The sequence below is a fragment of the Mesorhizobium sp. ISC25 genome, from assembly GCF_042295465.1.
Taxonomy (GTDB): Bacteria; Pseudomonadota; Alphaproteobacteria; order Rhizobiales; family Rhizobiaceae; genus Mesorhizobium.
Genome location: NZ_CP135441.1, coordinates 6027329 through 6141022 on the forward strand (window position 1 = coordinate 6027329; position 113694 = coordinate 6141022).

The 113694-nt window shown below is 60.1% G+C and carries 106 protein-coding genes, 1 tRNA gene and 14 pseudogenes (1 of these 121 running past the window's edge); 60 read left to right on the forward strand and 61 right to left on the reverse strand.

Annotated features, from left to right (window positions below):
* Positions 1-292 precede the first annotated feature (292 nt).
* The 4 genes from RQ479_RS29615 to RQ479_RS29630 form a co-directional block, all read right to left on the reverse strand.
* Positions 293-1588 carry a sensor histidine kinase gene (locus tag RQ479_RS29615; RefSeq protein WP_376703357.1) on the reverse strand — a complete coding sequence of 432 codons (1296 nt, stop codon included), beginning with the start codon at positions 1586-1588 and terminating at the stop codon, positions 293-295.
* 366 nt (positions 1589-1954) lie between these two features.
* Positions 1955-2491, reverse strand: a complete 537-nt coding sequence (locus RQ479_RS29620) for a hypothetical protein (protein WP_376703358.1) — start codon at positions 2489-2491, stop codon at positions 1955-1957.
* Between the two features lie 53 nt (positions 2492-2544).
* On the reverse strand, positions 2545-3897 hold the full coding sequence (locus RQ479_RS29625; protein ID WP_376703359.1) for a hypothetical protein: 1353 nt from the start codon (positions 3895-3897) through the stop codon (positions 2545-2547).
* A gap of 209 nt (positions 3898-4106) precedes the next feature.
* Entirely contained in the window at positions 4107-4784 is a 678-nt protein-coding gene (locus RQ479_RS29630) for an RNA polymerase sigma factor (RefSeq protein WP_376703360.1), read from the reverse strand.
* Between the two features lie 264 nt (positions 4785-5048).
* Here RQ479_RS29630 and RQ479_RS29635 point away from each other — a divergent pair, with 264 nt between their 5' ends.
* Together RQ479_RS29635 and RQ479_RS29640 are read left to right on the forward strand one after the other, a co-directional pair.
* Entirely contained in the window at positions 5049-5273 is a 225-nt protein-coding gene (locus tag RQ479_RS29635) for a hypothetical protein (protein ID WP_376703361.1), read from the forward strand.
* 39 nt (positions 5274-5312) lie between these two features.
* Positions 5313-6695, forward strand: coding sequence for an IS1182 family transposase (locus RQ479_RS29640; protein ID WP_376701895.1), 1383 nt, complete (start codon positions 5313-5315; stop codon positions 6693-6695).
* 189 nt (positions 6696-6884) lie between these two features.
* Here RQ479_RS29640 and RQ479_RS29645 read toward each other — a convergent pair whose 3' ends face one another.
* A complete protein-coding gene (locus RQ479_RS29645; protein WP_376703362.1) occupies positions 6885-7136 on the reverse strand; it encodes a DUF6074 family protein in 252 nt (83 codons plus the stop codon).
* A 391-nt stretch (positions 7137-7527) separates the two neighbouring features.
* On the opposite strand from RQ479_RS29645, the gene RQ479_RS29650 reads away from it, so the two are divergent.
* From RQ479_RS29650 to RQ479_RS29670, 5 genes and pseudogenes are all read left to right on the forward strand, one after another.
* Positions 7528-7782, forward strand: a complete 255-nt coding sequence (locus RQ479_RS29650; RefSeq protein WP_376706040.1) for a helix-turn-helix domain-containing protein — start codon at positions 7528-7530, stop codon at positions 7780-7782.
* Between the two features lie 326 nt (positions 7783-8108).
* Positions 8109-8374 (forward strand): annotated as a pseudogene (locus tag RQ479_RS29655) (BrnA antitoxin family protein).
* Positions 8375-8531: 157 nt separating this feature from the next.
* The gene (locus RQ479_RS29660) at positions 8532-9791 is read left to right on the forward strand and encodes an exonuclease SbcCD subunit D (RefSeq protein WP_376703363.1); all 1260 of its coding nucleotides are present in this window, start codon (positions 8532-8534) and stop codon (positions 9789-9791) included.
* Complete coding sequence (locus RQ479_RS29665) at positions 9788-13258, forward strand: AAA family ATPase (protein ID WP_376703364.1); 3471 nt, start codon at positions 9788-9790, stop codon at positions 13256-13258. The genes RQ479_RS29660 and RQ479_RS29665 overlap by 4 nt, the downstream gene beginning before the upstream one ends.
* A gap of 279 nt (positions 13259-13537) precedes the next feature.
* Positions 13538-13753, forward strand: coding sequence for a hypothetical protein (locus RQ479_RS29670; protein WP_376706030.1), 216 nt, complete (start codon positions 13538-13540; stop codon positions 13751-13753).
* Here RQ479_RS29670 and RQ479_RS29675 read toward each other — a convergent pair.
* A complete protein-coding gene (locus RQ479_RS29675; protein ID WP_376703365.1) occupies positions 13750-13914 on the reverse strand; it encodes a hypothetical protein in 165 nt (54 codons plus the stop codon). The two genes, RQ479_RS29670 and RQ479_RS29675, sit on opposite strands and share 4 nt — an antisense overlap.
* A gap of 454 nt (positions 13915-14368) precedes the next feature.
* Here RQ479_RS29675 and RQ479_RS29680 point away from each other — a divergent pair, with 454 nt between their 5' ends.
* Together RQ479_RS29680 and RQ479_RS29685 are read left to right on the forward strand one after the other, a co-directional pair.
* Positions 14369-15010 (forward strand): peroxiredoxin-like family protein, encoded by a 642-nt coding sequence (locus tag RQ479_RS29680; RefSeq protein ID WP_127206661.1) that lies wholly within the window; start codon positions 14369-14371, stop codon positions 15008-15010.
* Positions 15011-15681: 671 nt separating this feature from the next.
* On the forward strand, positions 15682-16788 hold the full coding sequence (locus RQ479_RS29685) for a tetratricopeptide repeat protein (RefSeq protein ID WP_376703366.1): 1107 nt from the start codon (positions 15682-15684) through the stop codon (positions 16786-16788).
* 366 nt (positions 16789-17154) lie between these two features.
* Here RQ479_RS29685 and RQ479_RS29690 read toward each other — a convergent pair whose 3' ends face one another.
* Complete coding sequence (locus tag RQ479_RS29690) at positions 17155-17574, reverse strand: VOC family protein (RefSeq protein WP_376703367.1); 420 nt, start codon at positions 17572-17574, stop codon at positions 17155-17157.
* Positions 17575-18010: 436 nt separating this feature from the next.
* On the opposite strand from RQ479_RS29690, the pseudogene RQ479_RS29695 reads away from it, so the two are divergent.
* Together RQ479_RS29695 and RQ479_RS29700 are read left to right on the forward strand one after the other, a co-directional pair.
* A pseudogene (locus RQ479_RS29695) lies at positions 18011-18400 on the forward strand (adenylate/guanylate cyclase domain-containing protein); the annotation flags it as partial.
* A gap of 624 nt (positions 18401-19024) precedes the next feature.
* Positions 19025-19650 (forward strand): annotated as a pseudogene (locus RQ479_RS29700) (IS1 family transposase); the annotation flags it as partial.
* Between the two features lie 125 nt (positions 19651-19775).
* On the opposite strand, the gene RQ479_RS29705 reads toward RQ479_RS29700, so the two are convergent.
* Positions 19776-20162, reverse strand: a complete 387-nt coding sequence (locus RQ479_RS29705) for a hypothetical protein (RefSeq protein ID WP_376703368.1) — start codon at positions 20160-20162, stop codon at positions 19776-19778.
* Between the two features lie 130 nt (positions 20163-20292).
* The gene (locus RQ479_RS29710; protein ID WP_376703369.1) at positions 20293-20523 is read right to left on the reverse strand and encodes a hypothetical protein; all 231 of its coding nucleotides are present in this window, start codon (positions 20521-20523) and stop codon (positions 20293-20295) included.
* 238 nt (positions 20524-20761) lie between these two features.
* Here RQ479_RS29710 and RQ479_RS29715 point away from each other — a divergent pair, with 238 nt between their 5' ends.
* Positions 20762-21283 carry a hypothetical protein gene (locus tag RQ479_RS29715; protein ID WP_376703370.1) on the forward strand — a complete coding sequence of 174 codons (522 nt, stop codon included), beginning with the start codon at positions 20762-20764 and terminating at the stop codon, positions 21281-21283.
* Between the two features lie 119 nt (positions 21284-21402).
* On the opposite strand, the gene RQ479_RS29720 is transcribed toward RQ479_RS29715, so the two are convergent.
* On the reverse strand, positions 21403-22365 hold the full coding sequence (locus RQ479_RS29720) for an alpha/beta fold hydrolase (RefSeq protein WP_376703371.1): 963 nt from the start codon (positions 22363-22365) through the stop codon (positions 21403-21405).
* Positions 22366-23216: 851 nt separating this feature from the next.
* On the opposite strand from RQ479_RS29720, the gene RQ479_RS29725 reads away from it, so the two are divergent.
* Entirely contained in the window at positions 23217-23444 is a 228-nt protein-coding gene (locus RQ479_RS29725) for a DUF982 domain-containing protein (protein WP_376703372.1), read from the forward strand.
* 603 nt (positions 23445-24047) lie between these two features.
* Here the strand turns inward: RQ479_RS29725 and RQ479_RS29730 are convergent.
* From RQ479_RS29730 to RQ479_RS29740, 3 genes and pseudogenes are all read right to left on the reverse strand, one after another.
* The gene (locus tag RQ479_RS29730) at positions 24048-24365 is read right to left on the reverse strand and encodes a hypothetical protein (RefSeq protein ID WP_376706041.1); all 318 of its coding nucleotides are present in this window, start codon (positions 24363-24365) and stop codon (positions 24048-24050) included.
* An 80-nt stretch (positions 24366-24445) separates the two neighbouring features.
* Positions 24446-25399 (reverse strand): NAD(P)/FAD-dependent oxidoreductase, encoded by a 954-nt coding sequence (locus RQ479_RS29735; protein WP_376703373.1) that lies wholly within the window; start codon positions 25397-25399, stop codon positions 24446-24448.
* A 103-nt stretch (positions 25400-25502) separates the two neighbouring features.
* Positions 25503-25802, reverse strand: a pseudogene (locus tag RQ479_RS29740) (IS3 family transposase); the annotation flags it as partial.
* 537 nt (positions 25803-26339) lie between these two features.
* Between RQ479_RS29740 and RQ479_RS29745 the strand changes: the two are divergent.
* Together RQ479_RS29745 and RQ479_RS29750 are read left to right on the forward strand one after the other, a co-directional pair.
* Positions 26340-26753 (forward strand): antitoxin Xre-like helix-turn-helix domain-containing protein, encoded by a 414-nt coding sequence (locus RQ479_RS29745; RefSeq protein WP_376703374.1) that lies wholly within the window; start codon positions 26340-26342, stop codon positions 26751-26753.
* Positions 26747-27472, forward strand: a complete 726-nt coding sequence (locus RQ479_RS29750) for an RES family NAD+ phosphorylase (protein ID WP_376706042.1) — start codon at positions 26747-26749, stop codon at positions 27470-27472. Before RQ479_RS29745 ends, RQ479_RS29750 begins: the two co-directional genes overlap by 7 nt.
* Before the next feature lie 331 nt (positions 27473-27803).
* On the opposite strand, the gene RQ479_RS29755 is transcribed toward RQ479_RS29750, so the two are convergent.
* From RQ479_RS29755 to RQ479_RS29775, 5 genes are all read right to left on the reverse strand, one after another.
* Positions 27804-28853 carry a YihY/virulence factor BrkB family protein gene (locus RQ479_RS29755; RefSeq protein ID WP_376703375.1) on the reverse strand — a complete coding sequence of 350 codons (1050 nt, stop codon included), beginning with the start codon at positions 28851-28853 and terminating at the stop codon, positions 27804-27806.
* 72 nt (positions 28854-28925) lie between these two features.
* Complete coding sequence (locus tag RQ479_RS29760) at positions 28926-29231, reverse strand: hypothetical protein (RefSeq protein ID WP_376703376.1); 306 nt, start codon at positions 29229-29231, stop codon at positions 28926-28928.
* A 99-nt stretch (positions 29232-29330) separates the two neighbouring features.
* Positions 29331-29687 carry a hypothetical protein gene (locus RQ479_RS29765; protein WP_376703377.1) on the reverse strand — a complete coding sequence of 119 codons (357 nt, stop codon included), beginning with the start codon at positions 29685-29687 and terminating at the stop codon, positions 29331-29333.
* A gap of 189 nt (positions 29688-29876) precedes the next feature.
* Entirely contained in the window at positions 29877-30920 is a 1044-nt protein-coding gene (locus RQ479_RS29770) for a sensor histidine kinase (protein ID WP_376703378.1), read from the reverse strand.
* Positions 30917-32416 (reverse strand): ATPase domain-containing protein, encoded by a 1500-nt coding sequence (locus RQ479_RS29775; RefSeq protein WP_376703379.1) that lies wholly within the window; start codon positions 32414-32416, stop codon positions 30917-30919. Before RQ479_RS29775 ends, RQ479_RS29770 begins: the two co-directional genes overlap by 4 nt.
* Before the next feature lie 426 nt (positions 32417-32842).
* Between RQ479_RS29775 and RQ479_RS29780 the strand changes: the two genes are divergently transcribed.
* The 9 genes from RQ479_RS29780 to RQ479_RS29820 all read left to right on the forward strand — a co-directional run bounded on the left by RQ479_RS29780 (position 32843) and on the right by RQ479_RS29820 (position 43040).
* On the forward strand, positions 32843-33601 hold the full coding sequence (locus RQ479_RS29780; protein WP_376703380.1) for a Crp/Fnr family transcriptional regulator: 759 nt from the start codon (positions 32843-32845) through the stop codon (positions 33599-33601).
* A gap of 23 nt (positions 33602-33624) precedes the next feature.
* The gene (locus tag RQ479_RS29785; protein WP_376703381.1) at positions 33625-33876 is read left to right on the forward strand and encodes a DUF6894 family protein; all 252 of its coding nucleotides are present in this window, start codon (positions 33625-33627) and stop codon (positions 33874-33876) included.
* 439 nt (positions 33877-34315) lie between these two features.
* Complete coding sequence (locus RQ479_RS29790; protein ID WP_376703382.1) at positions 34316-34879, forward strand: sigma-70 family RNA polymerase sigma factor; 564 nt, start codon at positions 34316-34318, stop codon at positions 34877-34879.
* 182 nt (positions 34880-35061) lie between these two features.
* Positions 35062-36261 (forward strand): IS256 family transposase, encoded by a 1200-nt coding sequence (locus tag RQ479_RS29795; protein WP_376703383.1) that lies wholly within the window; start codon positions 35062-35064, stop codon positions 36259-36261.
* Positions 36262-36580: 319 nt separating this feature from the next.
* A complete protein-coding gene (locus tag RQ479_RS29800; RefSeq protein ID WP_376703384.1) occupies positions 36581-37435 on the forward strand; it encodes a hypothetical protein in 855 nt (284 codons plus the stop codon).
* Positions 37436-37612: 177 nt separating this feature from the next.
* The gene (locus RQ479_RS29805) at positions 37613-39790 is read left to right on the forward strand and encodes a DEAD/DEAH box helicase (RefSeq protein WP_376703385.1); all 2178 of its coding nucleotides are present in this window, start codon (positions 37613-37615) and stop codon (positions 39788-39790) included.
* Between the two features lie 707 nt (positions 39791-40497).
* Positions 40498-40914, forward strand: a complete 417-nt coding sequence (locus RQ479_RS29810; RefSeq protein WP_376703386.1) for a response regulator transcription factor — start codon at positions 40498-40500, stop codon at positions 40912-40914.
* Between the two features lie 238 nt (positions 40915-41152).
* A complete protein-coding gene (locus tag RQ479_RS29815) occupies positions 41153-41677 on the forward strand; it encodes a ferritin-like domain-containing protein (protein WP_376703387.1) in 525 nt (174 codons plus the stop codon).
* A gap of 196 nt (positions 41678-41873) precedes the next feature.
* The gene (locus RQ479_RS29820) at positions 41874-43040 is read left to right on the forward strand and encodes a beta-glucosidase (RefSeq protein ID WP_376703388.1); all 1167 of its coding nucleotides are present in this window, start codon (positions 41874-41876) and stop codon (positions 43038-43040) included.
* Between the two features lie 218 nt (positions 43041-43258).
* On the opposite strand, the gene glf is transcribed toward RQ479_RS29820, so the two are convergent.
* Positions 43259-44401 (reverse strand): UDP-galactopyranose mutase, encoded by a 1143-nt coding sequence (gene glf, locus RQ479_RS29825; protein WP_376706043.1) that lies wholly within the window; start codon positions 44399-44401, stop codon positions 43259-43261.
* 2 nt (positions 44402-44403) lie between these two features.
* Positions 44404-45576 carry a glycosyltransferase family 1 protein gene (locus RQ479_RS29830; protein ID WP_376703389.1) on the reverse strand — a complete coding sequence of 391 codons (1173 nt, stop codon included), beginning with the start codon at positions 45574-45576 and terminating at the stop codon, positions 44404-44406.
* A gap of 411 nt (positions 45577-45987) precedes the next feature.
* Here RQ479_RS29830 and RQ479_RS29835 point away from each other — a divergent pair, with 411 nt between their 5' ends.
* The gene (locus RQ479_RS29835; protein ID WP_376703390.1) at positions 45988-46911 is read left to right on the forward strand and encodes a hypothetical protein; all 924 of its coding nucleotides are present in this window, start codon (positions 45988-45990) and stop codon (positions 46909-46911) included.
* A gap of 229 nt (positions 46912-47140) precedes the next feature.
* Here the strand turns inward: RQ479_RS29835 and RQ479_RS29840 are convergent, their stop codons facing one another.
* From RQ479_RS29840 to RQ479_RS29850, 3 genes are all read right to left on the reverse strand, one after another.
* Positions 47141-48067 carry an ArsR/SmtB family transcription factor gene (locus tag RQ479_RS29840; RefSeq protein ID WP_376703391.1) on the reverse strand — a complete coding sequence of 309 codons (927 nt, stop codon included), beginning with the start codon at positions 48065-48067 and terminating at the stop codon, positions 47141-47143.
* 12 nt (positions 48068-48079) lie between these two features.
* Positions 48080-48706 carry an alpha/beta fold hydrolase gene (locus RQ479_RS29845; protein WP_376703392.1) on the reverse strand — a complete coding sequence of 209 codons (627 nt, stop codon included), beginning with the start codon at positions 48704-48706 and terminating at the stop codon, positions 48080-48082.
* Positions 48707-49532: 826 nt separating this feature from the next.
* Positions 49533-49760 carry a hypothetical protein gene (locus RQ479_RS29850; RefSeq protein WP_376703393.1) on the reverse strand — a complete coding sequence of 76 codons (228 nt, stop codon included), beginning with the start codon at positions 49758-49760 and terminating at the stop codon, positions 49533-49535.
* 338 nt (positions 49761-50098) lie between these two features.
* Here RQ479_RS29850 and RQ479_RS29855 point away from each other — a divergent pair, with 338 nt between their 5' ends.
* Positions 50099-50410, forward strand: coding sequence for a TspO/MBR family protein (locus tag RQ479_RS29855; protein ID WP_376703394.1), 312 nt, complete (start codon positions 50099-50101; stop codon positions 50408-50410).
* A gap of 71 nt (positions 50411-50481) precedes the next feature.
* Here the strand turns inward: RQ479_RS29855 and RQ479_RS29860 are convergent.
* Positions 50482-51234, reverse strand: a pseudogene (locus RQ479_RS29860) (PBSX family phage terminase large subunit); the annotation flags it as partial.
* On the opposite strand from RQ479_RS29860, the gene RQ479_RS29865 reads away from it, so the two are divergent.
* The 3 genes from RQ479_RS29865 to RQ479_RS29875 all read left to right on the forward strand — a co-directional run bounded on the left by RQ479_RS29865 (position 51221) and on the right by RQ479_RS29875 (position 52765).
* The gene (locus RQ479_RS29865; protein ID WP_376706081.1) at positions 51221-51457 is read left to right on the forward strand and encodes a hypothetical protein; all 237 of its coding nucleotides are present in this window, start codon (positions 51221-51223) and stop codon (positions 51455-51457) included. The pseudogene RQ479_RS29860 and the gene RQ479_RS29865 sit on opposite strands and share 14 nt — an antisense overlap.
* A 433-nt stretch (positions 51458-51890) precedes the next feature.
* Positions 51891-52187 (forward strand): hypothetical protein, encoded by a 297-nt coding sequence (locus RQ479_RS29870; protein WP_376703395.1) that lies wholly within the window; start codon positions 51891-51893, stop codon positions 52185-52187.
* On the forward strand, positions 52184-52765 hold the full coding sequence (locus RQ479_RS29875; RefSeq protein ID WP_376703396.1) for a hypothetical protein: 582 nt from the start codon (positions 52184-52186) through the stop codon (positions 52763-52765). The genes RQ479_RS29870 and RQ479_RS29875 overlap by 4 nt, the downstream gene beginning before the upstream one ends.
* A 97-nt stretch (positions 52766-52862) precedes the next feature.
* Here RQ479_RS29875 and RQ479_RS29880 read toward each other — a convergent pair whose 3' ends face one another.
* Positions 52863-53345: a pyridoxamine 5'-phosphate oxidase family protein gene (locus RQ479_RS29880; protein ID WP_376703397.1), complete on the reverse strand. Its 483-nt coding sequence runs from the start codon at positions 53343-53345 to the stop codon at positions 52863-52865.
* 200 nt (positions 53346-53545) lie between these two features.
* Between RQ479_RS29880 and RQ479_RS29885 the strand changes: the two are divergent.
* Positions 53546-53866 (forward strand): annotated as a pseudogene (locus RQ479_RS29885) (low affinity iron permease family protein); the annotation flags it as partial.
* A 171-nt stretch (positions 53867-54037) separates the two neighbouring features.
* On the opposite strand, the gene RQ479_RS29890 reads toward RQ479_RS29885, so the two are convergent.
* Together RQ479_RS29890 and RQ479_RS29895 are read right to left on the reverse strand one after the other, a co-directional pair.
* Positions 54038-54295: a hypothetical protein gene (locus tag RQ479_RS29890; RefSeq protein ID WP_376703398.1), complete on the reverse strand. Its 258-nt coding sequence runs from the start codon at positions 54293-54295 to the stop codon at positions 54038-54040.
* A 1120-nt stretch (positions 54296-55415) separates the two neighbouring features.
* Positions 55416-55841 carry a YidB family protein gene (locus RQ479_RS29895; protein ID WP_376703399.1) on the reverse strand — a complete coding sequence of 142 codons (426 nt, stop codon included), beginning with the start codon at positions 55839-55841 and terminating at the stop codon, positions 55416-55418.
* 833 nt (positions 55842-56674) lie between these two features.
* Between RQ479_RS29895 and RQ479_RS29900 the strand changes: the two genes are divergently transcribed.
* Positions 56675-57046 (forward strand): hypothetical protein, encoded by a 372-nt coding sequence (locus RQ479_RS29900; protein ID WP_376703400.1) that lies wholly within the window; start codon positions 56675-56677, stop codon positions 57044-57046.
* A gap of 12 nt (positions 57047-57058) precedes the next feature.
* Here the strand turns inward: RQ479_RS29900 and RQ479_RS29905 are convergent, their stop codons facing one another.
* Complete coding sequence (locus RQ479_RS29905; protein WP_376703401.1) at positions 57059-57217, reverse strand: DUF6894 family protein; 159 nt, start codon at positions 57215-57217, stop codon at positions 57059-57061.
* A 260-nt stretch (positions 57218-57477) separates the two neighbouring features.
* Here RQ479_RS29905 and RQ479_RS29910 point away from each other — a divergent pair, with 260 nt between their 5' ends.
* Positions 57478-58515, forward strand: coding sequence for an ATP-dependent DNA ligase (locus RQ479_RS29910; protein WP_376703402.1), 1038 nt, complete (start codon positions 57478-57480; stop codon positions 58513-58515).
* Between the two features lies 1 nt (position 58516).
* Here the strand turns inward: RQ479_RS29910 and RQ479_RS29915 are convergent, their stop codons facing one another.
* The 3 genes from RQ479_RS29915 to RQ479_RS29925 all read right to left on the reverse strand — a co-directional run bounded on the left by RQ479_RS29915 (position 58517) and on the right by RQ479_RS29925 (position 61038).
* Complete coding sequence (locus RQ479_RS29915) at positions 58517-58978, reverse strand: YidB family protein (RefSeq protein WP_376703403.1); 462 nt, start codon at positions 58976-58978, stop codon at positions 58517-58519.
* 338 nt (positions 58979-59316) lie between these two features.
* Complete coding sequence (locus RQ479_RS29920; protein ID WP_376703404.1) at positions 59317-60186, reverse strand: MBL fold metallo-hydrolase; 870 nt, start codon at positions 60184-60186, stop codon at positions 59317-59319.
* Positions 60187-60684: 498 nt separating this feature from the next.
* Positions 60685-61038 (reverse strand): hypothetical protein, encoded by a 354-nt coding sequence (locus RQ479_RS29925; protein ID WP_376703405.1) that lies wholly within the window; start codon positions 61036-61038, stop codon positions 60685-60687.
* 227 nt (positions 61039-61265) lie between these two features.
* Between RQ479_RS29925 and RQ479_RS29930 the strand changes: the two genes are divergently transcribed.
* Complete coding sequence (locus RQ479_RS29930; RefSeq protein WP_376703406.1) at positions 61266-61559, forward strand: hypothetical protein; 294 nt, start codon at positions 61266-61268, stop codon at positions 61557-61559.
* Positions 61556-61813 carry a hypothetical protein gene (locus RQ479_RS29935; RefSeq protein WP_376703407.1) on the forward strand — a complete coding sequence of 86 codons (258 nt, stop codon included), beginning with the start codon at positions 61556-61558 and terminating at the stop codon, positions 61811-61813. The genes RQ479_RS29930 and RQ479_RS29935 overlap by 4 nt, the downstream gene beginning before the upstream one ends.
* 522 nt (positions 61814-62335) lie before the next feature.
* Here RQ479_RS29935 and RQ479_RS29940 read toward each other — a convergent pair.
* Positions 62336-62539, reverse strand: coding sequence for a hypothetical protein (locus tag RQ479_RS29940; protein ID WP_376703408.1), 204 nt, complete (start codon positions 62537-62539; stop codon positions 62336-62338).
* A gap of 117 nt (positions 62540-62656) precedes the next feature.
* On the opposite strand from RQ479_RS29940, the gene RQ479_RS29945 reads away from it, so the two are divergent.
* Positions 62657-62791 carry a hypothetical protein gene (locus RQ479_RS29945; RefSeq protein WP_376703409.1) on the forward strand — a complete coding sequence of 45 codons (135 nt, stop codon included), beginning with the start codon at positions 62657-62659 and terminating at the stop codon, positions 62789-62791.
* A 1306-nt stretch (positions 62792-64097) separates the two neighbouring features.
* Here RQ479_RS29945 and RQ479_RS29950 read toward each other — a convergent pair.
* The gene (locus tag RQ479_RS29950) at positions 64098-64250 is read right to left on the reverse strand and encodes a hypothetical protein (RefSeq protein WP_353015409.1); all 153 of its coding nucleotides are present in this window, start codon (positions 64248-64250) and stop codon (positions 64098-64100) included.
* Between the two features lie 578 nt (positions 64251-64828).
* Between RQ479_RS29950 and RQ479_RS29955 the strand changes: the two genes are divergently transcribed.
* Positions 64829-65014 (forward strand): DUF982 domain-containing protein, encoded by a 186-nt coding sequence (locus RQ479_RS29955; protein WP_376706044.1) that lies wholly within the window; start codon positions 64829-64831, stop codon positions 65012-65014.
* A gap of 524 nt (positions 65015-65538) precedes the next feature.
* Here RQ479_RS29955 and RQ479_RS29960 read toward each other — a convergent pair.
* The 4 genes and pseudogenes from RQ479_RS29960 to RQ479_RS29975 form a co-directional block, all read right to left on the reverse strand.
* Positions 65539-66738, reverse strand: coding sequence for an IS256 family transposase (locus tag RQ479_RS29960; RefSeq protein ID WP_376703383.1), 1200 nt, complete (start codon positions 66736-66738; stop codon positions 65539-65541).
* Between the two features lie 486 nt (positions 66739-67224).
* On the reverse strand, positions 67225-67734 hold the full coding sequence (locus RQ479_RS29965; protein ID WP_376703410.1) for a ferritin-like domain-containing protein: 510 nt from the start codon (positions 67732-67734) through the stop codon (positions 67225-67227).
* 374 nt (positions 67735-68108) lie between these two features.
* A pseudogene (locus tag RQ479_RS29970) lies at positions 68109-68304 on the reverse strand (IS66 family transposase zinc-finger binding domain-containing protein); the annotation flags it as partial.
* A gap of 33 nt (positions 68305-68337) precedes the next feature.
* Entirely contained in the window at positions 68338-71685 is a 3348-nt protein-coding gene (locus tag RQ479_RS29975) for an AAA family ATPase (protein WP_376703411.1), read from the reverse strand.
* 119 nt (positions 71686-71804) lie between these two features.
* Here RQ479_RS29975 and RQ479_RS29980 point away from each other — a divergent pair.
* Together RQ479_RS29980 and RQ479_RS29985 are read left to right on the forward strand one after the other, a co-directional pair.
* Positions 71805-72661 (forward strand): annotated as a pseudogene (locus tag RQ479_RS29980) (RcgA family putative transporter); the annotation flags it as partial.
* Positions 72651-73657 (forward strand): annotated as a pseudogene (locus RQ479_RS29985) (RcgR family putative quorum lactone hydrolase). The pseudogenes RQ479_RS29980 and RQ479_RS29985, both read left to right, overlap by 11 nt.
* A gap of 238 nt (positions 73658-73895) precedes the next feature.
* Here the strand turns inward: RQ479_RS29985 and RQ479_RS29990 are convergent.
* Both RQ479_RS29990 and RQ479_RS29995 read right to left on the reverse strand, forming a co-directional pair.
* Positions 73896-74285 carry a DUF4062 domain-containing protein gene (locus RQ479_RS29990; protein WP_376703412.1) on the reverse strand — a complete coding sequence of 130 codons (390 nt, stop codon included), beginning with the start codon at positions 74283-74285 and terminating at the stop codon, positions 73896-73898.
* A 268-nt stretch (positions 74286-74553) separates the two neighbouring features.
* A complete protein-coding gene (locus tag RQ479_RS29995; RefSeq protein ID WP_376703413.1) occupies positions 74554-75225 on the reverse strand; it encodes a Crp/Fnr family transcriptional regulator in 672 nt (223 codons plus the stop codon).
* Positions 75226-75282: 57 nt separating this feature from the next.
* Here RQ479_RS29995 and RQ479_RS30000 point away from each other — a divergent pair, with 57 nt between their 5' ends.
* A complete protein-coding gene (locus tag RQ479_RS30000) occupies positions 75283-75612 on the forward strand; it encodes a hypothetical protein (RefSeq protein ID WP_376706082.1) in 330 nt (109 codons plus the stop codon).
* 271 nt (positions 75613-75883) lie between these two features.
* Here RQ479_RS30000 and RQ479_RS30005 read toward each other — a convergent pair whose 3' ends face one another.
* Both RQ479_RS30005 and RQ479_RS30010 read right to left on the reverse strand, forming a co-directional pair.
* Positions 75884-76009, reverse strand: coding sequence for a hypothetical protein (locus tag RQ479_RS30005; protein WP_376703414.1), 126 nt, complete (start codon positions 76007-76009; stop codon positions 75884-75886).
* Between the two features lie 495 nt (positions 76010-76504).
* Positions 76505-77282: pseudogene (locus RQ479_RS30010) on the reverse strand (M20/M25/M40 family metallo-hydrolase).
* Positions 77283-77610: 328 nt separating this feature from the next.
* Here RQ479_RS30010 and RQ479_RS30015 point away from each other — a divergent pair.
* Positions 77611-78558: an IS110 family transposase gene (locus tag RQ479_RS30015; RefSeq protein ID WP_376702159.1), complete on the forward strand. Its 948-nt coding sequence runs from the start codon at positions 77611-77613 to the stop codon at positions 78556-78558.
* 51 nt (positions 78559-78609) lie between these two features.
* On the opposite strand, the pseudogene RQ479_RS30020 reads toward RQ479_RS30015, so the two are convergent.
* Positions 78610-79532 (reverse strand): annotated as a pseudogene (locus tag RQ479_RS30020) (tyrosine-type recombinase/integrase); the annotation flags it as partial.
* Between the two features lie 32 nt (positions 79533-79564).
* Between RQ479_RS30020 and RQ479_RS30025 the strand changes: the two are divergent.
* The gene (locus RQ479_RS30025; protein ID WP_376703415.1) at positions 79565-79840 is read left to right on the forward strand and encodes a hypothetical protein; all 276 of its coding nucleotides are present in this window, start codon (positions 79565-79567) and stop codon (positions 79838-79840) included.
* A gap of 350 nt (positions 79841-80190) precedes the next feature.
* Here RQ479_RS30025 and RQ479_RS30030 read toward each other — a convergent pair whose 3' ends face one another.
* Both RQ479_RS30030 and RQ479_RS30035 read right to left on the reverse strand, forming a co-directional pair.
* Complete coding sequence (locus RQ479_RS30030; RefSeq protein WP_376703416.1) at positions 80191-80382, reverse strand: hypothetical protein; 192 nt, start codon at positions 80380-80382, stop codon at positions 80191-80193.
* Between the two features lie 134 nt (positions 80383-80516).
* Positions 80517-80726, reverse strand: a complete 210-nt coding sequence (locus RQ479_RS30035) for a cold-shock protein (RefSeq protein WP_376703417.1) — start codon at positions 80724-80726, stop codon at positions 80517-80519.
* A gap of 786 nt (positions 80727-81512) precedes the next feature.
* On the opposite strand from RQ479_RS30035, the gene RQ479_RS30040 reads away from it, so the two are divergent.
* Together RQ479_RS30040 and RQ479_RS30045 are read left to right on the forward strand one after the other, a co-directional pair.
* Positions 81513-81971 carry a phasin gene (locus RQ479_RS30040; protein WP_376703418.1) on the forward strand — a complete coding sequence of 153 codons (459 nt, stop codon included), beginning with the start codon at positions 81513-81515 and terminating at the stop codon, positions 81969-81971.
* A 372-nt stretch (positions 81972-82343) separates the two neighbouring features.
* A complete protein-coding gene (locus tag RQ479_RS30045) occupies positions 82344-82655 on the forward strand; it encodes a DUF736 domain-containing protein (RefSeq protein ID WP_376703419.1) in 312 nt (103 codons plus the stop codon).
* An 88-nt stretch (positions 82656-82743) separates the two neighbouring features.
* Here the strand turns inward: RQ479_RS30045 and RQ479_RS30050 are convergent, their stop codons facing one another.
* From RQ479_RS30050 to RQ479_RS30060, 3 genes are all read right to left on the reverse strand, one after another.
* Positions 82744-83277, reverse strand: a complete 534-nt coding sequence (locus RQ479_RS30050; RefSeq protein WP_376703420.1) for a MucR family transcriptional regulator — start codon at positions 83275-83277, stop codon at positions 82744-82746.
* A gap of 998 nt (positions 83278-84275) precedes the next feature.
* Complete coding sequence (locus tag RQ479_RS30055; RefSeq protein ID WP_376703421.1) at positions 84276-84458, reverse strand: transposase; 183 nt, start codon at positions 84456-84458, stop codon at positions 84276-84278.
* 408 nt (positions 84459-84866) lie between these two features.
* Positions 84867-85037: a hypothetical protein gene (locus RQ479_RS30060; RefSeq protein WP_376703422.1), complete on the reverse strand. Its 171-nt coding sequence runs from the start codon at positions 85035-85037 to the stop codon at positions 84867-84869.
* Between the two features lie 361 nt (positions 85038-85398).
* Here RQ479_RS30060 and RQ479_RS30065 point away from each other — a divergent pair, with 361 nt between their 5' ends.
* Entirely contained in the window at positions 85399-86508 is a 1110-nt protein-coding gene (locus RQ479_RS30065; protein ID WP_376703423.1) for a DUF3363 domain-containing protein, read from the forward strand.
* A 608-nt stretch (positions 86509-87116) separates the two neighbouring features.
* Here the strand turns inward: RQ479_RS30065 and RQ479_RS30070 are convergent.
* From RQ479_RS30070 to RQ479_RS30080, 3 genes and pseudogenes are all read right to left on the reverse strand, one after another.
* Complete coding sequence (locus tag RQ479_RS30070) at positions 87117-87461, reverse strand: hypothetical protein (protein WP_376706045.1); 345 nt, start codon at positions 87459-87461, stop codon at positions 87117-87119.
* Positions 87462-87535: 74 nt separating this feature from the next.
* A pseudogene (locus RQ479_RS30075) lies at positions 87536-87951 on the reverse strand (ABC transporter ATP-binding protein); the annotation flags it as partial.
* Positions 87952-87958: 7 nt separating this feature from the next.
* Positions 87959-88441, reverse strand: a pseudogene (locus RQ479_RS30080) (ROK family protein); the annotation flags it as partial.
* Here RQ479_RS30080 and RQ479_RS30085 point away from each other — a divergent pair.
* Positions 88413-89254: pseudogene (locus RQ479_RS30085) on the forward strand (class II D-tagatose-bisphosphate aldolase non-catalytic subunit). The pseudogenes RQ479_RS30080 and RQ479_RS30085 sit on opposite strands and share 29 nt — an antisense overlap.
* 551 nt (positions 89255-89805) lie before the next feature.
* Here RQ479_RS30085 and RQ479_RS30090 read toward each other — a convergent pair.
* The 5 genes from RQ479_RS30090 to RQ479_RS30110 all read right to left on the reverse strand — a co-directional run bounded on the left by RQ479_RS30090 (position 89806) and on the right by RQ479_RS30110 (position 91953).
* Positions 89806-89979: a hypothetical protein gene (locus RQ479_RS30090; protein WP_352488902.1), complete on the reverse strand. Its 174-nt coding sequence runs from the start codon at positions 89977-89979 to the stop codon at positions 89806-89808.
* 32 nt (positions 89980-90011) lie between these two features.
* Positions 90012-90125, reverse strand: coding sequence for a hypothetical protein (locus tag RQ479_RS30095; protein WP_376703424.1), 114 nt, complete (start codon positions 90123-90125; stop codon positions 90012-90014).
* A gap of 110 nt (positions 90126-90235) precedes the next feature.
* A complete protein-coding gene (locus RQ479_RS30100; protein ID WP_376703425.1) occupies positions 90236-91108 on the reverse strand; it encodes a hypothetical protein in 873 nt (290 codons plus the stop codon).
* Positions 91109-91152: 44 nt separating this feature from the next.
* A complete protein-coding gene (locus tag RQ479_RS30105) occupies positions 91153-91464 on the reverse strand; it encodes a hypothetical protein (RefSeq protein ID WP_376703426.1) in 312 nt (103 codons plus the stop codon).
* A 12-nt stretch (positions 91465-91476) separates the two neighbouring features.
* Complete coding sequence (locus RQ479_RS30110) at positions 91477-91953, reverse strand: hypothetical protein (protein WP_376703427.1); 477 nt, start codon at positions 91951-91953, stop codon at positions 91477-91479.
* 588 nt (positions 91954-92541) lie between these two features.
* Between RQ479_RS30110 and RQ479_RS30115 the strand changes: the two genes are divergently transcribed.
* From RQ479_RS30115 to RQ479_RS30160, 10 genes are all read left to right on the forward strand, one after another.
* Complete coding sequence (locus RQ479_RS30115) at positions 92542-94215, forward strand: aromatic/alkene/methane monooxygenase hydroxylase/oxygenase subunit alpha (RefSeq protein WP_376703428.1); 1674 nt, start codon at positions 92542-92544, stop codon at positions 94213-94215.
* Between the two features lie 54 nt (positions 94216-94269).
* On the forward strand, positions 94270-95331 hold the full coding sequence (locus tag RQ479_RS30120) for an NADH:ubiquinone reductase (Na(+)-transporting) subunit F (protein WP_376703429.1): 1062 nt from the start codon (positions 94270-94272) through the stop codon (positions 95329-95331).
* Between the two features lie 50 nt (positions 95332-95381).
* A complete protein-coding gene (locus RQ479_RS30125) occupies positions 95382-96440 on the forward strand; it encodes an aromatic/alkene monooxygenase hydroxylase subunit beta (protein ID WP_376703430.1) in 1059 nt (352 codons plus the stop codon).
* Positions 96441-96457: 17 nt separating this feature from the next.
* Complete coding sequence (locus tag RQ479_RS30130; RefSeq protein ID WP_236388125.1) at positions 96458-96829, forward strand: MmoB/DmpM family protein; 372 nt, start codon at positions 96458-96460, stop codon at positions 96827-96829.
* A gap of 73 nt (positions 96830-96902) precedes the next feature.
* Positions 96903-97925, forward strand: coding sequence for an amidohydrolase family protein (locus tag RQ479_RS30135; RefSeq protein ID WP_258116465.1), 1023 nt, complete (start codon positions 96903-96905; stop codon positions 97923-97925).
* Positions 97926-97930: 5 nt separating this feature from the next.
* Positions 97931-98725: an iron-sulfur cluster assembly protein gene (locus RQ479_RS30140; RefSeq protein WP_376703431.1), complete on the forward strand. Its 795-nt coding sequence runs from the start codon at positions 97931-97933 to the stop codon at positions 98723-98725.
* A 76-nt stretch (positions 98726-98801) separates the two neighbouring features.
* Positions 98802-100433, forward strand: coding sequence for a molecular chaperone GroEL (locus RQ479_RS30145; protein WP_376703432.1), 1632 nt, complete (start codon positions 98802-98804; stop codon positions 100431-100433).
* 36 nt (positions 100434-100469) lie between these two features.
* A complete protein-coding gene (locus tag RQ479_RS30150; RefSeq protein WP_376703433.1) occupies positions 100470-101513 on the forward strand; it encodes an NAD(P)-dependent alcohol dehydrogenase in 1044 nt (347 codons plus the stop codon).
* A gap of 72 nt (positions 101514-101585) precedes the next feature.
* On the forward strand, positions 101586-101777 hold the full coding sequence (locus RQ479_RS30155) for an aquaporin (protein WP_376703434.1): 192 nt from the start codon (positions 101586-101588) through the stop codon (positions 101775-101777).
* Positions 101778-101828: 51 nt separating this feature from the next.
* Positions 101829-102413 (forward strand): DUF1097 domain-containing protein, encoded by a 585-nt coding sequence (locus RQ479_RS30160; protein WP_376703435.1) that lies wholly within the window; start codon positions 101829-101831, stop codon positions 102411-102413.
* Positions 102414-102514: 101 nt separating this feature from the next.
* Here the strand turns inward: RQ479_RS30160 and RQ479_RS30165 are convergent, their stop codons facing one another.
* The 3 genes from RQ479_RS30165 to RQ479_RS30175 all read right to left on the reverse strand — a co-directional run bounded on the left by RQ479_RS30165 (position 102515) and on the right by RQ479_RS30175 (position 105642).
* Positions 102515-104602 (reverse strand): sigma-54-dependent Fis family transcriptional regulator, encoded by a 2088-nt coding sequence (locus RQ479_RS30165; RefSeq protein ID WP_376703436.1) that lies wholly within the window; start codon positions 104600-104602, stop codon positions 102515-102517.
* An 80-nt stretch (positions 104603-104682) separates the two neighbouring features.
* Positions 104683-105210 (reverse strand): hypothetical protein, encoded by a 528-nt coding sequence (locus RQ479_RS30170; protein ID WP_376703437.1) that lies wholly within the window; start codon positions 105208-105210, stop codon positions 104683-104685.
* Between the two features lie 126 nt (positions 105211-105336).
* Entirely contained in the window at positions 105337-105642 is a 306-nt protein-coding gene (locus tag RQ479_RS30175; protein ID WP_376703438.1) for a ribbon-helix-helix domain-containing protein, read from the reverse strand.
* Positions 105643-105862: 220 nt separating this feature from the next.
* Here RQ479_RS30175 and RQ479_RS30180 point away from each other — a divergent pair, with 220 nt between their 5' ends.
* The gene (locus RQ479_RS30180; protein WP_376703439.1) at positions 105863-106258 is read left to right on the forward strand and encodes a VOC family protein; all 396 of its coding nucleotides are present in this window, start codon (positions 105863-105865) and stop codon (positions 106256-106258) included.
* A gap of 1361 nt (positions 106259-107619) precedes the next feature.
* Complete coding sequence (locus tag RQ479_RS30185) at positions 107620-109248, forward strand: recombinase family protein (protein ID WP_376706046.1); 1629 nt, start codon at positions 107620-107622, stop codon at positions 109246-109248.
* On the opposite strand, the gene RQ479_RS30190 is transcribed toward RQ479_RS30185, so the two are convergent.
* Positions 109205-109281, reverse strand: a tRNA-Met gene (locus RQ479_RS30190). The two genes, RQ479_RS30185 and RQ479_RS30190, sit on opposite strands and share 44 nt — an antisense overlap.
* A 236-nt stretch (positions 109282-109517) precedes the next feature.
* Here RQ479_RS30190 and RQ479_RS30195 point away from each other — a divergent pair.
* The gene (locus tag RQ479_RS30195; protein WP_376703440.1) at positions 109518-110477 is read left to right on the forward strand and encodes a Gfo/Idh/MocA family protein; all 960 of its coding nucleotides are present in this window, start codon (positions 109518-109520) and stop codon (positions 110475-110477) included.
* Positions 110478-110583: 106 nt separating this feature from the next.
* On the opposite strand, the gene mnmA is transcribed toward RQ479_RS30195, so the two are convergent.
* A complete protein-coding gene (gene mnmA / locus RQ479_RS30200) occupies positions 110584-111774 on the reverse strand; it encodes a tRNA 2-thiouridine(34) synthase MnmA (protein WP_376703441.1) in 1191 nt (396 codons plus the stop codon).
* Positions 111775-112034: 260 nt separating this feature from the next.
* Here mnmA and RQ479_RS30205 point away from each other — a divergent pair, with 260 nt between their 5' ends.
* On the forward strand, positions 112035-112310 hold the full coding sequence (locus RQ479_RS30205) for a DUF1153 domain-containing protein (RefSeq protein WP_023679563.1): 276 nt from the start codon (positions 112035-112037) through the stop codon (positions 112308-112310).
* Between the two features lie 57 nt (positions 112311-112367).
* On the opposite strand, the gene RQ479_RS30210 is transcribed toward RQ479_RS30205, so the two are convergent.
* Positions 112368-113294: an NADP-dependent oxidoreductase gene (locus RQ479_RS30210; protein ID WP_352466763.1), complete on the reverse strand. Its 927-nt coding sequence runs from the start codon at positions 113292-113294 to the stop codon at positions 112368-112370.
* 91 nt (positions 113295-113385) lie between these two features.
* On the opposite strand from RQ479_RS30210, the gene RQ479_RS30215 reads away from it, so the two are divergent.
* On the forward strand, positions 113386-113694 hold the 5' portion of the coding sequence (locus tag RQ479_RS30215) for a helix-turn-helix domain-containing protein (protein ID WP_292659975.1). 87 nt of this gene lie beyond the right edge of the window; only the first 309 of its 396 coding nucleotides appear in the window; its start codon is at positions 113386-113388; its stop codon lies beyond the right edge, outside the window.

Sequence of the window (113694 nt, forward strand, 5' to 3'; positions counted from 1 at the left end):
AAAGCGGACGTCAGGGCGACCACGCTGGAGGTCGCGGTTGCGCCATTTGCTGACCTTCATTGCGCTTCTCCAAACCTGCCGTTCGCGCTATGACTTGATGCGACCCATTCGAGACGCCGGGGGCGATGGGAGGAATGACTGCGGAACCCTGGCAGCGGTCGTTTCGGGCCATGGGAGAACCCGTTCGATCCAGACCGGTTGCTATGCCAGCATGCAGAACGGCGGCCTGATACCATCATGTGGATATGGGGTTTGGCGGCAGTCCTCGCAGCCTCGAGATGTCCGCGGGGTATTAGAGCTGGAACTCAGCCGAAAATTCAGCTCCATCAGGATGCAGTGTAAGCCGGGAGCTGCCCTTCAGGGTGTGGCGGAACGCTGCCTCCAGGACGCGGGAGCCGTAGCCGGTGCGACCGGCGCTGGTTATGATCGGGCAACGTTCCCGCCAGCGAAACATTACACGCGTCGCGCCCCCTTCGCCCGCCTGCACCGTCCATTGAATGTCAACTCGCCCCTCAGGCGAAGCAAACGCGCCATGCTTGACTGCGTTGGTGGTGAGTTCGTGAACGGCCATTGCGAATGCCTGGACCGCATCTTGCGGTAGCGCGATTGCGGGGCCGTCGAGATTGAAATTCCCACCTTCCCGTCCGCCATGCGCCTGCAGCTCCAGCCGCAGAATCTCGGACATATCAACACTTCCTCTCGGCGCGCGCACCAAGAGATCCTGCGTGCGTGCCATGGCACCGAGCCTGCTCTCGAAGGCTCGGCCGAATTCCTCAAGCGAACCGCTGTCGCGCAGCGTTCGTCTTACCAGCGCATCGACGGTGGTGAGGACGTTCTTTATCCGGTGATGGAGCTCGCCAACCTGCGTTTCCCGCTCCTTCTCCATGCGGCGCTGCTCGGTGACGTCGCGGATCGCCAGCAGGATGAGGTCGAGGTGGTCGAGGCGTCGCCCGTTGAGGAGCATGACGCGGCGGCCGACGTGCTCAAAATCATGCTCCACTTCCACATCATCGAAGGCGTTGTTGTTGGGCAGGACGTTCTCAAGCAGCTCTCTCAGACGCGGGATGTCCCATTGCCGATTGCCGAGCTCGTAGATCAGCCGCCCCTTAGTGTCGTCAGGAGACACCTGGAAGGCGTCATAGAAGGGCCGGTTGGCGCGAACCACCTTCAGGTCCCAATCGAGCACCAGGAGCGCCTCCCGGGTACTGTCGATCAGCTTTTCCCCGAACTCGACGTAGCCTTCGAGTTCGAACCGGGCCTGTTCGGTCTCGGTGCGATCTGAGATGACCAAAAGGATCAGTTCAGGGCGGTCGCCCTCGGGCGGCAGCCGCCTCGCGTTCAGGATCATGATCCTTTTGCCGATCTCCGGGAACTTATGCTCTAGCCGGTAGTGCTCCACTACCGACTGCTGCGGCAGGATCTCTTCCAGGAGCCGACGGAGCTCGGGGATATTCCACTGGCCATTGCCGAGTTCGTAGAGCAGGCGCCTGCGGGTCTCTTCGGTGTCGACCTTGAACAGCGTATAGAACGCCGAATTGGCTTCCTCGACCGTAAGGTCGTCTCTTAGGACCAGCAGCGGCTGATCCATGGTCTGCAAGATCGCTTCGGCAAGGCCAGTTGAACCGAGATTGTACAACCGGGGTGGCCTGCTTTCCCCCGAGGATTTTTGGTTGCCCATTCGTTACAATGAACAGCAGATTGAGCTAGAGTCCAGTTGGATAGCTCCTTGTGAGCCCCACTTGATCGGAAACAGAAGGAATGGCCTCTTTCTAACGTCAACCGGTCTGCGGCGCGCGCAGCCAGAAAGGGCTCGCCGCCCAACCGCGACGAAGAACGCTCCGCGGCTGTACGGCAGAACGAATCCTTCGGCCTCGGTCGCGCCATGCGCGGACGTCTGCAGTGGACTCACTGAAGATCGCGATCCGGCCTCTCCTCGGATGTTTGCCCAGCAAGATCAGGCGAATTGATGATCCATTCCTGACAGCGATCCCACGAGAATGTCGTGATCAAAAGCTACCAGGAACGGGATCAACATTGGTTGGATCGGGTGGGCCGCGATGTTGGACGTGCACTGCGGATTTCGGGCGGAATACACGTTTCGCTGCGCCCATGTGATTCCTTGATCCGTTTCCAACGAGGTTCCCCTGCCGCTGGTTTCCGACCGATCAGGCTGGCCGCGGTTTGTAAAAGCGGCACCAGCCATCAGGGCTGATTTCGCCCGCGACGATCTCGCATGCATTCGGCTCCAGGAAATGGGCGCACCCTGCGCAGCGGCGACCTTTGTTTGGAACATCCTGATAGAGCGCCAGAGGCTTTGGCGTTGTTCCGGCGCCACGCGCCGCAGGCTGGCCCGTGATGCAGGAAGCAAGCCCGCCTCCACCGGCGTGGCGACGCCGGTCATCGATACCTTCAGAAACTTCCGACGAGACAGCGTCTGGCTTGGCACGCTTTGTGCCGACCAGCGATTTGCCTCACTGCGATCACCGTTCACAACCTTTCCTTCCAATCGACATCCGAGGAACGCCGACGCCGTCAAGTGCTGGGTCAAATCGACTTGAGGTACTCGATCAGATCACTCTTTTCCTGATCGGTCAGATCAAGGCCCAGATGGTCGTCATAATGCTTGATGACGTCATTGAGGGTGGCGAATCGCCCGTCGTGGTAGAAACCGCCCTTGTGGATTTTTTCCGTGTTCCAAAGTGCACGCAACGATGCCGTCCTGTAACGCTCGTCCGGGGATCGCATCGCCTGGAAATCGTCGATCCCGATCTCATCGGCCGTATGCAGGTTCCATCCCGGCTCGGTGAATAGTGGCGGCACGTGGCAAGTGCCGCATTTGGCCTTGTCGTTGAAAAGTGCCTCGCCTTTCTCCGCCGCCGCACTGTCGAAGGCGCCCTCGGGCGGCTTCGGGGTCGGCAGCGAAAGCTGATAGAAGTGAAGCGCCGGCAGCTTCGCCGTGATCCGGTCTTCCTCGTCCTGCTTGTCGCCCTGTTTCGTTCTCGCTGCGACCGGATACTTCTCTGCATCGTCCAGGCGCGGATCGTAGAAAACGCCTTTGCCGTGCATTTCGAGATTGCCGACATAGGCGTTCCAGTAGCTCACCGTGCCCCAGGCTCCGGTCCATGTATGGTTGTTCACACCGGCCAATCCGAAGGCAGGTGGATTGAGCGTGGCGGCCGTCTTGCCGTCCGGCCGGAATGCCTTGCCGTCGAGGTTCAGTTCAGCATCGAATTTGCCAGGGCCCCATGCTTCCACTGCCTTCTTCACCTCCGCTTCGGATATCTGCAGCATTTCGGTGAACGCCGTGAGGTCAGGCGCCAATGCAACGACAGCGCCTATATTGAGGTCGCGGTTCGGCCAGCCGTCCAGCCTATGCCCGATGCCTGGCGCATATGCGTCGTCAACGGTCGAATGGCACACGGCACATTGTATGCCGACCGAAGTCAGCGTCTTTCCGTCCTCGGCGAAGAACCCGGTCACCCCGACAACGGCATTGGCTTTGAGCAGGAGAAGCGTGCTTGCAGGATCGGTAAGGTCGACCTCACCTTTGTCGAGAGCTGCAGCCACATCCTTCGGAATTGCATTGACATCGACCTTGAGGCCAAGTTCGAGAGCCATTTCCGGACTGAGGCCAGGTCCGACCCCGCCCAGTTTCTCCCCGGCGATCGCCTCATGGAGCTTGAGCTTGCCGCCCCAAAACTCCTCGCTACCAAAGGTATCGAAACGGAAAGTCTCGCGACCTTCCTTGAGATATCGCTTGGCCTGCTCGGCCGCGGCGGCGTCAAAATCCTTTCCACTGACCGATCCTTTTGCGCCCGTCTGGGCAGCGGCCGGAATCAAAGCCGCGGAGACCAGAATGACAAAGGAGACACCAATACGATTGAACCGTGCTGACACTGCCTTGTCCTCCCGAAATATTGTTTTTCCAGTTGGTCTACCCGTTCGGCGACGTCCCGATTGCGTGGCTACCGAATCTGGCTGACAATATTGGATGACCGAACCGTCAAAACGTTCCCGCGTCCGGCGCGAAAACCGATCGATCGATAGAGCATGGACCTTCTGCCGGCATGGGAGAGAGAGGCGCAGAAAGACCTTCCGTCACGCAGTCAGGCTGGAAAACGAAGGCGATCTATAACGGTGTCGATTAGTCGCTCGCAGCGTCGGCCCTTGAAGGGGAAGGCATTGAGCAGCACGGGGCCAATCTGCTCGTCTAGCTCTTGGCGAAGGAGACGGCGAGCGCGATGGAGCCGCGTCCGCACTGTCTGGGGACGCACGCCGAGCAGTTCCGCTGTCTCGTCATTAGAGAGTCCTTCGATTGCTCGGGCAATAAGAACAACGCGGTAGGCGGGGGGCAGCCTATCGGTTGCCTGTTCGACCAAGCTCAGGATTTGTCGTTGCGCCACCGTTCGCTCTGCGTCCCCGGCAAACTGTATGACTTCGGCATTGGCCCGTGCCGCGGATTTTGCAAAAGCTGCCGCGCGCCGACTCCTTCGCAAGCGTCCTAATGCCTCGTTGACGACGATCCTGCAGAGCCATGTCGACAATGCCGATTCTCCTCGAAACTCGGCAAAGTGGGCGAAGGCGTTGACATAGGCTTCCTGAACGATGTCCTCGGCTTCGCTGTCGTCGTCGGCCAATCCACGCGCGATACGGTAGAGGCGCTGGTTGTGCATCTGCATGATGGTTCGTAATGCGTCCGCGTCGCGCGCCAACGCGCGGCGGACCAGTTCCACATCCTTGGAATTGCGCCCGTCATCGCCCCTGTCGATGCGTGGGTCGGACATGACAACTTATCTAATCACCAATTCGGTGCCGTCACAGCAAAAAAGGTCCTAGTCGACTCTTTCATCAGTGGAAGGCAACAGGCAATCAAACACAGCGGCGAGAAGCAAGCCGACGGCGCCTATCATGCCGACAATGCTATGACGCTTCATTACCCGCGCTCCAAGCACAGCATCCATCAAATGTCGGCTTTCCGGCTAAGAGCAGTCATACGCGCTTCTAGGAAATGAAGGTCGCCTTCGGGTCACGAGCGCTGGTTGGGCCCAATGTCCGGTTTCTGGAAGGAACTGGAAGGAAAATGGGTCCCGGAAGGTCAGGATTGGGTCCAGGTCACGACGATGCCCGAGCCGACCTGGATGTCCGCTCCTGAAGAACCGCAGCCTGAAGCTGCTAATCCGCTGTCGGCCGCAAATAGGTCGTTCATTGTCTTGGCGCTGAGCGTCGGCAATTGGCGGATTGTGTTGAAAAACTCCGGCTTGAAGCAGCTCTGAAGCACTGATTCAATCTCCTTGGTAAAGGAGATTGAGTCGATGATGGGCGAACCGACGGTGATGCAGGAGGCGCTGTTCTACGAGTTCAGCATCGAGCGTCACGTCCCTGCTGACCATCTGTTGCGCTCGATCGACCGCTTCGTCGACCTGTCGGGGCTACGCTCGCATCTGCGGCCGTTCTACAGCGAGATCGGTAGGCCCTCGATCGATCCGGAACTGATGATCCGGATGCTAATCGTCGGCTACTGCTTCGGCATCCGTTCCGAGCGCCGGCTTTGCGAGGAAGTGCATCTGAATCTCGCCTATCGCTGGTTTTGCCGGCTTGGCCTGGAGGGTGATGTCCCCGATCATTCCACCTTCTCGAAGAACCGGCACGGCCGCTTTCGCGACAGCGATCTGCTGCGCGAACTCTTCGAGACGACGGTGCGCCGTTGCATCGAAGAAGGTCTCGTCGGCAACGAGGGCTTCGCCGTCGATGCCAGCCTCATCAGGGCGGACGCGAACAAGCAGCGCTCTGCCGAGGGATCGGAGCAGGTCGACTGGGAGACGATGGCGGCAACGCGCCGCTCGGTACAGGAGTATCTCGACACGTTGGACGATGCCGCGTGGGGTGCAGCGAGCGAGGTGAAGCCGAAGTTCATATCGAGGTCCGACCCGGCGGCTCAGTGGACGGGAGCGATGAAGGGGCATGCCTTCTTCGCCTACGCCACCAACTATCTGATCGACCTGGATCACGCCGTCATCGTGGACGTCGAGGCAAGCCGGGCCATACGCCAGGCGGAAGTCGGCGCGGCACGCACCATGATCGATCGCGCCCAGGATCGCTTCGGCCTCTATCCGGAACGCCTGGCCGCCGACAGCGCGTACGGCTCGGCCGAGATGTTGGGCTGGTTGGTGCACGAGCGCGGCATCGAGCCGCATATCCCGGTCTTCGACAAGTCGGAGCGTCGCGATGGGACCTTCGAGCGGGCAGAGTTCAGCTATGATCGCGAGCGCGATCTCTACACCTGTCCAGGCGGCAAGGAGCTCAGGCAGTATCGTCGGCGGTTCGTTTCACCCCGCGACGGTGTCGACGACGAGGGCTTCATGCGCTACCGCGCCAGCAAGCTCGACTGCGACGTCTGCGCCCTCAAGCCTCGATGCTGTCCGAACGGTCCAGCCCGCAAGATCCTACGCTCTATCCACGAGGGTGCGCGGGACATGGCCCGCGATATTGCCGCCACCGACGCCTATGTCACCTCGCGTCGCGAGAGGAAGAAGGTCGAGATGCTGTTTGCCCACCTCAAGCGCATCCTGAAGCTGGATCGCTTGCGACTACGAGGACCAAACGGTGCTCGAGACGAGTTCCATCTGGCAGCCACTGCCCAGAACCTCCGGAAACTCGCCAAGCTGATTCCGGTGCCGATGCCGAAACCGGCATGAGGCGGAAGACGTCTGCTCACGACCTAACATCAGTCGATGTCGTGGCCGAGACGCGGCCGACTTTTTCAACGATATCGGCGCATTGTGCTGTTTCGGCATAGAAGCCTTGCATTTGACGGGATGCAGTGGTGGCACGCTTGCGGAGTCTCAGGGTGTCTCCACGCGGCGATCCTTCGTCGTGAGCCGACGCTATCGTGCAAGTTTCGCAGCGCTGCGGGCCGCTATGTCGGCTAAGACAACATGAAGAAGCGTACAAACTTCCTGTTCGGCGACCTCGGGTGCGATTCCTGATTCGGACAGTTGAACGAGAATTGTCTTGGCGGTGCTGCGCCAGAAGGCATTCGCGTCCTCCCCGTTCTTGGAGTCCAGGACCCGGGCGATCCCTTCGACCAGTTTCCGCCGCCGATGCAGCGGAAACGCGCTTACGTTTGAATCACCCATCGATCACCTCACGCCTTCAGTCTCGCGAGTAAGCATTGGCGGGTTAGAAAATTTGGTTAACAGCGCTGCAGTGGTCGGGCTCGGTGGGTTGTGCCGCATAAAGCCACTGGTCGCGGCGGCATCGGCCTTTCGAGTTCCTGTTCAAGAACTCATCGGCGATGATGAGCCGCGAGGGATCGCGCAGGGAGTGATTTGGGCAGGCAAGCTCTTGGACTTGATCAGAACCAGGCAAGCCGCCATATTCCGATCCGGCTGCCAATTTCAGGTGGCCCATTCCATGACGAGGCCGATCCGGCCGAATCGACGCTCATTTATTTGATTTGCTGGGAGCGCCAGGTCGGGAGGAAATCTCCCGATTGTGGCGGGCATCCTGCTCATTTTGGAGATGTCTATGAAGGATTCGCGCATTCCCGAGACAGTCTTAACGGCTGTGTCAGAGGGGACCCACATCATCCGCGCTTATCGGGAGCACCTTGGATATTCGATCGATGACCTAGCGGTGGCGTGCGGGCTAGCGGCTGAGGAAATTCAAAACATCGAGTCGGGTCTGAGGTACAACAAGGGCTATCGGGATCGGATCGCGAGATCGCTGTCCCTACCTGTGGGAATTCTTGAGGCGGAGTCGGACATATTGGACGCTGCGTGATCAGCGGGTAATCCGCAAATGAGTCGAATACCCGCTTTCTTGTGAGTGTAATCTGCGACTGATAGTCGAAGCATTGAACCATGCGCTTCCGACCAGATGGATGGAATGTTGGAGGGTGCTGCCGACATGCTTGATTCCCTCTCTGAGATGGTCGGCCGAGAATAGGCCCAAAGGACTGCGGGCTTTGACCGGCCCCTTATCCTGCCGGCCTGTCGTCCGGCCTTTTTCTTTTTTGTCCCATCGTTCGGTGGCCTGCGGCACATGGGTTATGGTGTGCATTCGCACAGTCCCGCTCGACAAGCATTATGACCAGTCAGGATCATAAAATGGCAAATCCTCCACGCCGACCCACAAATCCAATGGCAGCCGCCGAAGCCGCCCTCAAGCCGATCAAGAAGCCGGCGGTGCCGGTTCACGAACCGGCGGCTGCTCCAAATGTCAGAGAGCTTGTCTCGATCAGGATCGATAGGGCCGTGCTGGACCATTCCAGGAAGATGGGCCGGGCTGGCAGGATCGGATAAACGACACCTTGCGGCGCGCTATCTCCAAAAAACCGACCAATGCGGATGACGAACGATCAAACGACTACTGATCGGCACGGCCCCGATAGCGGCGACGCAGATGGAGTTGAAACGGAAGCGTAAAGCGTAAGCGATTGCGCACCTTTTGGACAACCAACAACGCGTATCCTGGAATTTTTGCATCGAGCCGCGGCCGAACCCCTCTATGCTCTGTGGGCGGAGACCCGAATGGCATTTCGATTCGTACACGCGGCCGACATTCACCTCGACTCCCCGCTGCGTTCGCTGGCGCTGCGAAACCCTGATCTTGCCGAACTCGTCGGAGACGCCAGTCGCCAGGCGTTTCTCGCCATTGTCGATCTCTGCCTTGCCGAGCGTGTCGATGCGCTCGTCATTGCCGGCGATCTCTATGATGGCGACCAGACGTCGATGAAAACCGCCCGTTTCCTGGCGTCGCAAATGAGCCGTCTCCACCAGGCCGGCATCAGGGTTTTCAAAATCCGTGGAAATCACGACGCCATGTCGCGGATATCGAAACAGCTCGTGTTTCCCGACACGGTAACGATCTTCGGTGGCCGTGCCCAAGCAGTGGTTCTGGCCGCCGGCGGGCTTGACGTCGCATTCCATGGATTGAGCTTCGCCAACCCCAAGGCGCCGGAAAGCCTGCTGCCCAAGTATCCGGCCGCCCGGGAAGGGGCGGTCAATGTGGGCATCATGCATACCAGCCTTGCTGGATCACCCGGCCACGACGTCTACGCCCCCTGCAGCGTTGCTGATTTGCACGGCCATGGTTTTGACTATTGGGCACTTGGGCACATCCACGCGCGCCAAGTCCATCCTGGAGCGAAAGCGGTGGTGATGCCGGGAATGCCGCAGGGCAGGGACATCAACGAGGCAGGAGAGAAATCGGTCACTCTGGTCACGATACGAGATGACCGGTCCGTCGAAATAGAGGAAAGACTGACCAGCATCGCGCAGTTCGAGCGGGTGAGCATAGATCTGACCGGGACGATGGAATGGTCCGAGGTCGTCGGCCGCGTCCGATCCGCCCTCGAAGATATGCGGGCTTCCGTCAGGTCCCGCCATGCTGTGGTCCGTCTCGGACTGACCGGGGAGTCGCCTCTGTCCTGGGCGCTGATCCGCGACAGGGACCTGCTGCTGGCCGAAGCCGAGCAGGCGGCGGAACAGACGGGCGACACATGGGTTGAAAAGCTTGAGCTTGACCTCGCTCCCCAGAGCGGGGAAACACCCGACGGCATCGCTGATCCGATTATCGAACTCGCCCAATCCATGCGTGCCGCTGCCACGTCAGAGGCCTTCCGCGTCGAGGCGAGGGCGCTTGTCCAGAAGATGATTGCAGATCTGCCGCCGGACGGGCGCGACTTCGCCGGACGGGACGAAGCTGGGCTGGAACTGTTCCTCGACAGGGTGCTTGCCAGCGGTGCGGACCTGGTCACGGCCCGCCTCAAGGCAGGTGGGGCGCAATGAGGCTCCGGCGCCTTGACCTCATTCGCTATGGAAAGTTCACCGATGGGACGATCGACTTCGGCCCAAGTCCTCCGGCCGGTCCCGACTTCCATATTGTGTTCGGGCTGAACGAGGCGGGCAAGTCGACCGCCCTTTCCGGTTACCTGGACCTGCTGTTCGGCATCGAGGAACGAAGCCGCTACAATTTCCTGCACGAATATAGCGCGATGCGTATCGGCGGGGTGCTCGAACTCGCCGGCACTGAGCACACATTCACGCGCACCAAGCAGCGCACCAACTCGCTGCTGAACGCAATCGACCAGCCGGTGAGCGAGGTGGCGATAACGGCGCATCTCGCAGGTCTGTCGCGTGATGCATACGAGACCATGTTCTCGCTGGACGACGAGACGCTGGAGGCAGGCGGAAAATCAATCCTGGAGTCCCGCGGCGACCTGGGCAAGCTCCTGTTCACCGCCAGCGCCGGTCTTGGGCATGCGAGCGACACGCTGAGCGCCCTGGAGGCCGAAGCGGACAGGCTCTATCGCAAGCAGGCGCACGGGACCGAACTTGCGCTGCTCAAGAAGCGCCTTGCGGAACTCAAGTCACGCAGGGACGCGATCGACACCTTGGCCTCAACTTTTGAGAGCCTTGAGGCCGAATGTCTCGACGCGGCGCAAAAGTATGGCCGCAGTAGCGCCGAACGGTCGTTGCTGTCGGCTCGGCTCGGCACGATTGCCACGTATCTTCGCGCGATCCCGATCCTCGCCGACATCCGACGCAAGGCGGCCCAGCTTGCCGAGTTGCCTGACACCGCCTCACCACTGCGAACCTGGACAGGCAGCGTCGCCGAACTGATCGATGACGACGCGAGCCTCAGAACGCGGCTGTCCGGGAACATCGACGACGCCGAGCGCGTGACAATGAGAATCGCGTCGGTCGATGTGGACGAGGCGATCCTGGCAATCTCCGAGGGGGTTCGGGCGCTGGCAGACCGCAAAGTGCGCTATGTCTCCGCAGGCCTGGACCTGCCAAGTCGCAGGACCGAGCTGCAGATACTCGACAAGGCCGTGGCGACTTCCCTTGCCGCCCTTGGGAGGTCGTCCGAGGCAAATCCAACTGCGCTGCTTTTGCCGGCTGCCACCGTTGGCGCTGTCCGCGCCATGCTTGAGGAGCGATCGGGAATCGCCACCAGCGTGCGCGTTGCCCGCGACGAAGCCGCGGCCGCGCTCGATGCACTGCAGGCGGCACGCGAGCGGGTTGGGCAAGAGAGGGCTGTACCCGAACCTGCAAGGGCAAGGCTGGCCTCGGCTTTGTCGAAGGCGCGAGCCAGCGGGCACCTGAAAGACCTCAGGATGGCGCGCGAGGCGGAGGACGCGGGCACGGTTCGATGGGAGGAGGCAATCCCTCGCCTGCATCCCTGGTCCGGAGATGCCCAGGCACTGGCCAGGCTGCCGGTCCCGAGTGCTGGTCAGGTTGGCGCGTGGAAAACTCGGGCAGCAGGGTTGGGAAAGGGCAGGGCTGTCCTTTGCGAACGTCTCGCCGAACACCAGGACAGTCACGACCTGCTCTCGGCGCGCCTGGATGCGCTTCGTGCCTCGGTCGATGTAACCGACGATGAAGCGGCCTCCGCCATTCGCCGTGCCCGGGACGAGGCCTGGGCGAGGCATCGAGGTGAGCTCAGCGGCGAAACGGCGGACGAATTCGAGGCGCTATTGGCGCGTGACGACAGTGGTGGAGCGGTTCGTCTGGCCAACGCGCGAGAGCTCGCCGAGATCCGGACAACAATCCGCAGCCTCGCTGAAACAACAGCCACCATCACACGTATCCGCGACCAGCTCGCGCAGATCGACCTGGACGATCAGGCTCTACTCTCCGAACTTCGCGCGGTGGCCAGCGAGCTGCTGGCAGAGTGCCTGGAATTCTCGCCCGAGCGTCTGATCGAAACGATCGAGGATCGCGCCTCTGCCCGCAGTGATGCGCTCGCGGCCTGGGAGGACATCGAGCTGGCCCGCAAGAAGGCCCGCCGCGCGCTCGACGAGGGAGAGCAGGTACAATTGGAGTTGATCCGGGCGCTGGCGAGCGTCGGCATAGACTCGGAACCCGGCGACAGCCTGGAGACGGTCATGGCCGTTGCAGAACTGTTCCTCGACAGGCAGCTCAAGGTCGATGCGGAACGTGCCGAGGCGCTTAAGACAGTGAGCGCGAAAGAGGAGGATCTGACCGCCAGACGGCGGGCTTTGGACGTGGCGGAAAGGCGCGAGGAGGAATGGTTGGCCGGCATTACCGCAGCGCTTGCCGGCACCTGGCTTGAAAGCGGCATTTCGGCGCCCGGCGTCGGCAACGTGCTCGATCAATTGGCTGAGCTGTCGAAAAGCATCCAGGAGCGGGATGCCATGCAGCTCCGCATCGAGAAGATGGAGGCAGACAGAGACAATTTCATTGTCGAGGTCACCGCTGCCGCGGCTGAAGCGGGTGAGCCGGCGAACCGCGAGGAACCGGAGCAGTTGGCCATTCGGCTAACTGAGCGTCTGGAGCGCGCCGATCGCGCCAGGGAGATGAAGGCAAACCTCATCAATGACCTGCAGCGCCTGCAGGACGCTCGTGACAGTCTCAATCTCGAGACAGCGGCGCATGGGCGACGCAAAAGTGAGGTCTTGGCCGCCTTCGGCGTCACCACCTTGTCGGAAGTCGTGGAACGCGACGAGTTGCTACGGGAAAGGGATCGTCTGCGCGCTGCCGTTGCCGAGCTTGAGGAGCAGTTGTCGGCTGAGCTGGCGGTGGAAGGCTTCGACCAGGCGCATTCCGTGCTGGATTGTGTCGAGGTCGATAGCCTCCTGGTCGAGAAGGCTGAAAGTGAGCAGCGGCTTCGGGATCTCGATGCAGCGATACAACAGCAGCTTATTCGCCAGACCCGGGCGGCCGACAAGCTGGACGCAATCGGCGGCGACAGCGCGGTCGCGCGGATAGATGCCGAGCGCCGCACCGTTCTTCTGGAAATCGAAGAAAAGGCAGTCCGCTACGTCGAGCTGAAACTGGGCGTGATGGCCGCCGGGAACGCTCTGCGCGTGTACCGCGAGCGCCATCGCTCCGGGATGATGAAGCGGGCATCTGATGCTTTCGCACTCATCACGCGCGGTCAGTATTCGGGGCTTGCGACCCAACCTGTGAAGGGCGGAGAAGTCCTCATCGCATTGCAGCGCGACGGGCAGTCCAAGGTCGCCGATGCGCTCTCAAAGGGGGCGCGTTTTCAGCTCTACCTGGCGCTGCGGCTTGCCGGATACTACGAGTTCGCCCAGTTTCGACCCTCTGTGCCATTCATTGCCGATGACATCATGGAGACCTTCGACCATTTCCGGTCCGAGGAGGTTTTCAGGTTGTTTGGTCAGATGGCCAGTGCGGGTCAGGTGATTTATCTGACGCATCACCAGCACCTGTGCGAGATCGCCAAGGCTGTCGTGCCGGGTGTAAAGATCCACGAGCTAGCCTAATTGCCTGCAGTCGCGTGGCATGAGTTGATGCCCTGCTTACCAAGACGACTTCCGTAGGCGGAACCTTGGATGACCGCTTCGCGCCTGAACTTGGACCTAGAGTCCAATTTTGCGGTTGCCAGAAAGCAGCTCCAGCGACCAACTGGGTGTCGGGTCGCGCCAGGAACCTGCTATGCCGGTAGGGACGATTGACGGTTGCATCGGTATCGGCGGAGCCGCGAATCTGTGGTAAGCCGCCGCTCAACCAACCAAAGGACGACACCTGTGAGCGAACCGACCATGGCCCAGGCGACCGAAAGTATCTATGCCTCCCTCCGGGCGGACAATGCCGACATCGACGCACATATCGCGACGCTTAAAGCAGCGCTGACACGAGAAGGGATAAAACAGGCGGTGTTCGATCCGACCAAGTTGGCGCAGAACAACCGCTCGGGGCGCAAGTTGATGCAGGCCTATTTTCGGCAGCACGGCGTGAGCGTGAGGTTTTCGGACTAGTAGAGCCGCGCTCGGGTGATCTCAAGCGCGCCGTTGGGAGTTCTCGGGCCGGTCCGGCGGTTCGCCATCTGGACGTCGGGACTGCGCCGCATGTCGATCGTTGAGCAGGCCATAGGCGCATCCCGAAAGCGGACATCGCGGGTGACAATGCTGGAGGTCATGGCCGCGCCACAACCGGACCTTCGCCAATCGTGGCGAAATACGAAGATCCAATCTCGACCTTGGTCGTCGCAGATTTGAACGTCCAAAACGAGGCCGGGAACCTGACCTTCAGCGCAGCAGCATTCGGGAGCGCTACATTTGACGTCCCGGCACGTCGAAGCCGCCCAAGTTTCAAGACTTGAACACCGCAGGCATGTGAAGATCCAATCGGTCCCGCCGCTGTGTCGTCCCATGGCACGGATGAGACGATACACTATTTACCACAGCGCTCGCGACGGCTCGCGAAACGGCCGACCCGCAGAGGCTTTTTTCGTGTTATGATGCACTTGCAACGCGCGTAATCTCGACCTCGGCAATATGGCAAAGGTCGAAAGCAATTTTTGCCCTGGCCCCCCAAGCACGGACTCAACTCCGGATGGCTGGGTGTGCTTATCCGGGGCGAGGAGGTTGTCCATGTCCACGAGTAGTGTTGACCGCCCGCTGCAGCCGGGCGACCGGGCACCGAATGTTGTGCTCAATGCGATCTCACGGGAAGGCAAGATCGCGCTCGATGATTTTCGAGGCCGTAGCCCGTTGTTGATCGGTTTGTTCCGAGGCCTGCACTGTCCGTTCTGCCGGCGCCATGTCGCGGCGATGGCGCAACTCAAGCCGGCCCTGCGTGAGAAAGGCGTCGAATGCCTGGCTGTGGTCAATACGCCGGTCGAGCGGGCGCGGCTCTATTTCCGTTACCACCCGGCACCCGATCTTCTCGCCGCATCCGACCCGGAGCGAGCCTCGCACCGTGCTTTCGGCTTGCGCGAGGTCGGGATGGACACGGTCATGGCGATACCGTTCCATCTCCCGGGCGAGTTGCCCGAGCCTATGGACGTCATGGCAATGAATGAATTTCTTAACAAGAAGGAAGGTTATGAGATTACGGAAGTCGATCAGCAGGCGATGGCTTCCAGCCAGGCGCAGCTTGTCGGTCAGTTCCTAATCGACCGGGCGGGCATCGTACGCTGGAACTTCACTGAAGTTCTGGAGGATGGCCTCAACACCTTCAGAGCGCTGAATCCCGAGGAATTGATGTCGGCAGCTTCCCAAGTTGCACATTAATAGGCCTGCGGAAATGGGCTGCTGAAAACTCGCTCGACGACCGCGCCCTTCCCGCTCACTACCGGGGACAGCCCGTCCTGGGTTCAAAACCTGAAGATCGTGGATGACCGCTTCGCGCCGATCTCCGCCATAGAGAGTACTCTGCCACTGCCCGAAAGCAGACATTGCCGACAGCAAGCTGTAGCGCGGGTCGCGCCAACTGCCGACGTTTACGTTGGAAGGAAGAAAGCATTGATCCAACGCAATCGGGCCTGTCGATATTAACTTCCTCTTCTTTCGTGGCTTCCCACACACAGCGAGGATTTTGCTCATCATCACATTCAGGAGGCCATCGAGCCATTAACCCTGGAGAGTAGATTTCTCATGGCGTAGCGGCAGGAACCTGCTACTGAAAGCTCTAAATTTACCCATACGACAGGTAACTTTATGCGCCGCCTCGCAGCCATCCTTGCCGCCGACGTCGTCGGATCCAGCCGCCTCATGGGAGTGAATGAGGTCGCCACACTTGCCGCGCTCAAGCTTCACCGTAAGGAGCTGGTCCCGAGCAGGAATACTTTTCTGACGGGATTACCGAGGACATCATCACTGACTTCTCCAAGATCTCAGGCCTGTCGGTCATCGCCCGTAATTCTGTATTCACTTATAAGGGCAAGCCGGTCGACGTACAGGATGTGAGCCGGCGCTTCAACGTCACGACCGTTTTGGAAGGAAGTGTGCGCAAGGTTGGGCAGCGTGTGCGAATAACAGCTCAGCTCATCCACGGGAAGGACGGACTCCATCTATGGGCCGACCGCTACGACCGAGACCTGACCGATATCTTCGCTATCCAGGACGAGATAACGAGAACGATCGTCGAGCAACTGAAGGTAAAGCTTCTGCCGGAGGAGAAAAAGATCGTTGGCCAAGCGCCAACCGAAAACATCGATGCCTACACATACTATCTTCGAGGACGCCAGTTCTTGCACAGGCACTCGAGAGCATATTACACGCTTGCGAGGCGAATGTTTTCGAAAGCGGTCGAGCTTGATCCGCTTTATGCCCGAGCGTATTCCGGGATCGCCGACTGCGACTCCTTTTTGTTTCTGCATTATTATGAGAATATAGCAGTGGAGAGTATTCTGGCCACCAGCGCCAAGGCACTCGATCTTGAGGGTGGCCTGTCCGAGGCTCATGCTTCGCGCGCATTGGCCTTGTCGCTCGGGGAGCGTTATCCCGAGGCTGAGACGGAATTCGAACGCGCGATTGCCCTGAATCCTAACCTGTACGAAGCCCACTACTTTTTCGCTCGTGCCTCCTTCGCGCAGGGCAAACTCGATCAAGCCGCGCGGCTATACGAACGGGCGGTTGAGATCAAGCCAGATGACTACCAGAGCCAGATCCTGCTGATCCAGATCTACCGTTCCCTGGGCCGGGACGAGGATATTATCGATGCAGCGCGCACAGGAATTAAGCTGGCCGAAGGCGAGTTGGCTATGCATCCCGATAACCCGCGTCCAGCCTATCTAGGCGCCCTTGCGCTAGCCGAAATTGGAGAGATCGCCCGTGCGAGGGAATGGACGTCGCGTGCGTTGGCCATTGATCCCGACGATGTTCTAACCCAATACAATGCTGCTTGCGTCTACTCGCTTTTGGATGATGCCGAGCCGGCGCTAGATCTGTTGGCGCATCTGCTTCCGCAGGCAAATCACGAGACCAAGGCATGGGTCAAACAGGACTCTGACTTCGCCAAGCTTCACAATCATCCTCGCTGGCAGAAAATACTTGAGCTGGCAACCTAGTTGCAACGAGTGCACCTCATGGCATCTTCAAAACGGCTAACAGAGGAAGTCTCCTCCTCATCTTGGCGACGGCTTGCCGCCCATGGTCGACGTCCGCTTCGGGCCGATCAGAGGCCACAATGCATGTCGCGCAAAAGTGTGCAGCGGTTTTGCGGCAACGACATGCATAAAAACAAGAACCTAAAGCGCATCGCATGAGGCCGGTCGAACGCGACGCGCTTTAGACCCATCAATTTGAATGTCTTGTATTGCTCCGTGGCCACCACGAGCTGTTAGTCCGCTAACGGCCCCATTTCAGACTCCGAGTTATGCTTCATATCGCATATAGATAAGCCTCTGGCCTTGGGGCTGGTCGGGTAAACTATGTCAGTCCGCAACGTCGCCAGGAGGCATTGCAGAAACGTCCATCCACATCGCGCCCACGGCATGGCCATCGGGATCAGCAAGGTCGCGAGTATACATGAACCCGTGATCTTCGATTGGATTGATGTCAGCCGTGCCGCCGTTCGCAGCAGCTGCGGCAGCCATCGCGTCGACGCCGTCGCGGCTGTCGAGGGACAGCGCCAGCATAACCTCGCTGGAGGTTGATGGCGGGATCGGACGGGTCGTCATGGTCTGCCATTTGGCACGGCTGAGCAGCATGAAGTTGATGTGGGCACTCCATACCATCCAGGCAGCCGTCTCATCGGGAAACTTGGGTTTCTTCTCGAAGCCAAGGGATTCATAGAATGCCACGGACGCCTTCACGTCGGAAACTGGCAGGCTCACAAAAATCTTCTTGCTCATCAAATATTCCTTTTCGTTGTTGAGATGCCAGTCAGCGGGTGGTTCCTCTTGAAGACGGTCGACCGCCCGCAGAAACGACAGAGCATCTAAACTTTTTTAAATCTTCGGCAGCGGCACAGATGCCGAGGCACAGCAGCATCTCTGCGATGAAGGCAGCAGTGAACGGCAGCGGGCTCTCCCATAGGCGCCGGCCAAGCGCCACTGATGTTGAGCCGAGCCTACGTTGTACTGCATACGCGTTCATTTCGGCGTCGGGCGGTCATTGTCCGCTTCTCCCGTAGCATACCTAGCAGCGGACGGTCGGCAGTCGGCCCCAATCAAGTCGTTTCGTAACCGGCAGCCGCTTGCGGGTAAGGTCCTGATAGGCGAAACTGATTGGAACCGGGAGGGTTTGCCACCTCGCCTCCGTGGTTGGCCGCCGACAGAGTGCTCCGAAATGGACCGCAAGCTCGCCGCCATCCTTGCTGCTGACGTTGTCGGATACTCTGCCATGATGGAGCGCGATGAGGCGGGTACGCATGAACGGGTGCGCGCCGATCATAAGGAACTTTTCGAGCCGACAGTAGCGCGTCATCATGGCACTATCTTCAAGCTGATGGGCGACGGCCTGCTGGCGGAGTTTTCTTCTGTCGTCGAGGCGATGGAATGCGCGGTTTCGTTGCAACGTGGGCTGGCGGAGCGAAACGCTTCGTTGCCGAAAGACGAGCGCATCGAAGTGCGCATCGGCGTCAATCTTGGCGAGGTGATTGTCGAGGGTGACGATCGGTTTGGCGAGGGCGTAAATATCGCGGCGCGACTAGAACAACTTGCCGAGCCTGGCGGCATCGCGTCACGCCAGCTCATCTGATCCTGTCAGCCCGCAGCATCGGCGGGCCGGGCTTCGTGATCCCTTGGTCGCGTGAGACCGATCCGCTCGCCCAAGGCGACGGCGCAAGCCCGCTTCACCCACTCACCCGTGCTGCGCAACTTCATGGGCAGCACAGATTGCGCAAGCGCTGACCAAGAGCTTTAAAGCAGAACTCTTGAAAACATCCGCACCTGGAATTGTACACGCCTACATTGCTGGACGGCACGGCATCGTTCCGGCAAAGCTGCGAATCGCGGGGCCACTGGCAATCCGCAGGTCGGCGGTTCAGGCAATGCTCATTGAAAGATGGGCCGCCGACTTACCTTTTTTGGCTTTGAAGCTCGGGGGGTTATCGCTCTCAATTGTCGCCTCAAAGTGATTGTTCTGCCGTGACGATCCTTGTGTCGATCTGCCGGCAGTCGAGGCGCATTCCACTCGGAATCCAGAAATAGCAACGGCCTGTCGAGGTCGATCTAAAATTCATACCCGGCAATGGTCGATCCGCAACGACCTTTCTTGCCGCCGTCTGCCCCGCAGCTACCGTCAGCTACGGGCCGACCGTGATTATGAGGTGAACTATTTTGCTCTGAAGAACACCATCACGAGGCAGCACCGGAAGGTGCCGGCGACACATGGACTTGGACGGCAATTGACGCCGATTCGAAGTTGGTCATGTCTTGGCTGGTCGGCGGTCGCGACAGTGAATACGCAATGGTGTTTATGGACGATTTAGTAAAGCGCCTTGCTAATCGGGTCCAGCTAACAAGCGACGGGCACAGGGCATATCTGGAGGCTGTTGAGGGCGCATTTGGCGGCGACATCGACTACGCCATGCTGGTCAAGCTTTATGGTAGCTCGCCGGAAACAGCCAAGGGCCGCTACAGCCCCGCCGAATGCACCGGCGCTCGTAAGACCCCAATCGAGGGCAACCCGAACCCCCCGGCATATTAGCACGTCATTTGCCGAGCGCCAGAAGCTCACGATGCGGATGCACATGCGCCGCTTCACTCGCCTGACAAACGGCTTTTCCAAGAAGCTTGAGGCTCACGCCAACGCGGGCGAACTGCAATTCATGTATTACAATTTCGTGCGCATTCATGCGAAATGTCACCCCCGCGATGGCTGCTGGCGCTGGCTATTCTGTCAGCCCGACAGCGACCTCGCGCGATGGTGCGGCAAGCGCACCGAAGGCGCGACGGGACGGATGCGAAACCAATCCTGCGCCCTGAGCGCTGGCCCACCGGGTGCCGTAGCTTGCCGATTCGGCTCGGACCGGCGCTCACTCCTCTCCCGAGAGGGCGGCTCTATGTGCTTCCGCTGCCAGTGGGTTCAGGCATGCAGGGTTTGGTTTCGACTATTGCTCCGGAACCGCAGAGGTTTGCGGATGATTTCGCGCTGCTTCGGCGATTTCCGGGATGTATTTCGTCGCAGTGCAACTTCGGTTCACGTTGGCGCGTGCGTCGAATACCTCGTTCTCGCAGACCCGCTTGGCGAGCTCGAGGGGGACATGAACTGCCAGGGGCACCTCCACCTCGGAGATTCCAAGCTCCCTTGCGATCTGCTGTTTCACCTCTTGCCTGCCAAGTGAAACGTCGACGCCGGCACCCTGCGCATCTTTGGTTGTCGGTGATGCGCCTTGGCCCAGCAATTCTTGGTGGTCGGTCTGAGCAAATGACTGCCCGGCAGAAATCTGCAAAGCGAATACGGCGAGCCGCAAAATTCGGCGGGGGAATACTCTCATGCCCGACTCCTGCAGGTGCTCTTAACTGCAAAAGTGGTTGAAGGGTTCCCGAGGCGAGGCGCGCCTTAGCGGGAGCCGATGCGCCGCATCAGCATCGGTGACGTCGAAGAAAAACCGTGGCATCGTTCCTTCAACTCACTAGCTCCGGCCGGCGGGTTTTGGCGCTTAAGATCTCGCCGCTCAGAGCCAGTTTCAAATCTTCGGCGCTGAGCTGACCACTGGCGAACAAATCCATCACCCTGCGGCCGAGGACTTCTCTGCCCGGATCGCCGTCAGCGAGGCCTAGTTCACGGCAGCGGTCATCAAGTGCTTTGGTCAACATGGCCAGGTCGGCAGGACAGGCGGTGCCTTGAAGCGACAATGCATCTCTCCCAAAGAGGGCGAAAGCGCGTGGCATTTCAAGCGTCCGCTCGCCCTTGCAACTGCGGACGGCAGTGATTCACCTAGAGCCCAACCTATTTCGAACCCAACGTTCGAAACGTACCAAAAAAACATTTCGGGAACGGCTTTGTCCGCCCCTGCCAGCTCGGCAGCGGGTCTTTTACCTGCCGCCACCTCGACACGAACACGATCGGACAGACGAATCCTCGGTGTCCTTCGTGGCCAGCAGCAAGCAGCACGAGTTGAGGGAGTGCCCCGGAGATTTTGCCGCACTCCGGGCCGCGTTCGCCAGAGGCCGCTATTCAACGACCACATCCGCAATCACTTCCGGCACCGTTTTGGTCGCTGGCGACAGCAACCCGGATGACCTGTCGGTGGCCGAATTTTTTGTTCCAGCGCCAGTTGGTGGACCTGTTACAGCTCATCAGCCTAATGTCGACTTGATCCGCGCGCGCCTGGCAAGCCCGCCCACCCGAGTCCCCCGCCTGGTGCAACAGCGTTTGATCGGCCCCGCCGTACTTGATGTGCGGCGGGTTTTTGTTTACTCGCTGGAACAACCGGGCCGGCGCGACGGTTCATCTCAACGCAGCAAGTCCCTCCTTATAAGAATGCTGCCAGATCGGGTAGCACCGATCGGCCCGCGTCCTTCTCCCGGAAGGCGCGGGCTTTTTGCATGCTGGTTTGGGCTATTCCACATTGACCTGGCGAGCGAAACCCTTGGTGAATGGGTGTCGCCGTGACCGTATATCATCGGATTGGCCACCCGAAAGAGTCGGGACAGGGTTCTACCTATTGCTTTGAGCGTGATCTTTCCGAAACGCGGAATTCCACCTTATCGGGATCATGTGCCAGTGCCGGTCTACTTCATGCTGGCCGCGGCAGCGACCCTGTCCACCATGGCGAGAACGGCTAGCGGTGCGGTGTGGTGGACCATGTGGCCGGCCTGCGGAATGATATCGACAAAGGAACCAGGAATTTCCAATTGCAGTCTAAGAGCCTCGGCTTTCGCATCGAACAACCGGTCGCCGGCGCCGGCAATAATGCCGGCAGGCAGCGACAGATCATCGGAGCGGGTGAAGCGGCCGCCGGCCAGCGCGTCGGCCAGCATCAATCCCGATTCGGCCGCGATCGACCGCAGCTGTGAGGGCCGGCTGGCGATGTCCTTTGCCGCCGAAGCAAATGCCGCAGAGATGATGCCGGGGCGAAATATCTTGCCCATGGCGAGCGGCCAGGTGAGCCGCACAAGCAGCGGCAGCAGGGTGTGGCGGAAAACACCACCGGCGACAGGCAAGGCCGGCAGCGCCGCCAGTGCAAGGCCCAGGCGCGGCGGCGGATAGTAATAACCTGAGACAAGCACGATTCCGGCAACTGATGCTGGGTGCCTGCGGGCGAGTTGGAGAGTCACCGACGCGCCCCAGGAATGGCCCAGTACGAGATATCTTTCGATCCCAAGCTGCGCGACGGCGGCATGAATGAGATCAGCTTGCGCGGCCGCCGTCCACCATTTGCCCCGCGGCCGCGTGCTCCTGCCGAAGCCGGGCCGGTCAAAGGCGAGCACCCGGTATTTGCCGGCCGCTTCGTCGAACATGCCGCTGGTTCTGAAATCCTCGGCCGACGAGCCGTTTCCGTGCAGCAGGATCAACGGCATCCCGCTGCCCTGCTCAAGGACGTGCAGGCGCACCCCCGCCACCCCGATAAAGCGCCCCGATCCATGCGAGAAAAGCGCGCGTCTGGCGCGAGCGCTGTTGTACAGCGCCAGGCCGGCCAACCCGGCGCCAAGCAGGGCGCCGGCTGCTGTTGTCTTGTTCGTGCCGCGGACCACTAGCGCCGCCGCGCGCAAAGTGGACAGGCGTGACCGCTCTCGAAATGCCCTGATGCTGTTGCCGAACTGCCGCGCATGTCGGCGCGTGGCTCACCAAGTACATCTTTGCTCTCCTGATTGGCTGCCCCCAACCCGCCTGATCGCCGGTTGTTCCTCGAAGAAGGCTCTGCTGGTTTCCGCTCGCCGGAACTTTGCAATGGGACGTAGGTTAGGCGCTTGACGCCGATGCTTTGAAGGGTCTCGATGATGACCGGCGCAGCACCGTTTGGGCGAAGCCCGCCACGGGCAAAGGGAGATATCGAGGCCGGGCGCGAAGGGGATAAGACTCTGGGGATCGACCCAGCCGCAGCTCCCCTGGAGACGGACGCGGAATCCCGGTAACGCTCCGCCGAAGAACCCGGCCCCGCCCCGTGAACCGCCGGAGTTCAACAACCAGGCGAGCTATGCCAATGCGATGCGCCAGCTGAAGGACGAGCCGGACGTCCAACCCGCAGATAGGAGCCAGTCCCGGTTATTGCCGCCAGCATCGTGCTGGCCGCGGCAGTCTTATCGGAGCGGCCATGCTGCGCTGAATACCGCCCATCCGGTAGCAATGGCTGGACATCTGCTTCCGGTCCGGGCTTGCTGATGCGCCAACTTCAGGCGCAACCGAGTCTGCTGCAGATTCTTTGCCCGAGACGCCACCCTCGTCGCGGGCGACACGAAAGCGGTAAAGGCGACGCGGGTGGGCGACAGCCAAGGCCCTAGCCGGTTCAGCGCTGCACGCTCTTTAGGGACGGAATCTGTCCCCGTTCATGCAACTTCCGCCCTGTGTTCGCGTTGAACCGCGCCCAACGCGGAGAGCGATAAGAATGCCGGCGTTCCTTCCGATTACAATCTACCTTGATCGCAACGCCACGGTAGTCAAGACGATAGCTGACGCCGCAAAAGCGCTTGAACAACCGTGGCCGTATGTGGGCAGGCAAGGACGGCTCAAAGCGATCCGATTGATCCAGGAATGCATGGCAGGCCACTGCAGCCAACAGGCTGCGTTCGACGCGTTCAAGGCGGCTGCAATGGAACAAGGGCTGCTTAGATAAAAGCCCGCGGGCATCATCCCATACACATGGACCGCGATTACGTGACGTGAAATCCGTTCGCGGCGCGTTCCGAGGCGGGGCCATAGGAGCGGACATCGACCATGGCGGGACCGATAGCACTTCGCGGCGCAAGCAACATCCATGCACATCCAGCCGGTCCGGCAGTCGACGTTGAAGCCTGTTACCCTGCAAGTTCCCGGTCGACTAAATGGGTTGAGATATTAGAAAAGTAGCCGGTACAGCCCTCGTGCTGGCATCCATAGCATTGTTGTCGTGCTGCTCTTCATGATCCCGAAGGGGTCGAGCTTCGCCCCCGAGTCCGGTCGTCACATGACGGCTAGGCGCCTAGCTAGCGGAAAGGGGGGCCTATCCCAACCGGCGCTGGTACCGGCCATCCATCGGGACAGCACTCCCGCAAGGTCATTGATGGTGTCTCCATCGCTGCACTGCTATTCACTGGTAGTCGGGCAGCGAAATTGGAAAGAGTTGCTGATCGCCGTGAGCTGATGTGCATCGTGTGACGGACTTCGAGCTCCGCACCTTTGCCGTTCTGGTCAACCTGCGTCGAACCTGCCCGCCGCTGGAAGCGAAGCTCTACGCATCCTACACGACGCCGATCGATGAGTAACGGATGATCACCTCGTCCTGACGAAAGCGTCGCTCAAGGTCCGCACGGCGTGTTCGCCAGGCTCGCAGATCAATCTCCTCCGTCATCACCTCGAAGATGACGATTTCATCATTGCTGCACTCGCCGCCTTGCCGCCACAGTCCTTCGGCAGGTGCCTGCAAAAAAGCCGTGACGCCGGCGAACTGCTGGGCCAGTTCCTCTTTGATCCGGTCGAATTCCTGTTTGGGGAACGGTCTGCCGGAATTATCCGCGCGAGGTAGCAGGATTTGAAAAAGAAACATGATGAACCCCATGACCACGAACGGTCGCCGTGCCTCTTCGTTCCTCACCCTTAGTTCTCAGCGTCAGAGCCGGGCGCCATGCGCATATGATATCACCGTGGGCCGTGTTCGGCCTGGGACAAATGCTCGCCGTCACCATTTGCAAGATAGTTGTGCATGTCGGTTGCAGCGACCGCTGCGTGGCCGAATGCTACGGCAAGCTGATTGATCTCGTTGACCACATCTCCGGCTGCATAAAGTCCGCGGACTGCGGTGCGCTGGCGCGAATCCACGACGAGATTGCCCGCTTTGTCACAGCATGCACCAAGGTCGACCGCAAGCCTCGAGCGGATGGTCGAGCCCATCGCAGGATAAATAGCGTCAAACGAGAGCGTTGCGCCGTCGATGAGTTCCACTACCGCCTCCCGGCCCGTGGCGCAAACGGCATTGGGTCTGCATACACCGATCTTAATTCCGGCCCTCTTGAGTTTGGTACGCTCTTGCGGGGAGCGCTCGGATGGATCGGTAATCAGCACGGTCAGATCCTGAGTGAAGGTGCGCATGAACAGCGCCTTTTTTATCGCGTGTTCGGCTGGTCCGATGACGGCCACCCGTTTGTCGATTGCTTCATAGCCGTCGCATATAGGGCACAATCGCAAGACGCCAGCTTGGATCATGTCGGTAGCGCTAGGAAGATCCGGGAGGATGTCAACAACGCCGGTTGCAATGAGCACCGAGCGGGCACGAATGGGAGATGAAGCGGCCGCCAAAAACCCAGCCTTCGTTTTGCGAATGGATACGATCCTGTCGCGGACCAAGCTTGCGCCGTATCGAGAAGCTTGCAGTTCGAGGCGGTCAAGCAGGTCAGGGCCGGTGATGCCGTCTGGGAAGCCTGGGCAGTTGCGCGTCAAGGGAATCCACTTTGCACGGCTTTCATCTGCGTCGACAACAATTACTCGCCTTCGAAATCTTCCAAGGTAAGTCGCAGCCGTTAGGCCCGCTGGCCCGCCACCTACGATCAGGCAGTCGAAGCTTGCTTCATGCCGGCTCGTGTCCCAGTTGACCATTCAGAAATCCTGAAATCACAAGGCTGGATTGCGAGGGCACAGCCGAACGCCGTTAAAGGAACGCGGAGCAGGCCATTTGGTTACAACGTCTCGCGGGTCATACATTTGAAGGCCGATGACGCTTGGAATTGCCTTTCGTCCGCTCAGTGAGATTAGAGCAGGAAACGACAGAACATCGGCCACCGTCTTCATCCGGAACTATCGAAGATCGGCCGCGGTATCGGTTTGACTGGGCTTAGGAAAGGACCTCGCGGAGAGGCTCGTTCTCCAACGTTTTGCGCCCGAGGATGTGTTCAAGCTCGCGCTCCCGATCTTCCAGCTTCTTGGCTTCGGAGTTGCCGATTACCGGCTCATCGGAATCCACCGCCGCTAGGCTCCCCTCGCTCAAGAGCCGACGCGAGCGATCGCAACCATCAGTCCGACCTGTCCTCAAGCAGGTGCAGTTCACCAGATCCTACTTGGGACCTAGATCGGTGGTAGCTCTTAGTAGAAGAATCGTGAAATGCTGGAGGACATAGGTTTATCGGCCAAAAGGTGATGGCTGGGTTTATGGCCGACAGAACAGGCCTACAAATGGTTGGCGGACCTATCGTCTTTCGATTTTCTTCCCATCCTATTGAAAGTATTTGTGTTTTTTTGCCCCCTGTTACTCTGTTTGTTACACAGCAACACAAGCTCCGTTTACAAGTAAGCTATTCAGACTCATGCTCAAGCGTAGCCTGGTCAATGGCAGGCAGCAGCTTGAGCTGACCGAATGGATCGCGGGGGCGCTACTCGAGTGGTACAAGGCGCAGGGCTGCTTCACGGCGAGCATCCGCTACCGGACCCGCCTGTTCCTGCAGCTCGCGGAAAGCGCTCCGACCATTTCAGCGCTCCGCTGTTCTCGCGTATTGCCAAATGGCATACAATGAGATATTCACTGCCATATGGAGATACCGGCATGCTAGCACTTGAACGCGTGAATACCGCCCCTGAGGCATTCCGTGCCGATCCTGTTACCCAGGACGAGGCGGCTGCCATGTTTCGCGCCGCGCTCAATCTTTTCGGCAAATGGGAACTGACCGACGAACAGGCGGCGACCCTGCTCGACATGCCGGTCCGGTCCTTCCGCCGCTGGAAGGCTGAAGGGCCCGGACGGATATCCCGCGACGGCCGTGCGCGCCTCTCCAACCTGATGGGCATCCACAAGGGCCTCAGGATCATCTTCGCCGAGCCGCAACGCGGATATGCGTGGATCCGGACCGGCAATTCCGCCTTTGCCGGGGCAAGCGCGTTGGACGTGATGCTCGGCGGCGAACTGACCGACATCATGCGAGTCCGCCGCTACCTCGACGCCGAGCGCGGCGGCTGGTGACGGCGCCAAAACAGATCCCGGTTTCGCGAATTGAGTGGAAAGGCGCTGTCAGGATCATTCGCAGCGCCTTTCCGCCGATCGATCTGTTCGAGGACATTGCGGATCCGGCCGATTGGCCGCTGCTGATCTCCGCGGAGCAGAAGACCAACCCGCGGGTCATGGCGACCATCGGCAATCTCGACCTCGTTCCGGTCGAGCGCAGGGTCGGCGGCAATGGCGCGTCTTACCTGATGGCGCCCTTCACGCACGTGAGCACCGACAGACCGAGCCGCTTCACCGACGGCACTTTTGGCGTCCTCTACGTCGGCAACGTCTTCGAGACGGCGCTGTTCGAGACTATCCATCACCACGAGCGCTTCATGGCGCGGACAGCCGAAGAAGCTGGCTGGACGTCACGGTTCCGGGAGATCGTTCTTTCGATTGATGCCGATCTGCACGACTTGAGAGGGCCTGAGCGGCAGGGCCATCCGGCCCTTGTTCCGGAGAGCTACCAGGCATCGCAAGAGTTGGCGAAGAGCCTCAAGGACGCTGGCTCGGACGGTGTGGTATATCCCAGCATCCGGCATCCAAACGGCGAGTGCGTTGGCCTTTTCTACCCGGATTGTGCTTCGGCACCCGTTCAGGGCCGGCATCTCGACTACCACTGGGATGGCGAGCGCGTCGATCTTGTGCGGGATTCAGGATCGGGGGAGGTCTTCCGTGTCGTGGAAGTTTCCTGAACGACGGGCTGCGGGTGACCTCGCAATCGGCCTTCGGGAGGGCGCCGATCCATTTAGGCCGCCGAGGCGAGGGACTGCTCGTAAAGGCGGGTTACGACTGCTACCGTGCCGTTCTTCCGAAGCCGCTTGACCAACGCGTTTGGGCTGGTTCCGGTCAGGCAGCCTTCTGTGGTCGAAGTGCTGAAGCGGACATCGGCGCATCAGCATGATCGTCCTATAGGTGACCTTAGTCCTCCAAGGCAAAGGGTCGGCTCCGAGGATCAGTTGCGGCATGGGCATTGACCGCTCGTGTAGCCGCTTGCATCTTCGTTCCCTCGTCGAGCCTGAGGCGCTACGGTTTGCGCTCGTCGAAACGCGACTGCAGGTCGGCGGCATCGGCCGATCCGCCCAGCGTGTCGGCGACTGTGGCACCTCGCGCACCCATCGGTTGCTGCGCACCTGTGGTGGTGTCCTTGACTGTCTGATGCTCCATCTCAGCATTTAGCTCCGCACCTACAATCAGGATAATCATGGAAATCCAGGTCCACATCATCAAGCCGATGACCGCCCCCAGGGCTCCGTAGGTCGCGTTGTAGTTGGCGAAGTTTTCAAGATAAAAGGAGAAACCTACCGAGACCGCGATCCAAACCACAGCCGAGAGGAAGGCGCCCCATGTGGCCCATCGCCACTTTGCCTTTTCGCGGCTAGGGCCGTAGCGATAGATCAGCGTAATTCCGATTCCGACCATGATCAGCAAAACTGGCCACCGCAAGATCCGCACAAGGGTTTCGGTCCAGCCGCCGAGGTTCAGCAGCGCAAGCATTGCGGGTACGATCCCGACCGAGATGATAAAGCCGATGCCAATGAGGATGGCGCCAAGCGTGAACCCCAAGGCCAGGAGATTCAGATGGATAAAGCCGCGCTTTTCAGTCTCCTCGTAAGCGATGTTCATCGCTTCGAACAGCGTCTTGATGCCGCTGTTGGCGCTCCACAGTGCGACGGCAAGACCGAAGATAAAGCCAAAGCTGAGCGCGCCAGTGTTCTGAGCAGCCAATGAGTTAAGTTGCGATCTGATAAGATCCAAACCGCCCGAAGGCAGTATGCCGCCAAGGAACGAAATGTGCTCGGCGATGGTCTGGGGATCGGCGACGAAGCCGTAGATGGACACGAAGGCGGCAAGCGCTGGAAACAGGGCAAGAAGCAGGTAGAACGTGGCTCCGGCCGCGATCAGCATGACACGGTCCTCCATTACCTCAGCCGACACCCGCCACAGCACGTCCCTCCAGCCGCGGCCGGAAATCTGCGATGGCCGTTCGGCATCGCGTCCGCGGCCCTCCTGTCCAGCCCGCCGCTCCAGTTGCACTTGGTTTTTGTCGGAATCCTCGGCTTTGTTCTTCGACATAACAGCAGTCCGTCGCATCTTCTTCGACGGCAACGTTTAGACGCGCCAAAGGATGCAGGTGCAGATCTACGTTCATAAAGAAGCGTTCGTAAGCTGCAGAAACATCACGGTCCCAGCGTTTATCCACACACCTTCAACGGCGTTTGGAGGCAAATCGTTGTTGGCCGGTGCGGCAACCAATGTCACCATCAATGCGACTGCTTGTAATGTCATTTCCCCTGCCTTGGTCGACGGGCGAAGCTGTATATGAATTCTGCCGGCATAATGCGCAATATGCCCCTCAGCCAGACGGCAGCCGGTGAAGCATCGCGAGACTGTGCGCTCACGCATTGCTGACAGGGCCAATCGTTCCGTACCGTGATTCAGAAGGATAGGCATGGCGTTTGCTCCCGTGGTGGTGGTCACCTCCTACGATTGGACAGGCTTTGCACCCGGTGCGCCTCCCCGTTGGTTATTTCCTCTGCTGTCTGACTGCGCTCAATACGCCGCCGGGCTGTACATCATGCTACTGAATCTCGACAACATCGGCCAAGGCGTGAAGGATGATCCGGTTGGGGGCGCCGGTGGCGGTGGTTCGCCCTCCACCAAGTGCAACCATCGACGTAGGTCAGCCTGCCTGCTTAACGCCTGAAAACGCGCCCGAGCCGCGATGAGCTGCATGGTCTCATCGGTCATGCCACTCTGGAAAAGCCGGACAAGGTCGGCTGCGAGCCTCTCAGCCGCTGGTAAGCCGGGCTCGACATGCCCTTCCTCGCATATCTGGATGAAAACGGATTTCAGGGCTTCCAAGTCGGTCGGGTAAAGGGCTGAGTCAATGTTCATGCGATCAATCATGTGGGCCTCCTCAGCTGGCGACAGGTGAACGGAATGACAGGTGATGATGGGCATCGCCGCGGCGCTGAAGGGTTTCCGCCCCGGGCAGCCGCCGGCGCTGAACTAGAGGGACGGTCGCGCCGCCGGGCTTTCTTTGCGCCCCGCTACAAAGACGAGAAACGCGACGTTCGTCGCGTCCCGGCAGGTGACTCAGGAGTACGCTGGCACGAGCCTCGTATCGCGTAATGGCAACGCCATAGTGAAACGCAGGCCGTCGGGATTGTAATGCAGTTCGATCTTTGCATTGCATTGGACTGTAACCACCCTTTCCAGCAATGTCGTTCCAAAGCCTCGTCGACTCGGGGGCTGTACAATGGGGCCGTCCTGCTCCTGCCAATCGAGATGCAGGACTTGCTCACCTGCGGAATCGGGTATCCACCATCGCACTTCAAGGCGGCCTTGCGGGCACGACAGGGCGCCGAATTTTGCTGAGTTGGAGGCAAGTTCATGAAACGCCATGCCGACGGGTATCGCAATGTCGGCGACGAGGGCCACATTCGGACCATGCAGTGATATTCGCGGCTCGCCATGGATCTCGTAGTGGCTCAGTTCCGCCTCAAGCAACTTCTGTAAAGAGGCCGTCTGCCAATAGTCGTCTGTAAGCATTGAGTGCGTGTCGGCAAGGGACACGATTCTTGCGGAGAAATCACGCACGAAGCTGTCGACGCTATCGCTGGACCGGGCCGTCGCTCCCATCACCGCTCGCACATTGGCCAGGGTGTTTTTGACCCGGTGATGAAGCTCGCGGATCAAGAGCTTTTGACGGTCTGCGACCTCCTGTTTCTGTTCAAGATGGGACTTGACCTCGAGCTGGCGTGCACGCGCACGCAACGCCGACCGCACCGAATTGGCCAGGCTTGAGGCCAGGAAAGGCCTTTCGAGAACGATGAGATGCCGATCTAGAAACGCAAGACGCTTGTCGAACTCCGCTCCCCGCATGACCAGAAGAACCACGGGAAAATCGGACCACGCAGGTTGGTCGCGCAGCCAGGCGGCGAATTGGCTCCGGTCGGAATGGATGAGCGCTTCTTCGGCCACGACGAGGCAGTGTGCGCTGTCGAGAAGCCGCAAAACCTCGTCCAGATTGGCACAGATGCGTGTGCCGATCCCCTGTTTTGCCAGAATCGAGTCGGCTATCTGAGCGTCTCGACCAACCGGGGCGAGCACAAGTACAACGGGTTCTTTCGGCGTCATGGCTTCTTGTCAGCGAGCAGATCGCTTTGTTTGCCCTCAAAAAAGGGCACGCCTGTAAGTATTCCCCTGAATTGGTCGAGCGGCTCGCCGACAGCTATGCCCTGGCTGCTGACCATGAATTCACGAATAGTGTCCTCATGAGGACCAACCCGCCTCTTCACCACCGAAATCGCTCGTCGAATGCGACCGCCACTTTCGAAAAACCTCAGCAACATCACTGCATCAGACAGATAGGTCATGTCGATTGGCGTCGCCGTCTGGCCGATCAGCCCGTGATTGGCGAGCAGCAGGATCGTGACGATGCCCTTCTGGTTGAGGTAGGTGAGAATTTCATGCATTTGCAGCACAAGGTGCTGCTCTTGGGACATCGAATTCAGATATCCCGTGAGGCTGTCGATCACTACGATCCGGGCATCAAACCGCTCGCCTGCGATCTGGATCTTTGAGGACAATTCGCCGGGTGAAAGGTCCGCCGGGTCGATCTGCTCGAGCAGGAGCATTCCGTCTTGCAGGAAGGGCTTGAGATCCATACCGAGTCCAGCTGCACGTCCCAGGAAAATGCGATCAGTTTCATCGAAGAGCAGAACCAGGGCGCGCTCACCGCGCCCAAGCGCCGCATGACAGTAGGAGCAGGCTATGGTGGACTTCCCCACACCCGAAGGGCCGATCAAGAGCGTGCTTGTACCCCGATCGAGGCCGCCGCCGACCAGAGTGTCCACGGCATTTCCGCTTAAGGCCGGCGAGCCGTGCTCGGCTTCAGGGTGCTCGGCGGCGACCAGTCGCGGAAATACCGTGACCCCGCCCGGCCGGATGACGAAGTCGTGGTAACCGCCACGTATTTGCACCCCACGCATCTTTATCACCCGCAGGCGCCGCCGCTCGCCACCATAGATCGGAGACAATTGCTCCATGCGGATGACGCCATGGCTGATCGAATGCAGGTTGAGGTCATCCTGCTCGGCCGTGAGGTCGTCGAGTAACAACACCGTCGCATGGTTGAGCAGAAAGAAGCTTTTCAGCGCCAGGACCTGCCTGCGGTAGCGTAGCGACCCCTGCGAGAGCAGCCGGATTTCGGAAAGAGAATCGAACACGACGCGTTGTGGCTTAATACGGTCGATCTCAGCCAAGGCCGCCTGCACGGTCTCCCCGAGTTCCAGGTCAGAAGAATGCACGAGCGTCTGCAACTGGGAGGGATCAAGGCTGAGTTCTGGAGGAACGAGTTCCAGAATTTCTATCCCTTGCAGAGTCCAGCCGTGCCTGGTTGCCACGGACATGAGTTCGCGCTTGCTTTCAGATAGCGTAATGTAGAGGCATTTTTCGCCTTGCGAGGCCCCCTTGATCAGGAACTGAAGCCCGAGCGTGGTCTTGCCCGAACCCGGCCTTCCCTCAACGAGGTGCGACCGAAATTTGGCATAACCCCCGCGCAAAACATAGTCGAGGCCTTCTACCCCGGTCGCCAATGGTGAGGCGTCATCTTCGTTCACGTTGCCCCTCATGTACGTTGGTGAACAGCGTAACGATTGTCAGTTTTGATGGTTCCAGAAGGCCGCAAGGCGCTGGACAAGAGCCTCCTCTACAAACTGCTCACGACGCCGTTCATGTCGGTGAGGCTGATTGGTGCTAAGGCCCCCCAGCGCCTAGTAGCTGCAAGGTGCCTCTTTGCTCGGAAGGAGGCCGATAGTTAAATTCGTACAGCAACGATGGCAGACCGGAGGCGTTCGTAGGCCATGTATTTTGGATTCCTAAAATCGGCAGCAGGTGATTTGGATGCACCGGTTTCTTTGCAAACCGATCGCCTTCCAGCAGACGTGCTCTTCCCAGCTTCGGGGGTTGGATTGGAATAGAGGATGTCCATCGGCAATTGTTGTCTCGAACGCTCGCAGTCGCCGGAGAGCACTTGAACATATAAGTGCAAACTTGCGATGACAACCAAAGTAGGTCCACAAGTCTTGTCTTCAGTTTTGTCGTCAGACGTGCTTATCCGCAAAATCCGAACAATCGCTGATATCAGCGACGATGACGCCGCGATCCTGCGGGGCATGTCGACTCAAGAAAAGGACGTCGCAGCCAATCAGGATATCATATCGGAAGGCGATAGCCCCGCAAACTCGTTTGTGGTTCTGGACGGCCTGATATGTTCGTCCAAGTATACTGGTCAGGGAAGGCGGCAGATCACCAGCTTCTTTGTCGCAGGCGATATTCCCGATCTGCATGGCTTGCACCTTTCGGTGATGGACTGCAGCTTCTCGAGCCTGACGCCAAGCAGATTAGGCTTCATCCGGCATAGCGTCCTTCGCCCAATTTGCGAACAGCATCCGCGTATCGCGACGGCGTTCTGGCGATCGACCCTCATCGACGCCTCCATCTACCGGGAATGGGTCACCAATGTCGGGCGACGAGAAGCCTATGCCCGCACAGCCCACATCCTTTGCGAGCTTATCGTGCGTTTGCGGTCCGTCGGACGCATCGAGGACCACGTAGCGGATCTCCCCATCACGCAGGCCGCTCTTGGCGATGCTCTCGGCTTGTCGACAGTTCACGTGAACCGCACCCTTCAGGAACTGCGCGGCGATGGCCTGATTGCCACCTCAGGTACAAGGCTGCGTGCTCTCGATTGGCCCCGCCTGGTTCGAGCAGGAGACTTCGATCCGACCTACCTGCATCAAAGGAACCCTGCCTAGCTTTTGATGAGGATGCCGATCGCATGCGACGATATTTCTTTGACAGCGGCGATGCCGAGCATCTCGTCGAAGACGACACGGGCCTGGAATGCGAAGGGATCGCGGCAGCCCGCGAGGCGGCTGTCGACGGTCTGATAGACTTGGCACGGGAAGAACTGGGAGGTTCGGAGCAGCAACAGCTATTGGTGGATATTCGTGACGAGAGCGGGCGAAAGATCCTGAGGCTCAGCTTGATTCTCAAAATCGAAAAGCTTGAACTCAGCGCTTCGGGATGAGTTTGGAAAAGCCATCTTGCTGCTCGCCACCTGGCAGTCAATGTGGGCGATTGGTTCGTTCGGTGCGTGGGGCGGTTCTCGCCCCGGTGCCATCACAGGCGCCATCATGTCGGCGGCAATTCATTCTGACTGTAGAACTGCACGTTACCTGAGGAGGGCCCGGGCGAGATCGTCGGCGCCACCGTCCCGGGTGGCTGGTCTTGATGGTGACCGCCGCAGCCTCCTCGCAAGACACATTCGCAAGACCGAACTAAACTCCGGCTTAACGAATGTGAATGCTTGAGCCCATGCCCCAGGGCAAGGTGGCGGGAGGTGCCTGTAGGTGCCCGCTGGATCAGGCCTAGTCGCAATCTCTCCGCGAAGCCTGTTTCTTGAGTTGTTCAACAGAGCCCAACCAAGGCTCTGAGGGAGGCCGATTTTGTCACACAGGCGCGATAACTTGCCTCAGCAGGCCACTGGTGAAGTTTCCATCGTCGAGTTCATTCCCGCATTGCGCGCTTTCGCGCGCGCGTTTTGCCAGGCCCGGGAAGATGCCGACGATCTGGTGCAGGAAACGTTGACGAAAGGGCTGGCCAACATCGACAAGTTCGAGCCCGGAACGCGAATGAAGTCATGGCTCTTCACGATCATGCGCAACACCTACTATACGCGCGTCAGGGCTGCCACGAGGGAAGCACCAGGTATCGTTGACTGCGCCTCGCTTGCACCCGTTTCGCAGCCTGCACAGGAATGGTCCATGCAAAGCAAGGAGGTCCACCGGGCCATTCAAAGGTTGCCAAAATCTCAGAGCGAAGTGCTGATGCTGGTGGGGGTTCTTGGTGTCAGCTACGAAGAGACTGCCGTGATATGCGGTTGCGCCGTTGGAACAGTCAAAAGCCGGCTCAGTCGCGCACGGGCAGGCGTGCTCGAGTTTCTGGGCGAAAAATCAGCACAGGAGCTGACAGAAAGACGCGATTACCTGCGCGATGCGCGATTGGCTACAACAATGGCCGGCAACGCCTGATTAGAGCGCCGGCCATGAGCCGTTGGGTCGTGTCCCCACAGGTGGTGTAGCTCGGCGGTTACGAAGCCGCTCGCGAGCGCGCCGTTAGTCGCGCTGTAGCGAGTGAGCGGCATGTCGGTGGTCATCGGCGCTTTCCGGTAGGGTTTGGTTGTTGACGCCAACCCAATTCGGAAGGACCACCGATGACCGACGACATGATGAACCTGCGCACGCTCGTGGAGAAGACCCCGGATGCCGATCTCCTGCGCGAGATGATCGGCTTTGCCGCCGAGCGGCTGATGGAAATGGAGGTTGGGGCCGCCACCGGCGCCGCCTATGGCGAGAAGAACCCGTTGCGCACGGCCCAGCGCAACGGCTATCGCGAGCGCGACTGGGAGACGCGCGCCGGCACCGTCGAGCTGCGCATCCCCAAGCTCAGGAAGGGCTCTTACTTCCCCGGGTTCCTTGAACCACGCCGCATGGCCGAGAAGGCGCTGACCGCCGTCATCCAGGAAGCTTATGTGCAAGGCATCTCGACCCGATCGGTTGACGACCTGGTCAAGGCCATGGGCATGAGCGGCATCTCCAAGAGCCAGGTCAGCCGGCTGTGCGAGGAGATCGACGGCAAGGTCAAAGCGTTCCTTGAAAGACCCATCGAGGGCGACTGGCCCTATCTGTGGATCGACGCCACCTACCTGAAGGTGCGCCGCGGCGGTCGCATCGTCTCGGTCGCCGTCATCATCGCTGTCGGCGTCAACGCGGACGGCCGGCGCGATGTGCTGGGCATGGAGATTGGCACCTCGGAGGCCGAGCCGATCTGGACGGAGTTCCTGCGCAAGCTGACCCGCCGCGGCCTGCGCGGCGTCAAGCTCGTCGTCTCCGATGCCCACGAAGGCATCAAGGCGGCCGTCACCAAGGTGCTGTGCGCGACATGGCAGCGCTGCCGCGTCCACTTCATGAGGAACGTGCTGGCCCATGCCGGCAAGAGCGGCCGCAGGGTCGTCTCCGCTTTCATCGCCACCGCCTTCGCCCAGGAGACGCCCGAGGCCGCAAGCGTGCAATGGCGCGCCGTCGCCGACCAGATCAGGCCGAAGGTGCCGAAGCTGGCGACAATCATGGACGACGCCGAGCCCGACGTGCTGGCCTACATGACCTTCCCGAAGGAACATCGCGCCAAGCTGCACTCGACCAATCCGATCGAGCGTCTCAACGGCGAGATCAAGCGGCGCACCGAGGTCGTCGGAATCTTCCCGAACGACGACGCCATCGTCCGCCTGGTTGGCGCAATCCTGCTCGAACAGAACGATGAATGGGCCGTGCAACGCGCCAGATATATGACTCTGGAAACGATCAGCCAGATGAGCGATGATCCCCTGATCAGCTTGCCAGCCGTGGCGCGCTGATCAGCCCGGCCCATGCCGGAGAGCACGGCGACCAATGCCGTCAGCTACACCACTCCCTGGGACACGATCGCCGTTGCGGTGACGGCTACTCATTGCAACTAGTGATGCCAGCTAGCTCCTCCCAGCGGAACGCGGGAGCGTTGCGGCCGTTCTGTCCCGGGATGGGAAGGTGAGACGTGGATAGAAAGACCTCGAATCCGGGAGAACCTGAACAGCTCGAGCAGATTGAGCGCGCTTCTGCGAAACAGCGCGAACTCGCAACAGGAGGAGAGGGCGACACACCGCCAGCTGCCGCGGTCGCTGCGGCATTGATCAGAGTTTGGAAACCGATCGAAACGGGGACATTTTCCATGTCGCGAGTTGCGAACGCGATGCCGCTGACATCACGCAGGCATTGCGCCACTTTCTCCCAGGAGCCGACATCCTGTATATGCCCCCTTGGGATTGCATGCCTTTCGACAGGGTGTGGCCCACTCGCGCCACCATGGGGCGGCGGGTCAGCGTCCTGCAAGCTGTTGCGGCCCCTCAAAAAGGTCCCCGCATCACAGTTACTTCGGTCGAATCTGCCCTGCAGCGGGTACCTCCCCCCTCGCTAATCGGCCAGGGTTTTGCCACCCTGCAGATCGGACAGAAGATGGACCTGGGGGCACTTCGGGTGTTGGCTGAAAGAACAGGCTATGTTGTCGACGATCGAGTCGATGAACCAGGCGAGATAGCCGTCCGCGGCGATCTTGTCGACATTTTCCCTGCCGACCGTGACCACCCAGTACGTGTTGTGCAGGGTTCTGACGGCGCCATCTCTGAACTCAAGACATATGACCCAATCACTCAACGAAGCGAGCGATCTCTGCACAGTGTCGTGGTTGGCCCGGCATCGGAGCTCATGGTGCAAGCCGGAAACGAGTTCGACCGCGCAGCGATGCGCACGATCCCCATGGAGGAACGGCTGGTCTCGCTCTATTCCGACTTGCCAGCGCTTTTCGATGTCGCGTCGACAGCCTCCATCTGCTTCCTGGCTGGACTGGAAGAAATCGGCCTTGCTCGCGTGTTGGACCTCATTGAGGATGCGTGGCGCGGCAGACAGCAAGTATCAGCGACGGCGGGGTTGGCCCGAAACGATTTTATTTGTCGCGCGAAGAGTGGGATAGCGCGCTGCGGGATCGCCAGTGCTTGAGACTTACTCTCCCGGTTGGTCGAATTCCCAAATTCTACCACCTGCCGCGAGCTGGGCGCGAATTCGCCGAGTTCGCCGAGGCACGCGCAAGTTCGGGGTTTAGTGTGGTGGTGACAGGCGAAGGCTTCGGAACTGCGCCGAGCAGGCCGGCTGATCGAGCGTCAGCTCGGTCACAAGATGGAGCCAGTCGCCGACTGGCCGCAAATCCTCTCGGTCAAAAGAGGCTCTCTTCTCAAGGCGGAGTTCGATCTTACGGAGGGCTTTGTCGACCCGCTGTCCCGAATTGCGGTTGTTGCGGCAGCGGACATATTCGGTCCGTCATGGGCTGCAAACGCAGGGTCCGGCAGCGGCATAGTCGAACCCGACCTGCGGGTCGGCGATCTAGTTGTCCATGAAGACCACGGCCTGGGCGTCCTTGCCGCCATCGAACAAATTGAAGTGGCTGGCCTGCAACAGGATGTCGTGAAGCTTGAATATCATGGTGGCGCTTCCTTGCTTGTTCCAGTGGAGGAGTTCGGCCGCATATGGCGCTATGGATCCGAGCCAGATGCAGTAGCCTTGGACCGACTAGACAGTGAAGGTTGGAACAAGCGGCGCCAGTCTGTGGCCCGGGAGATCGAGAAGGTGGCCAAGCGGCTGGTTGCCATGGCGAAGGCCAGGTCCCACCAGTCCGCCGAAATGATCAAGCCGTCGCGTGCCGACCTTGCGCGCTTCGCGGCGCGATTTCCGTACGCCGAGACGCTCGACCAGACCGCCGCAATCCGAGCCGTAATGAACGACCTGTTGTCGGGCAAGACGATGAACCGGCTGGTCTGCGGCGACGTCGGCTTTGGAAAGACGGAGGTGGCGCTTCGGGCGTGTGCTGCCGCAGCATTCTGCGGCAAGCAGGTTGCTATCGTTGCGCCCACCACGGTGCTCGCGCGCCAGCACTACGAGACGTTCTGCCGTCGTTTCGCAGGGTTCAACATCGAGGTTGCTCACCTGTCCAGGGTGGTCCGATCGACAGAGACAAGGAAAGTCAAGGACGGTCTGAGAAGCGGTAACGTTGCAGTCGTGGTCGGGACCCACGCTGTTGCGGCCAAGGGGGTGGCCTTTACCAATCTCGGGCTGCTCGTAATTGACGAAGAGCATCGGTTCGGGGCCAAGCTGAAGCAATCACTGCGAGGCCTGGCGCCATGCCTCCACACCTTGACGATGAGCGCTACTCCGATACCCCGCACGCTTCAATTGGCGATGGCGGGCGTGCAGGAAGTCACTGTTCTGAATACGCCGCCTGCCAAGCGGCGTCCGGTTCGCACCATCTTGGCTCCCTTCGATGCCGGTTCGGCCAAGGCTGCTCTGTTACGTGAATACCGTCGCGGGGGACAAAGCTTCTTTGTGGTTCCACGGATAGACGACATCGAGACTGTCTTCAGACAACTGGGCAGGCTGGTTCCGCAGCTCTCGGTGAAGATCGCGCATGGCGAAATGAAAGCGCGTGAGTTGGACGAGATCGTGGTTCGCTTCGCCGCTGGCGAAGGTGACATTTTGCTGGCCACCGACATCATCGAAAGCGGACTTGATATACCGCAGGCGAACACCATTCTGGTTTGGCGGGCGGACCGTTTCGGACTTGCACAGCTCCACCAGCTTCGAGGGCGCGTAGGCAGAGGCAGACTGCAGGGCTTTGCGTATCTGTTGACCGAGCCCGGTAAGGAATTAGCTGAAGCCACGAGGAGCCGACTTTCGGCTCTTATGGCGCTCGACCGGCTTGGCTCTGGCCTGACCATCAGCCAAAGGGACCTCGACCTGCGCGGCGCAGGCGATCTTTTCGGCGAGGAACAGGCCGGCCACATAAAGCGGATCGGCGTAGGACTCTACCAAAGATTGCTCGAGCGTGCCTCATCGATTGCTCGTGGCGGCCCCCCGTCTGACACGCAACTTCCGGACATCAATTTGCAGGCCGGAGGGTCATTCCCAGGAAGCTATGTGCCGGAGGCAGCCATACGCCTCAGCCTGTATTCGCGGTTGTTCCGTATGAGCACGCATTCGGATCTGAATGCATTTGCCGACGAATTGGAGGATCGCTTCGGAGGCATCCCGAGCGAAGTGGCGACGCTGCTAGAGGTAACCCGACTGCGAATAGATGCAGCGGAGTTGGGTTTGAGCCAGGTCGACGTAGGACCCGAAGCAATTGCGATCACCTTTCGCACGAAGCCCTCCGCGTCGGTCTGGCAGAACATAAAAGGGGTGGACGAGTTCGAATTTCGGCGAGGCCGCTTGATCTTCAGGCCGCCAACTAAAACAGGCACCGCACAGCTGGAGGTTCTACGAAGCCTAATCGGTTCCATTCGTTCCGCGCACGCAGCAGGTTAAACCAGTCGCGAGACCGATTGCGGGTCAAAGCACGACCCGTGATGACCCTAGTAGCGGTCCAAGAAGGCCAGAGATCAGTTTTGCCGGCTATGATCAAAGTCCACGGCGAGGCCATGGCTGATCGCACGGTCGGCGACCATGTTCGCAAGCTCCCGGTCTGAGATTGAAGCCATCCCAACGACCTGCCTTAGCGCTCTCAAGGCGAGTCCTGTCGATATGACTCTATCACGCCGGCTGCGTGTGCCGACATAGTGTTCCACGAGATCTTCAAGCCGTCGCACCTCGCGCCTCCACATCTGCTCTTCCAGGCCACTAATGCAGAGGGTTTGTGGCGTATGCATTCACATTCGTTAAAGGTACTAAGACAAACGCGCCTGGCAGCCCACCGAATATCAGGGCATGCTAGTTGCTGGCGTGTCATATGTCACAGCGTCGCGCGCTGAATGCTCCTTCGCTCAGCTGTTCGCGCAGATCTGCGCCTTTGCCGGCTTTCACTCCACTTACCCGAACTTGTGCGACCGGCCACTCTCTTCCTGACGGCCGTCCCTTCGATGCGGCGTATTTTTTGTGATTGTCTCTCAGCCCGTTCTTCGTCTCTCCAGGAGGCAGGATGGCACCTTCCCACGCACCCGGACGAAGTCTGTACGGGGCATGCAATTTGTAGGAAGTGGTCGGGAACAGGAAAGATGGTTGACCGTTCCAGCTGAATGGAAAATCGTCATGGGTCAAAGCCCGACACGATTTTGGTAGTTAGTGCTGACGTGACCACTCGTTCGGCCACGGCGGACTACCTTCGACATTGTGGCTACCGAGTTATCGAGGCAAAAGATGCCGTTGCTGCCCAAGAGGCGGTGGGGCATTCCGGCTTCTACGTTGATACCATTTTATCGGACGTTGACCTGCCAGGCGGGACGAATGGGTTTCAGCTTGCCGCGTGGGTTCGGCAGAATAGAGAAAACATCAAGGTGGTGCTGTCATCGGCCGTGGAGCGAACTGCCAAAGCAGCCGGTGACCTCTGCCAGGATGGCCCTCGAATCGCCAAGCCGTATGACTTGGCAATTCTCCTAGCCCGCATCAGGAGATTGAACGGCTGGTCTTTTAGAGATCTCGACCAAAGTTCCTAAGCTTGTCAGCTTCGACACCAGACAGCAACCCTGCAGGCAGACGATCCTCATACCGGAACTTCCGCAATGGAGCGCAGCCGAGATGCTCAAGCGGTCGCTGTGACGCGGCGGGTTGAAGTCAGCGGTCAACCGACCGTCGCTCGACCTGTTGGCTGCCGCAGAGTCGTGGCGAAGGAACAACAAGAGACTGGGCCAGTTAGACCATGCATGCGTCGATGCAAATGAACAGGAGATGACAATGGCGACGAAGAAAGGCTCTCAGGGCAGCTCCAAGGGTTTGGAAGACCTTTTCTATGATGGGTTGAAAGACATTTATTACGCTGAACGCAAGATTCTGACCGCGCTCCGGAAAATGGCAAAGGGCGCGGAGTCAGAAGAGCTGAAGGCGGCGTTCGAAAAACATCGTGACGAGACCGAAGGTCAAATCGAGCGCCTGCAGCAAGTTTTTGACGCATTTGGCAAGAGAGCCCAAGGGAAAACGTGCCCGGCGATCGACGGCATCATCGAAGAAGGACAAGAGATTTTGGAGGAATTCGAGGAGGCTCCGGCATTGGACGCGGGTCTCGTGGCTGCAGCCCAGTCCGTGGAACACTATGAAATAGCGCGCTACGGGACTCTCGTCACATGGGCCGGGTTACTTGGTCTGAAAGACGCCGTCCCGCTACTCGAACAGACGCTCAAGGAAGAAAAAGCAACCGATGAGGCGCTCACCCGACTGGGCGAAACAGGGGTCAACGAACGGGCGATGCAACAGGCGGCATAACTTCGGATCGAATCGACGCCACCGCGGCCCCGGACAGACGGATTGGAGCTTGGTTGTATCCAGGCACACATACGCCGCAGCCGCCGCGCCGTCGACGTGGCGGTGGCCGACCGGTTCCGACTAGGCGACCGGAACTGACAATGGGCGATTGCCGCGTACGATTGCTTGCGCCCACCCTGGGCGACAGGATGGTTGTATGAACGAGAATACCGCTCGTCGGCCCACGGCAGGCTCTTCCGGGTTCGACAGTTTTTTCATGGCTGGTTTCGAGTGTTCCTCCCACAGGCGCGCCGACGGAGGTCGTCTTGATCTGATCCGCGCGACCTCACACGACATCCATGCACAAGGCGACTATCGCCGTTGCGCCGAGCTTGGGCTTCGCACGATCCGCGACGGCTTGCGCTGGCACCTGATTGAAACAGCGCCCGGAGTCTTCGACTGGTCGAGTTGGGCGTCGGCGATCGAAGCAGCCCAGGCGGCCGAGGTGCAGATTATCTGGGATATCTTCCACTATGGCTCGCCAGACCACATCGACCAAGGTGGCCCGGGCTTTATCGACGCCTACGTCCGTTTCGCTGCGGAAGCTGTTCGGGTTCATCGCTCCGTTACTGGCGTGGCTCCCCTGGTGTGCCCGATCAACGAGATTTCGTTTTTCGCATGGGCGGTGGAGGTCGGCTATTTCCCCCGCGTCGGGCCGAATAAGCGTGGATGGTTCAAACGACACCTTGTCAAAGCTGCGGTCGCCGGCGTGAGGGCGATGCGGGAGGCCGAACCCGGATGCAGGTTCATCTGGGCTGAACCGCTGATCCATATTGCTCCTCGTGACCGTACTCGCCCCGAGCGGCGGCGCGCCGAAAATGCTCGCCAGGGCCAATTCGAGGCGTATGACATGCTGATCGGGCGCGTGGAGCCGGAGTTGGGCGGCAGCGAGGACGTTGTAGACGTCATCGGCCTCAACTTCTATCCGCACAACCAATGGTACTTGAATGGCCCAACGATACCGATGGGTCACCACGAATACCGTGCACTTTCGGAAATGCTGGTCGAGGTCGCCGAGCGATACAACAAGCCGATGTTCATCGCCGAGACCGGCGCCGAAGGATCCGGTCGGCCGGCCTGGCTTCACTACGTTTGCGACGAAGTGCGCGACGCGACCAGCCTCGGCGCACCTGTTCAGGGTATATGCATATACCCGGTGACGGCCTACCCAGGTTGGGACAATTCGCGCCACGCCGAAGTCGGCTTGTTCTCCACTATCCATGCGGACGGCTCGCGCACTGTTCGCAAGCCACTTGCGGACGAGTTGGACCGCCAGCGCCGATTGTTCGAGGTCTCTGAAAAAGAACCAGCAAGCGCGGCGTAGTCCCTGAATCTGTTCGCTGAGAAATATCCTGGCTTGCTTGGCCGCGGTGATGAGAGCCCGGGCGGTGACTTTGGCGGCTTTCGCCGAGGATGACTGCTAGGCACGCCTCGATTGCTGCGAGCCGCGACTTGCATGCCGAGTTCGGCCAATCGGCCGCGTCCGTGACCGACACACCCAACGTTAGGGTCGCTCGAATGCCGCTCAACCCGACGTACTGTTCACTCGGCCGCCTCGCGTTGCACCGGCGGGGGCACAATCCCGGTTGCCGGCAGGCTCGTCTGAATGCGCGCGAACGTTGCCAATGCCTGACCGACGACCTGATCCATATTGTAATACCGATATGTCGCCAGGCGTCCGACGAACCAGACCTCCGGGCACGCCGCGGCCAAGGCTTCATAGCGCTTGTACAACGCCTCGTTTTCGGCCCGCGGCACCGGGTAATATGGATCTCCGATGTCCGTGGGGTATTCGTAGGTGAGGCTGGTCTTCGGGCTCTGTTGACCGGTCAGATGCTTGTACTCGGTGATCCGTGTGTATTTTTCCGTCTGCGGATAGTTGACGACGGCGACCGGCTGAAACTGCTCGCAATCAAGCGTCATGTGCTCGAAGCGCAACGAGCGGTAGGGCAAGCGACCAAGCTTCCAGTCAAAATACTCGTCGATCGGACCGGTATAGATCATCCGCTGGAAGGGGATCTTGTCGCGAATTTCGCGATAATCTGTCTGCAGCATGATCTTGATCTTGGGATTGTCCAGCATGCGCTGGAACATGCGCGTATACCCGCCTGCCGGCATGTTCTGGAAGCGGTCGCCAAAGTAGCGATCGTCGCGATCGGTCCGGGTTGGGACTCGCGCGGTCACCGACTTGCTCAACTGGGAAGGGTCGACGCCCCATTGCTTCCTCGTGTAGCCGCGGAAGAATTTCTCGTAGAGCTCTCTCCCGACAGTGCTCACTACGACATCTTCGGCGGTGCGAACTTCTTCAACCGTTTCGCGCCGCGAAGCGAAAAAATCCTGCAGCTGCTCGGACGTTAGCTCTAGGCCGTAGAGGCGGTTTATGGTGTCGAGATTGATCGGTATCGGCAGCAGCTTTCCATCGACGAGCGACAGCACGCGATGTTCGTAAGGCCGCCATTCGGTGAATTGCGACAGATAGTCGACGATCGATTGGGCGTTGGTGTGAAAGATGTGAGGCCCGTAACGGTGAATCAGGATTCCCGCCTCGTCGTAGCAGTCATAGGCATTGCCGCCGACGTGATTTCGTCGGTCTATGATCAGGACGCTTTCCTGCCGTTGCGATGCGATACGTTCGGCCAGCACACTGCCGGCGAAACCGGCCCCGACGATCAACCAGTCGAACACGCTCACGCCCTCCTCAGGAATGGGACGACGCTCTTCATCGCATGGGCGCGCTCGATGTGGGCAGCCATCGCGCTCCAGGTCTTCTCCCAGGACATGTCGGCGAGATAGGCGTCGGCCTTCTTCACCAGGAAATCGCGGGGGCGGGCCAGGATGCACCGAAGCTTGGCCTCGATATCCTCCGCATCGACAATCTCGACAAGGCCTTCGGCGCCGTAGGTACGCACAACGTCGACGATCGCCGTGGAAATCACCGGCAGTCCTGCCGCGAGGAACTCGGGAGTCTTAGTCGGGCTGATGTAGCGGGTCGCTTCGTTGAGCGCGAACGGCATCCAGCCGGCACTCCAATGCCGGAGATAGTTCGGCAGGTCTGCATAGGACTTGGCCCCCAGCCAATGCAGGTTGCCTGCCGCGGGAAGGCTCGCCGGATCGATCTTGACGACAGGGCCGAGCATGACGAAATGCACGTCCGGCATTGCCGCAGCCGCCTGCGCGATCAGTTCGAGGTCGAGCCGTTCGTCGATGACCCCGAAGTACCCCACCCTCGGGTGAGGTATGTCGGCCTGGTCGAGCCGGTCCTCACCTGGCGCTCTAGCCTGATGGAAATGGGCAACGTCGATGCTGCTCGGGAAGGGAAAGATCGCCCGATGCAAGCTGCGCTTAGCCTCGTAGAGGCTCTGCCCGCCCGTGAAGACGATATCCGCACGTTGCAACAGCGCCTTTTCCAACTGCGTCAACTCTGCGGGAGCGTTTTTGAACGCAGAGAGTTCATCCATGCAGTCGTAGACGCAGATGTCACAGGCGAGATGATCGCTGAAGCGTAGCGCCATGGGCGTGTAATACCAGGTCGTCAATCGGTCATGCGGCGTGGAGGCGACGATCTGGTCGACGAACCTGCGCTGGATCGCGTCTGCCCTGGTCGCGGAAGTACCAACTGAGATCAGCGGCGTCACAATTCTGATCGTAGATGAAATATCGTTCACTCGCATCGACGGGTGGCGTCTCTCGTCGAACATCGGCTCTTCGAAGTAAATTAGCTGTTGCTGGTTTGAAGCGAGGGTCAGAATGTGTTGTGGTCTTTGAAATACGAAATTCCATCGGAGATGGGAAAAGCAAAGTATAATAGACGATTGTACGGAGGTGTTCGGTGCTATGGGCCTGCCAACCGCCATTTCCATGTAAAATATCCTTAGTTATAGTTAGAAAATGCCTCGATTAACATATGTTAAGCGAGGCAGCTTCGACATGAGTTCGCAGCCATCTATATAACTTGCATCCCAGTAAGTTGTTCCATAGCTGCAAACTTGTTCAGGCGAGACCCGCTGCCCGCTCCACTTGCGATGGCTCAACAGAGAGAAGGGGCGAGCCGGCCGCCCCATTCGATCCATCCCGTCCGACGGGTGAAGTCTTCGCGTCAGGTCGGGATCTCCCCCAATTGTGGCCTATCGCCACAGGACGGTTGAAATCCTTCAATCGTTCAACAACCGTTCATCGGCGGAGCTATAAATTAGCCCTGCGAATCGTTTCATCTGAGTCGCGCAGGTGGTTCATTTGAGTGGAGCCGCCAGGAATCGAGGGATGGTTGGCGAATGAAGATCGACTTTGAAACCAACGTCTTTCCATTGTTTCACCCGCAGGTCGTGGATGACCTGAAGGACCCTTGTCCCGTTTTCGACGGTACGCTCTGGCACGTCTTCGGCTCAAGCGGCACGGTCACGACCGAAAGCTGGAAAATACTCCACGCCACAGCGCCGGATCTCTATGGACCCTGGACAGAGCACGAGCCGATCCTCTTGCCGATAACCGGATCGGGCGTTGCGGCCCCGGGCGTCATTCATGAGTGCGGCGTCTTCCATATGTTCATCCAGACCGAATTCATGAAATCCGGCGGACGTTGCGAGCATGCGGTCTCCAATGACGGCTTTCATTGGGTTGTGCTCCATTCGGCAATATTGTCGCTGCCCGACACCGATGAGGACGGCATCTACGATCCCCATCCGGCAATCATCGGCCGCAAGCGCTACATCGTCTATTCAGGCATGCCCAAATTCACCAGGGTGCCCCAGCCTGATGTCTATCTGGCGCGCAGCCAATCCGATTCCTGGTTCGGGCCATGGAAACGTCTCGGCAAGATACTCGATCATCTCGACGTGCCGCATCACAATGCGCGCGAGCATCCGGATTACGAATGGGGGATCGAAGGCGCCCAGCTCGTCGAGCTGCCGGACGGTCGTGTGCTTCTCAACGCCACCTGCTTCCTGCCCGAAGGTCCGCGCGGCAGCCGGCAGCGCGTCTTCTTCGCCATCGCCGATGACGTCAAGGGTCCCTACGTTTCCGTCGGCCCCGTTCTCGACCCTGGTGAGCCCGGCGAGAATGGCCATTCGACGGTGATGATCGACGGCCGGCAACTGACCTTGTTCTATCAGAGCAGGCGTGAGGCGACGAACCATCGCTGGCGGTTCGGATTGGCCAAGTGTGACCTGGATCGACAAATAGTTTTCAAAGTTGCCTAGATTGTAAGTTCTGGCATTTGCCGGAACGGAGAATGAAACGCTCTGGCTGTTGGTGTGACGACGGATCGCTTTGTACCGGTGATCGAGTGTACTAGGCGATACGCAGCCAATGGGCGAAGCTTGCGACGAGGAATCTGAACGCGTCAGGCAAGCTAGTCGCTTTATAGACGACGTTGGTAGCTGCAAATCTGACAAGCTGTAACTGCGCGGAGCAACGCGACCAGTCGATTTACGCGGTTTTGATCCTGAGCAGGATGTCCTGATCGTAATTTCCAAAGCCCTTGCCGAAAATGTTGATCCCGCCGGGGCGCTTGGCGTCGTCCTTGACGCCGATACGGATGCGGATTGAATGATGGCTCTTCAGATCGAGTGCGGCGAGGCCGGTTTCGGAAATCCTGAGGCCGTCGACATAGGTGCCGTCATTGGCAATTCGCCAGTTCTTCAACTTGCCGTATTGCGAGCCCTTGAGCTTCCACCAGGAGGGCGTGAAGACGCCGCGCTTGTCGCCGAAATCCCCCGGCGACGTCCAGGTGCCGACGTCGACGCCATTGATTGTCAGCGTAATGTCCGAGGGCCAATCGGCGCTGGTGCCCGGCACTTCCGAGGACAGCTCTATCGCCACTTCGAGTTCGGTGATCTCGGCATTGGCGAGCTTGGCATTGTTGGGGAACTGGTATTCGACAAAACCGCGCGTGAACCATAGCAGACCGGCTTTCATGCGGTCCGGATCGAGGAAAGTGTTGGGAACATCGAGCAGACCGATGATGCCGTCCGGCGAGCAAAGGCCGCAAGGCGCGGTAACCTCGAAGCCGGTGTAAAGCCCGATCGGCATCGACACTTCGATCGCGTCGTTCTTGACCGCACGATATTCGCTCTTGAACACGACGAGCACTTCTTCGGCCGTCGGATAACAGATTTTCTGACTGCCTTTCTTCGCTTTCAGATTCTCGGTGCGGATCAGCCCCGCATCCTCCAGCACCTGGATGTTGGTCGAGACGGTCGACTGCGGCAGCGACAGCACGGCGGCGATTTCGTTGACATTCATCGGCCCCTTCTCATGCAGCAGTTTCAGCATCGAGATACGCGCCGAGGAGGCAAGCCCCTTGAGCACGGCAATGCCGTCCTCAGGTTCAATCACCAGAAAATTGCGACTCATGAAATTGCCAGTCTATGCTCGTGACAGAGGTATGGCTTCGCTCGTGCTTGTAAGTTGCGTTAGTGGGTGGGGGCGAAATATCTTGCCCATGGCGAGCGGCCAGGTGAGCCGCACAAGCAGCGGCAGCAGGGTGTGGCGGAAAACACCACCGGCGACAGGCAAGGCCGGCAGCGCCGCCAGTGCAAGGCCCAGGCGCGGCGGCGGATAGTAATAACCTGAGACAAGCACGATTCCGGCAACTGATGCTGGGTGCCTGCGGGCGAGTTGGAGAGTCACCGACGCGCCCCAGGAATGGCCCAGTACGAGATATCTTTCGATCCCAAGCTGCGCGACGGCGGCATGAATGAGATCAGCTTGCGCGGCCGCCGTCCACCATTTGCCCCGCGGCCGCGTGCTCCTGCCGAAGCCGGGCCGGTCAAAGGCGAGCACCCGGTATTTGCCGGCCGCTTCGTCGAACATGCCGCTGGTTCTGAAATCCTCGGCCGACGAGCCGTTTCCGTGCAGCAGGATCAACGGCATCCCGCTGCCCTGCTCAAGGACGTGCAGGCGCACCCCCGCCACCCCGATAAAGCGCCCCGATCCATGCGAGAAAAGCGCGCGTCTGGCGCGAGCGCTGTTGTACAGCGCCAGGCCGGCCAACCCGGCGCCAAGCAGGGCGCCGGCTGCTGTTGTCTTGTTCGTGCCGCGGACCACTAGCGGCCGCCGCGCGCAAAGTGGACAGGCGTGACCGCTCTCGAAATGCCCTGATGCTGTTGCCGAACTGCCGCGCATGTCGGCGCGTGGCTCACCAAGTACATCTTTGCTCTCCTGATTGGCTGCCCCCAACCCGCCTGATCGCCGGTTGTTCCTCGAAGAAGGCTCTGCTGGTTTCCGCTCGCCGGAACTTTGCAATGGGACGTAGGTTAGGGCGCTTGACGCCGATGCTTTGAAGGGTCTCGATGATGACCGGCGCAGCACCGTTTGGGCGAAGCCCGGCTGAGGCGCGGGGCGATATCGATGCCGGGCGCGAAGGGGGTCAAGAGCCCGGGAATTAGCGAGACCATAGACGGCATCCGTTCGAACGTCGTTCTGCGCCGCATTGTGAGCGCCTGGAGCGCGGCGATATCACGGCGCCATTGCCGCCATGAACCTCGACGAGGCCGCTTTCCGGCCGCTGCAAGGTGCAATCCGGCAGACCTTCAATGACGGTGCCGCCACGGTTGAGCAGAGCCGGCGCTTCGCGATCCGAGCGGGTTTCAGGTGGTACTGCGCTGGGATGCGCGGAACGTAGCGGCGAGACCTGGCTCCGCGACCATTCGGCGCAACTGGTCACCAACATCGTTGCCGATCAGCAAATTGCGATCCGTGCCGCTCGGACAGAAAGTCAGGTTCAATCAGCCCCGCCGTCGAAAGGTGGGGGGCTTTTTGCATTTTGAACACGACGGGCCTGTTCATCGGGGATGTGAAGCTTGCAATTGGGGTTAGATCAGCCTGCTTGCTTAACCGCCTGAAAACGCGCCCGAGCCGCGATGAGCTGCATGGTCTCATCGGTCATGCCACTCTGGAAAAGCCGGACAAGGTCGGCTGCGAGCTTCTCAGCCGCTGGTAAGCCGGGCTCGACATGCCCTTCCTCGCATATCTGGATGAAAACGGATTTCAGGGCTTCCAAGTCGGTCGGGTAAAGGGCTGAGTCAATGTTCATGCGATCAATCATGTGGGCCTCCTCAGCTGGCGACAGGTGAACAACAGGCGGACAATGACTCCGCTGCCCAAGGAGTCATTTAAAAATGACAATGCGCCGCGCAACATATGGGTTTGCGACTGCGGCGGTGAAACTTCGCCGAGCCCTCCAGCGTTACTGCGTCTCTGTTCAACACAAGGGGCATCATGGTCAATCCGGGGACGAGCACGCTTCTTCTCATTCTGGCGGCTATCGTGCCGGTCGCGACGGCGGCAATTGTCGGCAACCTCGCAACCATTCCCAATGTACCCACATAGTACGCCCACCTGACCAAACCCTCTTTCAACCCACCGAATTGGGTATTCGCCCCGGTGTGGACGACGCTGTACCTGATGATGGCCTATGCTTTCTATCGCGTGCTGAAAGCTAACCCCGACTGGATCAGCTTTGCGGCGGCGATCTTTCTAATTCAGATCACGCTCAACGGCCTGGTCGTGGGTGTTCTTTTCGTTCCACAGCCCGCGAGGTGGCTCGTGGTCATCACGCTTCTCTGGCTTGCGATCGTCCTGACCGTGCTGGCGTTCTGGCGGATCGATCCGACGGCCTCGATGCTACTTTGGCCATACCTGTTGTGGGTCAGCTTCGCGGCAGCATTGAATTGGGAAATCGATCGACTCAACTGACGATATCTGGAATGTGCGACGACCACCTTGCACTGAGGAGGGCCCTGGGGTGGTTTCTTGAAGTTCAGGCCCTAGTACCCGGTGACCTCGGAGCGCGACTGATTGTGCCACTCGAGTAAGGCATCCTGATCGTCGTCATCGGCATCGGGTGCCTCGTAGGCGACGCACATCAGCCCGAAGGCATCTGCGGCATGGCTCGACCAGTCGTGCTCTGATCCTAGTCCGACATTGCGGCCTCGTCATACTTTTCGTGATACCAACCGAGTGCGTCGATGCCGGCGGCGCAGTCGACGGCGTTGAACCAGACTGAGGGGAACAGCCGTCGGCCGGCCTCCCTCCTTTTCAGGGCGGCGCCCTTGCCCTGGTAGGAATGGTCTGCACGAAGAAGCCGGTTGCGCGAATATGGTCCTCGAAGCGTCGGCCTGTGATCATGTCGGCTTGCGCCCCATCGTGCGGAAGGACTCAAAGGGCGCTGCCATAGCCATTGACGCGCAGCCATTCAAGATGAGCGGCGAGTGGCTGCCGAACTGCTTCGTAGTAGTCGAGCACTCGGACCTCGCGGCCTACGAGCTGGGCGATCCAGATCGCCGTCGCGTCACGCAGGCCAATGTCCCAGAAAGCCCGGTAAGGCAGCAGCGGATCCGCCGCTACGCGGCCGAGTTCTCCGCGACGGCGAGCCTCAGCAGGCGAACGGGCATAGTATGCGCCCGCCACCACCGAGACGTAGTCGCCCTCCCAGATGTGTTCGTATTGGTCAGGGTTGGCGCGCAACCGGCGCGCTCCTGTTCGAGTTCGACCGGGAACCAGGGATTGTCCGACCAATTGGCACAAACCACTTCGGCGCATGTTGGGAGCTGGCCGCTGCGCAACGATAATCTCCTTCCAGCCCATGCGGGTCTTGGCCCAGAAGATCGCGGCGCGGATCATCTGGAGAATGGCACCGGTCAGAAGCACATGGATCAGCTTCCGAATGTCGTCGAGCACATGTGGCCAATGTGGCGCACGCCGACGAACGGCTCGGAGAACAGCATGCGCGGTCAGGGCTGACGCCGGAGACGGCGCAGCGTCGGATCGAGGGAGGGCACACACTGAACCTACAAGACCAGGTGGCCTTATGGTCGACGCCGCGCGCGACGGACGGCGAGAAGGGCGGGCCGAACCAAAGTTTTCGCAACAACACGGGTCTGCCGCTGCCTTCACAGGCGCATCAATGGGCGACACTGCGGGCGAGAGATCACATGCCACCTCACTCGCCGGGGCGGATCGCGGCCATGAGAGCCGAAGGTCACGGCATGCGAAACCTCAACGACGAGGCCGTGATGTGGGCGACGCCGAGGCCATCGAGGGCGAAAAGGGCGGCCAGTGGCAGAATGCCAACAAGGAGAAGACGAAACAGACGCTGACGTTGACGGGGCAGGCGCAGGCTATCTAAACGCTTGCACGCATCATGCGCCGGCACGGGGAAGGGCACTTACGGCTCGTGCTGTCCACCTTGGCCGAAACCGACAACAACAAAGGCCAGCTCGACGAGGTGCCGTTTTGGGCGGCCTCCGACATGGTGAGAGCCTGCCCTGAGATGGTCGAGCGCCGCGCCGGCGACTGGCTGACGATGTGGGATGTTTGCCCGGTCGGCGAGCTGCAGTTGATTGGCCAGGATCTGCGCGGCGTCGTGCCGTTGCGCTTCGCCCTCGGCGGAATGATCTATGAGCGAGTGGTGCGCGCGTTTGGACCCAGGGCAAGCCAGCCCGATCTATTCGATGACAGGAGGCGGGCTTGAATATCGGTGAAATCGCGGAGCGCTTCATTCGGGCGGCCGAGATCGAGCGCGCCAGCCATGAGCATGTCGGTCCGGCGGCGCTTCGTGCGCAACTCCTTCCGTACGTTCATACTTACACAGACAAGCTCGGTTGGCGCAAGGAGGTCGGCGACAAGCTCGACCCGAAGGCCGACCCGCTGGCCGAAGAGCGCACGGCGTTCTGGGACCGCATCGTCACCATGCCTTCGGCCCAAGAGCTCAGCGAGCACGAGGTGCTGCACGAATGGCTGCTCGCCGTCGGCAATGAGAAGGAACGTCGTGCGCTCCTCGCCTGGGCCAGATCGCAGGTTGGCGGCAAGTCATTCCGGAGCTGGTGCTTTAAGGTGGAGGGCATTCATCCGAACACCGGGCGCGATAGAAAGAACCGGGCTTTGCAGCAAATCGCGGCCATTCTCGCCCGCAGGACATCCCAAAATAGCGAAAGCGCCGAAATCAGGCTGTTGCATCACACCCATGAAATCAGGGATGTTCGGCTACGATCACGGAAGATGCGGGCGAACGGGACTGCCTCAATTCGTGGATCGCACATGGGAGCATGATGACTTCTCTTGGGCTGCCAAGCGCAATGAGCGCCGGCGTCAGCTAGAGGCCAGGCGGCGGAAGGAAGCTGCATGAGTTCCGTTCTAACAGGTCCGGTCACTTCATTCGAACCTGTGCCACGCTGTCTCTGTAGTCCTCCTTCGGGTCGCCCATCCCCAGGAAAAGTTTCACCCCGGCAACGATGCTGGATGCATCTTTCCAGATTTCGGCGTCCGCAGGATCGAACCTGAGCAAGCACAGCTTCGGATCTTCCTTGCCTCCTTCGAACCAGGCGGCGACGAAGCGGTTCCACAACCGGTCGACGACTGCCGGATCATTGTCGATCCTCAGTGTGCCTTCGACGGTAGCGAACAGGTCGTGTCCCCTAGCGGAGTAGACCAGTGTCGCTTCCTTTGCGGATGCAACGGCCTCGGCCAAGTCGGTGTCCTTCGCTGTGAAGAAGTAAATAACGTTGCGGTCACCATCGAACTGCGCTGTCATCGGTCGAGGGTGGACGCCCGGGACGCCGATCATTGCCGTCATGTCGGAACGGATCGAATCCCAAAACTTGCTTTTGAATTCCTGATCGTTGTCGGGCATGGCTTCTCTCCTGTGAGAACGCAAAACGCCGCGTGTCTGCCGTGGTTCCAAGCGCGTACCGGCGATAAGCGGAGTTCCGCCCGCCCCAGATCGAGACGGCTCGAGGACGAACTTGGGCAGGCCAACAAAAAAGAGGGTGCCATTGACGAGCACCCGAAATGCGGCCCCAATCGGATCACATCGTTCGTACGGGGATTCGCATGAACCGATTTCTCTTCGTGATCGCCGACTTTCTATCCCGACCGCCCGGCTTCTATGTGCTAATCGCCGCGATGATAGCCTGCACTGCGATGGTTCCGTTCGGGCTCACAAACGTAATCACCTATGCGCTCTCAGTGGCTGCGATAGTGATTACCGGCGTCGTGCTGATCCAGGGCTATCGCGACACTGCTGCCATCCATGCGAAGCTCGATGAGATCATTGTTGCATTGAAGGAAGCGAGGAACAATGTCGTCGGGCTGGAGCACGCCGAGCCTGAGGAGATCAGGGCCCATTTGGCGCGGCTTGAATTGGAAGCCGCGGCGGCTGATCAAGAAGCTGAGCACGAGGGAGTCGCTGGCAGCGATACACTGGACGGAATTCAACGTGGTTTGTCCAAGGCCTCGCCGGCGGCTGCCAAGCGCAACGAGGTGCGCCGGCAGCGGCGAGCGCAGAAGCGCTGAGATCAGAGCGAAAGGTTAGCCCGGCCCCGATCAGGATGCTTGCAGCACTTCCTCGACTTGTGGCGTCACGGGTGCAGAATTAATGACGAAGGTGTTCGAGGTCAGGTCGCTAGTAGATCGGATGATGATGCCCTCCTCTCTTAGTCGGGTAAACGTCGCCCTCGCGATGCGCAGGGGCTTGCCTTTGGCATCTGCGGCGGTGACTTTGTTCGACCAGGGAACGTGGGTGATGGTGTCAACGCGCTTGAGAAAGCGCTTTTCCTTCTCAGTCAACTCGATCACGCCCATTCCTCCATATCACTGGCAGCGTTTAGTTGGCCCGGTAACGCCGACGATGCGACTCCGTTCCAAGGACCAACGGCACCAAACCATGGGGCAGCGGGAAGCGCAGAAGCGGGAAGGCGGCTTAGTTGTAACCGTTATTTTTCCTTTCTCAGCACCTCCGCCAAAATGCCGACGGACCGGTTGTCGGCAGTGGGGTCTAGTTCTTCTCCGATGGCATTATTGCTGAGTGCTGGGCGGTACCGCGGCAAAGCGTTTGTTGGTGAGTACTTATCCATACGTCGGATTTGTTCCCGGCGTCGGAGATCGAACGTCTCAAGAGGGCAAAGGGGTCATACGCATATTCTGGGCAATACCAGCAGAGGCCGACGCCTCGCTCCGGCGGCATGTTCCAGCGCGGCGATTTCCAGGTCGTCGATTTTGTTCTTCGACATAATGTCAGTCCGTCGCATCTTCTTCGACGGCAAACGTCTAGAAGCGCCAATAAGATGCAGGTGCAGACCTGCACTCACAAATGATTATCCGCCAGCTGCAGAAACTCCGCGCCATCGTCGCTCGCTCGGAAGCCGGCTTGCGCCAGGTGGAGGTCTTCCTAAAGGGCTGCTTTCCGGAATACGATTTTCTCGCCAATGGGGGAGGCGACGTCGTCCGAGGGCGATTACTAGGTCCTGCTGCTTTGCGGGGTGGCGGCGATGAGCCTGGCACGCTGCGCGTGCTCGATCACCCCTGACGAATCGGTGGGAATGGGCATCGCTACGGCGCTGAAGGGTTTCTGCCCCGGGCAGCCGCCGGCGCAGAACTAGAGGGACGGTCGCGTCGCCGGGCTTTCTTTGGGCCCCGCCATCAAAGACGAGGAACGCGACGGCTTTTTCGCTCGTTGATTCCTTATGCCCTCTACCTCGATTCGCAAAACGGAATGCGATCCCGAGCGCAAGGTCCTTTCGGTGTGGTTCGTCGCCAGCGGCAAGTGGGAGTTTGAAGAAGTATCGTCGGAGACCTTTGCGGCATTTAAGGCCGAATTCGCGAAGGACCGCTACTCAACAACCACATTCGCAACCATTTCCGAACCGCCTGGTTGCGAGCGAAAGCGACCCGGGATGATCTTACCTGTCGTGGCGAGATCGCGCTAAGTACGACCAGTCCTTGGGACCTCGTCCAGGAGATTTGGACCCTTACTCGCTGGCAACTGGCCGTCGGGAGTGAGCTTGTCCACTGCGTCGGGGAGTTCTCTTGTGAGCCGGTCGAGAAGCTCGTCATGGGACAATCCGGTTTGCTCGGCCAGATCGTCCAACGTTTGCGGGTCGATTGCTTTTTCAACCTGCTCGCGCTGAACGGGCCGGTTTGATCCCTTACTTACCCACGAATCAACCTGGTCGCCCGCACCTGCATTCCTGAGGCGGTCCAGGATGTCGCCGAGGCCGCCGGGGGAGCCAGCGCTAGCGTTGGGATCTGTCGATTTCCTGCCAGCGATCAACTCGCCGATCTTGTCCCTGTTCTTGTAGGCAAGCAGGCCGAGCAACGCTATGGCGACCTTTCCTATGTCAAGGCTCATTTCGCATCTCCTTCTATCGAAAAGGGACAAGGCATGCGGCTTTGAAAGGTTCCATGGGTCGGGTCTCCCACCGGAATTCCGGGCTAGCCTCGCACCTGTTGTATTAGCATCTGCGGAAGTTTCGGCCTCTTCGCGGGTTGGTGTTTTGTACTCCGGCCAGACAACAAATTGCGGTCGCTGTCGGTCACACTTGGCCCGTCGGCTTCGGTCGGCGGGCTTTTTGTTGTCTTGGGTGGAACAGCCGCCTGCGACGATGGTTCGATCAGTAGCACTATCCGCCCAGATCGGGCCTCGCATAGGAGAGCGCCGCTTGGCCAGTTGGACACAAAGAGATGAGAGAGAGCAGCGCACGTCAGATGCTGCACGGTCATTAATCGCTGTTGAGCGCGCGGCCCGAGACGCAAAGACGGCTCGGCTCCGGGAGCAGCGGCTGAGGGCTGAAAACTCCTTGGAAACACGCGATGGAACAGCTTCGCAGTGAAATGGCGGCGTTGGCGGATCTGGCTTTTGGGTGGCGCTTGTATTGCTTTTCTTGCTAGCGAGTCCCCCGGCTCTGCAGTAGCCTTTCTTCCACCGTCGGTTGGTGGACGCGTTGCAGCTGATGCGCCTACGGTCACTGACCGCGCGCAACCGGGCAAGCACAGCCCCCGCATCCCCCCTGCCTGGTGCAAGTCGCCTGATCGGGTCCCGCCGTCCTGGCATGTGCGGCGGGACTGCTGCAACACCGACCGGCGCGACGGTTCATATTAGCGCAGCAAGTCCCTCCTCATATGAATAGCTGCCACATCAATCGGCCCCCGTCTTCTCCCGGCGGGCTATTCGACATTGACGCGGTGAGCGAAACCCCTGGTCAAATTCGTACATTAGAAATCTGGAACATAAGTAGGGCAGAAAGCATTGTTGGCGCCATGCACAAGAACCGTGGCGACAATCTTCCTGAATGGCTTCCGGGCGAACTGCCCGAGGATCCAGTGATCCGAACGGATATCGCGACAAGGATTTCGAGAGGTACCGACGGCAAAAATGGGCCGGACGACACGGTGGTCACGAAAGCCAGGCTGGATCGCAATCTGTTTGAGGAACAGGACGAAGCTGACGCCGCCTTCGATCGAGAACCATCTGTGGTTCCGTTGCTCCTGGTCCTTTATGTGCTCTCGATGTTGCTGCTGGTAGGGTACGCGCTCGCTCGTTCCTATCTTCTCTGACGCCCGCTCACCTCAGTGCGCCATCTCAATTTCGAGTCTGATCTTGGCGCGTAGCAAAACCTCGCCCGTCTCGGTGCGAACGATCATCGCAAAGTCCTGGGCAGAACCATCTGCCTTGTCTTTCACGATCGCGGCCAAGGCCTTTGCTGCCTCGATCCTGGCAGCTTCCACGTCAGGAAGATCGGAACCTTGATCGTCCGAATATAGGTCGTTGGCAGCCCGACCAGGTTTGGCAGTTGATCAAGACCTACGGCAACGACCGCGCTCGCCTGACAGAAGCTGCAAAATCGCTTCGTCTCAGCTGATCCGGAAACGATGCACCAATGCAATGCCGCGATATTTCTTCGACTTCGCGGACGTTTTGCTCGGCGAAGTATTCTACCTCATAGTCTTCGTCCGCCGATACGGGGTTGCGGTCTCGGAAATCCCGCTTGCTCCTGTCGTCAGCCATTCTGGCCCTCCTTCGGATTCGGATCAACAGCAACGCCGGGAAGCAGCTTTCGTTGCCACACCCCTGTGGAATCACGTTCCGTTCACTCTGGCTATATAGCTTTGTATCTAGTTTTGACTGGGTGCGTAAAATTGTAAGTACCGGCGGCAGCCGCCTCGAGTTCATTCCGCCGATGGGGCCCAAGCTGGTCTCAAAGCCGCCCGAGGGTGAGCACTGGATTCACGAGATCAAGCTCGACGGCTGTCGAACGCAGATCGTCATCAACAGCCCCGACGATATCCGCGCCTTTACCAAAGGTGGTGCGGACTGGACGAGTAAATACCCCGGCCTCGTCGAAGCCGCGCGCGAGCTCGATGTTAAGAACGCGATCTTTGAGGGTGAGGCAGTGGTCACGAATGCGGCCGGCCTGCCGGACTTCGACGCGCTACAGAGGGCCGTCCACAGCGACCCCTACGCCATGATCCTCGGCGCCTTCGACATCATGCATCTCGACGGCCACGATCTGCGCCACATCGGCTGCAAGGCGCGCCGCGAGATCCTGTTCGGTATCATCAAGTCGAACAGCAGGATCCAGTTCAGCGACTCGCTGCCTGGTGATCCCAAGGCGATCTTCTATCTCGCCGACCAGGCCGGCCTCGAGGGGATCGTCTCCAAGCGCGCCGACAGCCCATATCGCAGCGGCCCGACTTCGAACTGGCTGAAGACCAAGAGCTTCACGGTCCAAGACTACGAGCTGCTCGGCGTTGAGCGGGAACCTGGCAAGGCGGCATTCGCCTTGCTGGCGCAGCCTGGGACCGGGAAATATGTCGGGTCAGCGTTCATCAGCTTGGGTCGGGACATGAAGGAACGGCTGTGGAAGCGCGTCCAGGACCATGCCGGCCCGCCTCCGGAGGGCGTTAAGAAGCGACCGGCGACGCAGTGGGTCAAGCCTGGCGTGAAGTTGCGGATCAAGCACCTTCGTGGTGAGCACAAATATATACGCCACGCTTCTCTGCTGGGCTTCGGCGAGGAGGGCTAGACTAGGCTAGTCTAGGATACATCGTCGAGCAGGGTCGACTTATCCAAGCCTTGTGTGGCTCAGGCGGCCATTCACCATTCGGCGTCATCTCGTTGACTGTCTCGGGTAGATCCCGCGCAATCCTTCTGATTAGCTCCTCGCGCGAAAGGCCCGTGTGCATCAAAATGGACGTGAGTGTACCTTCGTCCATTGCCGCTTCGACGTCCCTTGGCTCGATTGGTTGGTTTGGCCCGCTGCCAACCCACGAGTCGACCTTCGATCCTGCCCCCACCTCCCTGAAGCGGTCGAGGATCTCACCAAGGTCAGCCCTCGACACGCCATTCGTTATCTGAGCCAGAATTCTGCGTTGCGGGTCGTTTGGGTTAAGATACCCTGCTCCCGGAAACAATTCACAGAGCTTGTCGCGATTTTGGTATGCCAGAACGCCAAGCATGGCGATCGCCAATCTTCCCAGATTTGCCATTCGGTCTCCTCCACGGTTTTGGCCCATGAGCGAATCGAAGCCAAGTCTTGGCGAATGCCGACGCGTGTGGGCTGGTCGGCTCGTCGGCGGAGAGGACGCGTCCTTGGGGGTACTCGTTTTCCATCGGACGTCTTCTCCTGACGCCGAACTTCGGGGCGCTTGGCCGCAGTCGCCCTGCGCCGATCGAACGCCCTAACCGGCGCCTCTCGGGTTTGTTCCGCTTGTCAGAGTTTGTCGGCGACGATGGGGCCGCGCGATCGGACGGGTAACTCTACCGGCTCGAGAGGTAAAGTTTGCGCAACTTGACCATATTCAGAACGACGGCGGCTCGGCTAATCTCAGGCATCTTGGACTGCCGCCGGCTCGCGCACAAATTTCAATTTCGGCGGGACGGCGAACACCCTGAACCGCTCAGCCAGGCTGTCAAGAGCGTGACGCATGCCCACTCCCGCAGCAGCCGCACCGTGTCCACTGATGACTATCTGCGGGTTCAGGGCAGCCAAGTGCTTCACGGATCTTTCCGCCGCATCCCAGTCCGGCGTGAAGTAGCGCGGCGGACCGTGCATCTCGAGACCCTGGACGGCGACCTCATAGACTGACTCCTGACCGGTGGTGATGAAAGCGTCTCCTACGATCAGCGAACGGTCCTCCTCGCGCCAGAGCGAGATATGTCCAGGGGCGTGCCCGGGAGTGTGTAACCATCGCCATCTGGGCATTCCGGGGATCGATCCGTCGGCAGGTAAGAGTTCCAAACGGTTGCCAAGATCAATTGGCCCGCGTGGAAAAAGCGGCGAAAGCAGCGCCATCAGTCCACCCCCGACCCAGGGATCGGGTGGCGGATAGGATGCGGTTCCGTCCAAATAGGGGCGCTCCAGTGGATGCGCGAAGACAGGCACGTCCCATTTATTTGCGAGGTCTAGAACCGTTCCCACATGGTCGAAATGGCCGTGGGTCAGGATGATCGCGGCCGGCCGTGCGTTCGTGCCAAACCGCCTTTCCGCGACCGCAAGAATCCTGCTGCGGGACGTCGGCAACCCCGTATCGATCAGCACCCAGTTCCGATCTCCGCTGCCCGGTGCGCCGAAGAACACGACATTGACGATTGCTAGCCGCAAATAACCCAAGTCCGGTGCGATGCTCCAAGCGCCGTCGCCACGATTCTCGCGCCTGGCGTGGTCGATCTCGGAAAGTCGAATTTGAACGGTCATGTGATCCCGTGCCTCTTTTGTTGCCGCCGATCGGCGGCGGTGGTACATCGCCCCGAACTTGGCACGGCCCTCCTTGTTCCTCGTTCGCCACCCAGCTCCGGACAGTCCATCAACGGAACAAAGGCTCGACCAATCGGTTCGGCATCACTCGGCCATGCAAGGACGAGCTGGACTGAGCAACGAAGATGGCGCGCGCCCGATTGAATGCGGTATTTCGCCAACGCACGCGGCGGGCCTGCGGGCGGCACTGCTGGTACGGCTGCGCGACGATCACGATTCAAATCCGCCGCAGGAACCCCCACCCAGGATTGGGTTCCGAATCGCGATCATTGCGGCGGAGCGGTTCGGTCTCGCCGCTGCGTTGCCCTCAAGCGCAGAGGTTCCTCAACTGATGCTCGGCTGGCGGCAACTTGCTCGCCAGCCGAGTTGAGCGCAGCCGCTGGTCCCGGGAGGCTAGCCAGCCACACGCTGGTGATTCTAACCTGAGCCGATGTGCCATCAACAATCCTGGTCGGTCTTTTTCACCTGACCCGGCGCGGCCGTCGTGGCTGTCGTGTCCTGCTGACCAGGCGCCGCCTGCTGAGCGCTGCCAGTCTGCTGGCCGGGCGCGCAGTCTCTGGCCGAGTTCTGAGTCGTGGTGCCGCTGGTGGTGGTCGTGTCGGTGCCCTGATCGCCGGACATGTTGGTCCCGCTGCTCGTCGTGCCGGTGCCCTGATCCGTCGTGCTGGGCATGGTTGTCGTGCTCGAGGTTCCGCTCGTTGAGGTTCCGCTCGAAGTTCCGCTCGTCGTCTGGGCAAAGGAAAGCCCGGCCGACACCGCCAGCACGGCCGAAGCCAAAAGGATGCGTTTCATCTTCTTTCTCCTGTCTGAATGCGCGGGATGCGCTGGCACATCCAACAGGCAGACAGAAAGACTGTTCCCCGAAGAAGCTCAATTTTTGTAACTCTGGTCGACGGGCTCTATTGCGCCGGGAACACGGATCAGTTCGTCGCTCATTGCTAGTTTCTCTGCCCAGATTTGGTTGAAAAGATTCCACAGCCGATCTTGACGATCAAGGAAAATGTTCCTTCTCTGTTCTCATGGCGCATGATCCGATCGACACACTGGGCAAGGCGACCCGGCACAATATGCTCGTCAAGGCTGAATGCAGCTGCGGCAACGTCCGCTACTGCCGTTCCGCTGACCTGATGATGGTCTATGGCGGCGGGGTCGATCCGTTAAAGCTGAAATTCGATTGCAGCCGCTGCAAGCCGACGGTGAAGATTACGCTGCTCGAAGTGCATCCGGAGCACCTGCCGAAGCGGCTGATGATCCACAAGCCAATGAAGATCGACGGCAAGATCCATTGGATCACCGAACGGTTCCGGGGATGAGTGCGGCAAAAGGCTGGACAGTTCAGGGGCTAATAGACGAGCGCATGGAGATCCATGTGTATTGCTACAATCCACAATGCCACCACAATCAGCCGCTCGATCTCGGAAAGCTGAAGGCTAAGCTCGGCCCTAAGGCGCCAGCAATGGCGGATGATCTGATTCCCAAGCTCAAGTGCGCAAAGTGCAGTGGCAAGCGTGTCGGGTTGACCTATACGCCCGACACCGCGCCGCCTGCCTACCGGGCAAGATCGTAGAGCCGGCAGCTGGGCCGTAGCCGAATTTCTTCAGGCCGGCGAGGGCGATGACGCGCCAACATTTTTGCAGGCGAGCGTTCGCAATAGGCCGAAAATCAATAAGTCGTGCAGTTCACGGTGCTGCCGAAGCGGTTACAAGTCGTTGTTTTCGGCTGACTGTTTTGCATGTTGATGAAGGCCGCATTCGCCTTGGCAGATGCCCTGCCGCGAGACGAAATGGATTCGTTTTGGATGCATTGGGCCATGGCTGGGGTCCCTGGCTCAAAGCCGTATGTGACGCATCGGTTCCGGAAGTAGGTTACCTGCTCCGCCTGTGGTGTGGTGGCAAACCAAGCCGGTGAGCCAGGCATTCCAACCCCGGAACCGGAGCAGCCGCTCAAAAGGATAATCGCTGCCCCCGCCGCCGCGAAGGTGTGGTGTTTGCGCAATGTGATATCCCCCTACTCACACTGAACGTCAAAAGCTTCGCCCTCGCAAGGCGCGATTGACGATAGCAGGAGGAAGTTGCTTGGACCCGACTCGCTAAACGCGCGGTTTGGTCTTCGGTTGAGGGGTGCTTTCTGACGGATTTGCAGCCAATATTGCAGATCGCCGATCTCTGAGCCAAAGAGACTTTTTTCTTGCTTCCAGCTCGTCAGGATCGGCTCCAGCAGTCGCTCGGTTATGCATAGCAGCAATGGCAAAGTCGGCTCTGTTCGTTCGATAGTCTTCCTTTTGCACGGCCATTGTTTTCTCCCTGATCGCGGCCCCTCTTTGCCCTGGCGGGAGATTAGCTGCCGGTGAATTGCGCGAGTCAAATCAAAATAAGCACTCCGCAGTCGCGCCTACATTTCGTTGTTTTCAATGATGCCGGCCATCGACCTGCTGGAGGCACCGGCCGCTTACGAGCCCGATGAAGACGAGGAAGATGATCCGAATATCCTGATGGCTCAAGGGCAGGCCATTTTCGTCTGTGATGGAAGGGTCGGCGAGATCTGAGGGCGCTTATCCAAATTTTCGGCCGCTGATCGGTGATGCTGTCCGCTTGCCTGGGTAACGCCCAGCGTGGAATTAGGGTATTTGCTGCCTACAAGCTGTCTGGCCCGGCCTTCGGCAGTTGGCGATTTGCGCGTGAGCGGGGTACACCTGACCACCAGTTGTCCTGTACGAGTAACATATTCCAGGCAGGCTTAATTTGGGGTGTCTGGGATACAAGCATTGACCTGGGACTGAAGCACTTAGTTCAGCCTCGGCACGATCTCGGTAGTATGACCATCAATGAGATTTGGGCGTCTCTCTTCGGCTTTTGTAAGAGAAATCCGACAAACGGGTTATGCAAGGGATAATAGAGATCATGGACAGGATGAAGCGAGAAGCGCCGTGAGGGAGCGGTTCGTTACCGGATTCTCAAAACGGACTGGCACACCTGATTGAATCGGATGCTCAGAACAGCGTCGGAACAGCATGCTACTCGTTAGAGTGGGTGAGCGCCTCAGGCCACCCATTTTTTTCACTCGCTATCGGGCAAGGTGGCGAGTGCCGGTGCATGCCGGCCAGCTCCTGAGGGCGTCAAGAAGCGAGCTGCGACGCAGTGCCGGCCTGCTTGGTGAAGTCATGGCGACGCGCGCGAACATGTGCCAGCAAATTCACTTCATTGACGACCCCGGATTGAAAGAGAGACAGTGTGGTCGACGCGAGAATCTGGCTGTCTATCGAGGTGCTGTAAGATTTGGCGTCGGCGGCTATCTGGTCGACAACCCGCTGGCAGATCGCTCGATCTTTAGGTCTAAGGAACTGACTTTTCGGTGCTCGTGGCATCTCGACGCCTTTAAAGGGGAAGTTACTGTGTCCCCCACGCGACGGATGCGTGGGCCTCCGCGAATGGACCCTAAACGCATTCAGACAGATAATTGCCATTCGTTTGAGTGGTGCCGATGTAACGAAGCGAGCATGGAATCGAGAGCGGATTCGGTAGCAAGTGGGGCCAGATCAGGCCCTCTGCCGAGTTTAGAACATCTCAAAACTTTACGGGCTCTCTTTCTGAGCGTCCGGTTTAACTGCTGCGCACGAAGTTCTGCCTTCGGAGCCGGCGGCTTCATCGGCTTCGCGGTCTGCCCCGTTCACTATCGATCATGGCTTGGCCAAAACATTTGGCGCGGTCGTACGTTTCCCGGCCCGGTCCCGCTACTGCCCTTTCCGCCGAATCCTCGGCAGGCTTTTGAACCTTTTGAGTGTTCGGCTCAGGGGGCTTACTGAAATTTTCCGACCCGGTGGCAGGCTCGATGGGCTCGCTCGATCCAAGTGATCAACCTTTAAGAAATTTCGAGGGTGGCCTCCCCGGTTTCAGCAGGGTCAGATAGTCTTCATAGGTGTATCGGCCGTCGGCCCACGCGTCGTAAAAACGATGACAATAGGTTCTGGCGTATTTGTCCACTCCGACGCCCATCAGTTTTGCCATGCTGCGTTTCACCTCGACGGGCTGTGCCTGCTGCCGAGGTTATGCATTGGGAAATGGCGTAGTGTTTCGTCGCTGGGTCATGGAGCGTTTCCCGCGATCAAGCGCTTCTGCGGTCGTGGTAACCGCCACCACTTGACCAAGCTAATCCAGTTGCGCCAAACCCAACCGTCCCGAAACTAGGTGGACGATGAACGGGTCGCAGCGGTACTGTTCCGGATCCCGACGATGATGGAGCCCAGTCACGCAGAATGCCCGCGGCAATTCAACATAGCCGAGCCGCAACCGGCCCATTCCGAGGTGACGCGCCATTAGGTCCTCGAAAGGGCCAAGGCGCAGCCCTGGGAATCTGTCGACTTCAAAAGCCCAGGCCCGAGCGAGCCAAACCGGGAGGCGATCCCTTCCGCGGATCGACAACGACTTCGTCATTCTCTAGCGTCTTTGGGTAATATTTTTCAGATGGCGCGGCAGATCAGGCGCGGTTAACATGCGGCGTTGCTTGGGAGAGTGTCGTGCGTACGAGACGTTTCACGAAGCCGATCGTCGTTCAAACCGGCCGGATCGATCGCGACAGGGTTGTCGTGTCGGTATCAGACGCAGCTGAAGTGCTGCTGAAGGATTGGCCGAAACCGGCCTCCAAGACCCGCGTTGCCGCGATCGAGGCCTGCCTCGCTGTTTTCCGTGGCGAAAAACCTCCTAGGGTCGCGCGCCAAGCGTTCATCGCTGCGGCCAAGGATGCAAGGATATTTCTTAGCGAACAAAATTAGAGTTCGCTTATGGCATTCCTTGCTCGTTCCCATAGGGGTTGAACCGGAGCTTTCCTCCCCTTCTGCGACATTCCCTACCCCGCTCGCCGCAATCGTTCCTCATTATGGTTGGGCTTCGGCGGCCTCGAGGCCGAGTTCGACGGGATCGGGGGACCGTCGTTGCGAAAATGTCGAGATAGTTTCGCCGTTTCGTGGGCGATGCTTGGCCGAGCGTTTCGACTTTCTGGGAAACCGTCTCCTTGAGGCTATTAAGGTGCGGACCCGTAAGTCGGATCTATCCCGATGTTCCCACATCTTTGGTCGCTGTCCCGGGGTAGACAGGGAAGTTTTGGAAACGAATGGACGTATGCTTTGACCTGTATGGCGTGGCGCGGTGTCTGGATAGTGAGCTCGCACGCCGGGTCAGACTTGGCAGCTCAGACGATGCAATCACGACGTCGTTAGGCAAGCCTTTAGATCGTGTCCCAGGGAGTGGTGTAGCTGACGGCATTGGTCGCCGTGCTCTCCGGCATGGGCCGGGCTGATCAGCGCGCCACGGCTGGCAAGCTGATCAGGGGATCATCGCTCATCTGGCTGATCGTTTCCAGAGTCATATATCTGGCGCGTTGCACGGCCCATTCATCGTTCTGTTCGAGCAGGATTGCGCCAACCAGGCGGACGATGGCGTCGTCGTTCGGGAAGATTCCGACGACCTCGGTGCGCCGCTTGATCTCGCCGTTGAGACGCTCGATCGGATTGGTCGAGTGCAGCTTGGCGCGATGTTCCTTCGGGAAGGTCATGTAGGCCAGCACGTCGGGCTCGGCGTCGTCCATGATTGTCGCCAGCTTCGGCACCTTCGGCCTGATCTGGTCGGCGACGGCGCGCCATTGCACGCTTGCGGCCTCGGGCGTCTCCTGGGCGAAGGCGGTGGCGATGAAAGCGGAGACGACCCTGCGGCCGCTCTTGCCGGCATGGGCCAGCACGTTCCTCATGAAGTGGACGCGGCAGCGCTGCCATGTCGCGCACAGCACCTTGGTGACGGCCGCCTTGATGCCTTCGTGGGCATCGGAGACGACGAGCTTGACGCCGCGCAGGCCGCGGCGGGTCAGCTTGCGCAGGAACTCCGTCCAGATCGGCTCGGCCTCCGAGGTGCCAATCTCCATGCCCAGCACATCGCGCCGGCCGTCCGCGTTGACGCCGACAGCGATGATGACGGCGACCGAGACGATGCGACCGCCGCGGCGCACCTTCAGGTAGGTGGCGTCGATCCACAGATAGGGCCAGTCGCCCTCGATGGGTCTTTCAAGGAACGCTTTGACCTTGCCGTCGATCTCCTCGCACAGCCGGCTGACCTGGCTCTTGGAGATGCCGCTCATGCCCATGGCCTTGACCAGGTCGTCAACCGATCGGGTCGAGATGCCTTGCACATAAGCTTCCTGGATGACGGCGGTCAGCGCCTTCTCGGCCATGCGGCGTGGTTCAAGGAACCCGGGGAAGTAAGAGCCCTTCCTGAGCTTGGGGATGCGCAGCTCGACGGTGCCGGCGCGCGTCTCCCAGTCGCGCTCGCGATAGCCGTTGCGCTGGGCCGTGCGCAACGGGTTCTTCTCGCCATAGGCGGCGCCGGTGGCGGCCCCAACCTCCATTTCCATCAGCCGCTCGGCGGCAAAGCCGATCATCTCGCGCAGGAGATCGGCATCCGGGGTCTTCTCCACGAGCGTGCGCAGGTTCATCATGTCGTCGGTCATCGGTGGTCCTTCCGAATTGGGTTGGCGTCAACAACCAAACCCTACCGGAAAGCGCCGATGACCACCGACATGCCGCTCACTCGCTACAGCGCGACTAACGGCGCGCTCGCGAGCGGCTTCGTAACCGCCGAGCTACACCACCTGTGGGGACACGACCAGCCTTTACTTGCTTACTGCAGTTCGCCATAGGGCATCTCGTTTCGGCACCTCCACATCGCGGACGCCGGCTGACGGCTAGCTTCCTTCCCGCAATCAGGGGCTTCTGCGGTCGTGGTAACCGCCATAGTTGAGTCAGGGGCACGCGCTTCGAGGATCTGAAGCTGTGTGTTCCGGGCGCCATCATCGCCGGGGTCCCAAGCCGGCGCCAAGACGACGCTGCTGCGGCGGCGATGTTTTCTCGGCAACCGAGTGCAAGATGAATTCGGCCGACGGGCGCATCAGGGTTCCTCGGAAGGATTCAGAAGCGGCGCGTACCCTGCAAGCTCATCAGCGCTTCGCGCTGTCGCTTTCCGTTTCGGCCCTCGCGAGGAACTGCTCGGTTGTCGAGGGAAGATGGTCCTTCAACCATTCCGCCATCGCGACCTCCTCTCGCAAGTTCTCGTCGCAAGCCCGCGCGACCTCAGTTTCGCCCATCGATTGAGCTGCGGCAATTAGGATCGTGTAGGAGGCTATTTCCATGTGCTCGAACGTGTAACTCGCGAGTGATCCCTTCATCACCTCGTCGCCGGCGAAGATGCCGCTCAACGATTGCGCCATTGCAGTTAGCTTTCCGCCAGCATCCTTCATCGTGGATGAACCCTCATCCATTCGGTCGAGGCAGATTTTCAACCGAGCAGCCTGCTGTCTCGTTTCATCAAGGTGCAGTCGGATTCGGTCGCTGAGCTCGGGATAATTCTCGATACGGCTCAACTGCCCGTTCAACATCGTTTCGGCCTGCTCTTCCATGGCATGAGCATCTCTAAGCCATTGGATAAGCCATTCTCGCGCCTCTGACATTTCAAATCTCCTTAGTGAGTGGAGGAGAACTGCCGAACGGTGACATTGTTCCCACTTCATCTGGTCGGATTAGTGAGGTCCGATGAGACGGCTCTCAGGCGCGCGCGGAGTAACATCCCGTGTGTTCCTGTCGTAACTTCATTAAAGAACCTCATCTGATGGTCGGTTATTGACGGCGTGGCACAAAGGTGAAAATCGCCAAGGTACTTCAGCCAACCGCGCTCAACAGACGTCGGCAGTGGGCGTCGCGGAGGCGGTGTAACTCCGTTCGGGCTACGCCCTCACTGCGTCACACCACCTCCGCCGAGTCTCATCTTGATTGAGGCTGAATCTCATCCTGATCGCTGCGCCGCAGGCAGGCACGCAGAATGGCCGCGGCAGGCATATTTAGGCCGGCGCACGACGATTACACGCAGCTGCGCCGGAACGATGTCGAGCCGCTCGCTCACGTCCTCGCCGATCCGGCAAGCCATTGCGGTAGCATGGGTAGGCATGGTCCTCGATGTCGACGATCATTTCCACGGCAAGATGGGATGGCAACGCGCCGCGGTTCGTCCGACGTTTCCTGGCTCAGGAGCCGCCCGAGAGTGGCGTGGCCTCTGTTCACCTCAAGGTGTCGAGCATTGCTTTGGCCTCTTTGAGGTCCGGTGTCGCAAAGCCTTCGGTGAACCAAGCATAAACCGGGGCGAGCAGATCGCGTGCGTCGGCTTGCTTGCCCTGCTCGCGCCAGAGCCGGGCGAGAGTGGTGGCAGCGCGCAGCTCCCAAGACTTCGCGGATTGACGCTGGGCAATCTGGATCGCGCGCTGCAACGCGGCGCTTGCCTCGCCTGGTCTTCCGCCGTCCGGCAAAGCTGTCAGGAACTGCCCTCGCAATCGATGCAGTTCGGCGTCCGGCCAGCACTGCCCCGTGCGCTCGACCGCCGCTATAGCCTCATCCAGTTCCCCGAGCGCCCGTCGCACGTCACCGGAGAGTGCGCAGGCGTCGGCAAGCAAGCTCAGAAAGAAGGGCCGCATCCGTTCCGCGCCGCTATCCGTCCACTCCGCGAGTCCGCGCTCGATCGCCGCAATGCCGACTGCTCCGTGCCCTTGGCGAGCCATGGCCCAGCCTTTGACCACAGTCGCGCCAGCTCTCCACAGATCAAATTTCTGCTCGCGAGCCAATTCCAGCAAGGATGCCGAGTGGTCAGCGGCCACTCCGAGGTCGTGGCCATACGCACCCGCCATCGCGCTGTACATCAGGGCAAACCCTTGAGTGTTTTTATGCCCAACACTGCGCGCCAACGCCAGCGCTTCGGCTTGCCGGCGAGATGCCTGATCTGGGTAGCCCAGCAGCCACAGGACCCACACCAGGTGCGACAGCACGGCAACCCCAAGGTCTTGTCCGAAGGTAAAGGCCGTGAAACCGTGCCGCTGCGGGTCGTACAGCGCAATGGCCTGCTCGAGGTGCTCTCGGGCGGCGGGCAACTCGCCCATCATTTCGTTGGTGGCCCCGCAAATCCGGTGCGCTACGCACAGTCGCTCCGGGTCGGGATGCTGCTCGGCCAAGGCGAGAATATGGCCAGCGAGGTTTTGCTGCTCTCGAACGGCCATCCGGACATATTGGACAGCCCAGAACCCATACAGCACGGGAAACTGTTGTGAAACGTCCCCTACGGCCTCGACCAGATCCCGGGCGCGGGCGAAAGCGGCGGCGGTTTCGGACGCGGCGTAGCCGTGGCGGGCGATGCACGCCTGCCCGAGCATCGTCTGGAGATGCAGCTCACGCTCCGCTTGAGCTCGGTCTTCCGGCAAGGTTCGCAAGAATTCGATGCTCTTGGCAAGATGGCCTGTGGCTTCCGCAGCTGCCGAGCGCCGGAACGCGCGTTCGCCAGCCCGCTGCCAGTAATCGGCGGCGCGCTCCATTGAGCCCGCTTGTGTGAAGTGATGGGCGAGAATCTCAGGCTGGGTCTCGACCACCTCCGGCCATCGCTCTTCCAGCACCTTGGCGATCCGCGAGTGCAACTTCTGCCGCGTGCGACGCAGCAGGCTCACGTAGGCTGCATCCTGAACGAGCGCGTGCTTGAATGAGTAGGTAGCTTCGGGCGGGGTGCCGCGGCGGAACGCGAGACCGGCGCTTACGAGCTCATCCAATCCTTGCATCAATACCGCCTCGGCGATTTCCGCCACCGAGGCCAGCAGCTCATGGCTGAACTCTCGGCCGATAACCGCGCCGACCTGTGCGACCTGTTTTGCGCTTGGCAACCGGTCCAACCGTGCCATCAGTGAAGCCTGCAAGGTGCTCGGCACCGAAAGCGCTGAGCCCACGATAGCGGGCTGACTGGCGCGCTCCAGTACGGCCTTGGTCAATTCCTCGATAAAGAGAGGTATGCCATCAGTCTGCGCCACAATCCGCTCCAGCATCCCCGCCGGAATCGACTGACCGACGACAACCTGACTTGCGAGCGTCGTGGCCTGGCGAGGGCCAAGGCGGCTCAGCGCCATCAAAGTCACGCTGGCTTGGCCGACCCAAGACGCATGAAATTCTGGCCGGAAGGAGATGATCACCATTACCGGCAAAGAGGCCAGACGCATGATTAACCTGTCCAACAGCTCAAGCGAACTTGGGTCGGCCCAATGCGCGTCCTCGAACAGGATCAGCACGGGGGACCGACGTGCCCTTTCGTCCAGAATCCGGTTCAATGCTCCGAAGGTCTGCTCCTTCTTGCGCTCCGGACTGAGAGCCAGAAGCGGATACCGCTCTCCACTCGGCACGCCAAGCAACTCGGCAATGAGCGTCACTTCTTCGCGAGTTGCGCCGAGTGGGAGAAGCAGAGCTTCCAGCTTGTCAAGCCGTGCGTCCGCAGACTCGCTGCGCACGAAACCCGCATCGTTCTGCCAGCGTGCGATGATGGGCTGTAGCGCGCTGTCGAGGTGATGCGGCGAGCAGAAGTACTTGAGTCTGAGATGCGCCTCTCCGGCCACGCGCTCCTCGAGCGCAGCGATCAGGCGGGACTTGCCGATGCCGGGGTCGCCGGAGATGAGGACCACCTGCCCTTCGCCGTCCTTTGCCTGCTGCCAGCGGCGCAGCAGCAGCTCGAGCTCGTCATCGCGGCCCACCAGCGGCGGGAGAGAGGCCCCGTGCATTGCCGCGAAGCGGCTCTCAACCATTGCTTCGCCCAGCACTTCCCACGCGCACACAGCGCCAGATAGGCCTTTGAGACGAAATTCGCCAAGCTCGCGGCATTCGAACAAGCCGCCGATGCGCCGCCGCGTTTGTGCGTCGATCACTGCGCTGCCAGGATCAGCGAGGGATTGTAGGCGCGCGGCAAGGTTTGGGGTCTCGCCTATTACCGTCTGTTCCTGTGCGGCCCCGGCACCCAGCAGGTCGCCGACGACCGCGAGACCGCTGGCTATGCCAATCCGAGCGACCAGCCGTTCGCCGGCTGGCGCGGCCTGGCCGACCTTCTCCAGCGTAGCCAAAGCGGCGCGCACAGCGCGTTCGGGATCGGCCTCATCAGCTTGTGGCCAACCGAAATAGACCAGGACCCCGTCGCCCATATACTTCGCCACGAAGCCGCCATAGCGACCAACAGTCTCGGCGACGCAGCGATGGTAGGTTCCAATGACCTCGCGCATGTCCTCCGGATCCAGGCGGCCTGCGAGTGCCGTCGAGCCGACGACGTCGACGAACATGACCGTTAGCTGCCGCCGCTCAGCTTCGGCAGGCGGCGGGGCTGGCCCTGGGACCGCTGCCATGGATCGCGTGGTTGAGATAGCCGCTGTATCCGAACGAGCGCGCAGGGCGTCGATGGCGGCGAGCAGCTTGCGGCGGTGACCAATCGATATGACCCCGAGCGCTACGAGATCGTCGGCCGTGAGGTGGGGAAGCGTATCAGCTTCAATGTCGTTTTCGCGAAAAGCCGGCTCGTATTGCTGCAGGCCGAGGCTCAGTAGCCATGCCGCGATATCCACGCCCCTTCTCCTCTTCGGCTGCGGGGGGCTGCTCTGTTCCCCGGACTATATCCCAAATTGATGGAGTAGGCGGAAATCTCTCTGGCCAGGCCGCCTGGCAACCGCGGTCTTTGTCAAAGAAGCTTGCAGCGCAGGGCGACAAGATGGAAAGCGACGATGCCTGGGCGCGCAGCATAGAAGCTTCTTCGTATTCATATTGGGCGGTTTTTTTGATTTGTGTGCTGTTCGCCGGTCTTTTTCAGTGGATCGGCGTGTCATTGATCCCGTTGATGAAAGGTGGTGGCAACTATGCGACGGATTGGGGCTCGTTAGCGATTGTGCGCCCTGAAGTCATATCGGTGCCAGAAGCGGTAGTATTCACCGGGCTCGCTTACCTATACATGTGCGTATGCTTTTATCTGTTCTTTGTATGTCTCATTTTGCTCTATACGGTGATCCATGATCTTTGGAGAATTGGAGAAGCAGCGAGTAATCGGCCGGAGATGGATTATCAACACAAGCTCAATGAGGCCAGCCTCAGGGTTATGCGGGGGATTTTTCGGTGTACCGTTTTGGGGGTTCTGATCGCCATAGTCATGAAAGTCCAGAGTGCTTACCTGACATCGCGTGGAGAGAATATTGTGGCTTGGTTGGTCGGCGATATGTCTTCCGCTTTCTATGGGCGCGATGATGTGAGCGCCGGGATCATCTATCGTAGGCCGACCCATTACAGTAGCCTTCTTGTCGCTATCTCAACCTGTGTTGTATTTCTGTACGGCTCAATCCGTTTGGGTGTCGAAGGTCGGTTTTGCATGCCTTTGTGGAGGATGTCAGCGATCCTAGCGTTACTCGTGGCTGGCTATTTGCTGATCGATGCATTTGCTGGCTTTCGATCCTTCTGGGCGTTGGAGTGCTGCTCGCAATATACGGCCTTTTTGATCCAGGGTTGGGGCGATGGCGAGCGAGTACGTTAGGAAACAATCAGAGTGTATCATAGTTGGCTTGACCATTGGGATGAGCGGCGGGCGCGACGCGGTGAGGAAGGGAAGAAACCAACGGATTTCGTCCTGGACGCGGAACGCGCCTTTCCAGGTGCGAAGAAGATAACAACCATCGACGAATTCTGTGCCTTTGCCGATCAAGCGGTTGCTGATCCAGCCTTTTTCGATGAGCCGAGTGTGAGTGATCAGGGTTTTGAAAGGCTAGATGGGTGGCTCAAATTTCCATCGGACATTTCTACTGATATCGAACAGAACAATGTCGTCTGGGCGAAAATCACAGAAAGCGGTTCGTTCGATCAGGCGATGGTGATTTTTCACCATTGGAATGCAAGCGCCCGGAATCGTCAGATTGCCAACTTTTTCTCGCAGCGTGGCATCACGGTTGTCGAGATTGCTATGCCTTATCACTTCGAACGCAGCTGTCCCGGCTCCGTGCACGCCGACTATATGCTTAGCCCTAATCTCGGTCGAACGATCCGATCTGTAAGGCAGGCAGTGTTGGATGGGCGAAAACTCATACGTTGGTTGAAAAGCGAAGGCTATCGAGAGATTTCGGTTCTCGGAATGAGCTTAGGTTCCTGGGTTGCGGCCATAGTCGCGGCACACGACTTGGCTGTGTCAAAAGCCTCGTTGTTTCTGACGGCAGGGAGTCTAGCGGATATGGTTTGGACGGGCCGCGCGACACTATCGATACGCGATAGCCTTGAGCCTGAGATTGAGCTGACCGATCTCAGGAGGGCGTGGGGTCCACTTAACTTGGAGAATTGCGTGCATAGTTTGGCACGGCCTGATCTCGATTTTCAGGCTGTGTTGGCTAAGAGAGACAAAGTGGTGTTGCCAGAGCTATCGGAGAGGTTCATGCAGAGGCTGAAGGACGCCGGGGCTAGGCCAAATATTTTGGAATTAAACTGGGTCACTATTCGCTCGCTATGCCGCCTTACATTTTGTTGGCCGGTTTGAGCTTGAAGCGGTTACTAAGCCGCGGCCGTTGAGCGGTCTCTGTCGTCTGCTGACAAGTCGGCTCGGCGAGCATGAGTTTCGCGTTGGCCGGTCAGTTCACCAGCAAAGTCTCTGGTAGTCGAAAGTGTGAATCAAGGCGGCTGCCTCTCCGCCCAATCGGCGTGATGCCTCGGCAAGCCCTTCGAAGGATTTCCCTCGCTCTCGTTTCGAGCCGACCATGAGCTTCGGCCAGTGACGTGTCCTCTTTCTCTTCGATCTCAAAATGAAGAATTACGTTGCCTCGTACGCCTCCGGCGAGGGCCGCCTTGCGCGAGCATGGCACGGTAACGAAGCTGCGCTCTTAAGGTCGTCCTTACGAGCACAGTTAGCAGCACAGCATGAGCCATGTGACGTTATTGACCGGGCCGGAGCGGTGGCGTCGTTGGAGTGAAGAGGATCTTGGGCGACGGCGTACTCATACTCCATCTGGGTGTAGCTCTTACCCTTCAACTCTGAGCCGTACCGCTCTGCTACGATGAGTACGTAGTAGTCGCTGTCATCGATGCGCCGCTTAATGTAATCCCATTGAGTGTCGTCGCTGGCTTGGAATGCCTCCATCCCCACAGGAATATGCCCGAGGTTAAGAACGGCCTCGATGACCGACCGTCTTTCGTCTACCAAATCGGCGTAGGTCGAGCTGACGAAGATTTGTATTTAACGTCCATGCGGCTTCACCCTTCGATCCGCCCTTGTAAGTCTGCAAGCAGGCTGGGGATAACGTTCCGTGCCCGCATCAAGAAGCCGAGTCATGATTCTTGCAAGGGGTGAAGCGATCAAAGCCCGACCCGCGCGCTGGCACGCTAGGTTGCCCGGTTTGCCGGAAGGAATAATCACTTGCGGCCGAGGAGTATGAAACGTGCGGTGCCCCCCGCCGCAGCGACAGCCTTCGCTATTCCTTCTTGTCGACCAGCGCCCGTAGTGCCGAGACGTCATGCAGCAATAACCTGCTGCCGCGCTTTTCGATCAGGCCTCTCTTGGCGAGGTCGCTCATTTCGCGCGAGACCGCTTCCCTGTGCGTGCTCATCGTTGCCGCCAGCTCGGAATGCGTCGGTGCCGGGCTTATGGACACCTCGCCGTCCACGAGTGCGGCTTTCTCCGCCCGATGCAGGAGCTCGACGATCAGCCGTTTTCGCACGACCAGAGTGCTGTATTCGAATACCCGCTCGGTCATGCGCCGGAGCTGGGCAGACAGATGCTCAAGCAGCATCCAGGCAAAAGTCGGGTGGGTCATCACGATATCCCGGAATGCTGTGCCGGACAGCCGTGCAGCGCGGGTTGCCTCCAGCGCGACTACGCTGGCAGAGCGTGCAATCCCGTCAATGCCTCCGAGCTCCCCGAAAATGTCACCCGGTTCGACATCGCGATACGCTATCTCCCTGCCGTCCGCTGAAACCAGTGTCACGCGAGCCCGTCCTTCCAGCAGGAAGAAGACATCGCGACCAGTGTCGCCGTGGGAAATGATTAGCTCGTTGTGTTGATAGCTGCGCTCGTGCCACTGTTTGGTCAGCGCGGCGAGGTCGGCATCGCAAAGTCTTGAGATGAAGGCCAGAGAGCCTGTCACAACGGTCTCTTGTTCAATCAAGTGTACTTCACCTTACTCCCTATCCAAGGAAATTTGATGGCCGCAGGCCCCGCTTTCCGGGATGCAAACTGGGAGCGGATTTCGCCAATGTTTTTCCCCGGTGTGGGAATTCCCACAGCCGAGCCTGCTTCGACTGTCATATCCTTGTTGCAACGTCAGGCCCGCCGGCTCGTGTGCAAGCCGGCGAAGGGAAAGGGAACAGTCATGAAATTCTTCGCTCCCGTCACAAAACTTGCTGCGGGGTTTCGCAAATTCGTCGCGCCGCGCTACCGCCCGGAGCTTTATTACATGCGTGGCCCGGGGCCAGCCACCGCCCGCCGTATGGGCACGCCGCGGCAAAACCAATCCATCGACCACTACGCCTAACTTGCCTCGCGGACGGCTGACGCTCTCGCCCGAAGTGCCGTTCGCGCCGTTCCGTACCGGTCAATTCAGATCAATGAAGGGACGATCTGATCATAGTTATGATTCATGCTGCCGCCATTGGTCCATTTCGCAGGTGGTTACGCCTCCGCGCCGAGCAAAAAGCTCTCTTGTCGGCAACGGACCAGTTGAGCCGTTTACCCGATGACGTTCTTGGCGACGTCGGCATCTCACGTGATGAAATCATGTGCGCTTTGCGAAGCCGCGCCATCCGTCATGCGGAGGCAGGCGCGGCCGGCACGACGATCGAGCGCACCAGGATCGCTTCGGCCTCGATCCCGAAACGGTTGGCCGCCGGCAGTGGCGACGCCTCGGCCGAGATCCCCTTTGGCTGGTCCACGAGCGCGCGATCGAGCCTTACATCGCGGCTTCGACAAGCAGCGGCGCGCGGACGGGACCTTCGAACGCACTACACCTGCGACCCCAAGGACTGAATGTTGACCGACGGGAGCTGGGGAGGATCTCAAAATGATCATGTCAGTTGTTAAGTCCCTCGCGCCTGTGACGCTCGGCACCGTGCCGATCGCAATCAGTCCGGCTTCATTGTCGGCTTCTGACGCTCAGGACCTCGCGTTCGCTCACGCTGACATGCCAATCAAACAGCTGAAAGACGTCTATTTGGATTGCGAGCGGGGAGGCCGCCGGTGCGCTGGGGACGGAAGACGTGATGTACTGTTCGATGCGCGAGTTCCGACTAGGCGCGCGATAGCAGTTTGCGCATAATCAACGATGCATGGCCTTCTGCACCGTGCGACGCGGCCTGCGATCGACCACTTCGAACCATGTTTGCGGTAAAAAGGCCATTGCCCGGTCGTTTGGCCAGCCCGGGAGCCAATCAGCCCAGAAGGTTGCGAGCCGTGCGCATGAATATTCTGGATCCGATCGGGATCAGGTCGTCTGGAAAGTCATAGTCGGGGTTGTGCAGCGCAGGGTACCGCTCGCCGGCGCCGAGAAAGAACATGGCGGACGCTGCGCTATGGCCGAACAGGCCGAAATCTTCCGAAGCGCGCATTGGCAGGGCTTCCTCTGTGCGTGGCACGCCTTCTTCGTCGAGCGCGCGCTGCAGATGTTCCACGGCATCCGGCGCGTTGACGCTGGCAACGAAGATCTCGTGATAGTCGTAGCGGGCCGAAAGCCGATGCTCTCCAGCGATCTTTTCCGCCAGCGCTTCCGCAGCGGCGCACAGATCCGCCATGCGCTCATCGCCGGTCTCTTCCGCCGGCTGGAACATCAGCACGACGCGGCCGCGGGCAGGCCTTTCGCGCCCGAACTGGCGGCCAAGTGCGGCGAGGATCGCGGTATGTCCGTCATGGCCGCACATATGCGACTTTTCCCGGTACGAGCGACGAATGAGAAACGCTTGAAAGCTCATAAATCGGCAGCGCATCGAGTTCCGACCGGAACAGGACTGTCGGACCGGCTTTGCCGCTTTCATATACCGCCGCCACACCGTGGCCGCCCAATCCGGTCAGCACCTTGTCCGGCGCTGTGTCGGCGAGGAAGTCGACAACCTCGCTCGCGGTTTTCTCTTCCTCATTCGAGATTTCCGGATGCTGGTGCAGCCTGCGGCGCCATGCCGTCAGCTCGACAATGTCTCGATTGGTCAGGGTCATGTTTTTCCTGCTCCGCTTGGCGCTAGAGCAATTCCAGGAAACGTGTGAAACGGTTTTCCGTTTGGAATTGCGTCAAAACAAAGAGATAGAACGGCTCGGCGATTCTATCAAAAGCTGAACCGCTTGTCTTATGACTTTCGGTTGTTTCGAGGCCAAAGTGGGTTGCCGCCTGCGGGCCTTCACCACCCGCAGGCGGCGGGAGGGGTGGGATCGATGAACCGCCGGTCGTGATGGACCGAGCTAGAGGATGATCGCCCCTCTCTTTTCCATGAGGCCTGAACGGATAGCCGGGTTTCCAGGCCCGGATGACAAGCACGGGACGGAAAAGATGACCGCAATCATAGCACGCACGCTCGGAATCGACATCTCGAAAGATCGCCTAGACGTCCATCTCCTGCCGGAAGGGACGGAGCGGCGATATGCCAACGACGCTAATGGCCTGCGCGAGCTGATCCGCTGGCTGGCGCAACTGACGCCCACCCGTATCGTCTATGAAGCAACCGGCGCCTACCACCGGCTGCTCGAGCGCACCTTGGGTGCCAAGGGCCTGCCATTGGTCAAGATGAACCCGCAGCACACGCGCGCCTTCGCAAAGGCCGCCGGCCAGTTGTCCAAGACCGACCGGATCGACGCCGCTATGCTGGCTCGCTTCGGAGCGCTGATGACGCCGCAGATCCGACCGATCCGCAACGAGACCCTTGATACGCTTTGCGAACTGGTCGCCACCCGGCGAGCGCTGATCAAGGACCGCACCGCCACATTGAACCGACAAAAGTCGTTGACCATCCCGCTTTTGAAGCGCCAGGCCGAGCAACGGTTGAAACAGATCGCCGCCCAGATCGCGGCGATCGACGCCGAATGCCGTATCCGGATCGCCAGCGAAGCTGATCTCAGCCGCCGCTTCGACATTCTCATCAGCATTCCGGGGCTCGGCGAGGCGACCGCCTTCGCCCTCGTCGCTGACATGCCGGAGTTGGGAACCCTTGCCAACAAGCAGGCTGCAAGTCTCGCAGGCCTCGCACCGGTTGATCGCCAATCCGGCCAATGGAAGGGTAAGAGCTTCATCCAGGGCGGCCGGCAAACCCTCAGGCAGGCACTCTATATGCCGGCCCTCGTCGCCACCCGCTTCAACGAACCACTCAAGGTAAAATACGAAAGCCTCAGAGCCGGCGGCAAACCACCAAAAGTCGCCATTACCGCTATCATGCGAAAGCTCATCGTCCTCGCAAACACTCTAATCAGCGACGACCGAAAATGGGCCCCATCGAGTCCTTGACCAAGACGGATACTCTAGACTAGCTAGGACCAAGAGCATCTCAGGCCCTGGTCAGGCAAAAACCCGCGCCGCCCGCCCAAGCGTCCGTTCTGCGTCGTTGTAGTTCGAGGCCTGTTGCACCGAGCGATGCTGCGACTGCTGCATGGCTTCCGGCAGCGGAATGCCGCGACGCGCGGTTTCGGTGAGATAGCCGGAGCGCAGGCCGTGGGCGGAGAATACCGCCGGATCGAGGCCGGCCTCGGCGATGCGGCGCTTCAGGATCAGATTGACGGCCTGCGGCGTCAGGGCGCGTTTTTCGAGATTGCCCCAGGGATCGATGCCGCGGAAAACGGCGCCCCCCGATATTTCGGCACGCTCCAGCCATGCTCGCAGCACCGACACCGGCCGGCCAACCAGCAGCACGAAAGCGTCGCTGTCGGCCTGTGTCGTCTTGGTCCGACCGAGCCGGATCGACAGGCATGGCAGTTTGTCTCCGTCAGGAGCTTTGGGATCGGCTGGCACCGGGTCTTCTTCGATGATCTGCTCGATCCTGAGCGAAGCAATCTCGCTGCGGCGGCGGCCGCCGGAGGCGAAGGCGGTGATGAGAAGCGCGCGGGCGCGGAGGTCGACGAGACGGTCACCAGCGCAGGCTTTCAGGAGCGCGGCCAAAATATCGGCGGTCACCGCCTTCTTGCTCTTGCGGCCGCGCGGGCGGGCGCTGGCGCGCACCGCCAACCTGATCGCGCTCTGCAGACCCGGCGCGTTGAACTTTCCATGCAAACCGCGCCATTTGTCAAGGTCGACCAGCTCGACAGACGCCGACGCACGGTGGATGGCGCATGCGGTCCCTCATTGCGCAAAAGCCCTTGGGATTTCAGCGTCGTCGCGACGTCGGGCGGCATGCCGTGCGCCGGATCGGTTTCGCGCCGGGAAGAGTCCCACAGATGATGGGCGACGAATTTGATCAGCAGCGCTTCGGGCGCCGGCCAGGGCAGCGCCGGCTCTCGAAGGCTATAAAGGTCATGGCATGTTCAGCTACGTCGTGCTGGACGCCATAGGCGCGGCCGACGCCAACAGCGATGGTTTGGTTGACGTTACCGAACTGGCGGGGTTCGTCGACAGCAACGTTCCGAACGTCAGCTACGACGCCTTCAGGATGCGACAGATACCGCAGATGAAAATCGTTGGTTCGAATTACCCGCTCCTGAACAGGACGACCGTTGCTGGCGGCCAACGAGCAAAGCACGAGCATTCCCGCGAAGCCGACACATGTCGTCATCGCCGAGGCGGGAGTGAAGGCTGAGGCCAACGAGAACTCTCCCAACACGATGACGCTTCCAGCTGGCTCGCAGGTATCCCTTGTGGAGCCAGTGCAAAGCGGTTGGGCTCTGGTCGGAAGGGACGGGAAGAAGCTAGGATATGTAAGCGTGATGTCGCTCGTCCAATTGCAATGAAGGAAGTCGGATAGTCCGGCTGTGACAGCCAGGCCATCCGCTAACCGCCCCAGAAGGGGGCGGTGTTCGGGTGCCGAATGACGTCCGAAGCGCTCGGTCTAATACTTTAGTTGTAATCTCTCGCGTGTATGATATCGTGATGGCGGGAGGAATTCAGATGGCGGTGGAGTGCACATTTGCGCCTCATAGCGGCGTCTTTTCAGCCATTGAACTGGACCTCTTGAGGGGTGTGGTTCGGGAAATTTTGCGGTCCGGCGAAGCGGAGCTTGACAAAGAGGACGCTGGAATGATCGCGCGCGTAGTCATTGCAGCCTTCAAGGACGGCGCCTCGGGTCGCGACGAATTGCTTGAAGCCGCCCGGCTTGCCGCTAGGCGCTGCGCTCTCGACCATTTTTACGATCGAGCAGTGGGCTTGTTCGCATAGGATTTGGCATCTCACGCCATGCAGGACGAGTTACTCATTCATGCGCCGCTGGCAATCCGCGCACCGGGTGCAGAGGCCTGTCAATTGTGTCGGACCTCCGATCAGAGGATCCGAAGCTCATCGGCCGATGATTTACCTGACCGTTTGTCCTGCACGAGTTCGTAGCTGACCTTCTGACCGTCGTCGAGACCCCGCAGGCCGGCGCGCTCGACGGCGGAAACATGCACGAACACATCGGGACCGCCCTGATCAGGTTGAATGAAACCAAAGCCCTTCTGCGAATTGAACCATTTTACCGTTCCCGTAGGCATAGCGAACCCATCTCCTCCTCACAGTATTGACGCTGATCGAATTCAATTTCGGCGGAGGATCAGCCAGGCTAAGCATATCCATGCCGGACATCCAAAGCCAATGAGGAAAAGAGAATCGGGGTGTCACGCTCTACTTCTGCCAATCCCGCGATCTATTCCTGTCTTGTCCGCATCGACGGGCAGAATGCCCCGTCGATGCTCCCAAGCCCCGGTGACCGAGGCTGAGCGCTGTCAAGGCCGCACTTTGGTGCGCCGCGAAGCGGTTGCCTTGACAGCGCGAAAAGGGTCACAGTTTCGGCATGCGGTCGGACTGCTGTTCGATGAGGCCGAGAAATTCGACGACCTCATGACCCGATGCGCCGACATCGCAGATCGAGCAAATGCGGCGGCAAAGTGAGATCGATCTGCACGAAACGCCTGTCCGAGTTCTCCCATGGCTACGGCGTCAAGCGGGAGGTCGAGGCGCGCCTCGCGTCCGCTGCCCCTTCGGGCCGCCGCTCTTGCCGAGTCTGCGAGCCTCGGTTTCGACGTCGCGTTCTCGGGACCGGGGCAGGTCATGAAAGCCCGCCTCGGCGTGAACCGAGACGGGCAATCGACTGAGAATCGGAAGCGCACGTCCGCAAAACAAGCCCGCAGATAGAAATTCAGCAGTGGCTAATGCTGAGGCAAAAAGGCATGGTGCGACGCACAAAAATATTGCAATGCACTGCAGATGCCGTAACGTCAGTTTCCTGAAATGAACGAGACGGCTTTGTAAAAGGCCGCCCGCCGAAAAGGATGGAAACTATGGCCAAGACCGCTGACAAAACTGCTGAAAGCATCGAGAACGTAGAATTCCCGGCCGTTGACGAGGTAACCGATCAGTTCCGCGCTGTCGCCGAAAAGGGCGTCGAGCAGTCGAAAGAAGCCTTATCGAAATTTGCGACCGGCGCCGAGACGACCCAGAAGGCTCTCGAGTCAACCTTCGAAACAGCCAAGACCGCTAGCAATGAGCTGTCGCTGAAGACGATCGCCGCGCTGCGCGCAAATGCTGAGGCCAGCTTTTCTCACCTCGAAGCCCTGCTTGCCGTGAAATCGCCCTCCGAGTTCATCGAACTACAGACTGCCTTCTTGCGCAAGCAGGTGGAAAAGACCGTCGAGCAGGGCAAGGAGTTTCAGGCGGCGGCGACGAAAGCCGCCGATGATGTATCCAAGCCGATCAGAGACGTCTACGAGAAGGCACTGAAGGATCTCAAGGTCGCCTGATGGGCCTAGGCAATCGGACTGATCGGCGTCGCCTTTTGTGGCGTCCACTTCTGTCTGTTCATTCCTCACCACGCCCATGGCGTCCTCGAATGGATTGGGTGTGACCGAGGACCCGCCTTCGCTTCGCTCAGTCTCGATCGTCTTCGCGCAACGACGGCGCTCTCGTTTTCTTCCCCTGGCCATACCACCCCACCACGCAGGCATGGCGGGGAGCCCGGTTTGCGTCCATTCCTCGCGGCCCAAGAAAGGCTCGCGCCGCCGTCTTTCACTTCGTTTCAGCCACTTTGGGGTGCGGACCCATCGTCCACGGTCTCACGACCACCATCGAGGCCGCGATAGGCGCGGCCCGAGATAACAGAAGGAACGACCACAATGGCTACCATCGGCACTTTCTCCCGCACCGCGAACGGCTTCTCCGGCTCGGTCAAGACCCTCAACCTCAACGTCAAGACGATGACTTTGACCCCAGCGGAAGGCGACAACAAGAAAGGTCCGGCCTTCCGCATCTTCGCCGGAGCCATCGAGTTCGGCGCCGCATGGAAGAAGACCTCGCGCGAGGGCCGCGACTACCACTCCGTCAAGCTCGACGATCCAAGTTTTCCCGCTCCGATCTATGCAAGCCTGGTTGAGACCGACACCGACGGCGAGTTCTCGCTGATATGGTCTCGCCGCGCCGCAGAATGATCCGAGCTAACACGAAGCCCCGCCGCTCGGCGGGGCTTCGCCAAGTTCGGGTCCGCCACTCGTAGGCACTCCTGTTAGGTGCAGCACGCTACGCTTTGACGAGTGCCTTGCGCGCCTTCCTAGCCGGCGACTTGATTGCCGTTGCGGTTGCTGTCGCTGCCGCCGCACGAGCAGCTCGTTTTGGTTTTTCCGCCGCAGCTGTTGCCGGCGTTGTCGCCTTTCGCCCGAGCCCGATTGATTTCGCAAGAGCCGAGCGGGTCGCTGCGTAGCTTGGCGCCACCATCGGATAGTCGGAGGGCAGGTTCCATTTCTGCCGGTATTGGTCAGGGCTCAGATTGTAATGCGTCCCGATATGTCGCTTCAAGGATTTGAATTTCTTTCCATCTTCCAGGCAGATGATGAAATCAGGTGACACTGATTTCCTGATCGAAACCGCCGGCTCCAGCTTGACTGCGGCTGGAGCCACAGGCGTGCCGATACCTTGCAAAGCGACATAGGTATCCTCAATCAGCTTCGACAACTCGCCGACCGGCAGCGGATTGTTCGAAACATAGGCGGAAACGATGTCGGCGGTAATTGCTACGAGATCAGCCTGGTCGCTTTGGTGTGGAGAAACGTTCATCGAGTTTTCCTCTTGTCTAATGGCGCGCGTTGAAATGGATGGGCTGTCTATTGCCAATCACGCAAACAATTCGTTATTTCCGCCAACAAACCTCATTCGCTGCAAATATCAAGCGGGAAGCTTCGCTTCCATCGTTCTGCCCGGCAGATAAAGTTACCGATCTCGTCGGAGAAGCGGACTTTCCGCTCGCGCGGGGAGGCGCCCAGACCTAGACACACCAGCGCCAGAACGTGTTGCTCCTGCACTGCACGATTGAGCGATGAACGTGCGCGCAATTATCGCCGCGACACTCGGCGGCGTGGTCCCCCTCGTCCGCGCCAGTGTGAATTGGATGTTCGAGCCCAGTTCATCTGGAATCCATCGGCGAGCGTTCAGGTGGGCTGTATCTTGTTGGCCAAGGTCGTAGCCGTCGCTCGTGCGGCGTGCCGCAGCACCTAAAGCGGGCCGGAACATAGTCGAGCATCTCGCTAATGCTCTCGCAGATGCTGTGCAGGGTGCACCGCAATGGCCGAGGACAGGCTGTCGACGTCGATGACCGCGGGCCACGCGCGGCAGTGATCAGGCACCGGCCCGCGCTTTGGTTGCGCCTTTCCGCGTTCGCCGCCGGCGTGGAATGATGTTCACTCACTCGCTCGATATCGCTTTCGATGTCCTCCGCGGTAAGCTCGAACTCGTCGGGGTCCATGGGTTTGGAAACCCGAGAAGTGATCCGTCTTCAGCTGCTCCTGGATCACCGTGGCGAGCCCGTCGAGCCCCCTTTGCGCATGCCGGCATGACCGAGCGCCAGATGCACCTACACGCCCGCCTGGACGACGATAATGATGCGTTCTTCTTGCCGCGAGATTCCGCTTGGCTGCATCCGCTTCACTGCCGACGGATGCAAAGATACGCCGCGCGTCGTCCAGTTGGCTGGCAATCATGCCGTCCGGTGGCCGCACGACTTTTGCGCAGGGTAGCCGGCGCCGTCGATTCGCTTTGCGTCCCATGGATGAGTTCAATTATTGCCAATTGCGCCGCCTTGCGGCGGTCAGGCGGAACTCAACCCGCCAGCGGAACAGCATGCTGATGGCGCCGCCATGGCGACGGCAAACCTGCGCCATGGCGACGCCGGGCTTCTCCGTCTCCTGCACGATCGCCCGTTTCTGCTCGTCGCTGAAGCGGCGCCGGTTCCGGCGGCCCATCCACCGCGTCCGGCGTCAGGCGGTATTTGCGTCGCGCAATTAGCAGCGCTGCTTAATTGGGCTCGGGCACTCGGATGAAGCAGGGATCGCCAGTCCATTTCGTCGCCGGATTCTTCCATGCGATTGCGCCAGATCGGCAACGCATGCGGCGACAGACCAAGTGCGGCGGCATACTCCGCGTGCCCCATGCCGCTCCAGTTCATCGTCTCGACATGCATGCTCCAGAATGCCCGCAGAGCGATCGGGCCGCTGTCCGTGCGCCTGCCGTAGCGATAGCGTGGAGGCCTCTTGGGCCGCTTCGGCGGCACCTTCTTGCGCGAACGTGCTGCCTTCTTCCGGTGCAAATTCTGCAGCTTTTCCGCACGTTTGCGCAGATCATCCGCGCTCACCAGATGGCGCATCCACAGTTCAAACGTCGTGATTGATGGTCGCGCCGGCGACAGGGTTCCTGGCATCCTGGTTGCCGCGGTACCAGCTCGCGACGTGCGACGACCAGTAAGGACCGTTGGCCTTGGCCAGGAGCGGCGAGCCGCCATCGGAGATCCTCCACATGACGAAGGAAACCCACATGAAGCTCAATTGCACTAGCCGAATAGGTGCAGGGACCGGACGCTTACCGAGGTGGATTAGGACAGCGAGGTGGATTAGGACAGCGAGGTGGATTAGGACAGCAAGATAAAGCGAGCTGGCGCTCGCCTCGCTGCGCTCGTAAGTGTTTGTCTGCACATTGTTTTTTCCTTCTCGTGCCGACGTCTGGCGGAATCGCGTGAGGTGCGGGGGCTCACGGCCATCGGCTATGCTGTTGATCTGAAAAGCAAAACTATCGCGCCGCAGCGATGTGCGATCCGCCATTGTTTGCCACAACAAGTCTTTGCGCGCCGTAGCACGCGCTGCGCTCCGGCCACCTTGAAGGGCGTATCCGACTCCCGATCCTGTCGGCATGGCAGATCGTGACAGCGAAAGATTCCAGGTTCGCACCGGCCGGATGCGGAATGGGCGCGCGCCGGTCAATTCGCGCACGCTGCCTTTCGTGCGCCAGGTCGAGATTGCCATCCGCAAGCAGGGCGGCAATCCCAATCGCCTCGGCGCAAGCAGCGGCGCCGGGAAGGGGAGTGGCCGCTTCAACGCCCGCGGCCGCGGCGGCAAGCTGGCGGCAGGATTGCCGAAGGATGGTGGCGGGTGGAAGCAGGATGGCAACGGCATTCGCTTTCGTTCGCGTCGCGTCGTGGTGAAGGCGCGCGTCGTCAAGCTGCCGAAGCAGGAGCCACGTGCGGCCGACCGCAACATCAGCAGCGTAGCGGGCGAGGACGGCATCTATCGCCCGAGCCAACACCTGGAGGCGATCCGCGAGACATTCTTGCGGCAGGGCAAGGACCCGGACGCCTTTGTCCGTTTCCATGTCCGCCGTCTCGAAGCGCTGCGCCGGGCCGGCCACGTCGAACGTATCGATGAAGACCACTGGCGCATTCCAAAAGACCTGTCCGAGCGCGGCATCGCCTATGATGGCCGCAACGCCGAGAAGGACTTCTCCCTGCGTGTGCTCTCGACGTTCGATCTTGACGCGCAGGTCGGCAGCGATGGCGCCACCTGGCTCGACCGGGAGCTTACGGCAAAAAATCCCATGCCGCTGGTCCGGTCAGGCTTTGGTCTCGACGTCGATAACGCGCTCGACAGACGCGCTGCCCAGCTCGTCAGGATGGGCAATGCCGAACGCGATGCAGGGAGCGGGACCATTACCTTCGCGCGCGACCTTGTAGCCACGCTGGAGCGCCAGGAGGTCACGCGGGTCGGCAAGCAAATGGCCGCTGCGCGCGGCCTCATCTTCACGCCCGTGCAGCCCGGTGATCATGTCGGCGGCACGCTGCTTGGCTCGGTCGGTCTTGCCAGCGGGCGTTTCGCCATGTTGGACGACGGGCTCGGGTTTCAACTGGTGCCGTGGCAGCCGATGCTCGACAAGCGCATCGGTCAACATATCGGCGGCGTCGTGCAAGGCAGCGGCGGCATCGACTGGAGCTTCGGCAGAAAGCGCGGCGTTGGGATCGGGATGTGAGATGGGTCTGGACAACGCAGCAAATGAACTGTGACTTCCTCAACGAGTGAGAGCGCTGTCTTTTGCAGAATTGGGGATCGGTGAAATCCAGCGCGATGAAGACAGGTTCCGGCAGCTACGCTGTTCCCTCTTGAAACTCACCGGAATCACTGTGATCGCTGTCATTCTCGGAGCTCTGCTCCCGAAGTGCCCGAGCCGGTTCGTGCTCGAAACGCCCCTCGGGGAGACGGTGCCCGGGCGGCCAATAGCGACCGCATAGACGCCCCGTTCGGCCGGAGGCAGTTGTTTCGAACTGATCCGCCAGTCGCGTTGGCGACCTAGAGGTTCTTGGAAGCTTTCGAGCTTTCTGCCTTGCAATAGAAACCCGCACATAGTTGCCGTACAAAAAATACTTGCCTGAATGCCGTCCGGCTGCCTCTGCCTCTGGTGGCCTCATATCCATCGCGCTCAAGATACCAGATTGCATCTCGGTGTTCGTCGCTCAGCGGCTGGGGCTATTGTCAAACGCCGGTTACGTGGCTGTGGCTTGAGCATCTCAATGCCGGAAACGATGGCACAGCCACGTCCGGCAGCTGCTGCGAGCAGTGGCGTGATTGCCGGATTGACAATCACTTCCGCGACGGTTGCGGTTGGCTCGAAAGCTGCAATGTTGAGCGGCAGAGTATCACCTTCCTGCATTCCGAGCGTGGCTGCGACGTCTGGGGCTCCAGCCTCGCAGACATGCGTTTTGCAGGACCGAATGGAGGCTTAATGTCTGCGGCGAGAGCCACCGCTCGATCGGCACTTCGGTTCCCAAGGATCAAATCGTCCAAGCAGGCATCAGCCAACGAGAAGGCGATGGCGCGTGCCACGCCGCCGGCGCCGATGACGAGCGCTCGACGTCGCGCAACCACCACGCCGTTGGCAGCAAGGCGGGCAATGAAGCCCGTGCCGTCCGTGTTCGTTCCGGTCATGCTTCGGTTTTCGCTGCAGCGCACGAAGTTCACGGCGCCGATTCGCCTTGCGACCTCTGTCACCTCGTCGAGGTGAGGGCAACGCGCTGGCGCTGGCCGCCCGACAGCGCCTTCGGCCGCCGGTCGAGCAGATGCGCAAGCTGCAGCACGTCGGCCGCCTCCTTCACCTTGCGCTCCCGCTCTGCGGCGGTACCCCAGCGATCTTCGGTGCGAAGCCCATATTCTCGGCCACCCTCATATGCGGATAGGGCGCATAGGACTGGAACACCATGGCCAGCCCGCGCGCGGACGGGTCGATGCCGTTGGCGCGCACGCCGTCGATCATGAGGTCGCCTGCGCTGATCCTTTCCAGCCCGGCGATCATGCGCGGCAGCGTGGACTTGCCGCAACCGGACGGGCCGACGAAGACGATGAATTCGCGGTCCTCGACCTCGAGGTCGATGCCCTTGATGATCTCGGCGGCTCCATAGGATTTGCGCGCACCGCGCAGCTTGAGCTCAGCCTTGGCTTACCTCCCTGGCCCCGGTTTTCGGCTCGTCGTCCTGCACCATCGCCAGCGCCGTGCCGGGTTCGCCCTCCCACAGGATCAGGCCCGCCGCGCCGACCAGGCCCGCCCGGTCGCCGAGCTCGGCCGGCACGATCGGCACGTCGCGATAGGCTTGCATGGCGCGCTCCTCGACGGTCGCCCGGATCGTCGGCGCCAGGAGGTCGAAGCCGTTGGAAAGGCCGCCGCCCATCACGATCAGGTCGGGCGAATAGAGATGCAGGAGGTTGGTGAAGCCGATGCCGAGCCGCTTGGCTTCCGCCTCGACCAGTTGGCGAGCCGCCGCATCACCCGTCCGCGCGGCCTCCACGACATGCCGCGCCGAGACATCGCCATTGTTCGAAAGGCGCCTGAGCAGCGAGCCGTCGCTCAGCGCGGTCAGTTGCGTCGCCCGCCGTCCAAGCGCGGTGCCGGAGGCGACCGCCTCGAACGATCCCGCCCCGCTTGCCGACGAGACCATCGCTGCCCGCGCCGCCGCGCTTGCGGCCGTCGCCGAGGCGGCGGTCGAACGCATTGGCGGCGAGAAACCGGTCTACATCATCGGCACCGAAGTTCCGGTGCCGGGCGGCGCGCTCGAAGCGCTCGACCATATGCATGTCACCGAACCCGATGACGCCCTGCGCACCGTCGAGATCCACCGACAGGCATTTTCGCGCGCCGGCCTCGACGCTGCCTTTGCCCGTGCGGTCGGCGTCGTCGTCCAGCCGGGCGTCGAATTCGGCATGCCGAGATCATCGCCTACGCGCCGCGGAAGGCGACGCAGCTGGTCGCCGTGCTCGGGCGCATGCCGCAATTCGTCTTCGAGGCGCATTCGACCGACTACCAGTCAAACGAGGCGCTTGGGGCTCTGGTGCGCGACGGCTTCGCCATCCTCAAGGTTGGACCCTGGCTCACCTTCGCGCTGCGCGAGGCGATGTACGGGCTGAGCCACGTCGCCGACGTGCTTGCGCCAGACCCGTCCCGTGAAAGCCTGCCGGCGGCGATGGAGCGCGTCATGCTGGCCTCGCCGGACAATTGGCAGAAATACTATCCGGGTCCGCCGGACGAGCAGCGCGTGCAGCGGCACTTCTCCTTCAGCGACCGCATCCGTTACTACTGGCCGACGCCCGACGCACAGCACGCGACACAGACGCTGCTGGATTTTCTGGGCGACAGGGACATTCCCCGCCCTTTGATCAGCCAGTATCTGGGGCAACTCGATGCCGAGGTTGCGGCAGGTCGGATCGAGCCGTCGCGCATGACCTGCTAATTGGCAGCATCACCCGTGTCCTCGATTCCTATGGGCGTGCGACGTTACAGTAGCGCGGATCGTCCTACATTCGCCGTTGCAGGGTCGAGCCGCGCCGCGCGCGTGATCTAAGATGTGCGCTCGGCCGACACACGCGGAGGCTATGCCGGACCTTCGAAGTTGGGCTGCTGTTGGACTAATATAAGCAGGACAGAGCCAATTCGATGGTGAGAGCATCGCGGAACCATACGGAACGGTCTTCGCTACGTCCACTTGTTCAACACTGAATTGAGCGTCGACGGACAAGTCAGAAAGTTTCGAAGGAAATGATTTGGGCCTCGTCTCGATTTTCTCCTTCTCAAGGCACCTTTCACACGTAGCTCAAGCCGTGCGGCCATGGCTGAAGACGCCAGCATCGAGCGCTGCCTGCAGGGCGGCCACCGCATCGTCATCATTGACCTGGTATTCTGATTGTCCTGGATCGATTTTCAGATCAAGGCGACGCTGGCTACACCGTCGCCTGGATCTCCTTCGGAACTGTGGCCTGCGAGCTCAATTGGTTGGCTGCGAGTCTAGTTGGTCTTCAGCTTGCCAACGCGATTTTCAGCGATCCAGCGGGCGGCAAGTACCAGCGCGCCCATGCTAAAGTCCTTGCCATGCTTGGCCACCATCTCTTCCGACAGCTTGGCCAGCCGTTCGAAAAATTCGTCCTTGCTCTCGTCCTCCACGGTGAGTTCGGTCTGCATTTCATCCTCCTGTTTCATACGGATTGCGTTCGCTATTTGAACATCTGCGCGGGAAAGGTAACGATCGCGGCGGTGCCGTCGACAGCGCCTACCGCCAGATGCCGTCCGTCGCCGGACCATGCGAGCGCGGTGACCGCACTCCCCAAAGGTTTGACAAGGAGTTCGTCTCGCGCGCCGATCCCGGCGATGGTGATCCGGCCGTTGGCATAGCCGGCCGCAATCAGTTTTTTCTCCGGGTGCGCCGCTACCGCCTCAACTAGGACCAGCCCAGCGCGACCTGTCTCAAGCGCGCCCGAGGTTTCGCCGTCAAGCGGCGGGGCGACGATCGACCAGCCGGCGATCCGGAAGGCGCCAGAGGCAAACAGCGCGTTTCCCGGCAGGCTCCAGCACACTGTCCGGACCGGAGATGGAAATCCGCGACGACATCGGCTCGGCCATCCATCATCCTGACCAGGGCAAAGCCTCCGGTTTCGAGTCCGCAGGCCAGCCGCGTGCCGTCGTCACTCCAGCGTATGGACACCGGACGCGCCGGAAGGGAAATGTCGCGCATCGGGGTAGCGCGGTCTTCCAGCGCCCAGATCGACAGTCGATCATCGAAGCCGCAGGCGAGGTGCCGTCCGTCTGGCGAGAAGGCAATCGCTTCCGTGGACGATGTCGTGCCGTGTCGCAGCCTCCCCGCATCGCTGTGGCCGCGTGACAGGAAGATATCCTGTCCGTTGCTGACGGCAGTCATGGCCGTCCGGGGGCTGTGGTCGATGGCGACGATCGGTCCGTCAACCGTGACCAGCGTTTCCATCGTGTTGCCGTCCGCGGTCAGATGCACTGCTTCGCCTGCCGCCGTTCCCACGAGGAAGCTGGACCGAAGGTAGCTGGCGAGCGGGAGATCGCCATCTCCCAATGTGGCGGTGGCGATCAAGGGCGCCGGTAACCTTTCCCGGGGGCGGATCGTCGTCTGGCCGAGATCGCCGCTCACTCTGATCCGCGTCTCCGGCGGTTCATTGTCAGCGATTGCGGCGATTGCGACCGTTCCGTCGACGCACGTGAACGCAACAGCCATGCCGTCGGTGCTGAAGCGCAGATCAGCGATCGCCGACAGGCGACGCCAGCTTCGCGCCAGCAGGTCGAACAAGGTCAGGTTCTGTATCGCGTGCTGGTTCATGGCTGGTTCCTCCTTCAATTCCCATCCGTCGCCGCGAGGCTGCGATCGACGTCCTCGACCTCGCCTTCCGCAGCGACGATGCGTTCCTCGCACGCCGCGCATGCTTGCATGATGGCAGCGGCTCTCTCCTCGGCTTCATGCAAGTCCTGCACCAGTTGCGCGCTGGCGGCGCTCCTGCCGATTTCGAGCTCCAGGCGCAACACATCCATCTCGATGCCGGCGCGCTTCTGATTGAGCCGCAGCGCCTCGGCGGTGAGCGCGGAGACAGTGGCGACAAGGTCGAGCCGGCGAGCGAGCAGCACGTCACGCCTGGCAGGATGGCCCATCTTGTCCTCCTGTCATTTTTCGCTCCCAGTCATTGGTCCGGGAGGTTTTTCAAAAGCCGACAGCAATTTGGGCAATGTGCCGGCCTGCGAATGGAACTGCTGTTCGGCCGTTTCGATGTGGCTCTTGAGCTGATCCCAGATGTCGACGCGGATCATCGATGTCGTATCGCCGGTGAGGCGCTCGATCTCGTCGACGCGGAACTGGCGCAACAGCGAAACGCCAGAAAACACGAAGTCTCGTAACAGGGTCGCATGGTTCTCGATGAACAGATGGATCATCGGATGTGTGTCCGTGGTGAGGCCGCCGGCGGCAAGCTCAGCCCGGATGAAGTCCTGGAAATGGCTCTGCAGGCGATATTGGCTCTCTCCCAGGAAGCGCATGACAAAGACCAGGTCGCGGGGCATCAGCCTGACAAGATCACCTGTGACGCCGTCGGCCCGGTTGGACATCGGCCCAGGCGGCCGCCTGCTGTCACTGTCGTTTGCCACGTCTTTCTCCAGTGCGGGGCCCGCCCGTGAGCCATCGCCCTTAAATAATTGAGCCATCGCCCTTAAATAATAGAGAAAGGAGATAAATTAAATAGATGGCGTGCGCTTTTCGTATTTGCTGCATCTGCTAACTAGATATATTGCAATTGCGAATAGATACCCACTATTACATCCGTACGTTACAATTGTAAAAGAACGTTACAGGTGGAAATTCTATCCCACAACGAAAGCGCGCCGTTTTTGTTTTAATGCCGGACATGGACGTCATTTTTGAATTGGCACGGCACTTGCTTTGTAAAGCCCATAAGAAGCCCATCGCGCTTTCAACGCGGTGCCAAAAGAACGAGGGAACGGAGGAAGCAGGGAACCCGTCACGTCCGCTTCGCGAGGCCTATCGCACATTCGGTCGGCTCCGGGGATCCCTGCCAGACGCCTCTAAAACCTTTGCCGCGATCCACTTGAATGGCCGGACCATGAGTCGCGCCTGACTGCGCAACCCTTTGCCGTGCCATTCGCACTCTCACTTGCGGTGCTGTGCGCCGCTTCATGCCGGGGTCAAGGACCTGCGGCTCAACCTGGTGGAGGCTTATGACCATGACGTCTCTGACGCTCAACAAGATTACCTCGCAACGCGGAATCTCCGTCGGCGAGGCGACCAAGAAGATTGCCGATCTCGGCTGGAATCCTTCCTACGTGCAGGAGGCGATGACGTTTCCGACGGACTACAAGATCAACAAGACGCCGCGCGACCCGATGAAGCAGGTTCTGCGGTCCTATTTTCCAATGCAGGAAGAGAAGGACAACCGGGTCTACGGCGCGCTTGATGCGGCGCTGCGCGGTGACATGTTCCGCAACGTCGAGCCGCGCTGGGTCGAGTGGATGAAGCTCTTCCTGGCTATCATCCCCTTCCCGGAAATCTCGGCCGCGCGCTCGATGGCGATGGTCGCCCGTATCGCGCCGGGCGAGGAACTCAGGACCGGGTTTACCATGCAGATGATCGACGAGTTCCGCCACTCGACGATCCAGATGAATTTGAAGAAATGGTACATGGAGAACTACATCGATCCGGCCGGCTTCGACATCACCGAGGAAGCCTTCGGAAAATGCTATGCCACGACCATCGGCCGGCAGTTCGCGGAAGGCTTCATCACCGGCGACACGATGACCGCCGCCTGCATGTACCTGACCGTGGTCGCCGAGACCGCCTTCACCAACACGCTGTTCGTCGCCATGCCTTCGGAAGCCGCCCGCAACGGCGACTATGCGCTGCCGACCGTCTTCCTGTCGGTGCAGTCGGACGAGAGCCGGCATATCGGCAATGGCCATTCGCTGCTGATGGCAGCGCTCAAGGAGCCGGAGAACCACCTCTTGCTCGAGCGCGACCTGCGTTATGCCTTCTGGCAGAATCACGCGATCGTCGATGCCGCCATCGGCACCTTCATTGAATACGGCACCACCAACCGCGACAAGAACAAGGAATCGTACGCGGAAATGTGGCACCGCTGGATTTATGAGGACTACTACCGCACCTACATGCTGCCGCTCGAGAAATACGGCATCAAGGTCCATCACGACGACGTCCAGGCGGCCTGGGAGCGCATCACCAAGAAGAACTATGTCCACAAGGTCGGACAGTTCTTCGCAGTCGGCTGGCCGGTCAATTTCTGGCGCATCGAGGCCCAGACCGACAAGGACTTCGAGTGGTTCGAGCACAAGTATCCAGGCTGGTACGCTGAGTTCGGCGACTTCTGGAAATGGTACGCCAAGCTTAGCCACAAGGGCGAGAAGGTGCTGCTGTTCAACAGCGACGTCGGCTACGTCTACCCGCACCGCTGCTGGTCCTGCCTCGTACCCTGCCTGATCCGCGAGGACATGGTTGTCGGCGAGATCGATGGCCAGTTGCACACCTTCGCCCACGAACTCGACAAGTGGACCGCCACGGTGGCGTTCGCCGACGAGTATCAGGGCCGTCCGACGCCCGCGATGGGCCGCTTCAGCGGCAAGCGCGAGTGGGAGACGCTCTATGACGGCTGGGATCTGGCCGATGCGATCAAGGACCTGAACTTCGTCCGTTCCGACGGCAAGACGCTCGTCCCGCAGCCGCATATGCGTTTCGACGACAAGGAGATGTGGACGTTGGACGACGTGCGAGGCAACAAGCTCGGATCGCCGCTCAACGCGCTGCGTGCCATGTCGCCCGCGGACCGTGAGAAGCACCTGGCGGAATACCGGGCTGGCTTCACGATCAATCCCTGCAACTGATTAGACCAAAGGGGACGGGTTCGTCCCGCCCCCTCCTTTCACTGGAGATCCCGTATGTCGGAAACCCACACGGTCAGGCTCAGCCCGGTCGGCGTCGAATTCGACGTCGAAAATGGCGAAACGGTACTCAACGCCGCTTTCCGCCAAGGCATCGCCCTGCCGCACGGCTGTAAGGAAGGGCAATGCTCGGCCTGCAAAAGCGTTTTGCTCGACGGCGAAGTCGACATGCTGAAATACTCGACCTTCGCGCTGAACGACATGGAGAAGGAGAGCGGTCACGTCCTTTTGTGCCGCTGCATCGCTTACTCCGATCTGGAAGTCGAGCTTCTCAACTACGACGAGGAGATTTTGGCGAAAGCGATCGCCGTGAAGACGTTCAAGGGCCGGATTGCTCTGATCGAGCACCTGACCCACGACATTCGCGGCATCGAGATCGAACTCGGCTCGCCGATAAAGTTCTGGGCGGGACAATATGTCGACATCACGGTTACCACGCAAAAAGGGGAGACGATTACGCGCTCGTTCTCCATGGCAAATACGCCGGACCAAACCCAAAAACTCTCCTTCATCATCAAAAAATACCCTGAGGGAAAGTTCTCGGGAGAACTCGATTCCGGAGGCATCAAAGCCGGAGCCGAGGTCACTGTCGTCGGACCCTACGGAACCTGTTTTCGACGCGACCAACGGCAAGGACCCCTGATCCTGGTCGGGGCCGGGTCGGGCATGTCGCCAATCTGGTCGATCCTCAATGACCATCTGAGGAACGGCGAGAAACGTCCGGTCTATTTCTTCTACGGCGCCCGCACCCGCAACGACCTGTTCTATCTCGACAGGATCGCCGAGCTGGTCGGCCAGCATTCGGAGGTCACGTTCATCCCCGTGCTGTCGCACGCGACTGATGACGCCGAATGGCAAGGCGAGCGCGGTTTCGTGCACCAGAGTGTCGACGCCAAGCTCAAGCAACTGGCGGTCGACGGGCAGGGCGATGTTCATGCCTGTGGCCCGCCGCCGATGATCGATGCGCTTCAGCCGGTTCTGTTCATGAACGGGTTCGAGACGGAGCGGATCTTCTTCGACAAGTTCACCACATCGGCAGGTGCAACGCCGGCCCATTGAGAGGGGCGGCCACGCAACTGCAACCACACTGCAACAAGGGAGTGAAGACCATGCCAGCTATCTCGAGTTCAGTCGGATCCGGAGCCGCCGGCGCGGCGATCTTTGCCGACTCCGACAGCCGGAAGTACCGGTATTTCGACCCGAAGGGCCAGCGCGCCACGCACTACGAAGATATGACCGTCGACGTGCAGCCCGATCCCGAGCGTTACCTGATCCAGGACTGGATCATCTCCTTCGCTGACGGCAAGGGTGCCTATGTCAAGCAGAACACCGCTGCGCAGAGTTCCAACTGGCATGCCTTCCGCGCCCCCGACCAGGAATGGGAGCGCACACACTACCAGCGCCAGTCGAAGATCGAAACGATGGTGCAGAGCGTCATCAACAATGCCCGCAGGTCCGGCGCGCCCAAGACCTTCGACAAGGCCTGGGTCAAGATCCTGCAGACGCAGCTCGGCGCGTGGAAACATGCCGAATTCGGGCTCGGCACCTCGCTAATGCAGGCGCAGCGCTACGGCTATACCCAGATGATCAACAACGCGACGCTGACCAACTCGTCCTACAAGTTGCGACTGGCGCAGGACATCACGCTCTACCTTGCCGAGATCGGCATGGACTTGCCCGGCTGGGACGACGAGCTTGGCAAGAAGGCCTGGCTCGAGGACGCGAACTGGCAGGGGACGCGGGAGGCGGTCGAGACCATCATGGGCGCGACCGACTATCTCGAACAGTATTTCGCCATCAACATCGTCTTCGAGCCGCTGGTCGGCGAAGTATTCCGCTCAGGCTTCCTGATGCAGATCGCTGCCGCCAACCATGACTTCATCACGCCGGCAGTGATCTCAGCAGCCGAGGCCGACTATGAACGTAACCTCGCCAACACGATCGACCTGATGCACATGCTCGTCAACGACGAGAAGCATGGCACGGCGAACAAGAAGCTCTTCCAGGGCTGGGTCAAGAAACACGGCGCGCTCGCCGACAAGGCAGCCGCCGGCCTGCAGCCGATCTGGTCGATGCCGCATTCCAAGCCGGTCGCTTTTGCGGATGTCCGTGCCAAGTCCGAGGAGCGGATTGGTCAGATACTCGGCGAACTTGGCCTCAAGCGCTGACACAGGGAGAAACCGTCATGTCAACTGCAGCACGCGACGCATCGCAATCCAACATCTTCAGGTCGATGAAGGATATCACCTTCGAACAAACGATTTCGCATCAGTGCGGCGTCACCATGAACGACTCGGTCGAGGCCAGAGCCATCGCCGAATTCATGGGCCTGAAGCCGAACGTGATCGTAACCTACCAACCGGCGATGATCCGGATCGATGGAACCGGCAAGCTGATCTTCAAGATGGACGAAATCAGCGAGTATCTCGGCCGCGAGATGACGGCGGAAACCTTCGAGGTCAACAGTTCCACCCACTACGGGAGGATGGTGCGCATCGACGACAACACCGTGATCCTGTTCGGCAACATGGACGAGATGTTCGAATACATCGAATAGCCGGCAAAAAATCAGGCGTGCCGCCTGTTTGCGGCACGCCCAACCGATCAACACGCATCTTGCGGAGGAAAGAATGTTTAGGACACCGGAAGGCAAGGACATTTTCGTGGTTGACGGCCACACCCATTTCTGGGACGGCAGCCCGGAGAACCAGAAGAATGTCCACGGCAAGCAGTTCATTGATTGCTTCTACGCCTATCACACGGGGCTGAGCCCCAAAGACCAGCTGTGGGAGAAGAGCAAGTTCGAGAAATACAGTGCCGACGATCTCTATCGCGATCTGTTCATCGATGGTCCCGATGATGTGGCGATCGTCCAGTCGACCTATCTCAAGGACTTCTACAAGAACGGTTTCAACACGATCGAGCGCAACGCCGAGGTGGCCAAGCTCTATCCCGAGCGTTTCATCGTCAATGGGGCCTTCGATCCGCGCGATGGTGAAAAGGCGCTTGAGTACATCCACTTCCTCAAGGAGACATACGACGTCAAGGGCGTGAAGATGTACACGGCCGAATGGAACGGCGCCTCCAAGGGCTGGAAGCTCACCGACCCCGATGCCTACAAATGCTTCGAACTCTGCGACAAGCTCGGCATCAGGAATATCCACGTCCACAAGGGCCCGACGATCCTGCCGCTCAGCAAGGATGCCTTCGACGTGCATGACGTCGATCACGCGGCGACGGACTTCCAGGGCCTCAACTGGATCATCGAGCATTGCGGCCTGCCGCGCCTCGACGATTTCTGCTGGATCGCGACGCAGGAAACCAACGTCTACGGTGGGCTCGCGGTAGCGCTGCCCTTCATCCATTCCCGCCCGCGCTATTTCGGCGAGGTCATCGCCGAACTGCTCTTCTGGCTCGGGCCGGAGAAGATCCTGTTCGGTTCCGATTACGCGATCTGGACGCCGCGCTGGCTTGTCGAGAAATTTTGGGCCTATCAGATCCCCGACGACATCGCTGCCGAACGCGGAGTTCAACTCACCGACGAGATCAAGGAGAAGATCCTCGGCCTCAACGCCGCGCGTCTTTATGACATCGACATCGATGCCAAGAAGAAGGCACTCGCGGGCTCCCCCTTCAGCATCGCAGCGGAGTAACCACAATGGGCGCCGCCAGAATACCAAGCCGCCAGGCAGAGGTCTGGCGGCGGCTAACCGAGGTCAATGACCCGGAACTCGACGAACCGGTGACCGAGATGGGCTTTGTCGAACGGGCCGAGGTTACGAGCGATGGCAGCGTGGAGATCGACTTCCGCCTGCCGACCTACTGGTGCTCGCCCAACTTCGCGTTCCTCATGCTGGATGGCGTCCGCAAGGCGCTCGACCAGCTATCGTGGTCGCCCGCCTATAGCGTCAAGCTGCACGATCACATGTTCGCGGAAGAGGTCAATCGTGGCATGGAAGCCGGCAAGACGTTCGGTGATATATTCGCCGAGCTTGCCGCCGATCAGGATCTCGGCGCCTTGCGCGAAACCTTCAGCATGAAGGCATTCAAGCGCCGCCAGGAGGCGGTCTTGCGCGGGCTGCGGCAGCACGGTCTGACAGATCGGGAAATGCTCGATATGGACCTGCCGGCATACGACGTCGCGCGGTTCGAACCGGGCGAAGCGGCCAACCAGAAGCCGAGATACAGGGCGGCTCTTCTTGAACGCTTTCCCGACCGCCGGGTGGATGATCCTGTCTTCGTGACATGGGAAGGGCAACACATATTGCCCACCGCGCTCGGTGCCCATCTCGCCGAACTGCGCGGCGTGCGCGTCAACATGGAGTTCAACGGCGCGCTGTGCCGTGGGCTCAAGCAGACGAGATACAAGGAACTGCATGTGGTCGACGGCGAGCCGACGCTGGTCGACTTCATCATGGATCGCGTGCCGGCACGAACTGCGCCGACCGCCTGAAGCAGAGCTGACACAACGGCCTCCCTTGCACGAGGCCCCGAACCAACAACCCGCCCGTAAGGCGGAAGGAGGAATCATGCCCAAAATAATGCTTCACAACTCGGAAGCCCGCCGTGCTCTCGCCCGCGGCGTCTTTCGCCTGGCCGCCGCCGTCGAGCCGACACTCGGCCCCAAGGGCATGAACGCCATGATCGACCGGCCGATCGGCACGCCGATGGTGACCCGTGACGGTGTCAGCATCGCCTCCGAGATCGAACTGCACGACCGTTTCGAAAACATGGGCGCACAGGTGGTCCGCGAGGTCTCGATGCAGACCAACGAGGTCGCCGGCGACGGTACTACGACTGCCATCGTGCTCGCCAACGCTCTTATCCAGGGTGGCGTGGACGCGAATGAACGCGGCGTGAAATCCGTCGATCTGTGCAAGGGCATCGACCTTGCCGTGGCGGCGGTCGTGGCCGCGCTCAAGGCTTCGGCCAAGCCCGCCAAGGGCAACGGCATTCTCGCTTCGGTCGCCAACATCGCGGCGACCGATGCCAAGCTTGGCGCACTGGTGGCGGAAGCCCATCAGCGCGTGGGAGCCGAAGGTGTCATCACCACGGACTTCAGCGTCACGACAGAGACCACGCTCGATGTGGTCGAGGGCATGTCCTTCGACCGCGGTTATCTCTCTCACCACATGGTGACCGATCAGGAGAAGATGGAGGCGGTTCTCGAACGGCCCTATATCCTGATGACCGATCTCAAGATCAAGGAGCCCGAGCAGCTCGATGCGGTTCGCCGCATTGTCGACCAGAGTGGTCGGCCGTTGCTGGTCGTGTCCGAGGAAATGTCGCCGGAAGTGGTGGTGACGCTGCTCGGCAAGCAGGGATCTGGAAAATACCTCGTCGTCCATCCGCCGGAATATGGTCATTGGCGCAAGGCGATGATGGAGGATTTGGCGATCATCACCGGCGGCAAGGTGATCGCACGCGACCTCGGCGGCCGGCTGGAAGACATCACCGCTGACGATCTCGGGACGGCTGACCGGGTGAAGACCAGTTCGTCCTACACCTCGATCATTCGCGGCGGCGGCAATCATGCGGCGATCGCATCGCGCCGCGCCCAGGTGCAGCGGCAGTATGAAGCCTCGCCGCCGAACATCGATCAGGACAAGCTGCGCGAACGCCTGGCCAAGCTGTCCGGCGGCACCGCGATTCTTTATGCCGGCGGTGTCACGCCAGTGGAGCAGAAGCGAACCATCCAGCTTATCGAGGATTCGCTAAATGCCGTACGCGCCGCATCCGAAGAGGGCGTGGTCGCCGGCGGCGGCTCAGCGCTTGCCCAGATTGCGCCGCTGCTCGACAAGGTGGCGAACGGCGTCGAGGGCGATATCGCCGAAGGCGTGCGCCTGGTGCGGTCGGTGCTGTCGAGGCCGCTCTGGCGCATCGCCGCCAACGCCGGCGCCGATCCCGAAGCAGTCGTGGCCGAAGTCACGCGCATCAACGGCGGCTACGGCTACAACGCGTCTGCCGGCAGCTACCAGAACATGTTCGAGGCGGGGATCATCGATCCGGTCCGCGTCACCTACACAGCGCTCGCCAACGCGGCTTCGGTGGCGACGCTGATCCTGACCACCGAAACGCTGATTGGCCATCTCGCCGAGGATGAGGACCCGACGGCCGGACCGGCTCGCGGCGGCGGCTCTGAGAAGCTCGGCCGCGCCTGAGCAATCCGAACAATCTCGACGTGAAAGGATAGGACGATGAAAGCTGCCAGACTGTACGAATACGATCCGAAAATGAACGTCCAGCTCAGGATCGAGGAGGTCAAGGCACCGACGATCACCGCCCCCGACGAAGTGATCGTACGGGTCGGTGCCGCCGGCCTTTGCCGCACCGACCTGCACATCATTGAAGGCGTGTGGAAGCCGACCATGGATCCCGAAGGCACGCTGTTGCCTTACATCATGGGCCATGAAAATGCCGGCTGGGTCGAGGAGGTCGGCAGCGGCGTCCGATCGGTCAAGCGCGGCGACGCCGTGATCTGCCATCCGTTCCGCTCTTGCGGCATCTGCCTAAACTGTCGGCACGGCGAGGATATGTACTGCGACAACGGCCAGTTTCCCGGCCTTGGCATGAATGGCGGCTTTGCCGAATATTTCATCACCGGCGAACGCTCGTTGATCAAACTCAACGCCAACGTCACGCCAATCGAAGTAGCGCCGCTGGCCGATGCCGGCATCACCGCCTACCGCGCCGCCAAGCGGGCGGCCAAGCTGCTAAGGCCAGGCAGCTACTGTGTGCTGCTCGGCATAGGCGGGCTCGGCCATATTGCGCTGCAATCGCTGCACACGATCTCGGGCTGCCGCATCATCGCGGTCGATCGCGAGCCGGCAGCACAGGTGCTGGCCAAGGATCTCGGCGCCGACTTCGTCCTCGATGGCGGACCGAACATCGTCGAGGAGGTCACTCAGATCACCGGCGGCGGCGCCCATGTGGTGATCGACTTCGTCGGCGAACTCGGTGTCGAAAACATCTGCTGGAAGATGGTGCGCAAGGGCGGGCAACTGTTCGTCGTCGGCTATGGCGGCAATATCAACGTGCCGACCGCGCATCTGGTCATCGAGGAGATCAACATCGGCGGCAGCCTGGTCGGCAATTTCACCGAGCTGGTCGAACTGATGGAGCTCAACGCCGACGGCAAGGTGAAGATGCACTATACCGAATACAACCTCGCCAGCATCAACACCGCGCTCGACGATTTCAAGAACCGGCGGTTCACCGGACGCGGGGTTATCGTTCCCTGAAATCCCGGGCCGGGCGCGTGCAGAACGGGCGCGGCGTCTCGGTCCCGTCATCATCTGCAAGGAGAGGAAAAAATGAACAAATACGTCTGCGAATTCATCGGAACCTTCGCGCTGGTTTTCTTCGGCTGCGCGACAGTTCTGTTCATGCGTTCCGAAGTCGGCCTGCTCGGCGTCGCAATGGCGTTCGGCCTGTCGGTGGTGGCTATGGCCTATTCGATCGGACCGATTTCGGGCGCCCGCGAACCGGCGGCTCAGCCGGCCTGATTGCTTGCCTGACCCGGCAAGCTTTTCTTCCTGAGCCGTGTGGTTGATGCCATGGCGATTTGCGTGTCGGGACGTCAGCGAAGCGCGATCCTGAAACGAGTTTGTTTGCTTCGAGCTTTGGAAAAACGGGAGGACAATATGGATCTTATCACAGGGTTGGCTGTCGTCATCGGCATTATGGGCGGCATTGCAACGTGGACCGCCATCACCATCGGCAACCCCTATTTGCTGATCTGGGCGGTGTTTGTAGGCTGGGGGAGTTTTTATCACTGTGGCGGCAAGGAAGCCGGTTTCAAGAATTCGGCGGTTGCAAACCTCTGGGGAGCGGTCTGCGCCGCCGGCGCACTGATAGCACTGACGTCCATTGGTGTTACGGCGATCATGGCCGGGCTTTGCGTCGGCATTTCAATCGTCGTCCTGATACTCGCCGCCAAGCTGCCATTGCTGAGCGCCATTCCGTCAGCAGTCTATGGCTATGCAACGACTGCCGCCCTTTTTCTACTTGGTGCCGCCGCTTATGGCGAAGGCATCGGCGGCATCACCAAGATCGCGGCCGCCGTGGTTATCTCGCTGATCCTCGGCAACATCCTCGGCTACGTCTCGGAGAAAGTGACGGGTGCTGTCGTAAAAGCCTGATCATGCCCGCGACCGCTGCCTGAGGGCAAACTCTGTTGACGAATCTCCCAACCCGCGGCGCGAATGCCGCGGGTTTTTTGTGCCGGTGAACGGACCTGGGTCTAAATGAAACCGCGCCGGATGCCGTATTGCCCCAGCTTGCGATAGAGCGTCGGCCGCGAAATACCGAGCCTCAGGGCGACCTTGCTGAGATTGCCACTCTCTGCGGCAAGCGCGTTCTTAATCGCCTGGCATTCTGCATCTTCGAATGTGCACACCGGGGCTTCGAGCATGGCTGCGGGATGATCGCTGTGCAGGGTCACATTGTGGCGATCGCCGGCACTGATTTCCCCCGGAAGATCCTGGACGCCGACAGCCCCACCGCGCGCCAAGATGTGCAACCGCGCCATGAGGTTCTTCAGTTCGCGCACATTGCCGGGCCAACGATAGGCGAGCAACGCGTCCAGCGCTTGGTGCGAAAATTCCAGCGGCTCCTCGCCTGATGCGGTGGCGATCTGCCGGTTGAAGTGTTCGATCAGCAGCAGCACATCGTCGCCGCGCTCGCGCAGCGGCGGGACCGTGATCGAAACCGCGCCAATTCGGTAATAGAGATCGCGACGGAAGCGGCCTGCGGCAACTTCCTGCTTGAGATCGCGATTGGTCGAGGCGACCAGGCGCACATCCACCGGGCGACCGCGGCTGTCGCCAATGCGGTTGACCACGCGCTCTTCCAGGATGCGCAGCAGAAACGGCTGGATCTCGAGTGGCAATTCGCCGATCTCGTCCAGACTGAGGACGCCGCCATTGGCGAGCTCGAAAACGCCCGGTTTGCCTTCACGCGAGGCGCCGGTAAAGGCGCCTGCGACGTGACCGAACAATTCGCTGCCGAACAGATCCCTGGTGATCGCCCCGCAATTCATCGCAATGAACGGGTCGTTTGCTGTGCGCCGGCTGCCGGCATGGACAAGCCGCGCAAACAATTCTTTCCCGACACCTGTTTCGCCTTCGAGCAACAGCGATGCAACGCTGGTCGACTGGGCGACGCGGCAGGTGACGTCGATCGCAGCCTCCAGCGCTTCGCTTTCACCGACGATCATAGCGACAGCATCCTGAAGGTGTTTGTTCACTTCCCGGTGGACCACCGCCACGCTGGAGACTGCTGGCACAGGGGGGAATACCAACGCCGCGCCGCGGAGGTCGCCATCGAGCTTGAGCGGCGTGATGTGGCACGATCGCAGATGCGCCGGTAGCGCCCTGGCGAGGTCCGCGTCGGAACCGGACGACGGGAGGTTCATCAGCCAGCGGCCACGGCCCGGCTCCATCGGGCCGTCCATCATCTCGGTGGTCTCGCCGTCAGGCACGTTGTTGCAGAAGATGGCACGGCCGCGATGGTCGACGATGACCAAGCCGTCCTTTCGGCGGTAGCTGGGAGCCGACGAGATGAAGGCTTCGAGCAGGCGCGTGCGCTGTTCCTGCTGCTGTTCGGCCAACGCCTTTTCGATCTGCCGGGCCGTGGCGGCAACGAGCGCGGTGTTGTGCGGCCGGAAGATCGGCGAATAGCCTGACAGGTCGACCACACCGATGATCTTGCCGTCCAGCGGATCGCGAATCGGTGCGCCGGCACAGGTCCAGGATTTGATGCCGGCGCAGAAATGCTCTGCCGCATGGACGAAAGTTGGCTCGCCGGTCCACAGCGCAGTGCCGATGCCGTTGGTGCCGACGGCTTCTTCGTTCCACTTACCGCCGATGGCGAGGTGGATATCCATGCCGTCATGCAGCGTCTTCTTGTCGCCGATGGTGTCGATCAACACGCCGTCGCTGTCGGCCAGAACCAGCATCGCGCCTGTGCCGTCCAGTAGCTGGCCAAGGGAGGCGAACGACCGCCGCGCCGCTGAAAGAAGTTCTGCATTGGCCCGCGTCAGGTATTCTATCTCGTCGCGATCGCTGCTCAGCGGCGCTTCAATTCCTTGAGCATTGATGCCGCCGGTGGCGCTGCGGTACCAGGACTCGTGAATGAGGGAGCGGACGTGGCGTGGGTGGACTGGATCGCGCGCACATGTGGGCTCGTCGGCCAGAAAACTTTCCCAGGCGCGCATGGTAGCACGCTCATCATAGTCGATGTTGCCCAGAATCATCTGCCCAGCAGCCACCGACGCACGCGCTGGAAGAGCATCTATCTTCATCTGATTGGGGCCTGTCACGCGTTTCATTCAGCCATCACGGAACCTTGGGGGCATGCCATTGCTGTAGCTGTCGCGGCCTGGACGTACAGAGTCCAAGTGTCTTCCCGTTAGTAGATGCCGAGTTTCGCCCCGATGTCGGCGGCAAGCTGTTCTTCGGTGTAGGTGGCGGCGAGGCGGAATCCGTCTAACTCGGCAAGCGCTGCGGCGACGGTTTCGTTGACCGGCGAGAAGAAGCCATTCTGCTTCGTCGCCAGAACGAAGACCTGGTCTCCGTCCCGGTTGCGGATATCGCCGATGTGATGAAGTTGGCGGCCTGTGTTCTGATCTTTGGAGATCACACGGCCGTTCATGGTGACTTGGATGGACGGCTTGGGTTCGGCCACAGGCGCCGCGCTGCCGCCAATATGGATGATCAGACCTTCCGCTTTCGGTTGCTGGCGTGGTTTCCTCGAAGCCGAATAGCCGCCGCCGCTAATCTGGTCGGCAAGGCGAACGATGGTCGAGCGGTTCTGCTCTATCAGTCTTTTGACCTGTACGTCCTCGCGCCGCGGCCCATCCCGCTTGGAGATAATCTCGACCATGAATCCTCCCAGATTCGCTCGGCGTTGCCGTTGACACGGCTCGTTCTTCTTCATGTGAGGCGAATCCTACACCGCCCCCGCCAGATCCGCCATTGATATTAGATAGCGCCAAAATTCGGGTCGCTGGTAGCAGGCGGCTGCTACACGGGATTTCGGGCATTCGAACGTAATGGCCGCGTGTCAGGCTGCCTTGTTCGTGAGTTCCGAGGATTCATTGTCGAGCGGTTGCCTCGCGCGCAGGTAGAGTGTGCACGTGGTGCGCAGCATGGATGCAAAGTTCGGGATATGGCCATTGATCTCCAGTGCTTCGTCGTAAAGCGTCGAGAGGAATTTCGGCGCCGTCATCCCCTGTCCCTGGGCGATCTCGTCCAACAGCGTCCAAAAAGCGGCCTCGAGCTGGATGCTGGTCGAATGGCCAGCTATTCGAACTGAGCGATTGATTAGCCGGTACCCTTCCGGATCCTGCCCCGCAAAGACTTTACACACGCGAAATCCTCCCATTTTGGCGAAAGCGCAGTTTCTGCACCCATTCGTGGGGACCACCAGCGCATTTTCCGCTCAATTTGCGGTGACTGCAATCGGACTTTCGTGAGTGAACCGCCCTTACGCCTCAATTTTTCGACGTGCTAACCGGCTGCCACCCTTTTTCCGGCCAATAGGCCACGGTCTACTGTATGCGAAACCGCTCGGCAGACCGGAGGCTCCTTTGGCGAAAGTAATTCATTCGATGATCAGGGTGCTGGAAGAGAACCTGTCGGTCAATTTCTACAGAAGCGCATTCGGACTAAATGTTGCGGACCGGTTGGATTTCGACACGTTCACACTGGTTTACCTGCGCAATGCGGAAGCCGATTTCGAACTCGAACTGACGATCAACAAGGGCAGGGAAGAACCTTACTCGCTGGGCGACGGCTATGGCCACATCGCCCTTTGCGTTGACAACCTAGAGGCAGAACACGAGCGCTTGGCGGCGGCAGGCCTCAATCCGCGAAAAATTGTCGAGTTCAACCACGAAGGCGGGCTGTTTGCGCGGTTCTTTTTCGTGGGCGACCCCGACGGTTACCAGATCGAAGTGCTGCAGCGCCACGGCCGCTACAAATAGAGGGCTGCGGCAAGCGGAATTGGTGTTCTCGCGTATGACTATCGTGGCTTTGGTGAATCTGTCCACGCGCCGCTGCGGTAGAGCCGAACAACAATGACGACGTGGGGTATTGAGGATCAAATTGCCGCTGAGGCGACTCTTCGCGAATTTGCCCCAGGGGGACCCTTTGGCTGTTTGGTTACTCCATGGGTGCCTTGATGATTCCCTTCCGGCGTCACGACTAGCGTGTAGAGCGAGTAATTACTGTCAGAGCGGGTTTTGGCAACTTCCGCGACAACCTGTGGAGCTATCGCCCAATCGTTCTGGTATTTTGGTTTGGTGCCGGCCCGATTGCCAACCTTCTCGCCGGCTATATGCCCGAACGCAGCGTGTTGTTGGGCGCAGATCTGCCCGCAGGGGTTTATTGGCAGTGGCGGCGCCAGTTCATAAGTCGAGACTTTTTCAAGTGCGATATTGGAAATCTCGCCTCACCCGGACTTTTCGGCTCCCGCGATCGACATGCGCGTTATCACAATGGAGGATGTCGTAGTCGTGCCGCCGGTCTGCGTCGCGCGTTACGCGAGCGCAGGAGGCGCCCGGTATACGCTACTGAAGCCCAGCGACTTCGGACTGGAATCCTTACGCCACCTCGAAGTATTATCCAGACGAAACGCTCCTGCCTGGCCAACGATCCTTGGTGTGGAGAGCCAACTGGTGTCGACGTAGAATGGGTAGGAATTCGAGCTGATTCCAATTTAATCCGCGAGCCCGCGAGAGGTAATCACCGATCATGATCAGCACGATTATGAGCATGAACGGCCTGGTCGGCGCGGTGTTTTCAGGAGGCCGTCTACCGCGCGCGAAAACTCAATGTAATCACAGATGAAATACGCCCTCCGGGCCTACCAATCGCAACCCTGCGATACTGGCTGACTTGTCTAACCGTCACGATTGGTGAATGCCAGCATCGGTGGTTGCGTGTCCGTTATTTGAACTTGTCGTTTTTCCCGACAAGGCTGAACGAGTTCAACCGATCAAGCTCGCGACTTTCCGAATAGCACGCTTTGCTATCCTTTTCTGCGACTGGTCGGTTTGATGGCTTCTCTGGTCTCCTGCATAAGCACATCTTGGGACACATGGACCAAGATCATGAACTCGGCAGGCTTGAAGGAGGCTACCCATCCTGCGGACTGCTATTCTCCGAGCCAACATGGCGGACGCTATTCTTGACTTGTTGCGAGCGCCACCCGCAATGGTGGTGAAATCCCCAAAACGGGTCTTGCGCCAGGCGCCTGACAGAGCGATTCTGCGCCTTGCAAGTGCTCTCGCGCGCCAAGCGGCCCGCGAAGATCACGCACGTGAACAGGCCGAGAAAATACATCATGAATCGAGCCGCGATCTACGCACGCTTCTCAACCGATCTTCAGAATGAACGATCTATAGACGATCAACTCGCGTTGTGCCGAACATACGCCGAGCGCGAGGGTCTGAGCATTGTCGCAACGTTTGACGACCGAGCTCGCTCCGGCGGGTCCGTTATGGGCCGTGATGGTTTGCTCCACCTCATGGACAAAGCTCGTGAGCACGAATTTGATGTGCTGGTCGTAGAGGCGCTTGACCGGCTCTCTCGCGACATGGAAGACCTCGCCGGCATTCACAAGCGCCTTTCATTTCTTAGCGTCGAAATTCGTGCCGTCCACGAAGGCGTGGTGAACACAGTTTTGGTCGGGCTTCGCGGTCTTGTTGGGCAACTCTATCGAGAGGACAATGCTCACAAAGTTCGGCGGGGCCAAGCCGGCCGGATCAACAAGGGGCTCCACGCGGGTGGAATAACCTACGGCTACACTTACGTGCTAGGAGATCCTGGGAAGCGGCTGATCGCAGAGGACGAAGCGGAGATCGTGCGTCGTATCTTCAGGGAATACGTCGACGGACAGACCCCGCGCGACATCGCTCACAAACTCAACAGAGACCGCATACCTCCACCTCGTGGTCGAGCCTGGAATGCCTCTACCATCAATGGAAACGCGCAGAGAGGGACGGGGCTGCTTCAGAATGAACTCTATGTCGGCCGGTTGATTTGGAACAGGGTCCGAATGGTCAAGGACCCTGATAGTGGGAAGCGTGTCTCGCGCCCGAATCCTAAGAGCGAATGGCGAACAATCGAAGTTCCCGATCTCGCCATTGTTTCGCCCGACCTGTTCGAGGCGGCACGGGAGAGGAAAAAGGCTCGCGCAATCACCCATCCAAGCCATCAGCGCCGACCACGGCATATGTTGTCGGGGCTCTTGAGGTGCGGCGCTTGTGGAGCGGGAATGTCGTCAAACGGCAAGGACAAGTCCAGACGTATTCGCATCCGTTGCTCGGCCGCCACGGAAAGCGGAACATGTCCCGATCCCAAAACCTTTTATTTGGATACGGTCGAAACTGCAGTTCTGAACGGGCTTAACGCCGAGCTGCGCCATCCTGAAGTAATTGCCCACTACGTCCAAACGTACCACGAAGAACGGAAGCGCTTGGCAGCCGACACCGATGCCAGGCGCACTCGTTTGGAGCGACGGCTTGGAGAACTATCTCGGGAGATCGAGCGGCTGGTCAACGCCATTGCCAAAGGCCATGGCGACCCAGCCGTGCTGGGACCGCAATCAACGACGCTCAATGAAGAGCGCAAGTGCATTGTGGCTGAGCTGGATCAGGCGCCCGCGGCGACCGGCGTGATCGCGCTGCATCCTGCTGTGCTGGCACGCTACGAGGAACAAGTAAACCAACTTCGAGCAGGGCTTGCCAAGGGCCTTGAGGCAGGCGATCCCGAGTCCGCAGAGGCGATGCGGGAGTTGATCGACACCGTTACTGTGTTTCGAGATCCTTCGAGGATCGGCGGAATCGAAGTCGAAATCGCCGGACGTCTAACGGCACTCTTGGGCGAGAATGCCTTCCCCAACGGCATCAAAGGAGTGTGGGGAAAGGTGGTAGCGGGAGAGGGACTTGAACCCCCGACCCCAGGATTATGATTCCCGTGCTCTAACCAACTGAGCTACCCCGCCAGGGCGGCGAAGGCCCGAAATCCAGCTTAAATCGGCAGGCATATCGGCGCGTTCGCCAAGGTCGCGCGGATATAAGGTTGCGAGGCCAAGCCTGTCAAGCATCGAAGTGGCTGCCGAGCCGGCATATTGCTGGCGCCTAAAGCTTTGCCGGGCAGACATTTGGGCGCACAGGCCGGGGTTGAGTTCAGCGAGGCACGTCGCTATGTCTCGGCCACGAAAGCCATGGTCATGAATTGATGAAACCGCGCATTGCAGTCCTCGGTTGCGGATACTGGGGCAGCAACCACATCCGCACCCTCAAGGCGCTCGGCGCGCTGCACGCGGTTTCGGACGTCAACCCGGCGCGTGCGGAGGGTTTTGCCAGCGAGCAGGACTGCCTGGCGATCGAGCCGGAGGCGCTGTTTGCCCGCGACGATGTCGACGCCATCGTCATGGCGCTGCCGCCGCAGTTCCATGCCGACATGGCGGTGCGCGCCGTGCTCGGGGGCAAGGACGTGCTGGTGGAGAAGCCGATCGCGCTGACAGTGGCCGATGCCGAGCGCTCGGTGCAGGCGGCCGCCGATAATGGCCGTGTCTTCATGGTCGGCCACGTGCTGCGCTTCCATCCCGCCTTCGAGACGCTGAAGGCGCTGATCGACAATGGCGAGCTCGGCGAGGTCCGCTACATCCATTCGCATCGGCTCGGCCTCGGCAAGTTCCATACCGAAAACGATGCATTGTGGGATCTGGCGCCGCACGATCTGTCGATGATCCTGGCCATCACCGGCACCGAGCCGGTCGAGGTGCGCGGCGAAGGCGCTGCCCTTCTCGACAATCTAAGCGACTTCGCGCATCTGCACATGCGCTTTCCCAACGGCCTGCGCGGCCATCTGTTCGCCTCGCGGCTCAACCCTTACCGCGAACGGCGGCTGACCGTGGTCGGCACCAAGGCAATGGCGGTATTTGACGATGTCGAGCCGTGGGAGCGCAAGCTTGCCGTGTACCGCCACGCGGTGTGGCAGGACAGCGGGCAATGGGCGTTCACCGCCAACGAGCCGTCCTATGTCGCGGTCGGCGAGGGCATGCCGCTGACGCGCGAGCTCGAGCATTTCATCCACTGCATCGAGACGCGGGCCGAACCGCGCACCAGCGGCGAGGAAGCCATCAGGGTGCTGCGCATCCTGACCGCCGGCACCGTCGCCCACACAAGGTCCTAAAGCGCGTCGCGTTCGTTCGACCTCATACGACGCGCTTCAGGTTTTTGTTTTTATGCATGTCGTTATCGCAAAACCGCTGCAACATGCATCAAAGAGAAAACGCCGTCTATTCGGCGGGAACCCGCGCCGGCTGGACGGCAAGCCGCGTCAGCATCGCCTCGGCTTCGGCGCCGCGCTCGGAGCGCTCGATGAAGCCGCCGCCGAACACACGCGCCTCGTTGCCATCGTCGGAATAGAGCACGCAAGCCTGACCGGGCGCGATGCCGGATTCGCCGTCGACCAGCTCCACCGAAGTGACGCCGGCGCGGTGATGCAGCACGGCTGGGCGCGGCGGCCGCGTCGAGCGCACCTTGGCAAAAAGCTCAAGCCCGGCCGCCGGGATATCGGTCAGCGGGCCATCGCCCAGCCAGTTCACGTTGCGCAAGAAGATCTTGTGGGTCTCCAGCGCCTCGCGCGGGCCGACGACGACGCGGGCCCGGTCGGCGTCGAGATGAACGACGTAGAGCGGCTCGCCGGAGGCGATGCCGATGCCGCGGCGCTGACCGACGGTATAGCGCAAAATGCCCTCGTGGCGGCCAAGCACGCGCCCGTCTATATGGACGATGTCGCCTGGATTGGCGGCAGCCGGCTTCAGCTTGGCGATGATGTCGGAATACTTGCCCTGCGGCACGAAGCAGATGTCCTGGCTGTCCTGCTTGGCGGCAACCGTCAATCCCATCTCCCCGGCGATGGCGCGAACCTCAGGCTTCGAAAGGCCGCCGAGCGGAAAACGCAGATAATCGATCTGCGCCTGGGTAGTGGCGAACAGGAAGTAGCTCTGGTCGCGGTCGGCGTCGACCGGCCGGTAAAGCGCGCGGTGGGCGCCATTGGCGCCGGAACGGATGTAGTGGCCGGTGGCCAGCGCGTCGGCGCCGAGTTCCTTGGCGGTCGCCAGAAGGTCGGCGAATTTCACCGTCTGATTGCAGGCAACGCAAGGGATCGGCGTTTCGCCGGCGACATAGCTCTCGGCGAACGGGTCGATCACCGCCTTGCGGAAGCGCTCCTCGTAATCGAGCACGTAGTGCGGGATGCCGAGCGTCTCGGAGACGCGGCGGGCATCGTCGATGTCCTGGCCGGCGCAGCATGAGCCGGCCCGGTGCGTTGCCGCGCCGTGGTCGTAAAGCTGCAGCGTGACGCCGACGACGTCGTAGCCCTCGCGCTTCAGCAGACCGGCAACGACCGACGAATCGACACCGCCCGACATGGCGACGACGACGCGGGTGTTTTCGGGGCGTCCGGGAAGGTCGAGGCTGTTCATGGTTCTTTCGTTCTGCACGGCGCTTCAATGCCAATGGCCGGAATATAGGTCAAGCGGCCCGGCTGCGCCAGCTTTGCCGGGCCGGCTCATTGTCCTGCCGGATTCAACGCGCTTGCCGGCAGATGTCTCAAATGCCGACGAAAAGGCTAACGCCGCGTTCATGATCCTTACCTAACCATTAGGGTCTGCTTAGGCAAATTTTAAAGCTGTGGCGGTAATGTGGTGGGGATTGGGTCTTTGAGTTTTTTGTAGAGAGTACGATGACCGATCTAATTAGACCGCGAGTCAAATATGTTATCGGGCCAGACGGCAGCCCACTTACCATCGCCGATCTGCCGCCGACAAACACACGTCGCTGGGTTATCCGGCGCAAGGCGGAAGTGGTGGCGGCGGTGCGTGGCGGGCTTTTGAGCCTCGAAGAGGCGTGCCAGCGCTACAAGCTCACCACCGAGGAATTCCTGTCCTGGCAGGCGTCGATCGACGAATACGGCCTTGCCGGGCTGCGCACCACGCGCATCCAGCAATACCGGCATTAGGCCGGTAAGGGCGCCGATCCGCGCCCTTACGTTTGCGAGGGGCGACGATCTGCAATTTCAGACCGTCAGCACCACCTTGCCGATCGGCCTGGTGGCGAGGAAGGCATGGGCGGCACCTGCCTGTTCGAGCGGAAACGCCTTTGCCACGTGGACGGCCAGCTTTTTCGCGTCGATCAATTTGCCGAGCTCCACCAGAGCGGCACGGTCGGGCACTACGGACATGCGCTCGACGCGGATGCCTCGCGTCCTGGCCTTTGCTTTGGTGGCATCGCTGACATCGAGCAGCGACACCAGAACGCCGCCGGCCTTGAGCACTTCCAGCGATTGCTCCGCATGCTCGCCGCCGAACGGGTCCAGAACCAGATCGATGTCGCGGGCCTTCCCGGTGAAATCATCCCTTGTGTAGTCGATCACCTCGTCGGCGCCGAGCGAGCGGACGAAATCGAGCTTTTCCGGGCTCGCGGTTGCGACGACGTAAGCGCCGTGCGCCTTGGCGATCTGCACCGCCAGATGGCCGACGCCGCCGGCTCCGGCGTGGATCAGCACGCGCTTGCCAGGTTCGAGCCGGCCATGGCGGACAAGGCCTTGCCAGGCCGTCAGGCCGGCCAGCGGCAGCGCGGCGGCTTGCGCGTGATCTATGCCTTCAGGTTTCGGCGCAAGCTCATCAGCCGGGACAGCGGCGAGTTCGGCGTAAGCTGCCGCCTGTTTGGGAAAGCGCGTCATGCCGAAGACGGCATCGCCGACCTTGAGGCCGGAGACGCCGGAGCCCAGCGCCTCGACAATTCCCGAAACGTCCCAGCCAAGGACAAAAGGCGGCTCGCCAAGCAGCGGATAGTGGCCGCCCCGCACTGCGCCGTCGACCGGATTGATGCCGGCCGCCTCGATGCGGACGAGCACTTCGCCAGCCTCGGGTGATGGCGCGGGGCGATCGGCAATGACGAGGACGTCGGGTCCGCCGAAGGAATTCTGGATAATGGCACGCATGGAGGCTCTCCTGCTGGTTTGATATGCCACTATCATTTGGATAGTTACATTCTATTGTCTAGTATGTACCTTTATGATATATACGCACCTCATGGATAGCGATGATTGTTTCCCTTCTGGTTATGACGCGTTCCGACGAACGTGCCCGTCGCACGCCGTGCTTGAGACGCTCGCCAGCAAATGGGTCTACTTGGTGATCTGTGCGTTGCGCCGGGGCCGGCTCCGCAATGGCGAATTGGCGCGCAAGCTCGAAGGCATTACGCCGAAAATGCTGACGCAGACGCTGCGTATCCTGGAACGCGACGGCCTTGTCCGGCGCGAGGTTTTCCCTGTCATTCCGCCGCGGGTCGAATATGAGCTGACCGAACTTGGCCAGAACCTGGCAGGACTGCTCAATCAG

Bases quoted from the DNA above. Each gene is read 5' to 3' on its own strand.
- RQ479_RS29680 (WP_127206661.1), top strand. From the start codon at position 14,369: ATGTCCACGAGTAGTGTTGACCGCCCGCTGCAGCCGGGCGACCGGGCA.
- RQ479_RS30000 (WP_376706082.1), top strand. From the start codon at position 75,283: ATGGCCGCAGGCCCCGCTTTCCGGGATGCAAACTGGGAGCGGATTTCG.
- RQ479_RS29645 (WP_376703362.1), bottom strand. From the start codon at position 7,136: ATGGGTGATTCAAACGTAAGCGCGTTTCCGCTGCATCGGCGGCGGAAA.
- RQ479_RS30035 (WP_376703417.1), bottom strand. From the start codon at position 80,726: ATGCCTACGGGAACGGTAAAATGGTTCAATTCGCAGAAGGGCTTTGGT.
- RQ479_RS29920 (WP_376703404.1), bottom strand. From the start codon at position 60,186: ATGACCGTTCAAATTCGACTTTCCGAGATCGACCACGCCAGGCGCGAG.
- RQ479_RS29815 (WP_376703387.1), top strand. From the start codon at position 41,153: ATGGCGACGAAGAAAGGCTCTCAGGGCAGCTCCAAGGGTTTGGAAGAC.
- RQ479_RS29830 (WP_376703389.1), bottom strand. From the start codon at position 45,576: ATGGAAATGGCGGTTGGCAGGCCCATAGCACCGAACACCTCCGTACAA.
- RQ479_RS29775 (WP_376703379.1), bottom strand. From the start codon at position 32,416: ATGAGGGGCAACGTGAACGAAGATGACGCCTCACCATTGGCGACCGGG.
- RQ479_RS30120 (WP_376703429.1), top strand. From the start codon at position 94,270: ATGTCGGAAACCCACACGGTCAGGCTCAGCCCGGTCGGCGTCGAATTC.
- RQ479_RS29805 (WP_376703385.1), top strand. From the start codon at position 37,613: ATGGAGCCAGTCGCCGACTGGCCGCAAATCCTCTCGGTCAAAAGAGGC.
- RQ479_RS29940 (WP_376703408.1), bottom strand. From the start codon at position 62,539: ATGGCCGTGCAAAAGGAAGACTATCGAACGAACAGAGCCGACTTTGCC.
- RQ479_RS29925 (WP_376703405.1), bottom strand. From the start codon at position 61,038: ATGAAACGCATCCTTTTGGCTTCGGCCGTGCTGGCGGTGTCGGCCGGG.
- RQ479_RS29665 (WP_376703364.1), top strand. From the start codon at position 9,788: ATGAGGCTCCGGCGCCTTGACCTCATTCGCTATGGAAAGTTCACCGAT.
- RQ479_RS29675 (WP_376703365.1), bottom strand. From the start codon at position 13,914: ATGACCTCCAGCATTGTCACCCGCGATGTCCGCTTTCGGGATGCGCCT.
- RQ479_RS29760 (WP_376703376.1), bottom strand. From the start codon at position 29,231: ATGCCTATCCTTCTGAATCACGGTACGGAACGATTGGCCCTGTCAGCA.
- RQ479_RS29755 (WP_376703375.1), bottom strand. From the start codon at position 28,853: ATGTCGAAGAACAAAGCCGAGGATTCCGACAAAAACCAAGTGCAACTG.
- RQ479_RS30045 (WP_376703419.1), top strand. From the start codon at position 82,344: ATGGCTACCATCGGCACTTTCTCCCGCACCGCGAACGGCTTCTCCGGC.
- RQ479_RS29735 (WP_376703373.1), bottom strand. From the start codon at position 25,399: ATGGTCAACTGGGACACGAGCCGGCATGAAGCAAGCTTCGACTGCCTG.
- RQ479_RS30195 (WP_376703440.1), top strand. From the start codon at position 109,518: ATGAAACCGCGCATTGCAGTCCTCGGTTGCGGATACTGGGGCAGCAAC.
- RQ479_RS30210 (WP_352466763.1), bottom strand. From the start codon at position 113,294: ATGCGTGCCATTATCCAGAATTCCTTCGGCGGACCCGACGTCCTCGTC.
- RQ479_RS29895 (WP_376703399.1), bottom strand. From the start codon at position 55,841: ATGAGCCTTGACATAGGAAAGGTCGCCATAGCGTTGCTCGGCCTGCTT.
- RQ479_RS29850 (WP_376703393.1), bottom strand. From the start codon at position 49,760: ATGATTGATCGCATGAACATTGACTCAGCCCTTTACCCGACCGACTTG.
- RQ479_RS29930 (WP_376703406.1), top strand. From the start codon at position 61,266: ATGGCGCATGATCCGATCGACACACTGGGCAAGGCGACCCGGCACAAT.
- RQ479_RS29935 (WP_376703407.1), top strand. From the start codon at position 61,556: ATGAGTGCGGCAAAAGGCTGGACAGTTCAGGGGCTAATAGACGAGCGC.
- RQ479_RS29890 (WP_376703398.1), bottom strand. From the start codon at position 54,295: ATGGGCGTGATCGAGTTGACTGAGAAGGAAAAGCGCTTTCTCAAGCGC.
- RQ479_RS29615 (WP_376703357.1), bottom strand. From the start codon at position 1,588: ATGGATCAGCCGCTGCTGGTCCTAAGAGACGACCTTACGGTCGAGGAA.
- RQ479_RS29635 (WP_376703361.1), top strand. From the start codon at position 5,049: ATGTCCGGTTTCTGGAAGGAACTGGAAGGAAAATGGGTCCCGGAAGGT.
- RQ479_RS29780 (WP_376703380.1), top strand. From the start codon at position 32,843: ATGACAACCAAAGTAGGTCCACAAGTCTTGTCTTCAGTTTTGTCGTCA.
- RQ479_RS30040 (WP_376703418.1), top strand. From the start codon at position 81,513: ATGGCCAAGACCGCTGACAAAACTGCTGAAAGCATCGAGAACGTAGAA.
- RQ479_RS29965 (WP_376703410.1), bottom strand. From the start codon at position 67,734: ATGTCAGAGGCGCGAGAATGGCTTATCCAATGGCTTAGAGATGCTCAT.
- RQ479_RS29795 (WP_376703383.1), top strand. From the start codon at position 35,062: ATGACCGACGACATGATGAACCTGCGCACGCTCGTGGAGAAGACCCCG.
- RQ479_RS30105 (WP_376703426.1), bottom strand. From the start codon at position 91,464: ATGGGCCATCCTGCCAGGCGTGACGTGCTGCTCGCTCGCCGGCTCGAC.
- RQ479_RS29785 (WP_376703381.1), top strand. From the start codon at position 33,625: ATGCGACGATATTTCTTTGACAGCGGCGATGCCGAGCATCTCGTCGAA.
- RQ479_RS29745 (WP_376703374.1), top strand. From the start codon at position 26,340: ATGCTAGCACTTGAACGCGTGAATACCGCCCCTGAGGCATTCCGTGCC.
- RQ479_RS30150 (WP_376703433.1), top strand. From the start codon at position 100,470: ATGAAAGCTGCCAGACTGTACGAATACGATCCGAAAATGAACGTCCAG.
- RQ479_RS29705 (WP_376703368.1), bottom strand. From the start codon at position 20,162: ATGAGAGTATTCCCCCGCCGAATTTTGCGGCTCGCCGTATTCGCTTTG.
- RQ479_RS30115 (WP_376703428.1), top strand. From the start codon at position 92,542: ATGACCATGACGTCTCTGACGCTCAACAAGATTACCTCGCAACGCGGA.
- RQ479_RS29765 (WP_376703377.1), bottom strand. From the start codon at position 29,687: ATGATTGATCGCATGAACATTGACTCAGCCCTTTACCCGACCGACTTG.
- RQ479_RS30055 (WP_376703421.1), bottom strand. From the start codon at position 84,458: ATGGGCCGCCGGAACCGGCGCCGCTTCAGCGACGAGCAGAAACGGGCG.
- RQ479_RS30015 (WP_376702159.1), top strand. From the start codon at position 77,611: ATGACCGCAATCATAGCACGCACGCTCGGAATCGACATCTCGAAAGAT.
- RQ479_RS29640 (WP_376701895.1), top strand. From the start codon at position 5,313: ATGATGGGCGAACCGACGGTGATGCAGGAGGCGCTGTTCTACGAGTTC.
- RQ479_RS29810 (WP_376703386.1), top strand. From the start codon at position 40,498: ATGGAAAATCGTCATGGGTCAAAGCCCGACACGATTTTGGTAGTTAGT.
- RQ479_RS29915 (WP_376703403.1), bottom strand. From the start codon at position 58,978: ATGGCAAATCTGGGAAGATTGGCGATCGCCATGCTTGGCGTTCTGGCA.
- RQ479_RS29945 (WP_376703409.1), top strand. From the start codon at position 62,657: ATGATGCCGGCCATCGACCTGCTGGAGGCACCGGCCGCTTACGAGCCC.
- RQ479_RS29960 (WP_376703383.1), bottom strand. From the start codon at position 66,738: ATGACCGACGACATGATGAACCTGCGCACGCTCGTGGAGAAGACCCCG.
- RQ479_RS29660 (WP_376703363.1), top strand. From the start codon at position 8,532: ATGGCATTTCGATTCGTACACGCGGCCGACATTCACCTCGACTCCCCG.
- RQ479_RS30135 (WP_258116465.1), top strand. From the start codon at position 96,903: ATGTTTAGGACACCGGAAGGCAAGGACATTTTCGTGGTTGACGGCCAC.
- RQ479_RS30145 (WP_376703432.1), top strand. From the start codon at position 98,802: ATGCCCAAAATAATGCTTCACAACTCGGAAGCCCGCCGTGCTCTCGCC.
- RQ479_RS29840 (WP_376703391.1), bottom strand. From the start codon at position 48,067: ATGAGTCGCAATTTTCTGGTGATTGAACCTGAGGACGGCATTGCCGTG.
- RQ479_RS30140 (WP_376703431.1), top strand. From the start codon at position 97,931: ATGGGCGCCGCCAGAATACCAAGCCGCCAGGCAGAGGTCTGGCGGCGG.
- RQ479_RS30125 (WP_376703430.1), top strand. From the start codon at position 95,382: ATGCCAGCTATCTCGAGTTCAGTCGGATCCGGAGCCGCCGGCGCGGCG.
- RQ479_RS29880 (WP_376703397.1), bottom strand. From the start codon at position 53,345: ATGCCCGACAACGATCAGGAATTCAAAAGCAAGTTTTGGGATTCGATC.
- RQ479_RS30050 (WP_376703420.1), bottom strand. From the start codon at position 83,277: ATGAACGTTTCTCCACACCAAAGCGACCAGGCTGATCTCGTAGCAATT.
- RQ479_RS29770 (WP_376703378.1), bottom strand. From the start codon at position 30,920: ATGACGCCGAAAGAACCCGTTGTACTTGTGCTCGCCCCGGTTGGTCGA.
- RQ479_RS30160 (WP_376703435.1), top strand. From the start codon at position 101,829: ATGGCGATTTGCGTGTCGGGACGTCAGCGAAGCGCGATCCTGAAACGA.
- RQ479_RS29630 (WP_376703360.1), bottom strand. From the start codon at position 4,784: ATGTCCGACCCACGCATCGACAGGGGCGATGACGGGCGCAATTCCAAG.
- RQ479_RS29690 (WP_376703367.1), bottom strand. From the start codon at position 17,574: ATGAGCAAGAAGATTTTTGTGAGCCTGCCAGTTTCCGACGTGAAGGCG.
- RQ479_RS30130 (WP_236388125.1), top strand. From the start codon at position 96,458: ATGTCAACTGCAGCACGCGACGCATCGCAATCCAACATCTTCAGGTCG.
- RQ479_RS30155 (WP_376703434.1), top strand. From the start codon at position 101,586: ATGAACAAATACGTCTGCGAATTCATCGGAACCTTCGCGCTGGTTTTC.
- RQ479_RS30025 (WP_376703415.1), top strand. From the start codon at position 79,565: ATGTTCAGCTACGTCGTGCTGGACGCCATAGGCGCGGCCGACGCCAAC.
- RQ479_RS30090 (WP_352488902.1), bottom strand. From the start codon at position 89,979: ATGCAGACCGAACTCACCGTGGAGGACGAGAGCAAGGACGAATTTTTC.
- RQ479_RS30185 (WP_376706046.1), top strand. From the start codon at position 107,620: ATGAATCGAGCCGCGATCTACGCACGCTTCTCAACCGATCTTCAGAAT.
- RQ479_RS29650 (WP_376706040.1), top strand. From the start codon at position 7,528: ATGAAGGATTCGCGCATTCCCGAGACAGTCTTAACGGCTGTGTCAGAG.
- RQ479_RS29835 (WP_376703390.1), top strand. From the start codon at position 45,988: ATGAAGATCGACTTTGAAACCAACGTCTTTCCATTGTTTCACCCGCAG.
- RQ479_RS30030 (WP_376703416.1), bottom strand. From the start codon at position 80,382: ATGGTCGAGAGCGCAGCGCCTAGCGGCAAGCCGGGCGGCTTCAAGCAA.
- RQ479_RS30170 (WP_376703437.1), bottom strand. From the start codon at position 105,210: ATGAAGAAGAACGAGCCGTGTCAACGGCAACGCCGAGCGAATCTGGGA.
- RQ479_RS29950 (WP_353015409.1), bottom strand. From the start codon at position 64,250: ATGGCAAAACTGATGGGCGTCGGAGTGGACAAATACGCCAGAACCTAT.
- RQ479_RS30070 (WP_376706045.1), bottom strand. From the start codon at position 87,461: ATGACCGGAACGAACACGGACGGCACGGGCTTCATTGCCCGCCTTGCT.
- RQ479_RS30065 (WP_376703423.1), top strand. From the start codon at position 85,399: ATGGCAGATCGTGACAGCGAAAGATTCCAGGTTCGCACCGGCCGGATG.
- RQ479_RS29670 (WP_376706030.1), top strand. From the start codon at position 13,538: ATGGCCCAGGCGACCGAAAGTATCTATGCCTCCCTCCGGGCGGACAAT.
- RQ479_RS29725 (WP_376703372.1), top strand. From the start codon at position 23,217: ATGCCGGCGTTCCTTCCGATTACAATCTACCTTGATCGCAACGCCACG.
- mnmA (WP_376703441.1), bottom strand. From the start codon at position 111,774: ATGAACAGCCTCGACCTTCCCGGACGCCCCGAAAACACCCGCGTCGTC.
- RQ479_RS30165 (WP_376703436.1), bottom strand. From the start codon at position 104,602: ATGAAACGCGTGACAGGCCCCAATCAGATGAAGATAGATGCTCTTCCA.
- RQ479_RS29820 (WP_376703388.1), top strand. From the start codon at position 41,874: ATGAACGAGAATACCGCTCGTCGGCCCACGGCAGGCTCTTCCGGGTTC.
- RQ479_RS29730 (WP_376706041.1), bottom strand. From the start codon at position 24,365: ATGGGGTTCATCATGTTTCTTTTTCAAATCCTGCTACCTCGCGCGGAT.
- RQ479_RS30205 (WP_023679563.1), top strand. From the start codon at position 112,035: ATGACCGATCTAATTAGACCGCGAGTCAAATATGTTATCGGGCCAGAC.